This window comes from Rickettsia peacockii str. Rustic (genome assembly GCF_000021525.1).
GTDB lineage: Bacteria > Pseudomonadota > Alphaproteobacteria > Rickettsiales > Rickettsiaceae > Rickettsia > Rickettsia rickettsii.
The window spans coordinates 173015-288357 of sequence record NC_012730.1 but is presented as its reverse complement, the minus strand read 5'-3'; the positions used below and the strand labels follow the sequence as shown (position 1 = coordinate 288357).

The window sequence follows — 115343 nt, the reverse complement described above, 5'->3', positions numbered from 1 at the left end:
GTAAAAAGTAGCTTTATTCCGGCAAAATATATAGGCGGAAACGGCTTTATTAATAAGGAGTTAGAGCAAACTAGTTTAGTGCTAGGGTTTGAAGGTACATCATATATTAATTTAGAAAAGCTTTACCAAACCCATCTACTTTCTATAATATTCGGTGGCGGTATGTCATCGCGTTTATTTCAAAGTATTCGTGAGAAATTAGGTTTAGCATATGCAGTAGGTAGTTATAATAGTGCTTATTTTGATAGTGGAGTGTTTACAATTTATGCATCCACTGCACATGATAAATTAGAATTATTATATAGAGAGATTAAAAACGAAATAATAAAAATGACTGAACAAGTAAGCACAGAAGAGATTCTTAGAGCTAAAACACAACTACGTAGTAATTTACAAATGGCTCAGGAGAAAAATACCTATAAGTCAGAAGAAATAGGTAAAAATTATTCTGTTTTCGGTCAATATATTTCTCCTGAAGAGATTATGGAAATTATCATGAGCATAAAAGCTGATGATATTATTAATACGGCAAATAAAATATTTAGTGGTACTACTACGTCGGCAATTATCGGTCCGAATGATCTTCAGGGATTTTAATGATATGCTTGTGTGGATACCAGAGTCGTCATTGCGAGCGGCCGTAGGCTGCGTAGCAATCTCATGAAATAATAACAAGCTCCCGAGATTGCTTCGTCAATTACTTCGTAATTTTCTCGCAATGACGAGGAAAATGAATTTTGAGACAAATAAATGAAAAAAAAATTATATGAAGGTTCAAGTAAAATTTTATATTCTGCCGAAGAAGATTTTTTACTTATAATGGCTTTTTCCGATAAGGCTATTTTAGAAACAGGTGAGATTGTTGATATATCAGGTAAAGGAGTACTTAATAATAATATTTCTTCCTTTCTAATGGATAAACTGGAAATGATCGGCATTGAAAATCATTTTATCGAAAAAATAAATATGAGGGAGCAATTAATTCAATATGTTGAGGTTTTCCCGATACAAGTAATAATATCATCAGTAGCGTGCAGTAGATTTGTAAAAGAATTCGGAATTGATGAAGGGTATGTATTTGATAAACCTATCATTGATTTTAAGGTCCGAAGTCGTGAATTTAAATATCCGATAGTTAATGAGTATCAAATATTAAATTTCGGCTGGTTAACTAGGGATGAAATTAAAGCGGTAAAAGAGCAGGCTTTGCGTATATATGATTTTCTAAGCGGCTTATTTATCGGTGTCGGGATTCGGCTTGTTGAGTGTAAATTAGAATTTGGGCGTGTGTTTAACGGTGAAGAATCTATCATTATGTTAACTGATGAAATTAGTCCGGATAATTGTAGATTATGGCATATTAACAGTAATGAAAAATTGGGATTTGAATTGCTTGAAAAAGAACCAAATAAGGTTTTTGAATCATATCAGCTAATAGCTGATCGTTTAAAAGAAAAATAAATATATTTTTTAAGCGATATATGCTATTTTGGACTGTTTAAGGTTTTATTACAAAGTTCAGTTTTTCGTCATTGCGAGGAAAATTACGAAGTAATTGACGAAGCAATCTCAGGATATTTAACGAGATTGCCACGCAGCCTACTGCTGCTCGCAATGACGATTAGGTGTCTACGCAGGAACAACATTTCTGATTTTTTATAATTTTTTACAGTAAAAAAGATGAAAATACGATTTATTATAATAAGCTTTATAGCTCTAATCCTAGTAGGGTGGGGATATGCTGCCTATAAATTTGAACATCAAAGTAAAGAAAATATTATCTCTATTCTTGATAAATATGAAGAATATATAACTTATGATGCAATAAAAGTTAATAAATATGGATTTAGTGTTACTTTAAATAAAGTAATGTTAAAACCTATAGATTTTTATTTTGATGAAATAGTTATTAGACATATACCGTTTTTGAATATTACAAAAATTGATTCTTACGGAAATAATGTAAAAATTACTACCGCTCAAGATGAAAAAAATATTTTTTACTCACCTGATCATCATACAACAATTTGGTTTAGAAAATCTTTGTTTAATAGAGAGCCTGATTATTGGAAATTAAGCTTGAGTGACAATAAATCAACTCTTTATAGTTCTCTAGATGCAGAAAAATTAGCAGAGAGTGATATTAGTAATTCTGTAATTACTAATACTAAGACATCGGATAACCTTAATTTGTTAATTTTGGATGGAAAAAATACTGTTTCTTTTATTTCTGAAAATTACAGAAGAAATTTATATGATAAAATTTTTGAATTTTTGAGAGATCAAATAGCTAATGACTCTGATACTGCTTTCTTTGAGTATGGTTTGACAAAGTTAGATATATTGAATTTACCTATTTCTTACAATTCCAAATTAAAACTAAAATATAGTGATGAGTTAGTAGCTCTTGGGAAATTATTAATTCAAAATTTTTCTCTAGATCAAAGGCAAGATGAGAATATGCATGCTGTTATTTTTATGCAGATGTTAGGAGAATTAGTAAAAGGTAAGCCGTTTTTATTTGCTTGTGATATTGAAAGAAAAGGAAAAGTAGAAAGTAATTTATATAAATTAAATATAGAAAAAGATAAAATTTTTGATTTTGCTTTAAATATTAAATCTACTATAGAACCTTCTGAAACATACCAAAAAACGGCAGCTGAAGCTTTAGGAAGCTACTTTAGTAATGGTTTAAACAAAAGAGCTGAGTTAGATAAATTTTTTAAACTAACTAGCCCTATTACTCAAGAAGATGGAGAAAGAGTAATGGGTGTTTTTGCAAAAATAAATAATTCCGAATTTAATTTAAAATGTGAGTTTGATCCTGAAGCAAAAAAATTATCCGGTAAAACTAATCTTGTAATGGATGATTTTAATTTTGCTATTAATATTGATATGCCTACTATAGATAATCCTCTGAATCTAGAAAGCGTAATAAAATTATCGGATCCGAGTGTGGTTATAAATAATTTTGTGCATTATACTAATAATGCTATTGTACCGGTGCTTAATAAAATAGAAGATTCTAAGGAATTTGCTTTAAATCTAGGACAACAATCTTCAATAATAAAGCAATACGGCTTTAGGGCAATAGAAGTTTTTAGTAAAAATTCTGAATTAAAAGACGGTGAATCTTTAGTAGTGGATGTAAAAAGTAAAGACGCCGGACTAACCTTTAACGATAAAGCTATTGATCAGATCCTTAGTGATGCAAGAGTATTAGAATTTATAAATGCCATGGCTCTATGATAGATCAAGAAAGCAAGTAGTCTAAGTGTCATTCCTGCTTTTGCAGGAATGAAATAAGAGCTACGAGATAAGGTCTACAAGTAAAAAATTTGAAGAAAAAATAAGTTATAAAAGAATGATTAATATTTCCTTCCCCGATGGGAGTATAAAACAATTTGCAAAAAACATTACCGCCTATGAAGTAGCAAATGCAATTTCAATGTCACTTGCTAAAGCAGCAATGGTTGCTGAAATAAACGGTGAGCTTCAAGACTTAAGTATCGTAATTGACAATGATTGCAAGCTTCGTATTTTAACTGCGAAAGATCCTGAATGTCTCGAGATAATAAGGCACGATGCGGCACATTTAACAGCAGAAGCAGTAAAGGAACTATTCCCTGAAACTCAGGTAACGATTGGTCCTGCAATTGAAAACGGTTATTATTACGATTTTGCTCGTGATACACCTTTTACCACTGATGATTTAGCCGTTATAGAAGCTAAAATGCAAGAACTTTCACAAAAGAACGAGCAAGTAACAAGAGAGCTATGGGATAGGGATAAAGCCGTAGAGTTTTTTAAATCGATAGGAGAGCATTATAAAGCCGAAATTATTGCTTCAATTCCGGCAGGTGAGCCAATTACTTTATACAGGCAAGGTAATTTTATTGATCTATGCCGAGGTCCGCATGCTCCTTCTACAGGGGTTGTTAAGCATTTTAAGTTGATGAAAGTTGCAGGAGCGTATTGGCGAGGTGATAGTCGTAATGAGATGTTGCAGCGTATATACGGCACTGCTTGGGCCACGAAGGAGCAGCTAGATAGTTACCTCTTGATGCTTGAAGAAGCCGAAAAGCGTGATCATAGAAAGCTTGGGCGTGAGCTTGATTTATTCCACTTCCAAGAAGAAGCTCAAGGAATGGTATTTTGGCATGATAAAGGCTGGAGTATATATAATACCATTGAGCAGTATATTAGGAAAAAGATTCGTAAAAACGGTTATACCGAAGTTAAGACTCCTGTTTTGGTCGATAAAAGCCTTTGGGAGGCTTCAGGGCATTGGGAAAAGTTTCGTGATGATATGTTTGCGTTAGAAACAGACGACAAGACATTAGCTTTGAAGCCGATGAACTGCCCTTGCCACGTGCAGATTTTCAAACAAGGTATCAAGAGTTATCGTGATTTACCTCTTCGTATGTCGGAGTTTGGTTTGTGCCATCGTAATGAGGCATCCGGTGCATTGCACGGTTTAATGAGAGTGCGGAGTTTAGTGCAAGACGATGCACATATATTTTGTGCTGCGGAACAAATTACAGATGAAACGGTTAGTTTTTGTAAATTACTGACTGAAGTTTATAAGGATTTCGGCTTTACTGATATAAAGGTAAAATTCTCTGATCGTCCTGAAATCAGAGCAGGGAGCAATGAAGTTTGGGATAAGGCTGAGAATGCTTTAAAAGAAGCAGTAGAACAAGCAGGGTTTACTTATACACTAAACCCGGGCGAGGGGGCATTTTACGGTCCGAAGCTTGAGTTTGTATTAACCGATGCGATAGGGCGGCAATGGCAATGCGGTACGCTTCAGATGGATTTTGTTTTGCCGGAGCGGTTAGACGCTAGCTATGTTGCAGCAAGCGGAGAGAAAAAAAGACCCGTAATGCTACATAGAGCGATCCTTGGCTCACTTGAGCGTTTTATTGGTATATTGATCGAAGAATATGCAGGTAGGTTTCCGCTTTGGCTTGCACCAGTGCAGGTTGCTATTGCAACTATTACCAGCGATTTGAACGATTACGCTTTGGAAGTGCAGAAAGCTTTAATTGATAACGGGGTAAGAACGGATTTTAATATCTCACCTGATAAAATTAACTATAAGATTCGTGAGTTTTCTAATCAAAAAATACCGATGATTGCAGTAATCGGTAAACAAGAGCAAAAAAATAAACAAGTAGCGATTAGAAGGCTCGGAACTACTGACCAAGAAGTATTATCGGTTGAGCAGTTAATAGCTGTGGTTAAAGAAGAGAATGAGAAATATTTGTAGCTTTTAAATCTAAAGGATGATATAAGATAATAATACGTATCATAGGGATATGATATCCTAATTAGGAAAAAATCCTAAGGAGATTATGTGAGAACTATTATTAATATAGCTGATTCGCAAATTAAAATTCTAGATAAACTATCCAAGAACAAAATATCAAGAGATAAAATTATTGGGCAAGCTTTAACTAGTTACATTGCTAGTAATGATCACAATAATAAGGCATTTGAAAACGCTTTTGGACTCTGGAAAGATAAAAATCTAGATAGTGTAGAATATCAGGCTAAATTATGTAATGAGTGGAACGAATGAAAGCTACCTTTGATACTAATATATTAATAGATTATCTACAATAATGTCATTCCGTTGATCGCACATGGGTGACAACTTAAGGATCGATGTCATTCCCGCGAAGGCGGGAATCTAGGGTAAAGCGAGATAAATCGAGCTTTCCAAACAAATCTTTTAGACCAAGATTTTTTTATAAAGTTTACTTTTCAAATAAAGCTTTAAGGTACTGGGTTCCCGCTTTTGCGGGAATGACATAAGAGTCATGCAACAAGGGCACGCAGGTATGATATAAAACGGGCCATGTAATAAGGCCGCTTTTATCTAAGAATAACATACATTTCTCAACTTATGAAAATCAAAACTTATTCTGTTTCTTTTTTATGGTCTGTTATAAAGCCGTATAAATATTGGTATTTTGTTATGATGCTTGGGCCTATTGCAAGCGGCTTTCATCCTATTATATATAATTATGCCGTAAAGCTTTTGCTTGATTTATTTACCCAAAATGAAAAGATTATATTTGCTCAAAGTTATAAACCAATAATATGGTTTGTAGCAGCACAAGCTATACTTGATGGTGCTTGGCGTGCTCATAACTTTGCACAACTTAAAGCAATGCCTCATATCTTTCAAGGCATGATGCATAAAATATGTAATCACTGTTTTAATTTGCCGTATACTTATTTTCAAAATAACCTTTCCGGTTCTATCGTTGGAAGAGTACGGGGCATAGGTGATAATTATTATAAAATGCACCAAGCAATCGAGTATCAATTAAGCAAACCGTTATTAATTACCTTGCTTTCCGGTATTGCCCTGGGTCTTACTAATATTAAAGTATTTGTTGTCATTAGTACCTTTATGGCTATTGACTTACCGCTTGCTTTACAGTTTTTTACTAAACTTGCTACAATGGAACAAGATAAGCAAGATTCTTGGTAGCTGATTGTATTATAAACATCTTTACTATTTTTTCGTTTGCAGCAAAGCAGCGAGAATTAAATAAAGTAAATGATTATTACATCCTCTAACAAAAATATTACAAATATGATATAATTATTTGTATAATACTCAGTTTAGTATATTGGGTATATAGGTGTATTTGTGTATGTAATTCATTTAACGTAATCTTGGTGAAATTAGTATTGGCGATATTGCTTTTATTATGTCCCTTACTTTTTTAGTTACTGAAAATTCGTGGCATGCCACTATGGAACTTAAAGACTTTTTAGAAGATATAGCAGCGTTTCGCTCCGCCTTTACAATCATGCAAATCCCACAAGATACTATAGATAAAAAATGCTGCTGAATTAAAAATCTTCAAAGGGGAGATTATATTTAAGGATATATCGTTTGCTTATAAAGAGGGGAGTAGTGTATTCCAGTCTCTTAATTTGTATATTAAAGCCGGTTAGAAAGTGGGTATTGTCGGGAATGCAGGTAGCGGTAAATCCACTTTAATTGCATTATTATTGAAAAATTTTAAGCCGGAATTTGCGATATTATAATCGATAACCAAAGCCTTTACGATACTTCCTTTGACAGCCTGTGGGAGCAGATATCATTAATTCCTCAAGATATTATGCTTTTTCATCGCTCAGTAGGTAAGAATATCGGATATGCAAAAGAGAATGCTTTGCCTTGGGAAATAGAAAATGCCGCCAAAGCTGCAAATATCCATGAATTTATCGAAAGTTTACCGGAAAAATATAACACCATTGTCGGTGAGAGAGGAGTAAAGCTAAGTGGTGGACAGAGGCAACGTATAGCAATTGTCCGTGCTATTCTTAAAAACGCTCCGATTTTGGTTTTAGATGAAGCAACTTCAAGCCTTGATAGCCATACAGAGCAAGAAGTACAAAAATCTATTAATACCATCTTGATATTGAGAATGTCACAATAATTGCTATAGCCCACAGATTATCTACTATCAAGCATATGGATAGAATTATTGTTATGGATAAAGGCAAGATCGTAGAAGACGGCACTTTTAAGGAACTCTGGGAGCATCAAGTTAACGGATTTGTTTAAACCGGCGTTATATTAAGAATATGTAAGGTATCTCTAGGCAACAAAAAGCTAACTATGAAGTTCATAACCTAATAAAAGGCATTTATTACATTTATAATCAAATATTTCATGAAATGTTGTTTTGAATTGCCAATCTTTTTTACAAGATGGACAATTTGAATAATTAGAACGTGCATAGGAGTTTCCTGATACCGGTGCTGCTATAGGATAAAAAACTTTCTTTTTTAAACATTTTTGTATTCGCTTACTCATTTTTCTTCCTTTTATAGAAATATCACTATCTAATTCTGCTAATTGTTTTTCCATTAAAGGTTCTAATGTTTATAGTTTGAAAGCCATAAGCTGTAAGCCACCGCATAATCATTTTACCAAGAAGTAATTGTTCCTCCGAGATATCGGTCTTTATCATTTATTATATATAAAGGTAGATATCTCCCCTCATCTGTACGTAATATAAGCTGCTCTTCATAAGCTTTTGACCATGAAATAGGATATAAATAGAGAAATTTTGCATTTTCAATATTTTTTTCGATATCAATAGGTGTTTCACTAACATAGTCTGCTGTTATTTTATAACTAATTATTACGCCCAATTGCTCTAATTCATCTTTATCTTTCAATGCATTATAGCTTAAATGTGAAGCATGCAAAGCATCTTTATTAGGAATTACTGCATAAAAAACCAATTTATTTTGTGTAAGACTAAAAATTCTCCATTATTTAATATATTACCGTTTTGGTATAAAGAACCGATAAAACTACAAAGTAAATGCCAATAATAAGAATTGCTTACTTTTATTAAACGATATAGTAACAAGATATATATTAGACATAGTTTAAATAAAATTTACCTATTTAGCTAAGAATGCTGCCTTTTATAATCTAACTTAATTGGAGTTTATTCCTAAAAAATTACTATTTAGGAATAAACTCCTAAATAGTTATATTAGTATATAAGTAAAGGATAAAAAATATAATTGATTTTAAACATGCTTTAAAGAAAAGTATAAAATACTACTTTTCAAAGAAAAGAGTTATACCCCTAAGGCTTTTTTTCCTTTAGATTGTTCTTGTTCAACTGTTTGAGTATGAGACTTAACTTGAGGAATTGCAAGATCGACTACATGTTCATATCTAACGCCATTTTCAAATAAAACTTGACCGCATTTATTCACTTGAATAACATCTTCTTTAGAGAATTTATTTAACATAACTTCCGTGATGTTATAAAGGAATTTCCAAGATAGTTCTATTCTTTCTTGTAATGTCAGCTTTTTATTTTCTGGTTTTTGACTATTAAGGGCCACATTTGGCGAATCATCAATATTACCTCCTTCAGCAGGTAATATATTTTTTTTACGTGCTGCTATTTTCTTATACATTAAAAATATTAATAATAATGCTAATAAGCAACCTATGGCAATTAAAATATGAGTATTAGAATTAGACACTATTTTGCTCTTCCTTGTTGTTGAGTTAAGTTGTGTGTTTTAGAAAGTATAGTAACCACTGCTTTACCTATATTAACTAAGTTAGCTATATCAGGAGTTAGCTTTGCAATTGCTAAGACCGGAGGCGGTAATAAGTTAGTTTTTATTGTGAGACTTATAACATTTCCGAGTTCTTGACTTCCTGGTATTACTCCTACTATTTTTTTATGTCGCTTACAACTTTCGTAGCTTTTTCTGCTGCTTTACATAAGGATTCTATCTTTTCGCTACAAGAAGCTTCCGGATGTAATACTTTTAATAATTCTGTTTTAGCTTCATTTAGATTACCAGAAATAGTATTCTTTACAGAGTTTAATTTGTCAATATTTGTATCTTGTGGAATTGCACTTTCAATATTACTTTTTAGTTCTGTTATTTTTTCTTCTACTTCATCTTTGTTTTTTGGTATAGCTTTAGTAGCTTTTACAATATTCTCTAGTGAAGCTTGGTTATTAGGGTTTTTATTTGCTATTTCAATAATTTTTCGAGTCGGTTCTTTTGATATTTCTGAAATTGTAGCAACTTTTTTGGCTTTTTCATAGATGTTTTCAAGCTTCTCATGAGATTTAGCTTCTTCCCTTATTTCTTTTATATCATTATGCAATTTTGTTATTTTTGGCAATAATTTTTTCAGAGTCAATAAAATTATTTACTTTTTCAAGTATTCCTCTTGTTTGTATAAATATTCCAAGCATCGGTATTTGAGTCGATATAACCCCGACTAATATATTGTCTAATGATTCTATAATTTTTTTAGAAGCTCCAGGATAGAGTTTATCTCATTCTTGCTGAAATAAAATGTGTTCTAAAACATTTAAACATTTTTCTACAATAATCCTGTCAAATAAAAAGATATCTTTTGTTTTTTTAACTGTTCTTGATATGCTTTCTCAAGCGCTTCAGATAAAGTAGTTATAGATTCTTGGATTGTCCTATTAAAAAGTTTTTCTATTTTCGCTACATCGATATTTTCAGTGTGAGATAATTCATTAAAGAATTTTGTAAAATATAAAATAAGATCTTCTAAATCTTTTACATTCATTTTCAAAGATTTGGTAAAACCTTTTAATTTTATTAAAAGTCTTTGTTATTCTTTATTTATTTAATCCGCTGAAACTAGAAAAATCAATTATAGACATAAAATTTTATTTTGTTATCAAATATTAATTAATCTTAAAGCTTTATAACCGTAAAATAAAATGTAAAATAGTTATCATTGCCCTTGAGATTAATTTTTGTTATATTACGTGCTAACATTGCTTACGTGCTAACATTGCTACAATAGATTTATATTGTTTTATTAGGATATAGGTATATTCTTGAAAGATTAAACTAATCTAACTAACATATTATCAATTATTCAAGAAATTTATGCGTAAATTAATTACATTTATTGTTACGTTATTACTAACTAGTTCGGTTGCAGCAGTTGATTTGCAGGGAGCTTTAACTGAAGGATATAAGAATAATGAGGAGCTGAAAGCTGCTAGAATTAAGTTTTTAGACTCGATTGAGCAGTTTCCGCGAGCCTTTTCGGGGTTTATGCCTAGTGCCGGATTACAGATTAATAGACAACATAATAAGACTAAATATAATAAAAAATATGCTGATAGGCTTGGTCTTACTCCAAGGGAAACAGATAGTGATCAAGGTGCATTAACAATTCAACAGTCTCTATTTAATGGTGGTTCTAGCGTTGCGGCTCTTAAAGCTGCTCAAGCAGGATTTAGAGCTGCACGGGGTGCATATTATGCCGGTGAACAAAAAATATTATTAAATTTAATAACTGCGTATCTTGATTGTTTTGAGAGCAAAGCGAAATATGATATTTCCGAAAGTAGAGTTCGCACTAACATACAACAAGTTAACACCGTTGAGGAAAAATTAAGACTTGGAGAAGCAACGGAAGTAGATATAGCAACCGCAAGAGCGGGGCTTGCAGCAGCAGAAACGAATAAACTAGCTGCTTATGCCGATTTTCAAGGAAAAAAAGCAAATTTTATTAAAGTATTTGGAATAGAGCCGACTAATATAACTATGCCTGAGTTACCTAAAATGTTACCTGCTTCATTAGATGAGTTAACTGGAAGAGCTGCTAAACTCAATCCTGACATTGATTCGGCAAGGCATAATGTAACTGCGGCTAAAGCTTTAGAAATGGCAGAAAAAGGGAAATTATTACCGCAAGTAAGTGTGCAACTGCAATCCGGTAGAACATACTACAATCCACAAGGTGATATAAATGCTAGAAATGTAAATGCTATAAATAATAGAAGCTATACTACTACTCTTTCGGTAAATATCCCTATTTATCCTGAGGGAGGAGCTCAATATTCAAGAATCAGATCGGCTAAAAATCAAACAAGAAATAGTGCAGTTCAGCTTGATAATGTGATAAAGCAGACCCAAGCAGGGGTTGTAAGCGTGTGGGAGGGATTTGAAGCAGCAAAATCTCGTATTGTTGCCGCTAATCAAGGAGTGGATGCTGCTCAAATATCATATGACGGTACTGTGCAAGAGGAAATAGTCGGATCTAAAACAATATTAGATGTTTTAACTGCCGAAGAAAAATTATACGAAGCAAAAATAACTCGTGTGGATGCGTATAAATCTTCAGTACTTGCGGCATATCAAATGAAATTGTTAACCGGCGAGCTAACGGCTCAAAGTTTAAAACTTAAAGTAAAATATTTTAGTCCTGAAGAAGAGTTTAAGACTATTAAAAAGAAAATGTTTATAGGTTTCTAACGTGAGTAAGGACAATAAAAAGAACCAAGATATGTCGATAGAAGACATATTAAAATCGATTAAAGGAGTAATAAACGAGCGTAAAAATCCTATTCATGAAAATGATAGCGAAGATGAAGATGTATTAGAGCTAACGGAAATAGTAAATCAAGATGAAGAAGAAAAGTTAATATCAACTAAATCTGCTGAAGAGGTAGGTGATATTTTTAAAAATTTTACTGATACTATTAAAGATAAAAAGCTGGATAATAATATCTCATCTAAAAATGCACTTGAAGAATTAGTCGTTGAGATGTTAAAACCAGAACTTAAAGCTTGGCTTGATAAAAATCTACCTGTACTTGTTAAAGAGTTAGTAGAGATTGAGATAAAGAAATTGGTAAAGAATAGTAAGAGGTAGGGGAGTGAATGTCATTGCTAGCTAAAAGCGGGGGAGGTGTATGGCTTGTTTATGTCATTCCCGCGGAAGCGGGAATCCAGCAATTAAAAGGTATATACACAGTAAGTTTTAATATTAAAAGCTCGATTTATCCTGGATTCCTGCTTTCGCAGGAATGACATCGAACAACCTCCTGCTATCAAATAAATTATTTAATAAGGAATTATATGTTAAATAAATTATGTAAGATATTATTTTTTATAAATCTATTATTAGTGATAGTTCAAAGTTATGCTTCACCTCCGCCCTTACCGCCATCATTACCGGCTGCCGAAGTAGATACTAAAGATAAGGATGTTCGCTCTAGTGCCGATATTTCTTTTTTTGATAAATTTAAGCAATTTTTTAGTAAACCAAAAAAGAAAGATATACCCCCTAAACAAGCAAATGAACAAACTAAAGCAGCCCATCAAGAAGAACCAAAGCTAGCTTCCCAAGAGCCTAATGACAATGAACAAGCTGAGCCGTTTATAGATGTCGGTAATACAGCATTGCCTAGTGCTACAAGTGATAACGTTCATACAAATCCCAGTCATGAAAGTAGTGTAAATTTAGCTTCTCATGACATTCAGGAATCTAATGAAGCCGAGGCATCTGAACCTTTTATAGATATTGGTAGTGCAACGTTACCTAGTGTTACAAGTAATGAAATGCATGAAGCACAAGTTGCTTCTAATGAGCATAATGATACAAATTTAGCTTCTAATATTATAATTCCTAACGTACCGAGACCGATAGTATCTATGCCTCCGGCTCAAGCAGGAAGTTATGTAGTGCCTCCGCAGCGACCGGTGCAAATATATAAACCAACCAATTTGCCGCCTGTGCATAAGCCTATTCCGCTTAATCCCCCTCCTGATGCTAATAAAGAGGAAGAAAGCGTAGCACCGATAGCACCGCCCTCTATAACTAATATACCTGCTGTTTCTCCACCTGTGGTTAGCCCGCCGGTAACCCAAGATAATACATCAAGTACTATGCCGACAACAGTACCTCCGGCAGTACCTAGTAATGTACCTGCACCTTCGGTAATGCCTACAAATCAACCTTCTACACAGCCTATAACACCGACTAGCCCAAATACACCCGTTACTACTCCGTCTAAAGTAATTCCTACAACCGATTCTTCAGCAGAACTCAATAACTCGCAAGAGACATTTGTAGCTGTTTCAGATGTCCCAAAAAAACAAGATTGGAATACGCCGCTTATACCCGTTGTTGTAGTGAAGCTGAATCAACTTCAGCCTTTACAAATTAATAATAATCAAACTACAAATAATCAAGAGAAATCACCTCCGGCAAGCTCTCCAAATGTCACGATTCAAAAACAAGATAATAACGTAAATAATGAAACATCGGAGTTGGTAACAAAATTTGTTAAAGATGAAACACAAATGTTACTTTTACCTGATGATGATATAGTTCTTGGTAAACTAACAGAGCAGGCGACTTTAGAGCAGATGGATATGTATGCATATATAAAGCTGTTCCAAAAGAAAGCAGAATGGATAGCAAGTGCCGAAAGAAGAAAAGTTGTAGAGAGTTTTATTAAATATGATAATGATATAAATAAAAAGAAAGATATTTATGCCAATCTATCTTATTGTAGTGCAGTAGAGAATGCTTTTAGAGCAGTGGATAGAAACAATCTTTTTGGGTTGCGTGCGTTACTTGATGTTTATCCTATATTGCAAGAAAAAGGTAGAAGCGGTGAGACATTACTAACTGCTGCTATTTATAACGATAATTACTATTTAGCAAAATTTTTGGTCATACGAGGTATTAAAATTTCTACTCTAAATGATGAGTGCCAATATCCATTAGATATTGCATTAGCTCAAGGAAACGCTAACATAGCTTGTATGTTAATCAAAGCTAAGGGATATTGATAAGATTATTTTTATCGTCATTGCAAGCGACTGTAAGGAGCGTGGCAATCTCATAAAATAGTATAAAATCCTGAGATTGCTTCGTCAAAACTTACAGTTTTGCCTCGCAATTACGTAGAGTTTTCAAACAATTTCTTTAAAGCTTAATTGCTTTTCTATGTTAAATAGTTTAATTTAGGAGAGAAAATAATTAATTAAATCTCTAATATATGAGCGATTTATTCAGCTTTAACAAAGAAAAGAAAAATAAGCTAGTCGATAATAACTATAGTGCAAAAGATATTGAAGTATTAGAGGGGCTTGAGCCTGTTCGTAAAAGACCGGGGATGTATATCGGGGGTACTGATTCAAATGCTATGCATCATTTAGTATCTGAGGTGCTGGATAATGCTATGGATGAAGCAGTCGCCGGCTTTGCAAGTATCATCACGATAAAAATGCATCATGATCATAGTATTACTATATTTGATAACGGTCGCGGTATCCCTATTGATAATCATCCTAAATTTCCTGACAAATCAGCTTTAGAAGTAATTTTAACTACTCTTCATTCAGGAGGTAAATTCTCAAATAATGTTTATCATACTGCAGGCGGATTGCATGGTGTTGGAATATCGGTAGTAAATGCTTTATCTAAACATTTAGAAATAAAGGTTTATAAACAAGGTAAATTATATAGCCAAAGTTATTCTAAAGGAGAAAAATTAACTGATTTAATATGTGAAGAAGCATCTAAAAGGCTAAGAGGTACATCAATAAATTTCACTCCCGATCCGGAAATTTTTAGTGAAAAATTACATTTTAATCCTAAAAAGATTTATGAGCTTGCAAGGTCAAAAGCTTATTTATATCGCGGTGTTACTATAGAATGGGTATGCGAAGTAGAAGTACAGTCAGATATACCTAAAAAGGCATTAATAAGTTTCCCGAACGGTTTAAAAGATTATTTAAGTTCAAAAATAACTTTAGATAATTTAGTTATTCCGGAAATTTTTGCAGGTAATATAGAGTCTACGCCGGACAGGATAAAACTTGAATGGGCGATTTGTTGGCAAAATAACGATAGCTCGGCATTTGTTCAATCATATTGTAATACTGTTCCGACTCCTCAAGGAGGAACACATGAGCAAGGACTTAAGTCGGCTATTTTACGTGGGCTTAAAGCATATGGTGAAATGATAGGGAATAAAAAAGCTGCTAATCTAACTATTGAGGATATTTTAGAAACTACAAGTGTCGTACTTTCTATTTTTATAGCTGAGCCGTCTTTTCAAGGACAAACTAAGGAAAAATTAGTATCAAACGGTGTAAGTAAACCGGTCGAGAATATAATAAAAGATCATTTTGACCATTTTCTTAGTAGCGATAAAGCTTTAGCTACTAATTTACTTGAGCATGTAATTAGCATTGCTGAGTTTAGAATCAGTAAGAAAAACGAAAAAAATATTTCCCGTAAAAATGCCACTCAAAAATTACGTTTACCCGGTAAACTTGCCGATTGCACACGCACTTCACCTGAAGGGACGGAATTATTTATTGTAGAAGGTGATTCGGCAGGAGGCTCTGCAAAACAAGCACGTAATAGAGAAACGCAAGCAGTATTACCGCTATGGGGTAAAGTTCTAAATGTTGCGAGTTCTACGCTTGAGAAAATCGTTAATAATCAAGCAATACAAGATTTAGAAATAGCTCTTGCCTGCGGTAGTTTAAAGAATTATAAAAAAGAAAATCTGCGTTACGAAAAAATAATTATTATGACTGATGCAGATGTTGACGGTGCTCATATAGCTTCGCTATTAATGACTTTCTTTTTTTTACGAATGCCGAAATTGGTAGAAGAGGGGCATTTATATCTAGCTAAGCCTCCGCTTTATCGTTTAACGCAGTCTAATAAAACTTATTATGCAGGCGATGAAGAGGAAAAAGCTAAGTTAACGGATAAATTATTAAAAGCTAGTAAAGCTAAAATTGAAGTAGGTAGGTTTAAAGGTCTCGGTGAAATGATGCCTGCACAATTAAAGGAAACTACTATGCATCCGGAAAAAAGATCGCTTTTAAAGGTAACTTTAGAAGATTTTCAAAATGTTGATAAAATAGTAGATGATTTAATGGGTAAAAAGCCGGAAAAAAGATTTCAATTTATTTATGAACAGGCTTTAGTTAAAATGGATAAAATTATTAGTGAGCTGGATATTTAATCGTTATTGCGAGGAGCCGTAGGCGACGCGGCAATCTCGTCAAATATCCTGAGATTGCTTCGTCAAATTACTTCGTAATTTTCCTCGCAATGACGCTTTGCTTAAAAAACACACATATTTGGAGTATTATGTTATTACGTTTAATTATAACACTATTTTTTATTATAAATTCTATTTGTGCATTTGCAGAAGGAGAAAAAGAAACTGAAAATAAAATATCAAATCAGGAAGCTTATAAGCAATTTCAAGACGTATTTGAACGTATCGAAAAGGCTTATGTGCAGGTACCAGATAGGCAAAAAATGATAGATGAAGCAATTAACGGTATGTTAAACTCACTTGATCCCCATTCAAGCTATTATACCGATGAGGATTTAGAAGATATTTTTACTTTTACAAAAGGTGAATTCGGCGGAATCGGTGTTGAAATAATGTATGATAGCGGAGCAATTAAGATAATATCGCCTATTGACGATTTGCCGGCTTTCAAAGCAGGGCTTAAAGGTGGGGATTATATAGTAGGCGTGAATGACGAGTTAGTCTCTACGCTTGGTCCTAATAAAGCTATAAAAGAGATGCGTGGTACGCCTGGTACTAAGGTTAAATTGTTGATAATTAAGGAAGAAGAGGCAAAACCGCAAGAGCTAGAGCTTACTCGCGAAATAGTAAAAATCAAGCCGATAAAAGCACATTTAGAAAAAAATAATATTGCATATATACGTATAACTACTTTTAATGAGTCAACAATTTCTGAGCTGAAGGCAGCAGTAAAGAAGTTAAAAACTGAGAGTAAAGATGACCTTAAAGGTATAATTCTAGATTTACGTAATAATGCCGGAGGTATACTCGATCAAGCTATTGCTGTTAGTGATTATTTTATTGATTCCGGTGTAATTGTAACAACAAAAGGTAGAACTACATCAAGTAATAGCGAAATTAAAGCAAATGAGTTTTCGTTAAAAGTTCCCAAAGTACCTATGATAGTTTTAATAAATGGTAATTCTGCCTCTGCCTCGGAAATAGTTGCCGGAGCTTTGCAAGATCATAAAAGAGCAATAATACTTGGCACTAAGTCTTTCGGTAAAGGATCAGTTCAGGCTTTAACGCAAATCAATTCTAGGGCTGCCGTAAAACTGACTATATCTAAATATTACACCCCAAGCGGTCGTTCTATTCAAGCAGAAGGAATAGAGCCTGATATTTTAATTGAGCCGGCGAAAGTTGAGTATCCAGAAGTGAAAAAAATAGATAAGCGTTTTTCTGAGAGTTCTTTAAAAAATTATTTGAAGAATGATAATGAAAAAAACAAAGATAATTCATCTAAAAACAAAGATAGCCAAAAAGAAACAAAAGCCCAAAATAATAAACAAGAAGAGAATGAATTATCGGAATTATACAAAAAAGATTATCAATTTGCTCGTGCTTATGATGTAATTACAGGGTTGATTATTAATAAGAAGCTGGAAACAAAAGAGAGAGTTAAACAAGAAGATAAGTAGAGAGGATAATATCATTCTCGGTTTTGCTGCATGGATAGATTCTTCGTCATAAGCTACGGAAAAACTGTAAGTTTTGTACGTACGCGATCTCAGGAACCCTGGTTTATGAGATTGCCACGCTCCTTTTAGTCACTCGCAATGACGATTTGTTATGCGAGCAAGCCTTCCGCAGGGATGACATCAGTTGAGTTAAAAATAACTACTAGGTCTTATAATGAACCATAATAAGTATATAGTAAGATTGTCATTCATTATATTGTTTCTTAATATTGTCATAAATATGATGTTTTATCGTTATTTTATGATAAAAGAAATGATAGTAAAACAAGTGGCTTTGGAACATACTAAAATTGTAGAACTTTACACTGATAATATTTGGAATACTCATCAGAACGTAATCAGTAAATTACACAAATTCGATTATTTAAAACTATTACAAGATCAAGATTTTATTAATTTTGCAAAGATTACCGCTCAATGGTTCACCAATCTTAATATTAATATTTCTCTCTACGATCTCAAAGGTAATAAATTCATCACTAGTAATATGTTACATATGTATAGTGTAGACAATTATAAAGATGATAGTTTGGTTGAGATAGTTACCGCAAAAATCGATAAATTTTTTTTAAAATCCTTTACTTCAAAAGCTCCGCTTCAAGATGCTTTTGAAGGTATTACAAGTCATATATTATTACCAAGGGTAGTAATAGAAAATGAAAGTGATTTAACAGTGGAAGAGGCTTCTTTTGTTACTAGCTATATCCCTGTTATAAATAATAATTTAGATTTTCCCGTAGATGCAGTATTTGAGATTAACACTAATATTACCAGCCAGTGGCAAAATATAACCTCTCTTGAGCAAAAGGTTTTTATAACTTTTATCATTATTTTTATAATATTCTGCACTATAATTATTAGTAATACTAACTATGCTAGACAAATCATTGAGGAGCAGCTTGAAATAAATAGAAATTTAAAAGCTCAAATAGTAAAAGTAGAAAAAACCAGCTCTTCAAATACAAAGTTTTTTGCTAATATTAGTCATGAATTGCGTACACCGCTTAATGCTATAATAGGCTTTTCGGAAATTCTTATGTCGGAAAGAGATGCAGAAAAAAGTAAAAATTATATTAAAGATATAAATGATGCCGGTAAGCATTTGCTTAGTATGATTAATGATATTTTAGATCTTTCTAAAGCTTCTGCCGATAAATTAAAAGTAGATAGTATAGATCTTGATTTAAATAAATTAATTCGTTCTTCGCTGATACTTGTTAAGCCTCGTGCCGATCAAGCCGAAGTGGCTTTAATTAGTAGATTACCGAAAGAGCATGTGGTTATAAAGGCTGATCCAAAAAGGCTAAAACAAGTATTCTTAAATCTTTTATCAAATGCCGTGAAATTTACAAATTCCGGAGGGAGTGTTACTATTGCACTTGAAAAAGATGAGTTAGCAAAATTAGTATATATAAAAGTTATAGATACCGGCATCGGTATTGAGGAAAAAGATATCCCAAAAACTTTATCGGCGTTCGGTCAAATTGATAGTGAGCTTAGTAGAAAATATGAAGGTACCGGTCTTGGGTTGCCGCTTACTAAAAAGCTGGTTGAACTTATGAACGGTAAATTTGATTTGCAAAGTAAGATAAATGAAGGTACCACCATAACAATAACGTTTACATATGATGGTAGTATTGAAATATAAAAAATTGTGTGGAATATTAAAAAAATTTCGGTATTATAAAAAAATTATAAATTTTTAAAAAATATATGAAACTGATTGTCTTATTATTTACTTTTTTATTTTCTATGTTTTCTTTCGGAGAAAGCGAAACTATTAAAGGAAAGCCTTTAAAATATGCAGCAAATAATGATTTTGAAAATAGACTAGATGAACAGGAACAAGAAATCAGAAGGCTAATCGGTAAAGTTGAGGTTTTACAGCATAAAATTGATATGCTAACGCAGAACTCAAATATTTCAAATCAAGAAGAAAATACTGAAGTTTTAGAAGCCGGTGATTCAAAAAAACAAGATGTTTTTGATATAGCTTTGCTTAAAGATATGCCGGATAATGCGCCTAAAAAACCTATTGCGGTTAATAAGGATATAGCTCCTGATAAGCAAGCCTACGATTTGGCTCTTGCTGCTTATAAAGATAATAAACTTACTGAAGCAAAAGATAAGTTTAAAAATTTTATCCAAAAATATCCTAACAGTTTGCTAATTAGTAATGCTTATTTCTGGTATGGGGAATGCTTTTTTAAACAAAAAGACTATAACGGGGCAGCGGTTAACTATTTAAAAGGCTATAAAGAGTTACCGAAAGGGGCAAAATCTTCCGATGGGTTATTGAAGTTAGCACTTTCCTTAGGCGAACTAAAAAAAACTCAGGAAGCATGTAATATGCTTGCTAAGTTTGATAAGGAATTTCCAACTAATAGAACTGCCGCATCCAAGAAAATGGCAGAAGATGCTAAGATTAAATTTGGCTGTAAAAATAAATAAAAATAATAAAATATGACTGATATTTTGGATGAAGTACTGAGTGATCAAAATGAAGAAAAAAGGTTAATTTTTTTCAAAAAGCTTTTACCTATAATAATAATCATTTCTATAATAGCTATTACTATAATGGTTGTTATTAATAATAATAAAGATAAAAGAATTAAAAATAACCAAAAAAACGGAGATATTCTTGTTAAGACTGTTGGTTTGGAAACAACAAAAGATAATGAAGAATTAGCTTTTAATACTTTAGAGAATTTAGTGACTACTAGTAATACTAAAATCAAAGAAATAGCTGCATTAGAACAAGTAGCCATAAAGATTTCAAAAAAAAAATATTCAGAAGCGAAAGACCTGCTTAATAAAATTATTGAAAATAAAGAATATTCCGAAATTTCTACTTCTTATGCACGTATTTCATGGTGTAGTCTTGTTATTGATGATCACAATCTAGATATTCAAGATAAAGAGAAATTGACCAAATATTTAAACTATTTTGATGACGAGAAAAAACCTTTTTGGGCTACAGCAACTATTATAAAAGCTATGTGGGATATTAAGAATAATATGAAACCGCAAGCAGAAACAAATCTAAAAAATTTATTAATTTCAAATAATATATCTGATCTAATAAAAGATCAGGCTAAAGCATTGCTTGTAAATTTAAATAAATAATAATTCGTACTTAAGGAAAAATATGACAAAAAAAATAGCACTTCTGTTATTACCGTTTATTTTAATTGCATGTAACGGGCTTGGACCAACAAGGGTAAAAAATATTGTTGAGTTGACTCCTAAATTAGCAATTCAGACTCATGAGCCTATATATTTAGATTCTAATGCAAATATATATGCATTTAATGCAAATATGCTTAAGAATAAACAGTATAGTTTCGCTAGAAGTAAAACGATTACCGAGCCGGTTTTTATAGGCGATATGATTTATGCATTGGATATTAGATCGAATATTTCTGCATTTTCTATAGAGAAAAATAAGATTATTTGGTCTTATAATTTAAGTAGACATAAAAAAGATAATTATATAGGCGGCGGAATTTTACACCATAACGGAAAATTATACGTAACATACGGTTCAAGGTTGTTAGTAGTGCTAGATGCAAAATCAGGTTATGAAATAATTAGAAAAGAACTTCCGGATATTATTAGAATTAAGCCTATTGTGCTCAATGATAATACTGTCTTAGTGCAAACTATCAGTAATCAAACTATTGCTTTAAATGCAGAAACTTTAAAAACCTTATGGGAACATGAAAGCCTAGCGGAAGTTTTGTCGGCTAGTTATTTTATGACGCCGATAGTACAGCATGACAATGTAATAGTAACTTATAATTCCGGGCAAATACTTGCCTTAAATATAACAAACGGTGAAGTAAAATGGAATTTTGAGTTTACAAATCTTAATGATCGTACAGCTATACCGAATTTTGACGAATCAAGTATTTTATGTACTCCCGTTCATGATAATATGAATCTGTATATAGCAACCGGTCTTGGTAAGCTTATTAAGCTTAATGTAGCAACCGGCAGTGTGATTTGGCAGGTAAATGCCGAGGATATTCAATCAATGTCTTTAATCGGTAATAGTCTATTTGTAACAAATAATGCTAGACAAATAGCAGCATTTAATCCTGAAACAGGGAAAGTAAAGTTTGTAGCTGATTTAAATGATGGACAAGATCCTAAGAAACTAAAATCTGCTGCTTTTTTAGTACCTTTTGTTGGAGTTAATAATAACAATAAGCGAAGTTTAAATGTTATTTCCGTTAACGGTGTTTTATATAGTTTTGATGTTGATAATAATGGATTACACATGATACCTCATGTTGTCAAAATTATAAAAAATATTCGTTATTATGGGCTAAGAGCAAATAATAATTTATATTTTTCTACCGATAGAAAAATAATATTTGGAAGTAAATAAATTATATTTAGCTTGACAGATAGCGGGTATTAATGCTATTAAATATGTTGCTTGATTCTTTAATTTTAAATTCTAATTAAAAAGATACTATTGTGAAAACTTACTCGGCAAAGCCATCGGAAATTGAAAAGAAATGGTGGGTCATAGACGCAAAAAATATTGTACTAGGACGACTCGCTAGCAGAGTTGCTAATATGCTACGCGGTAAGCATAAGCCTAGCTTTACACCTCATTTAGATTGTGGTGATAATATAATCATAATAAATGCGGAGCATGTAAAATTAACAGGTAAAAAAGCAAATCCCAAAGACGGAAAAATATATTACAGATATACAGGATTTCCAGGTGGGATAAAAGATACTACGGCAGGTAAAATCTTAAGTGGTAAACACCCTGAGAGAGTTATTAAAATGGCCGTAAAAAGAATGATTACAAGAAATGCTTTAGGTGCTAAGCAAATGAGTAATTTGTATGTTTATGCAAATGGTGATCATCCTCATATGGCACAGCAACCTACTGTTTATGATTTTGCAAGCCAAAATCCAAAAAATAAAAAGTAATAGAATATGCCCGAGTTAAAAATTAAAACAGAAAAAGTAGAAAAGCAGTTAACTAAAGAACCTTTAGTATTAAAAACTCCTAAAGAAAAAATAGATAATTTAGGCAAGTTTTATGCTACAGGTAAAAGAAAAAATGCTATAGCACGAGTATGGCTTAAAGTAGGAAAAGGAAAAATAGTTGTTAATAAAAAAACAATAGCCCAGTATTTTCCTTCTGAAACTTATGTGAAAACTATCTTACAGCCGTTTGTCTTAACAAAAACTATTGATCAGTATGATATAATTTGTACTGTTAGAGGTGGAGGAATTTCAGGACAGAAAGGTGCTATTTTACATGGAATTTCTAAAGCTTTAGATAAATCTGCTCCGGATTTTCATGCTATTTTGCGTAAAGGTGGTCTTTTAACACGTGATTCTAGGGTAGTAGAGCGTAAGAAATACGGACAACGTAAAGCACGTAAGAAAACACAATTCTCTAAACGTTAAGATACAATTTGAGAAGTTGCTAGTCAATTGTTGCATGGATCAATTTTTTATTGTCAGCCCGCGACTTGATCGTGGGATCCAGCTTAAAATATTTAAATTAATTAGTATTTTAAGTTATTTTTTTGGGATACCGTGGTCAAGCCACGGTATGACACTAAGTACATTTTCCAAGCCATGCAACCGCTTTTATCTAGAATGACACTTCTTAACAAATTAAATTATATAAACACTTTTCCCCTGGCGGGGTAGCTCAGCTGGTTAGAGCGACGGAATCATAATCCGTGTGTCGGGGGTTCAAATCCCTCCCTCGCTACCATTCATCCGTCTTTTTGACAGTTCTATAGTAAACTGATTTGAACTTTGTGCTTCGTTGTTCATCCTCTCGTCTATTATATATATAGGTTCTACCTTCGTGCCTGGCACAAAATGGGGGTGAGTTTACTATAGTACTGTTAACAGTCCCATAGTTTTTAATAAAATTTTGTATAAGATAAATATTAGACTTCTTGCATAACCTATTGTATAAAGAGGAATTTGAAGGAGGCACAGAACATAGAACCGGAGCGTAGCCAAATCTATGTAAGGATTCGAGTACCAGATCCACATTACCTTTAGAAAGAGATTATGTCAAGGAGTCTATTTTATATTAGGTTCTGTGAAGATCTCTAAAACGATTTGATTTGCACTAAAAAATATCTCAAAATAAAATCAATTAGAAATCTTTACAAAGCCTAGCATTTTATGAAATTGATTTTAACAAGTTTAATTTTTATATTTATGAGCTTTCTTCCAATATATGCTAAATCCTTACTTAAAGGGTTCATGTATCTGAAAGATATCGACCCTACAATTATTCAAAATATGCATTATTATTCAGATGAAAATTTTGTTGGTAAAAAGGTAGATGGTTATAAAGCACCGGAAGCAATTTTAACCATATAAGCTGTTAAGGCTCTTAAAGCAGTACAAGCTGAGATACAAAAAGATGGTTATTCACTGATTATATGCATATAGACCACAAAAAGCTGTACAACATTTTTAAGATGGAGCAAAGATAATATTGATCAAAAAAATAAGGAAAGCTTTTACCCATATATAGATAAGTCTAAATGTTTTATATTAGGTTATATAGCTGAAAGATCTAGTCATAGTAGAGTACTGTAGATTGATCAATAATAAAGCTTCAGAAGGAAGTTAATAATAATTCTGAAGTCATTATTAAGAGAAAGCTGAAAGACGCGCGTGTTATAATCCTCTTTAGATGACAATACGGTAGACATGTATACTTCTTTTGACTTATTGGATGAAGCTTTACCTCATGATAGTAAATTAATTGATAAGCAATATTTAGCAAAACGTAATTATTTATGTTCTAAGATGCAAAAACATAATTTTTAAAGCATGTAAAATTGAGTGGTGGCATTATACAACTTGCAGATGAGCTTTATAAAGATCAATATTTTAACTTTGATATAGAAAAAAAACTATGACAGTATTCAGTGAGAAAAGATGCATACCATGTGAGGGTGGAGTTCCGCCACTTGAGAAAAAAGAAATTGATAAGTTATTAGTTCAATTACAAAGTGAGTGGCAAGTGAATGCATTAGGGCCTCTTTATAAAAAATATAAATTTTCTAATTTTATAAAAGCTATGGAATTTGCAAATAAGATAACTGAAATTGCAGAGCAGGAAGCACATCATCCCGATTTAACTATATCTTGGGGAGCATGTAGTGTGGAAATATGGACTCATAAAATCGACGGTCTTATGGAAAACAACTTTATATTGGCTGCAAAGATAGAAAGTAAAATCTAATTATTTTCAGGTTGAATTACTTAAGTGAAAAGAATAATAGCAAAAATCACACAAGTATCAACAGCTAAACGATGGTTTCTTATTAAATTAATTGAATTATAACAATAATCTTAATAATATTTAATAATAAGACATGTTATAATAAACATGAAGTAACGTTATGCCAAATTATCATATTAAATTTTTACCAAATATAGTTAAGTTAATCGGTTATTTTTGTAGACTTATTTTATTACCAAATTTAATACCAGCTGATTCCAGTGAAAATAGTTATGACCAAAGCCTTGATAGAAATAAGGTATATTCTGTACATTTAAAACCTTTTTCTAATACCTCTACATATTTTTGAGATGAGCATCCTGATCATACCTTTGTACATATTGCTGATAAAAAATATATTTTATATGGATTGGTTAGAGAGCTAAAATTTGCGTTTGAAGATATAAATTCATGATTTTTAATGCCGGAAACTCAAATTGATACGGTTAATTGGGAAACTGAAACAACAACAAATTACTGTCTAAGTAATTTCATTATAAACTTATTTCATATAAGAGAAGTAAAAGATTCTATTGCTAATATAACTATATCTAATCTAGCAAATGCATTTACTGCACATATAATCGGTGATAATAATTAATAACCTAATAAAGAATGATAGTACGTACATATTATATGATTGCATCTAGTTGCGATAAAGATTAGTTTATTGTCTAGAGGAACAAATGAGTGTGCTGTATTTACTTTAGGCAATAATACGGATATTTCATTATTTAGTGCTATAAATGAATTGAAGGTGATAAAGAGGTAAATAGTGCTGTTCTACAAGTACTATATATATAAAATTTTTACTGAATTAATGATTCAAATTCTTTTACGACGGCTTGGTAAAGTTTACGTTTAAATGGTATTATAATAGATAAGAGTTCATCAAGTGATGCCCAACGCCATTGGTCAAATTCCGGATTAGAGGTATTTATATTAATATCTTCGTTATTTCCGGTAAACCTAATTAAAAACCAGCGTTGTTTTTGTCCACGAAAATTACCGTTCCACAGTTTAGGTATTAAAAAGCTTGGTACATCATAACTATACCAGAATTTGCTTTCGGCAATAATATATCCTTTATCGCTGCCTATTTCTTCTAACATCTCACGCATTGCTGCAATACTTGGTGTTTCGCCGGGAACTATCCCACCTTGCGGCATTTGCCATGCAGATATTTTTGTATCTATTCTTTTACCGACGAATATATGGTTATCGGCATTTAATATCATCATGCCGACCCCTGGTCTATATGGTAAATCAAGATGTTTTTTGGAAGAATTGCTCATTATTTTTTTACTTTAAAAAATCAATTATAATTTTACTACTTTATTTTTACCCGTTGTTTTAGCTTCATACATAGCTTTGTCAGCACGTTCAATGAAAGATTCTATTGATTCTTCTTTTTTATATTTCGTAACTCCGATTGAAATAGTTGTTTTTAAAGGTTCAATTTGATCTTCAATGTGAAAATTCATATATTCTATTTTAATTCTAACTCTCTCCGCAGTTTCAATTGCTTTAGAAATATCTATATCCGTTAAGAGTATAGTAAATTCTTCACCGCCGAATCTTGCTATTAAGTCTGTTACTCTGAGAGTATTCTTCAAAATACGGGATACAATTGTTAAAACCTTATCGCCTGCTTGATGACCGTAAGTATCGTTTACATGTTTAAAATTGTCGATATCGCACATAAGTAAATATAATTTAATACTTTCTTTATTAGTTTTCTCAATAATTTGTTTGAGATGTATATCGAAATAGCGACGATTAAATAAGCCGGTTAGACCGTCTTTAACTGCTAAATTGACACTTTGTTCAAGATCATTACGTAAATTATCTTGATATTGCTTACGTCTTAATTGTGTTCTAATTCTAGCAAGCAATTCGCTTTCCTCTATAGGATAAACGAAATAATCATTAATACCAAGTTCAATACCTTTCACAACCAAAGGCATACCGTCTTCATCAATTTGTAAAATTATTACTACGCCGCTTATTTCTGCTTTACCTCTTAAAATAACACTGATCCTCAAAGGATCGTCATTTTCGAGCGTACTACTGATAATTACTAAATCGGGGGTATATTCATTTATAATATCTAATTCATCGGAATTACTTATTACCTTTACGTTTTGGGTAAGCTTAAGTAACATTTGTTTTATATTTTTAGCTTGTACCACATCATCATTAATTAGTAATATTTTTTTATCTGCAAAAGTGTCATGCATTTCGATATTTGTTACGCCTAATAATGCATTAGTGCTATTACGAAGCTTTAACTCATCAATTAAGCTTTTCATTCTAGATAGCGATTTAAGTCTTACAAATAGAGCAGTATCGTTAATCGGCTTTGTTAAAAACTCATCAGCTCCTGCCTCAAGACCTTTAACTCGATCATCAATATCGGAAAGTGCAGTTACCATTACAACCGGTATATGAGTAGTTTCCGGATCGGTTTTTATCGTTTTACATACCTCACATCCATCCATTTCCGGCATCATAACATCAAGTAGTATAATATCAATTTTTTCTTTTTTAAGAATTGCTAGTGCTTCTTTACCGCTATTTGCAGTAAGAACCGTATAATACTCTTTTAAAAGTTTGGCTGTTAGTAACTTAATATTGGGTTCTATATCATCTACTACTAATATTGTGGTCATAAGATTAAATTCTTGTTTTTAAAGGAAATAATTTGTATATTTATACTTTAATTTTAAGTCTTAAATGTATGATATATGAAAATTTCAGCAAATTCAATTAGAACAGGTAACATATTAGTGTATAATAATGATTTATGGGTTGTCAGCAAAACACCGGAACATACTCAACCCGGGAAAGGTGGAGCTTATGTACAAGTTGAGATGAAAAATTTAAAAACAGGGACAAAGCGTAACGAAAGATTCAGTTCTGCCGATTATTTAGACAAAGCTGAACTTGAACAAAAAGATTATCAATTTTTATATTTTGAAGGTGATGATTTGGTATTAATGGATACTAAACATTTTGATCAAATAAATATTTCCAAGGAAATGTTAGAAGAAAAATTATCTTTCTTAACTGAAAATATTATTGTTAAAGTCGAATTTTATAATGACAAGCCTTTAAATATTGAGCTTCCTCCAACTGTTATACTTGAAATTAGTGAAACTGATCCGGTAATAAAAGGAGCAACCGCTACCGCTTCTTATAAACCAGCAATTTTAGAAAACGGTATTAAAGTTAAGGTCCCGCAATATTTAGAAATAGGAGAAAAAATTGTTGTTAAAACTGATGATATGACATATGTCGAGCGAGCGAAGTAAGCTGTTTTATTGAACTATGGATACCACCCTGTCATTGCGAGCAGCCGTAGGCTGTGTGGCAGTCTCGTCAAATATCCTGAGATTGCTTAGTCAAAACTTACAGTTTTTCCTCGCAATGACGACTTTCAGCATCCACTCAGGCAATGCTTTTAGCTAGGAATGGTATCAATTTTTTAAAGCCATACGACATAATTTCTAAAACTAATATCTTAAATTAAAAATATCAAATGCAACCTATAACTAATTTATTAATTAATGCCCTGCGTAAAGCTGTTAAGTTTTTGCATAGAGATTTTTTAGAACTCGAAATGCTACAAAAAAACTCTGTAAGAAATGAAGAATTTTGTAAGCGATCTTATTTAAAATTAAAAACTTTATTATGTGAAGAATTACAAAAATATACACAATATTTATTTTTTCCGGAGGATAAATTCGATTTAAATAATAATTATGAGAGTGTTTTTTTAATTAATCCTATAGATAGCCCAAATAATTTCGCCAGAAGCATACCTTTTTTTGCGATATCCGTAACTTATTTAAAAAGGAATCAAGAAGTTTTAATTCCTACTTCTACAGTAATATATTTTCCTGCTCTTAATGAAATTTATTATGCTGAAAAAGGTAAGGGAACTTGGATAGAAAAAAATAATTTAAACTCTAATTATCAAGGATTAAGACTGAGAGTTTCCGATAATGCCGATTTAAAAAACTGTTTAGCAATTATTGAAGGTGTAAATCATAATGATTTGGAGGAGATAGAGGTAGATAATATTAGATCTTTTGGTTCTCTTTGCTATGGGGCTACGCTTGTAGCGTCAGGTAAAGCGGATTTAATATGTTTATCATTATTAAATTTTACATTATATTATGCATTTGAGCTTTTTATTAAGGAAGCAGGCGGGATAATTATAGATTCTAGCGATAAATTTCTATATTCAAATCGTTATATTGCTAAAAAACTTAAAAAATATTAGACAAGAAATTATTTTAGATTTGCATTTTTATTGTTATAATAATATTAATATAATTATTAATTCATAAAGTTATGGCACATTATAAAGAGTTTGAATTTGACTGCGATTTTAGTGGACAAAGAGCCAAGTTTAAGTTTTATATAGGTACGCCTCAAGAAGGGCATCATCCGCTACAATTTCAAGCAAAATGGTTATCTGACGAAAGAGGTGGTACTATTCCTGATGATGTTATGAAAGCAATATCACAGCTAAATGATCTTGCCAAAAAAAACGGTGTTCCACTCCCGGATTTATGCGTATATGCTCTTGGTTCTGCGCAAGAAGTCCAAGCTACCCCTCAAGACGAAGATGAAAACGAGAGTGAGAACCAAGAGGATAAAGCAGAGCAGGCATAGTTAAAAATAATAAGGAGATTCATAGAGATTAAAATGAAACAATATAATGATTTATTTAAAATTATTCACCGCGAAGGATATATATTTATTGCTAGCTTTGCATTAGTAAGTTTTTTATTAGCATCATTTAATGAAAAACTTGGCTGTATTGGATGTATTGCTACTGCTTGGTGTATTTATTTTTTCCGTAATCCTGATCGCTTTGTGCCTATAAGTGATGATCTGGTAATAAGTCCTGCAGATGGAATAATTCAAGAAATTAAGGAAGCATTGCCGCCTCCGGAATTAGGACTTGGTGATGTGGAAATGATTAGAGTTAGTATTTTTCTAAATATTTTTAATGTCCATGTTAATAGAATCCCGGCAAACGGAAAAATTTTAGCACTTCATTATAATCCAGGAAAATTTTTTAATGCTTCACTCGATAAAGCTAGTATTTATAATGAGCGTCAATCAGTATTAATGGAAACTGCTCAAGGTCAGAAAATTGTTTTTGTTCAAATAGCCGGACTTATAGCAAGGCGTATAGTTTGTGATTTAGAAGAGGGTAATGAAGTTAAAACGGGCGAGCGATACGGTATAATTCGTTTCGGTAGCAGAGTAGATGTTTATCTACCGTTGAAAACAGCTTTATTAGTGAGTAAAGGGCAGACTGCTATAGGCGGTGAAACTATCATTGCTGATTTTGGACGTAAAAAGACAACAGAATTTAAGTTTGATAGGAAGTAGCCTCATAACTTTAAAACCGTCATTGCGAGCAGCTGTAGACATGGTTTGTTTATGTCATTCCCGCGTAGGCGGGAGGGAATCCAGTGAAACGTATAAAAAACAAGTTTTTTATCTGTTTATTTTATCAAATATATAATTTTGTACCAATTAAGATTATTTTTTTCTGGATTCCTGCTTTCGCAGGAATGAGACATTGACAGCCATGCAATCACACTGTTTTTTCCTTGCAATGACATGATAAATACATTTTGAGTATAAAAATTGTTAAAAATTCGTAAATCTATAATAACTAAGCCTGTACCTCTAATAAAATTAATTCCCAACTTTATTACGTTGCTTGGTTTAGTAACCGGTATGAGTTCTATAAAATTTGCTTTGGATAGCAGATGGGAACTTGCGGTATATTGCATTATAGTAGCGGCAATTATTGACGGTATCGACGGTAGAATAGCAAGGATGCTAAATGCAGTTAGTCCATTTGGTGCAGAGCTTGATTCATTATGCGATTTTGCTAATTTCGGTATAGCTCCTGCCTATCTGATATATTTATGGTCTTTTCAACAATATGAGTATAAGGTATTTTCATCAGCGGTAATGTTATTATTTATAGTGTGTATGGCACTACGTTTAGCTCGCTTTAACGTTGGTATTTATCAACCGAAACAAGATAAAACTGACTATTTTTTTACCGGTGTACCTGCCCCATGCGGTGCTTTACTTGCTTTAATGCCTGTAATGATAGATTTTGAAATCGGTACGTTATTAAATATCAATACCCGTACTCATACTATAACAATTAATATATATTTGGCTATTATAGCTTTTCTACTTGCTAGTAGGCTTCCTACAATCTCAACAAAAAATTTGAGTATTAAACCTGAATATTTATCGCTTGCAATGATTTTAGTTGCTATTGTTATTATAAATCTTATCATATATCCATGGTATTCACTGCCGTTAATTGCAGTTATATATATTCTTTCTATACCAATTTGTTATTTTTTTAAACATAGAGGGTATTGGTAAAGTTAATTATGCCGAGTGTATTACAACAAGCTATCGACAAATATAAACATCATCCATTTACTAAATATGTAATTATTATAGCCTTAATCATATTTATTTATTTGGGATATAGAATTTATGTTTGGGCCAATACACAATCTACGGATAATGCTTACATAGATGCAGATATTTCAAATGTTAGTGCTGAAGTTAGCGGTGTTTTAACAAAGTTATTTGTTACCGATAATACTAAAGTTAATAAAGGCGATCTGATAGGTGAAATTGACGATAGAGATTATAAGGCAAAGCTTGCAGCACTTGAAGCATCTATTGAAGCTTGCATAAAAAATATAGAAATTATAGAGCAAAAAATCTCAATAGGGCAGAGTAGCCTAGAGCAAGCAGCTGAAAAATTAAAGCTTAATAAAATAAGCTTTGATATTGTTGCAACAGATTTTATGAGAGTGCAGGAGTTAAATAAGGCAAGATTTGCTAGCTCTAAAACGTTAGATGATTCTAAAAACGCATATCAAAAAGCCAAAACGGATTATAAACAAGCACAGTTAGATTTAGATATATCTAAGCAACATTTACAGCTTCTTGATCTTGAAAAAGCAGCAGAACAGGAAAAACTTAAAGAGCTAACAGAAAATAAAAAAGTAACCTTAAGGAGCTTACAAAATACTAAACTTATTGCTATGGTACCCGGTATATTCGGTAATAGTAGTTTAGAAGTCGGAAATTACATAGTACCGGGTAGGGCGTTGTTTTCTATAGTTCAAGATAATACTATGTATATTCAGGCTAATTTTAAAGAAACACAAATTCAGAAATTTAAGTCCGGCATGAAAGTCAAAATTGAATTTGATGCTTTGCCTAAAAAGGTAATTTACGGGAAGATTCGTAATATTGCTCCTGCGACCGGCTCTAAATTTAGCTTAATCCCACCAGATCATGCTACCGGTAATTTTACTAAAAGCGTACAACGTGTACCTGTTTTAATAGATTTTGAATCCCCAAATGCTAATCTAGTTCCCGGCATGTCAGCAATCGTATCCATTAGAACGGATCAAAGTATGTAATTTTTGTTAAAAAATAGCAATAATTATTCTATTAAAAGTACATATTCTAGTATTTATTTACTGATTACTTAAAAAGCTATATAATATGAGTAATACCAAAAGTAATAATTAATATGCAAAGATATTTAGATCCCACTAATTGATAGTGTATTTAAAAAATCTTTCGTGATTTAGAGAGGTTCAAGGAATTTATCAATGCAGTTCTTGAACTACCTGAGGGGCTTAGAATTAAAGCAATAGAATTTATACCTGTAGAGCAAGTACCTATGCTCGATAAAGGGAACAAGAAGCATATTTGATTTAAAGGTTAAAGATGAAGCCGGTAGCTGGTATATAATCGAGATGCAAAAAAGAATGAAAGCGATTACTTAAAAAGAGTGCAATATTATTCTGCTCATTCTTACGTACAGCAACTTACACAAGGAATAAAGCATAAAGATTTATTACCGGTAATAGTTATTTCACTTATTAAGACTAAAATGCTTGAAACCAAAACAAATAAGCAATATTTATTTGATTTTTCCTATGTATTTATAGAGCTTAAAATTTTGATAAAGATAAGCTTGAAACTACTATAGATGTAGAAGTCAAGATTTGATCTTACAGACACTATAAATTTTGCACCTGATTGTCAGTTAAATTTTGACTGTCAGAGACGTATTCAAGATACAAGATTTCATTATTCTTTTCAACAGCTAATTTTCTACTATCCTTAAAAGTTTGCATAGGAGTTTTTCCATAACAATATTTTCCTGAATGTGGTCGCTCATTATTGAAATGCTCTAACCAAATATCAAGATCTAATTGTAAATCATCAAGATCTGTATAAATCTTTTTCCGCATAGCTGTATCAAAGAATTCTTGTTTCATGGTTTTATTAAAACGCTCACACATACCATTTGTTTGGGGAGAATATGCCTTAGTTGTAGTATGCTCTATACCTTCGATACTTAGAAACAACTCAAAAGCATGATGCTCTATATTCCCCTTATATTCTGACCCACGATCTGTAAGAATACGAAGTATTGGTATCCCTTGGGTCTCGTACCATGGTAACACGCGGTCATTAAGCATATCAGCAGCAGTTAAAGCTGTTTTATCAGTATATAGTTTAGCATCAGCTACCCTAGTATAGCTATCAATAAATACCTGAGAATAAACCTTACCTATACCTTTGAAATTACCTACATAATACGTATCCTGACATCCTAGATAACCTGGATGCTGCGTCTCAGTTTCTCCATGAGCTTCTCTTTCATTACGACGCTCCTCTAGCACTTGTAATTGAGATTCAGTAAGAACAATACCATCCTGAGCCATCTTTGCTTCTAATGCTTTAAGCCTTTTACTGATATTGTTTAAATCATTACGTAACCAAATTGATCGCACTCCTCCAGGCGATACAAGTATACCGCTCTTCTTAAGCTCATTTGATACTCTTAGCTGACCATATGCTGGATATTCTATTGCCATATCCATTACTGCTTTCTCTATCGCTGGATCAACTCTATTCGCTATTATTGGCTTTCTTCGACTAATTTCATATAATGCCTCTTCGCCACCAGTTTCATACAGTGCTTTAAATCTGTAATAACTATCTCTACTATAGCCCATCGCTTTACATGCTGATGATATGCTACCAAGACTCTTAGCTAGTTCTAGTAACCCTATTTTTGGCTTTATTATTTTTTGATTTAAGTTCATTTTTCATCTCCATTTAATAATTAATTTATTTTACTAAATGTAAGATATAATCTCAACTATTACAAATAAATATTGCAATATTAAGGATTTTGAAGAAGATTTATTTTGGAAAAATTGGCAAGAAAATTTTTAACTTACAAAATTGCTTGGCAAAATTTCTTTATGGTCATACCTGTTGTGTCTACAACTTTTCACTCATTCGATAAAATGTTGGCAACATCCGAACATAATGAAATTCCTTGGTTATTTATTGATGAAGCAGGGCAGATACCGCCACAATACGCAGCTAGTGCTATTTGCAAATCAAAAAAAGTCGTAGTAGTCGGTGATCCGCTGCAAACAGATCCTATTTCTATATTAAAGCAAGATTTAATGAACAAATTATGTGAACATTTTAAGGTTTCATATCCTGAGTGGTCACCTTCGGAAGTTTCATTGCAAAACCTAGCTGACCGTAATTCTTTATATCAAACAAAAATAGATGATGTTACGGTTAGTTTCCCTTTATGAGTGCATAGAAGATGCCAAAATCTGATGTTTAAAATATGTAACAAAATAGCTTACGGTGATAAAATGATTTTTGCTACCTCTGACTGTAACTCTGATATTAGAACGATTTTAGGTACTTCAAAATGGGATATAAAAGATAATAAGGTTCAACGTTATAAATATGAATCGGAAGCCGAATTTCAAAAATTACTAGAGTTATTAAAACCAAGTATTAAAAGAGAAAAATGGGGATGATTTGCTCAAACAAATTTACATTATTACAATGTATAAAGATTACAGTGAATCTATTCGTAGAAAATTGAATGAAATATATGACGATTCAAGATATGAGAAAACAATTCAAGCATTTGGATATAAAAATATCGCCACTATTCATGCATTTCAAGGCACAGAAAACGATACGGTAATAATCTACTAGGAGCTCAGCATCCTCTTGATAAAGGTGCACGAAATATAATGACGCAAAAGCCAAACGTTTTAAACGTCGGTATTAGCAGAGCTAAAAATAACCTTTATATTATCGGTAGCCTTGAGATTTGGCTGAAACATAAATATATGCCGGAAATCTTATACTTAGATAGCACTACAAGAATTGGTTAACTGTCTAGACTGGCGGGGGGTATGTTATGCAAACCCTTAACCAGTTTAGATTAGCCTTGATTCAGGCTACGCTTAGGCCTGTTTATGCATTAGTACCAGCTCCAAATATTTAGTTTAAATATATTTATACCCCATGCTCATTAGTCCGGCTAAAATAAGCTCCTTATCATCATTATTAATTGCTTCGTAGATTAAATTAGGGCTTAGTAATGTAGTGGCCACTTGTAGCAATTCTGGATTATTGAAAAGCGGTTGGTAATAAATCCTTTGTTATAAATGTAATTATACTAGTGGATTCGTTTATTTCTTGAAGTATTATTGTCTCAATTTTCTTTCTGAAATCTATAACTGTTCCTTTAGTAATTTTGCCATCTAAAAGTTGCCCCATCCAGTTTGTTATTTGCTCTATACTAACATTGTTTTCTAAAGTTTGTACTTTACTTGATATTTCATTTATTTGTGTTTGTATCACTGCACTATCTTTAATGTTAGCAGTTTCTCATTTCGTAATTATTTTTTTACTGTTGTGTTGAATATATTTAACTTTTGTTGCGTTTGTTTTTCTGCCATTTCATTAACTTCATCTTCTAAATCTACAACTGTCCCCTCGGTAATTTCGTTTCCTATAAGCTCTGTTATACTTTGAGTTATATTTATTATGTCGTTTTTATCTGTTAGCTTCTGAACCTTATTAAGTATTCTATATAAGCTATTCTCTATTATGGGCTTGTCTGCTTCATCAATATTAGTACTATTTTGTAAGTTAAAAATTATCTTGCCTATTATTTGGTAAATATTTGCTTCCTCTGCAATAATAAGTTTTTCGTCCTCGTTCTTATATATATATTTGTTTTATTGAATTGATTATTTAGCTCATTTACTCTTAAAGTTAATAAGTCATATATATTTTTAAAATTATTTTTTATAACTAAATTTAATACTGTTTCACCTTTATTATTAACATGATGCATAGCTTGAATAGTCGTTCTAGGTATTAATATAACTCACAAACCCTTTCTAAACCCTTCCCATACAGCTAAAGTTAAGGCTATAGTACCATAAGTTTTGGTAATTAATAGCCGGATCGCTCATTAGAGGGATTAGTTGCATGCATACTTTACTTAAGTCTTTACTAGCAGCATAAGTTAAAACCGTTTCACCATTGCTATTAATAGTACTAATAGCCTGATTAGACATTTTAGAGATTAGTTGCAAACTTTATCTAATCCTTTATAAGCAGCTAAAGTTAAAGCCGTATCGCTGTTATCGTCTATCTTGTTAAGCGTGTCACCGTTTAGCTCTTTAACTAAATTTTCTGCTTCTTCTTCCTTACTTTCTTTTATTACTAAAATTAGTTGATTATATTTTAGCTCATCAAGCTTGAGGTTTTGCTGTTGTTTTTCTTGTTCTTCCAATAGTTTTCTTTTTTCTTCCTCTACTTGTTGTGTTTCTAGTTCTTGCTTTTGCTGTTCTTCATATTTCTTTTCTGCTTTTTTTGGTTATAGTTTTATTTCTGTACAGATATTCATTAATTATTTTAAATGTTGCCTCGCCTATGTTGTTCCAAGGAAGATAAAGCGACGTTAAAGATTTATTATCGCTTAAGTTTGTTGCTAAGTCTCTTGTTCCAGCATCGCCTATTTGGTTATTCCAAAGACTAAGCGACGTTAAAGATCTATTAGCTTTAAGTGCTGCAGCTAAATCTTTTGCTTGTTCATCAGTTATATTGTTATTACTAAGGTCACTTGTTGTACTTTCGGATAATCTTTTGTGCCAGTTTGTTTTAAAAATGTTTAGTATGAACATAATTATATCCTTATTACATTCTATAAATTTTAATATTTTGTTAAAAATGAGCTATAGACAGAATCATAATAAGAAACTTTAAGAACGCAATAGAAATTTAACTAAAAGCATAAATAAATTGGAATTGATTTAGGGAATTTTTGAATATATAGAAGATTAAGAGAGATAATTTTAATAAATGATAATAATTACAATTAGTAATTTAATATATTAGTTAATTATTTTAAACAATCAGTTACTACATTTGCAGCAACCGCAATCTCATTAGCAATTGAGGTTGTGCCTGTTGCACTTAAGGACAATGACCGCTCTATTTGCCGACGTGTCACTAAGTATAGTACCGGACAATTTTTAAAAAGCCCTAGATGTCATCCCTGCGAAAGCAGGGATCCAGGCTAAAAAATCTTAATTTTAAAGATTTTTTATTATATCATTTTTTTCAAGGTAAAACTTTTAAAAAAGCTTTAAAGTACTGGATTTCCGCTTTTGCAGGAAGGCATTGTTGTGTGGATCAATTTCACCTCTGTCATCCCGTGGCTTGACCACAGGGTCCATAAAAACAATAAAAAATACTAATAATTTTAGTATTTTTAACTGGATCCCGGGGTCAAGCCACGGGATGACAGAGGTGAAATTGATCCACGCAACAATGCCTCGCGGGAATGACAGTAGCACCTCAAATTGTTTGATTAAATCAGTCATAATTTAATCCTTTAAATAATATCTCAACTACTAAGCTATAATTATAGTATAATAATTATTGTAAGTTGAGTATTGAAGTGTTATAATATCTTATGTGGGTTCGTCCTTTCCCACCAATGAGCTGAAGAGGTCGTTTACTGGGTAGCGGGATACGATTTTGTATGTTGTGATTGCGTAGTTAACGCCTTAGATTTATTCCTTAATTTCTGCTATTTTGCATCTCGATTATATACCCGCTACCGGCTTCATCTTTAACCTTTAAATCAAATATGCTTTTTTTCCTTTATTGAGCATAATAGGTACTTGGGCATAAACTCTATTTCTTTAATTCTAAAACCCTCCTGAAGTTCAAGAACTGCATTGATACATTCCTTTAATCTCTCTAAATCACGAAAGATTTTTTTAAACAAACTATCATTCGTTGGGTCTAAATATCTTTGCATATTAATTACTACTTTTAGTATTGCTTATATTATTTTCTATATTTAGTAATTATGGCTTTTGATATCTTACTTATGTACTTTCCGAATAAACCGTAATTTTTTGGTGTGTAATTGCTACTCATATATCAATTCTATTAAACCTAAGGTTACAGGAGATAAACCTTATATTTATATAGTGTATTATAGCTTTTCCTACTTATGATTTAGCAGATTTTTATAATTTATGTTGTAATCAAAAGCTGAAATAGCTAGGTTATTTTGAATAAATAGAATTTAACTATTGTAAGAAGTAAAAAATGAAAGAACAAAAATTATTTATAAATGATATGAATTATATAAATCAACACTTGGAAATACAGAAGGAGTACAAGGTTGGTGTTGGGGTTTGTGTCACAAATACGATAGTAGTTTACCTTATGTTTCTTGGAGTACTAATGAAGATATAAATGATATAAGAATGATAGTTTCGTAAGGCGTAAATAATATATTTAATGAAGTAATAGATGGTTTTCGCAACATAAGTGATATAAAATTGGCTACCTTAGAGGAAGTAACACAATTAAAAGATTTAGTAGCAAATGATAAAGTAAAATTAGGATGTACCATGTGTACTAATGGTAGCACAGACTGTAGTAATAAAGAAGAAACGTTGAAATTTTTAAACCTTTATATTTCCGACCCAACCCTTGAGCTTTATTTAAGTCCTCACTCAATTCTGGTAATAGGTGCAATTTTTATACACAAAAACTGAAAAATTTTGGTATAAACAATTAATTCTATTAAAAAAAATTTTTACAAAAAGTTCTCCAATCCCTTATTTTACGAGGAATAGCCCCTAGTTTGTATAGTGTACATATTTTTAGAAAAAAAATGGCTAAAATTGGTGAAATTTGTAGAAAATAACGTATAAGTAACAGAAAATATTAGAGAAAAGTCTAGCATAAACTAACATATGAATAGCATAGAACATATTAGTAGGTTTGTATTAAGAGCTAAAATCCTTGTTAAATCAAGGCAATAAGGCGATAATGTGTATTTGCGAACCTAAATTTGAAAGGCGGAAATCTTGATTACTCCTTGGCTTTTCCATTCGATCAACTACAAGAATTGGCTAACTGTCCAGACTGGCGGAGAGAGAGGGATTCGAACCCTCGATACGGTATGACCCGTATAACGGTTTAGCAAACCGCCGCCTTCGGCCACTCGGCCATCTCTCCGGTTATGGCTTTACTTTATATCATCTAATAAGCAAAATTTCTAGAATTATTTTATAATTTTTCTAACTAAATATATTTTCCGGCTTTACGGAATTGCCCATAATCAAAGCTTCCTTATCACATCCGGATAGCCCTTTAAAGTCCATATACCAATAACTCGGTAAATCATCCCAACTACGGAAATATTCAATATATTTGTAAAACTGTTTAGCCTTGGCTTCGAGAGTTTTAATATCCGTGTTATCATCACAAATATCAAAAAGTTGTTGGGTTATGTAATAAATAGATTTAGTATCATTTTTATATTTATCTATTAAGTACTCTATAATTTCGATTCGCTTGTTTAAGCTAAGATTATAAGAGTCTGAAATTAACAATTTTACAAAATTCTCACTATCACTACAGATGCTAAATAATATGTTCTGAATGTTCTCAAATAATTTCTGATATTTAACTAAAAATCTATTCCAAGTTATTGCTTTAAGATTGACAAAACTCTTATAGTCTTTTGGTTGGTATTCGGGAATATATTTTTGTAACGGCAAAATTGAGGTTATCTAAATTTTGATGAAAATTGTTTAATTCTTCAAAATATGCAGCCATAAAAATGATTGTACACTGAGTAATAAGAAAATCTACAAAATAAAATTGATAAATAAATTTGATGATATTTGAATATCTGCTACTAACTTGCTGTCTAGTTTTCTAATATCATTTACTATATCACCTATATATTTTAACTCTTCATCCGTGTGATCTACATATTTAATATTTAAATCTTCAAAGGTAATAACTTTACCTTCGGCTATTTTATCTATTATTGTATAGTTTTTAATTATAGGTTCTTCATAATTAGCAATAATATAAATTTTCGGATTATATATATCTTTGAAGTTATTTCGCAGCATATTTTTTACTGCTTTTACCGTATTTTGATTTAGATAATCAAGCTCTAATATATGAGAATATTGGTAAGTAATAAACTTGCATGATCTATTTTATTAAAAGGAGCAACATACCATGGATATTCACCTTCTTTAATGTCTTTTTGGATAAGAGCAATTATAACATTCTTCTTTTAAAAAAGTATCATTAGTATCTGTTAAGGCTAAATTTTAAAATCCTCTATTACCTTGTCTAAATAGCTCTGCCAATCACTAGTGAATAATTCTAGCAATTGCTTAAAAAAACTAAAACTAATTTGCATATAATATGTAATAGTTGAGATTATATCTTACATTTAGTAAAATAAATTAATTATTAAATGGAGATGAAAAATGAACTTAAATCAAAAAATAATAAAGCCAAAAATAGGGTTACTAGAACTAGCTAAGAGTCTTGGTAGCATATCATCAGCATGTAAAGCGATGGGCTATAGTAGAGATAGTTATTACAGATTTAAAGCACTGTATGAAACTGGTGGCGAAGAGGCATTATATGAAATTAGTCGAAGAAAGCCAATAATAGCGAATAGAGTTGATCCAGCGATAGAGAAAGCAGTAATGGATATGGCAATAGAATATCCAGCATATGGTCAGCTAAGAGTATCAAATGAGCTTAAGAAGAGCGGTATACTTGTATCGCCTGGAGGAGTGCGATCAATTTGGTTACGTAATGATTTAAACAATATCAGTAAAAGGCTTAAAGCATTAGAAGCAAAGATGGCTCAGGATGGTATTGTTCTTACTGAATCTCAATTACAAGTGCTAGAGGAGCGTCGTAATGAAAGAGAAGCTCATGGAGAAACTGAGACGCAGCATCCAGGTTATCTAGGATGTCAGGATACGTATTATGTAGGTAATTTCAAAGGTATAGGTAAGGTTTATTCTCAGGTATTTATTGATAGCTATACTAGGGTAGCTGATGCTAAACTATATACTGATAAAACAGCTTTAACTGCTGCTGATATGCTTAATGACCGCGTGTTACCATGGTACGAGACCCAAGGGATACCAATACTTCGTATTCTTACAGATCGTGGGTCAGAATATAAGGGGAATATAGAGCATCATGCTTTTGAGTTGTTTCTAAGTATCGAAGGTATAGAGCATACTACAACTAAGGCATATTCTCCCCAAACAAATGGTATGTGTGAGCGTTTTAATAAAACCATGAAACAAGAATTCTTTGATACAGCTATGCGGAAAAAGATTTATACAGATCTTGATGATTTACAATTAGATCTTGATATTTGGTTAGAGCATTTCAATAATGAGCGACCACATTCAGGAAAATATTGTTATGGAAAAACTCCTATGCAAACTTTTAAGGATAGTAGAAAATTAGCTGTTGAAAAGAATAATGAAATCTTGTATCTTGAATACGTCTCTGACAGTCAAAATGTAACTGACAATCAGGTGCAAAATTTATAGTGTCTGTAAGATCAAATCTTGACTTCTACATAATTTAAAAACTTTATGAATCAGAAGTTATTAGAGACAGTTATTGACTAATGTTATCTAAACAATGCTGTAGTTCTTCTAAATTACTTATATTACTTAACTTATATGGATAATTAATTTTCCGGAGCATATTTGTTAGTACGCTTCCTGCCCCTATTTCTACTATATGAGCGATTTCTAATTTGTGAAATAGTTCTAAAGTTTCACGCCATCTAACTCGCCCGCATATCTGAAGCATTAAATTTTGTTTGATTTCTGTAGGATCTAGAGTAGGTTTTGCGGTATAATTTTGGATTATCGGTATCAGAGGTTTATTAATTACAGCTTTATCAAGAGCTACTCGCATTTTTTCTTCTGCCGGCTTCATTAAGCTACAATGAAATGGAGCACTGACTTTCAGCTTTATCGCTTTATAACCTAAATCTTTAATTATACTAATAGCATGATCTATAGCTGTGGTCTTGCCGCTAATAACTATTTGTCCTTCGATGTTATCGTTGGCAATTTGGCATAAATTTATTTTGTTGATCTCTTCTAATATTTCTTCAAGTTTTTGAAGCGGAATATTGATACAAGCCGCCATGCTTCCCTCACCTTCAGGACATGCTTCCTGCATAGATGTACTACGTATATGAAGTAGTTTTGCTGCTGTCTCAAGGTTAATACTTTCGGTGCTACATAAAGCACTATATTCACCTAGCGAATGACCGGCAGCATAATCGCAAAGACTATCCAAACTTTTACCGGTTTCAGCTTTGATAATATTTATTATTGCCATAGATACTGCCATTAATGCCGGTTGTGCGTTAGTGGTTAAGGTAAGTTCTTCAGAAGGTCCATTAAAAATTATATCAGTGAGTTTTCGGTTTAGTACTTCATCAACGATTTGAAAAGTTTCTTTGGCGGGTTTAAAATTATCATAAAAATCTTTTCCCATGCCGATCAATTGCAACCCTTGACCGGGGAAGATAAAAGCTGTTTTCATATTTTGTATTATCGATTGAGTTTATTAAAAGATTTTATTAAAATTTTCTAAAATAGTCAAATTATTTTAAGCATTTTAACACTGTTTTTCAATTTTTACGCTATATATAATTTTTACAAAAGTATTAATTTTTCTTAGCTCTATAACTTGATTACTTCCAACTAGTACTATAAATTAAACTAAGAAAATATAAACAAGGAAATTAGTTATGAAGTTAAAAGAATATTTTAAAAAGTTAGAAAGTACAGCTTTTGGTCCGTGGCTTGCTGCATTTAAAAAATTATTTAGTAAAGAGGCATTAGAAGAGGAAATACTGAATATAAAACTAAAGGAATCTGAAAAGCAAGAGGTTAATAAAAAAGATTTAGTTATTTTATCTAATAATGTTATTGAAATTGGACAAAAAGATACAATAGCGCATGAAGTTTCAAGAGTTAACCAATATAAAGAAAATATAGGTTTGGTATTTACTCTAATTACCAATATTCAATTAGAAAAATTTGCAGAATTTATCTCTAATTTACCGAAAAAACATAGTGAATTTAAGGATTACTTTCGTAGTGAAGAACAAAAAGATGGGTTTTTTAAAGAAGATGCTTATAAAAAAGTTGTTAATAAAGGTAAATTAGTTGAAAAATTCCAAAACTCATATAAATATAATTATGAAAAAATAGAACAAAATGTTCATGAATTACAAGCTTATTTAGATTCATATGAATATAATTGTGGTATTCTAAATCTGATTTATTAAGGCATGATTATTATCATAATGCATAAATTATTATGCTATCTATTTTAGAAGTAGCGGTTTCAATAAAAATCTTATTAATTTTCTTATGACAATATCTATAAATGATTTAAATTTAAGATATAGGAGTTAAATTGAAATAAAAAATATTTAAGTTGAAATTCAAATAAATGTTACTACTATTATGTAGTATCTAACTAAATTCTGTGAAATTAATGATGTTTGATCAGTTAAATATCTTATATCCTCTGTTAATAAGTATTGTTATTTTTCTTGTTGTAGTTGTTATTTCTAAAATAACAAAGTATAAACAAGCCTTAAAAAGAAAAAAATTTAAGTATTATTCCTTATGACCTTTTTCATAAGCATAATGCAGGGATAGTAATTGTTTAACCTTTCTATTTTAATTCTTGCTTTATTTTCAAAGAAACTTTCTAAAATTTTTACATAAGACGCTATTTAAATATATGTGCGTCTTAATAGTCTATTATATTTAATATAGCAGCTACTAATTGAGAGATTTATCGCAAGTTTGTTTGGCTATTTCATACCAGCAATTTTCAGGAGTGGTAGATTTATTACTAAAACCGCATATAATCAGCCTGTCTTTAGCTCTTGTCATTGCAACATAGAGTAGTCTTATATATTCTTGCAAATCTTTTAATTTTTCAGCTTCTTTCAGCTCTTGCAAAAACTCAGGAGTATCGGCAGCATTAGCAGAGAAAAACATTTCTCCTTTATCATCCCAAATAAATTTATTGCTGCTTATCGGTAAAGTAGTAGAATCGCATAATATAACAATAGGAGTTTCAAGCCCTTTAGAGCCGTGGACGGTCATTACTCTTATTTTGTCTGAATGCTCTATATCACGTTTAATATAGATATCGTTATTCTCAAACCAAGCAACGAATCCTTGCAGTGAATTATCTATATCATTTGCATAGTTTTTGCTTAATGTTAATAGCTCATTTATCATATCATCACTATCATCATCGTAAAGCTCTCGTAAATTTAGATTATGTACCACTAAATCAAAGAAGTTCTCAACAATCGATATTTTATAAATTTCAATTAGAGAATCTAGCTTATTATATATCTCCTCATGTGAAGAGAGTATATCCCATAAGCTATTCTCACTTTTATTTACAAGAAGTTCGTATAATTGCTGCTCGCTTATTCCAATAATCGGTGATTTTAGTAAACCGGCAAGATTTAAATCATCATCAGGTAGTAACACAAATTTAGCTAATGAAATTAAATCCATTATAGTTAGATTTTCCTTAAGGTTCATTCTATCGCTTACCTCAACTTTAAGCTTAGCTTTGCTAAGTTCTTTGATCAGATTATTACTAAATTCATCTCTCTTTCTGACTAATATCATGAAATCTTTTTCAGATATTCTGTTTGCAGTAGACGGTAAAATTTCTTCGCTTTCTATTTGTTCTTTTATAAAATTTACGATTTTTTCTATGAGTAAATCGGCAGCAGATTTAGAATTTTCATAATCTTTAGGTAGTGCCCAAAAAAGCTCTTCTTGTTTTTCACTCGTCACTAATGGCCAAACCGTTACAGAGCCTTGATGTGTACGAAATGAGGATATTAAAGGATTATTCGAAAGGAATAAACTCGGGTAATTGGATTTTATATTTTTTAAAACATTATAAGTAAATTGTAAAATCTCTGTACATGATCTATAAGAATATTCAAGGGTGATATTTTTGAATTTCTTATTAGCATTTGTAAGATTTGCTTTTAGTCGTTCATTTACTAAGTTGAAATTACGAAGATCAGCCCCTTGAAAACTGAAGATCGATTGTTTATCATCGCCGACTATGAAAACACTATTATTTGGCCTCTCTACAGCATTAAACTCTGTTATTAAAGTAGTAATAATATTCCACTGCGAGGGGCTTGTGTCTTGTGCTTCATCGACAAGAATATGATTTATCTCGCTTTCAAGCTTATGCAGCAACCACTTATGAGTAGTTTTATTATTTAGTAATTTCTCGGTGTAGTAAATTAAATCGTCGTAATCGAGTAAATTATTTTCTTCCTTATATGAATCGTATTTTTTTAAAATAATATGCGCAAGTTTAGTAAGTAAGTTCGTATGATATTCTAGCTCTTCTATGCGACGCAGCTCATCTAATCGGTAAATTTCAGAGGTAATTTTTTCTAGCTCTAGTAATAATTTAGGATATTTCCTTATTAATTCTTTCGATAAAAGGCTTTTTCGTTTTTTCCCATCTTTGGTAAAAAAAATTTCTTTCGGTGCTATCTCCACATCATACTCGGCAAATAAGTTTTTTACCTTATCGTAAATATTATTTAATTCCCCTAACGCTAATCTTTTATTAGATATTTCTTTGGGAATTTGCTTATTTATAAATAACTTTCTGAATTTAATTTGCTGCTCGATTATCTCGGTAAAAATATCTTGCAGAGTTATTTCATGAAATCGGTTAAGTAAAATTTTCATTAAGTCATTATGTTCATCGCTTAAGTAAATTTCGTTTCTGATATTTAGGAAGATATCTTGTAATTTAGTTTCTTCAAGGATTGTAAATTCTGGTGTTATGCCGGCTTCTAAGGGAAAAGTGTTAAGAATTTTTTGACAAAAAGCATGTATTGTATAGATATTTAAAAGCTTATTGCTATTTAGTATTTTATCATATAAAGTTTTTGCGTTTTCTGTGTCTTGCGGCGATGGCTTATTGCCGCTCATTAAGAAAAGTGCTTCTTCTAGTTTCTCGGCGTTGCAAAGAGAAAGATATTTAAGTCTGCTATTAATCCTTACTTGCATCTCTATAGCTGCAGCATTAGTAAAAGTAAGGCATAAAATATTGGAAGGCTCTACACCCGTTATTAACAGACGTAAAAATCGATCGGTTAGGATTTTGGTTTTACCGGTACCGGCAGATGCCGATACCCAAACGGAGTAATTAGGATCGGATGCTTCTCTTTGTAAGTCACTCATTTATGTATCGATTTTCTACTGTTACCCCGTGGCTTGACCACGGAGTCCAGTCTTTTTAATTATTTTTCTGGATCCCGCTACAAGCGCGCGGGATGACATTCACAGCCATATAACGACGCCGATAAATTACATATATTACGATTAAAGAAATAGCAAGTCCAAACCAAGTTAGGGCGTATTCTAAATGATCATTTCTGATTGCTGCTAAATGATTTATTGCAAGAGGTAATAAAATATCTAGATTGCTAATATCTTTTCCTTCCGCAATAATATAAAAATTCTCAAGATCTAAGCCTAACACTTTGGATGTTTCTTTTAAATTTAGCGTTAGCCACACATTATTTTTTATATCGTTAGCAGGTAAGTAGATACGAGTTTTTTCTGATGGCATGGTAACACCGATAATCTCGTGCTGCCGGTCGTTTGTAGCTTGCGTGATAATATTTTTATTGCGATTACTGAACCAACCTCGTGCTACTAAAATAACTTTATCTTCTATGGTTTTAAAAGGAGTAACTAAATAATATCCGTCTTTTGCACTCGACATTGACCTTCTACCGTATAAATATATGTCTTTATTAGGCAAAAATTGACCGGTAATTTTTACTTTGTGATAAGGTAAACCGTCTTGAATTTCTGCTAAATTAATTGCAGGTGAGGTTAGGTTAGCTTGCATTGAAGCTAAAAATAATTTCTTTTCTTTTAAACGACTAAGCTGCCAAAAGCCTAAAGAGATAAGTATTGTAAAGGTTATAAATACAAGAAAATTTGTTTTCATAGATAAGGGGATTGTTGATAATCGTTATTGCGAGCGACTAAAAGGAGCGTGGCAATCTCATGAAATAATATAAAATTCCTGAGATTGCCACGTCGAGGCTTTGCCTCTCCTCGCAATGACGTTTTACTAAGCAGTTTTTAAAATCCTACTGAGAAACTCTTTATGTTTTTGCAGCTCTTCTTTTGTAGGTTTAATAACAATAGTAGTTTGCTCTGTTTTGTTATTTACTTGATTAGTTGCTAAATTATTTATTACGGCAGATTTATCAACCATTTTAAAAGCGGATTGTCTACCGCCCATTAACTCTACATATACTTCTGCAAGTAATGCGGCATCTTTCAAAGCTCCGTGAAGCTGCCTACCTGAATTATCAACTTTAAATCTTTTACATAATGCATCAAGATTATATTTTGAGCCTGGAAATATGCTTCTAGCCATTACTAAAGTATCAATAGTATTTGCTAGTTCCAAGAGTTTAATGTCGGTTCTTTTTAATAATGATAATTCGTGATTTAGAAATTTAATATCGAAAGGAGCATTATGAATAATCAGTTTGCTATCTGAAATAAACTCTAAAAAATCATCGGCTATTGTATGAAATAGAGGCTTGTCTTTTAAAAATTCGCCGGATATGCCATGAATTCTATAAGCCTCAAACGGCATATCTCGCTCAGGATTAATATAAAAATGAAAATTCCTGCCTGTTAATACCTTATTTACCATCTCAATAGCACCGATCTCAACGATTCGATGACCTTGTCGTGGGTCAAGTCCCGTAGTCTCGGTATCTAAAATTATTTCTCTTAAACTCGACATTCCAAATCCTTTATTAGCTTCGCTATTTGTTTTTCCAAGTCTAACATATCAACGCCGCTATTTATAGCAAAATCTGCTTTTGCTATTTTGCTCTCTTGTGATAGTTGAATTTCTTTGATTTTATTATAAATTTCTATATCAAACGAAGATCTCGTTATTGCTCTTTGCATTCTTATTTCTTCAGAGCAGTATATTGTTACGACAAAATCAAAATATTTCTCAAATTTAGCTTCATAAAGCAGCGGTATTTCGGCAAAGCCAAATTTGGAATTAGCATTTTCTTTTTTAAATAAAATGAGTTTATCTATTAGTAAGGGGTAAATAAAATTTTGTAGTTTTTCTCTAGCTAGGTCGTTATTGTAAATTAAATTACTGATTTTTCTAATATTGAAAGACTCAAGTTCAGGTAGTAATTTTAAAATCTGAGTTTGCAAAACTACATCTTGATATAATTCTTTTATGCATCTATCGGCACAAAAAGTTTTATATCCTTTTTCTGCTAAATAATCCAACATAAAAGTTTTACCCGATGCATAGCTACCGGTAATACCTATTGCTAACATTTTGTTATAAAAATTTTATGTTCATTAGCGAGTTTTATAGTTAATTCCTCTTCGACTATAATTACGTTATTTTTTTGAATCGCTACCCCTTTGTAATTATATTTAGCAAGATTCTTTATAGTATTAGGACCGATCGTCGGTATATCTAGTCTATTATCTTGACCTAATTTCGCTATTTTTACTAATACTCCTCCATGAGGATTTTTACGTAAATCTGCACATCTCGTTATTAAATTATCCGTTCCTTCGACAGCCTCTATACCAAGTATATAGCCACTTTCAACTATAACCGATTGTGCGATATCGAATGCACTTAGATGATTCAATAATTTTATTCCAAGCTCAATATCATTTTTATCTGAACTTATAGGGTTAGTATCGGTTATAATATTGGAGTTACCTTGTTGATTTTTATATATTTCATTACTTGAAATTACCTTGAAACCGTAACTTTCAAAAAAATCCGCTACTATTTTTAGCAAACTATCATCTCCTCGAATTTTTTGCCCAACTATTTTGAAAAGCAATAAACCGCCTATTTTATCTACGGCTAAATTTTTAAAATTTGGTCTATTAACTCCACCGATAAAAATAATATTTTTTACCTTATGCTCCTTAAAATATTTTATAGCTTCCCCGACCATACCGATTTTTAAAATCTTATATTCAAAATCTTTAATTTGCTCTATATCAGCTTCGTCTTTAATTGCTGCGATATAGCAATTACCGCCTTGCTTTGTATAATTACCTGCTATTAAGTAAGGTAATGAACCTCTGCCGGCGATAATTCCAAGATTTGGTAGCATAATTAAGTTTTTAATTTAGAATTCTAACCATTTATTATAAGTCCATTTTTAATATAAATCTAGAATTCTTATTTGACCTTTACATTTTAATCAAATTAAGGCATAATATTTGGTGCTAATATAGCTATAGTAATAAACGTAATTTAGAATAGAGGTTGCGGACTCGGGGGCAGTACCCGACGCCTCCACCAAAACTTTCTAAATAATTTGCTCCTAAAGGTAATTTGTACGTCGATCCGGTATTCGAATCCTCACGTTACTTGCGTGTACCCTGCGGTGCTGCGTTCCGTGTCGCCTTCAAATTTCTCTTTATTCGCTACGTCATTTAGAAAAGTTTAAATATGTAATAACTCTTAAAGAGTAGACAATACGAAGTTCATCGAGTATTTTTGGGGGGCGAAATAGGATCGACGTGCCTAAAAAAAGATTGCTTTTACTCGGGATGATTCCGCCGATGGCTTGTGCCATATGGGTCAAAACAAAGAAACGCAAACGATAATAATCGTTCTGTAGGTCGTTTAGCTTTAGCAGCTTAATCCTACGCGGCTGGAGGGTGTGCCGGGCAACAGAAAAACCCTCACTTATACTTGTTTAATTTGAAAAATTGGCATTGCCTAAAAACGGTTGATCTTGTCATTGCAGGCGAACGTAGAGAATGTGGCAATCTCATAAAGTAGGACTTCTGAGATTGTTTCGTCAAAACTTACAGTTTTTCCTTGCAATGACTTAAACTGTTCAAATTAAACTTCGTCGACCTATTTTTATTTATTTTTCTCGTATGAATATTGAATATAAAAAATTTGTGCATGAATATATGCTAGAATTTGTGAAAAAAATTCTAACAAAAATTCAGCATGAAAATTTATATTGGGATCAGTTAATATACATATCGTACAGAACCGATAACCCTGCGGTAATTTTACCTTCAAAAGTTAAACAGGCATATCCGAAACAGATAACAATAGTACTGCAATATCAGTTTGAAAATTTAATAGTAAATGATACGGGCTTTTCTTTAACGGTAAGTTTTGACGGTGTTAAAGAAATAATTTACGTACCTTTTGATGCACTTATTAGCTTTGTTGATTCCAATAATAATTACAATCTCACTTTTAATCAGTCGTTAAATATACATGAAAATCCTCAACATGAAGAGGCAATAAGTAATAATAAAAGTTATCAGACTTCATCATCTTCAAGTCCAAATGTTATAATGTTAGATAAATTTCGTAATTCTTCTAAACCTAGTTAATGCATATTATGGATTCAAAAGTAGTGATATATACTGATGGTGCATGTGCGGGTAATCCAGGTCCCGGAGGGTGGGGAGCTTTGCTTCAATTTAATGATACTAGCAAAGAAGTATTTGGGTATGAGTTAGATACGACTAATAATCGTATGGAAATTACGGCAGCACTTGAAGCCTTGAGGATTTTAAAAAAATCTTGTAATGTTGAGATTTATACCGATAGTAAATATTTGCAACAAGGAATTACCGCTTGGATTCATAATTGGATAAAAAATAATTGGTGTAAAAGCAACAATGAACCCGTTAAAAATGCCGATTTATGGCAAAAATTATACGCAGAATTGAGTAAACATACTATTATTTGGAAATGGGTAAAAGGTCATGCAAATAATAGCGGTAATATTGCTGCCGATAAACTTGCAGTGCAAGGAAGAGAAACTGCTATAGAAATTTTAAAATGTCGTGGATAGATAAGTATTTTATTACTTTTTTTCACAAAAAAGTAGGAGAAGATGAGTTTTTGAATCAATATTATGAAAGCCGTAATATTGATTATTTAGGGCGTCCAAGGAGGTTTGTTATTTATAAAAATGTAAATGAACCTACAAAAATTCTGCCAAGTTGGCACGCTTGGTTACATCATTTAGTAAATGAGATACCAAAAAATATTCAGCTTTTTCCATGGCAAAAGAATAATAAAATAGTTAAAAAGCTGCCTAAAACATCAAATCTTAAATATAATAGATGGCAACCGTAATTAATTAATAAAATATAAAAAACAATGCAACAGAACATTATTGAAACAATTATAGGCTTTGTAGTATTAATTATTGCTTTGCTATTTTTGATTTTTGCCTACAAAACAGGTAGTTCTATAACTAGCTCAAAAGGATATCAGGTAACTGCTCATTTCCAAAGTGCGGAAGGGATAGCAGTTGGAAGCGACGTAATGATTTCAGGTATAAAAATCGGTAGTGTAAAGCAAATTACTTTAGATCCAAATAGTTTTGATGCAAGTGTATATCTAAATATTAATGATGATGTTAAAATACCTAAAGATTCTAAAGCCCAAGTAGTCACCAGCGGGTTACTTGGAGGTAAATATATTTCAATTGTACCGGGTAATGACGATGAAAATTTAGCGGCTAATGAAGAGATAAAATATACTCAATCAGCAATTAATATTGAATCATTAATTAATAAAATTGTTTCTTCATTCGGTAGTAAGTAGAAGTAATACGAAATAAAAAATCATTAAATTTAGCCGAATCTAGTTTAGATTCGGTTTTTTTATTGTTTAAGCTATTGTAAAGTTCTTATAAGAGGAGCATCGTATAAGTTTTGTAGGCAAAATAATTTGCTTAACAAAATGTAAACTAATAAAGGAGTAAATTATGAAAGAATCAAATTCAAACTCTGCTAAAGCAGATGTCGAAGGTATCAAAAAAGATATTGAAAGCTTAGTGTCAAGATTACCTAATTTAAAAGGTAATCCGGAGATATTCTAGATGAGCAGTTAGGTAATTTATCATCCCGTTATGGAACATTATAAAGATAAAGGAATGGATAAAGGTAAAGCTAATGTAGCGGATTTATGTGAGTCGACACGTGACCACCCTTTGCGGAATCTCGCTTACGCTTTTGGTGTAGGTGTATTGCTCGCTATTCTTATGAAATAGGTAATTCCATGTTAAAATCTCTAATATATGAATTATTAAAAAGTAGCATTAAGCAAGAAGAGAAATCTTATGGCAAACCATTTGTCTATTTTTTTAATATTCTAGGTTTAGTTTTAATAATTATTGCTAATTATTGTTATTGTTCGGATAGTCTGGAATTTTATTTTCTTATGCAAAGCGGAATAATTTCTATTATATCTTCTATGGTTATTGAAGCTGTTAGATGTTATTTAAAATACAAAAATAGATATCGTACTTTAGATTGTTTAAGATCAAAAAGTAGAGAGTTAGTAGAGAGCATCAGTACGTCGTTTACTGACTTAGTCTCAACTAAGACCTTAATAAGATATTTACCTACGATAATTCGCTATGTTCCAAGTACCGTACTGACATTTTTAGTATGTACTTATATTAAAAGAAAATTCTTAAAAAATGTTACATATCCACTTTTAGGTAAGTAGTAATTTATCTCTCGGTTTAGGTAACTCTAAACCGAGCTTTAAATAACTCTGTCTTACTTAAAAATATAGTTTCAATATTAAGCTCTTGATACCACATTTGGTAAGATTCGCTTATACGACTTCGTTAAGCTCACTCTTAAATTTGTTATTTGAGTGTCTGATTTTGTTTTTGGGAAATCTACATTATCTTAGCCAAGTTTATGAAAGTGTTTAAGCTTTCTTCGTCGTCTTTGGTCATTATATAATGCACTTTGACATATATAAGCATTTGATGTGTTTTGTCCGATATTTTATTTTTCTCTAAAAACGCATATGATTTATGAGTATTGTTATGTTCATCTTGTATACTAAACACTTTATTTACTGTAACTGATTTATCGGATTTTGATATAAAATCATCAATAAAATAGTTTAAAGAATCTCTAAATAATTCGCTTAATTGCTTATCATTTTCAAGTTCTTCATATGATAACGATCTTGCGGTTTTCAACTTAAAATAAGATTTAATCATTTCAAGAGCAGAATATCTATCGCAGTTATTATTAAGAATTTTATATAACATTTTTTTATCAAAATATGCAGGTATTATTTTTAAATCCTTATTAATAATTTGCTGTTTGTAATAAGATAATTGACGCATAAACACGATAAAAGTAGCTGTAAGACCTGCAACTAAGATAGAGTATAAATTTAGTGATTGAAAAAGCATATTTTGAATATATTTAATTATAACTACCAATAATAGTATAGTATTTTTGCTTTTCAATCTAAAAATGAACCATTATTACTGTATATTATTTATTTTTTCTTTCAATTAGTTTATTTATAACATATCTATCCATGCTAATAAAATAAAGTAAATTTAAAGTGCTAATTGTTAGCTTGTTTCTTGCTTTTAACGTTACTATTTGCTGGGGAATACAGTTAAATCTATATAATTACAACTATAAAAAACATCGCAATATATTATAGCTTTTTTCTATCAATTCACGGAATATATTAAGTTGCACTTCCTTTGCTTGTTTATCGTGTAAAGTGAAATTTTCTATTGACTTTTATATAAAACAGTATAAATTTCTTTACAATTTAATTTTTTGTAAAGAATTTATGCTAGGCTATGAAAAAGAACAGAGAAGTTTAACAAGCGACCAAAAAGCAGCCACAGGAATTTTATCTACAGCTACTTTTCTTGAGTATTTTGATTTAATGTTGTACGTCCATTTAGCAGTATCAATGAATTGTTCTTTCCTAAATATGATGCGAGTGCAGCTGCTCTTCTCTCTGCCTTTACCTTTTGTTCTACCTTTATATTTAGACCACTAGGAGCATATGTTTTTGGTTGAATAGGTGATAGATATAAATTAGGGCGAAAATCTACTGTTATTATCTACCTTAATGGCTTTATCCTGTATAATTATGGCAAATGCTCCTACTTATGAACAAGTAGGTTATTTTGCTGCTGTATTAATAACAATTTGCCGTGCAATTCAAGGTATAGCTTCTGTAGGTGAAATAGTAGTAGCAGAACTTTATTGAACTGAAATTACAAAACCACCTATACAATATCCCGTAGTTTCTTTTATTGCCGTAGCATCAGTAATTGGGACAACTGTAGCTTTAGCTATAGTATCTTTAGTTACTACTCAAGGATTTAATTGGCGTCTTGCCGTTTGGATAGGTGCAATTATTGCAGTTGTGAGAGGTTACGCTAAAGCTCATCTTAGAGAAACGCCTGATTTTGTAGATGCAAGTGCTAGACTTTTACGAAAATATGAAAAAGCAAATATCGACAAAAAAGAATTAAAAAACGATGAGATTTTTTACCAAAAACCTAATAAGAAGACAACTATATATTTTTTCATAATGGTTGTGCTTGGCCCATATTTTCTACTATACTTATATTACTTGTGGTGAAGTTTTAAAGAATGCATTTGGATATAGTGCAGCTCAGGTTATTCATCATAATTTTATTATTTCAATGTTCCACCTAGCTAGTATGTCTTTAATATGTTTTCTAAGTTATAAAATATATCCTTTAAAAATTCTTAGAGTAAAATTAGCTTTACTCTTATATTTATTCTATTTGCACCATACCTTTTAAAAAGTACAACTACACCTTTCCAGCTTCTTTTAATTCAAATAGGTTTGATAATATGTTCATTTGATACTGTTCCTGCTGTTTCAATCTTTTTTAGGCTCCGGTTTTTAAACGCTTTACAGTAGTATGATATATGCTGTTTCTAGAGCCTTAATGTGTATAATCACTTCGTTTGGAATTATAGATTTAACAAAATATTTGGGTCAATATGGTTTGTTTGTTGTGATGGTTCCATTACTTATAATTTGTATGTTTGGTCTAAATCATTTTCAAAAGTTGGAAAAAGAAGCAGGTTATTCATAGTGAATAATGATATTTATCTTTGTATAAAAACCTATAGCAAATTTCATTAAACTTTTCTTCAAGTTCATAACACTCTAAATGTATAGCAACAACTAGAAACTTCTTAAATGTTTCCACAATGATCTGCTTCACTTTTTCAGGTGATTTAGCTCCTAATGTTTGTACATTATGAATACGATCAAATAATTTTATAAGTGCGGTATCCTATCTTTTTTGCTTAATTAATAGGTTTAAGCTTTCCTCGACACTGATTTGTCCGTGAGGTTTAATTCTAGTTAAACCTTCTACATGTTTTGCTATTTCTTTACCAAAAATTTCGATGATCAGCTTTTCAGTAAGTTCTGTATCCTCAATAGTATAGTGGAAGTAGAGCAGCATTTATCATATTAGAAGTAAAAAGCTTAGGCGCTTCGTCTGCTACAAACTTTGCAAGCATAATCGCTACTTCGATCGGGTGCGAATAATACGGATCACCTGACTGACGCATTTGTGAACCATGATATTTACGAGCGTAGTAGATACCTGTTTTAACTTCCTCTATATCAACAGGATTTTTTACTTTAGTGTTTAAATATTCGAGTTTATCAACTAGCTTTTTAGCGTAAACACAAATTTCAAACTTTTCTTTCCAAGAGTTTATATCTTCCATAAAAGTTATTTTATTTATATTAATAATAGTTGATTACAATCAAAGCAAAAGTGTAAAAATTGTAATAACAAATAATTTTTTAACTCTAAATAGATTAATAGTTTTTGGTTACATTGTATTTAAACAATTTCATTTTGTGTTATTATTTATTTTTGCTTCTTGTTCTTGCTGTAATTTATACCCTGCTGCTTTTTCTTCTATATATTTAAAACAGAAATAACAAAAAGTTAAAAAACTAGTGAGAATAATAGCAAATGTTATTAATATTAACTTAAGCTCTTTCCTTGCATTGTGAGCTTTTAAACGCTTTTCCTCCTCTTCATCTATTATTCACTCAAAGGTTAAAGTTTCTTCTTCTTTATTTTCCATATTTTAACTCTTATAAATTAAATTATATTATGAATGACAGAGTTTAATTATCATTTTTAAGAAAAGTAATCTATAAAGTAATTAAAATAAGTCAATGACTATAATTATTTAGAGTTGAAAAGATTATCATTACGCGGGAATGACATCGGAAGGCTAAATTACAGCATAAAACAACTGCTTTTAGGTGATATCTGCTTTTAATCTTAATTTTTATATTCCAGGATAAACTATAGTATGCTAAAATATTGCTTTTAAAAATAAGTGATTATCAGTGTCAAAATTTTCTTTTAATATTTATCATCAGCATAAAAAAGCTAGAAGCGGTATTATCGTAACCGCACACGGTGAGATGCGTACACCCGCTTTTATGCCAGTTGGAACTAGAGGAACGGTTAAGGCAATGCTACCTGAATCGGTAGCAGAAACGGGGGCGGATATATTGCTTGGCAATACTTACCACTTAATGCTTCAGCCGACTGCCGAACGTATAGTACAGCTTGGTGGCTTACATAAATTCATGAATTGGGATAAGCCGATATTAACCGATTCTGGCGGTTTTCAGGTAATGTCGCTATCGAAGTTATGCAAGATAACCGAAGAGGGAGTAAGTTTCAGCTCTCATATTAACGGCGATAAATATATGTTAACTCCTGAGCGTTCTACCGAAATACAATATCTGCTCGGTAGCACAATCACTATGGCTTTTGATGAATGTACGCCTTACCCTGCAACCTTTGAAGAAGCTAAAACTTCTATGCAGCTTACGACTAGATGGGCGAATAGATCACGTAATGCTTTTGTTAAGCGGGAAGGCTATGCACAATTCGGTATTATTCAAGGTAGCGTTTACGAAGAATTACGTGAGCAATCGTCTAAGGATCTAGTAGAACTTGATTTTGAGGGTTATGCTGTAGGTGGACTTGCAGTAGGTGAGGGGCAGGAGCTTATGTTTAAAGTACTTGATTATGCTCCTGATTTTCTGCCGCAAAATAAGCCGCGTTATTTAATGGGAGTCGGTAAGCCTGCTGATATTATAGGTGCGGTTAGCAGGGGTATAGATATGTTTGACTGCGTAATCCCGACACGCTCAGGTCGCAACGGTCAGGCTTTTACGAAATACGGTACGGTAAATATCCGCAATAGCAAATATGCCGATGATAACAAGCCGCTAGAACATGATTGCCTATGTCCTGCTTGTAGAAACTATAGTAAAGCTTATCTACATCATTTAGTTAGAATCGGTGAAATACTTGGCTCTATGCTAATGACATGGCATAATTTAACATATTTCCAAAATCTCATGAGCCGTATTAGAGCATATATTAAACTAGGTAAAGATTTTGATTTTGATTCTTAAAGTGACTAGTTATAAAACATGCCTTATTACATGTAAAGGTACTTAAGTAGGTTATGTTATGAAAAAAGTTTGTGCAGATCACACTTCAGTGATTGTAACTAGACAAAAACAAAAACCGGTGGTTATTATGTCGCTTGAAGATCATAATGCTATGGAGGAAACTATACTTGTTAAAAAGTCCTAAAAATGCTGAAAGACTAAAACGAGCAATTAGCGATTTTGAAGAAAATAAAAATTTTAGGAATTGGATTTGATTGTAAATTAAAATAAAAGTATGAACTACTAATGCAAAATATTGATTTAATATCTGAAGAGGAAGCACAAAAATTACTAGAAGAACTCGCTGATAAAATTGCAGCGTATAACCATGCTTATTATATAGAAGATAATCCTTTAGTTTCTGATAGCGAGTATGATCAGCTATTTAATACCAATCTCAAGTTAGAACAAAAATTTCCTCATTTAATTTTAGAAAATAGTCCTAGCAAAAAAGTAGGGGCTAAAATAGCAAATAAATTTGCTAAAGTTATGCATCAAGTGCCCATGCTATCTCTCAGTAATGCTTTTGATGAGCAAGATGTGAGAGATTTTGTAGACCGTATAAAAATTTTCTTACGCCTTAATGAGTTTGCTCCTATCTTTTGTGAACCTAAAATAGACGGTTTGTCTTTTTCTGCTGTTTATAAACACGGGGTGCTTACAACGGGAGCTACAAGAGGTGACGGATATGTCGGTGAAGATATAACAGCAAATATTAAAACAATCAAAAATTTTCCTCATAAAATAGATAATGTTCCGGAGTTTTTAGAAGTACGAGGGGAAATTTATATTGAAAAACAAGATTTTTTAAATCTAAATAAAGAACAAGAAGAGCAGGGCAAGGATAAATTTGCCAATCCTCGTAATGCTGCTGCCGGATCACTGCGTCAGCTTGATTCTTCTATTACGGCTAAAAGACCGCTCAAATATTTTGTATATTCAGGAGGGGTAACTGAACAGAATCTCGCTTCTTCACAAGATCAATTACTTACAAAATTAAAAGAATGCGGCTTTAACATTAATGAAATATCTAAACTTGCGAGTTCTGAAGAAGAAATTTTCGCCTTTTACGAATATCTCAAAACAAATAGAGAAAATTTACCTTATGAAATTGATGGAGTAGTATATAAGCTAAATGATTTTGCACTGCAAAATAGAATGGGCTTTATTGCACGAAGTCCACGCTTTGCTACCGCTCATAAATTTCCTGCAATAATAGGACAAACAAAGTTACTTTCTATTACTGTACAGGTCGGTAGAACTGGTACGTTAACGCCGGTAGCCGAACTTGAACCCATAGAAATAGGCGGGGTAACTGTTAGCAGAGCAACATTACATAATTTCCAAGAAATTGCACGAAAAGATTTGCGGATTAAGGATTATGTATTCCTGCAACGTGCTGGTGACGTTATTCCTAAAATCATGGGAGTTGATTTTGATAAACGTCCTAATGATACAGAAACGTTTGATACTCCTTTATTTTGTCTGTCATGCAATTCTAAATTGCATTATACGCCTGAAGATATTATTATACGCTGTGATAATGGCCTTAACTGCCCTGCTCAGAATTATGAGCGTATCCATCATTTCGTATCGAAAAATGCTATGGATATTGAGGGGCTTGGGCGTAAGCAAGTTGAGTTTTTAATAGATAAGGGATTGATTAGTAATCCTTTAGATATTTTCTTTTTAAAAGAAAAAAATGACTCTAGCTTAGCAAAACTTGAAAATATGGATGGATGGGGTAAAAAATCAGTAGAAAATCTTTTTAAAAATATAGAAAAATCAAAAAACGTTAGTTTGCCAAGATTTATATATGCATTAGGCATAAGGCATATCGGTGAACAAAATGCTAAATTACTTGCTAGAGCATTTGGCAGCTATAATAATTTTATAGCTCAAATGGAATTGCTTAGAACAAATGAGCCTGATATTTATCAAAAACTAAACAATTTAGAAGGAATCGGTGATAAGATTTTAGTAGATATTATTGATTTTTTTGATGTTAAAGAAAATATTGAGCTTATCAAAAAACTTGGTGAAATATTAAATATTGAAGATTATAAAGAGACTAGAGAACAGAGTAGTTTAACGGACAAGATAGTCGTATTTACCGGTAGTTTACCGACGATATCTAGAGCAGAAGCTAAAGCAACGGCTGAGAAGCTTGGGGCTAAAGTTGCAGTTGGCGTATCATCGAACACGGATTTAGTTGTAGCCGGCGTTGATGCAGGCAGTAAACTTAAAAAAGCTAAAGAGCTTAATATTAAAATTATTGATGAAGAAGAATGGCTTACGCTTATAAAAAATGTTTAAAGCAAGGCATTGCTAACTAAATGATAGTAAATAAAAAACTCGATGTCATTTCCGCGAAAGCGGGAATGACATTAGAAAGCTAAACTACACTATAAAACAACTTTTTCTAGGCAATGCTAAACTTTTTGACAAAGATAGAACAGTTATTACAAAACATATTAATAAAATTCTAAAAGAAAGAAAACTATATAGTATGTGCAAATTTTGTACATACTGCCGCTGATGGTAGAACATACCAAGGTGTAGAATACTATAATTTAGATATGATAATATCAGTAGGATATAGGGTAAATTCTAAGAGAGGGATCGCTTTCAGAAATGGGCTACTAACTTACTTAAAGAATGTCTAATTAAAGGCTATAGTATTAATCTACACTGCTTTTACGAAAGATTGCACAGTAAATTATACTATGATATAATATATAATTACTGTAGCTAAATTAGACGAGATGCCTAAATCTACTAATACGAGAAGCCATTAAAAATTATTTACGTGAACTAAAAGAAGATAGAGAAGATGCAGAAACTGCTTTAGCAAGAAGCAATAATAAAAGTGATAAATTACTTACTTCAGCAGAAGCAACGGAATTCTTAAAAAAGAAATATGGTTTATAAAGTATATGCTCTATGTCATTCCCGCGAAAGCGGGAATGACATAGAGCCATACGTGCGAGTTGGTCATAGAAGTGAAATTTATGATTAATTTAAAATGAACTATCGTCATATTTATCATGCAGGCAATTTTGCCGATATAGTCAAACATTTAGTCCTAATTAGTATTTTAGAACAGCTCAAGAAAAAAGAAAAACCTTTTGCGGTTTTAGATGCTTTTACTGGGCTAGGTCTTTACGATTTAAACTCGGAGGCGGCTTCTAAAACTCTAGAAAGCGATACGGGAATTAATAAATTACTGCAAGCTACCGATCCTATTCCTCAGCTCTTACAAACTTTTTTAAATATAATAAATATAGCAGGCAAAAGTCACTACCCAGGTTCACCTTTTATAATTAAGCAATTATTAAGACCAAATGATACGCATAATATAGATGCTTATAATGCTATCAAAGCTTTGCTACCATTTAAAGAGAATAGAGGATTAATTTTTCTTGATCCGCCTTTTGAAGTAAAAAATGAGTTTCAAAAATTACTTGAAGCACTTAAAAAAATTAAGCTACGAGTTCTTAATAAGACTGTCTTAATTTGGTATCCTATAAAAGATTTATCTTTAGTCCGTGATTTTTACCATAATTACAAAAATATCGGATTTAAAGAAACTATGATTATTGAATATGAGCTTTTAAATAGTGATAAAAATATGGTAAAGTGTGGGTTAATGTTAATTAACCCTCCAAATATTAGAGGAGAATTAGAGAAATTAATAGAATATTTAAGTGGCACTCTTAATTTGAAATTTACATACATTTATCTTTAATGTCTTTTAAAAAATATATCTTTTTATTGTTTATAGTTTTTCTTGTTCAAGGTTGTAGCAGTATTAAAAAATCTAGTGATACTACGTTAGTTGCTACTACTTCATCTCAATTAAAACAAAAATATAAAATCAGCCATGCGGATTTAGTAGTACAGTATGATTTAACAAACAAAAATAGCAAATGTATATATGCAAAAAACTTAGGTCTAATAATTAATAACCCTAAACAAAATAAGATTTTTTTACACAAATTACATAATAAAAACCCGGCAGAATTTAATAAAGCAGCCGAAATAAAAATAGCTAATATAAAGGCAGTTGTAACAAAACTACATTCAAAATATAAGTTTCTCTCTAAACCGGAAGCTAGCTATTTTGCAAAAAAACAAACTCATAGGAATAATATCTCAGAATTAACCAAGCTTGATAAAATAATTAGTACAATACCACTTATGATGCCGGAATATGAGCCGAAAATTACTAGCCATTACGGAACTAGGACCAGTCCTCATAAAAAGAAAAGAAAAAAGAAATGTTTCCATAGCGGTATTGATTTACAAGCTAAAAAAGCAGCACCGATATATGCAGCAGCAAGCGGAATTGTTATAAAAGCCGCTAGAGCACCTGATTACGGGAATTTTGTTGAGATTAAACATGGACGCAAATTTGTTACAAAATATGCTCATTTAAAAGAAATGTCAGTCAAGGAAGGAAATAAAATTAAGCGTGGTCAATTTATCGGTATACAAGGAAGCACTGGTAATGCAACGGGTGAACATTTGCATTTTGAAATTCTGTTAGATAATAAAGCAATCAATCCGTTTGACTTTATTTTTAACTACCATAAATGTTAAACTATGATCAAACTTTTATATCCTGAATTTTGGCAGAAGCGAAATATTATAGCTTATTTGCTTTTGCCTATAAGCTTGATATATCAATTTTTAGGCTATTTACGAGCTAGTTTAGCACGTCCTATTATGTTGCCTGCTAAAGTTATTTGTGTCGGTAATTGTAGCGTAGGAGGTACGGGTAAGACGCAGATAGTAATGTATCTAGCCAAATTACTAAAAGCTAGAAATGTAAGTTTTGTAATAGTAACTAAGGCTTATGGTAGTAACCTTAAAAGTGCAACTACCATACATCAAGGACATACAGCATTAGAGGTAGGAGATGAGGGGGTAATACTTGCAAAGTACGGAGCAGTTATTGCTACTAAAAATATTAAAGAGATTGTGCCGTTAATTAACGAGCTTAAACCTGATATAATAATAGTTGATGATTTCCTACAAAATCCTTATTTTCATAAAGACTTTACTATAGTCTCAGTAGATAGCCAAAGGCTTTTCGGCAACGGTTTTCTAATTCCTGCCGGTCCTTTAAGACAATATCCAAATAAAGCCCTTGATGCAGCTGATTTAATTTTTTTAGTCAGTAGCCACCAAGATAAAATACCGAAGATTTTAACTCCTTATGTCAATAAGTTAATAAATGCTCAAATAGTTCCTTCACATAATATAGATAAAACTAAAAATTATTTTGCTTTTAGCGGTATCGGTAATCCTGAGCGTTTCTTTGCGACTTTAAAAAATTACGGATTAAATATAACCGGTTACAAAATTTTTCCTGATCATTATAATTATTTACAAGCAGATTTAGAAAATTTATATTCATTAGCTAAAGAGCATAATGCTACCTTAGTTACTACAAGAAAAGATCATGTTAAGTTTAATGATTTAAATAATAATATTGTCTGTCTAGATGTAGAATTATCTATAAACCATCCTGATTTATTAAATGAAAAAATTTTTAAAAAAGCTTAGATATTTAATTGAGTATTTTATCGTTGTTATATTCCTGAAAGTAATAGGAATATTCGGTGTAGATAAAGCGGCGGATATTTGTAGTTTTATAGCAAGAAAAGTCGGTATATTATTTGCTGTTAATAAAATTGCTAGACGAAATATTAAAGTAGTATTCGGCGATATGTGTGATGTTGAAAAAATCATAGATCAAACTTGGGATAATTTTGGTAGGTTTATCGGTGAATTTACATATGTTAGCAAGATGGATGAAGCCGAGTTAGAGCGTAGAATCGCAATAATCGGCATAGAAAATATTAAAAAACTTGAAGGACAACCTTTTTTATTATTTAGCGGTCACTTTGCCAATTGGGATATTAGTATTAAGATTCTTCATAAATTTTATCCGAAAGTTGCCGTAATTTATCGTAAAGCAAATAACCCATATGTTAACAAGTTGGTTAATGAAAGCCGTGCCGGTGATAAATTAAGACTTATACCGAAAGGTTCTGAAGGTAGCAGAGCTTTAGTCAGGGCTATCAAGGAGAGTGAATCTATTGTTATGCTTGTTGATCAAAAAATGAACGATGGAATTGAAGTGCCTTTTTTAGGGCATCCTGCTATGACTGCAAGCGCCATCGCTAAAATTGCTTTGCAGTATAAATATCCAATTATACCTTGCCAAATCATTAGAACTAAAGGCAGTTATTTTAAAGTAATAGTTCACCCGCAATTAAAGTTGGAGCAAACCGGCGATAATAAAGCTGATTGCTATAATATTATGCTTAATATTAATCAAATGCTAGGAGAATGGGTTAAGCAAAATCCTGCTCAATGGTTTTGGTTTCACAATAGATGGAAGAAATGAAACGTCATTGCGAGCAGCCGTAGGCTGCGTGGCAATCTCGTCAAATATCCTGAGATTGCTTCGTCAATTGCTATGCAATTTCCTCGCAATGACAAAAAAATGAGCCACGGTATGACATTTTAAGAAAGCATAGTCCGTAATTTCTCAAGTACTTCTTGAGCGTGATTTTTAGCATTTACCGACCGCCAAATATGCTTAACTATGCCTTCCTTATCAAGTAAAAACGTAGCTCTATCAATACCCATATATTTTTTACCGAACATTGATTTTTCTATCCATACCCCTAATTGTTCGCATAAATTTGAATTTGCATCAGAGGCTAAATCAAATCCTAAACTATATTTTTCTTTAAATTTATCATGAGAGTCAAGCTTATCTTTGGATACTCCGATAATTACCGTATTAAGTTTATCGAATTCCGGTTTTAGCTTGTTAAAATCTTGTGCTTCAATAGTACATCCAGGTGTATCGTCTTTCGGATAAAAATATAATATTACGAATTTTCCTTTTAAATCCGATAGTTTAATTACGTTATCTTGACCTATGTGTAAAGATAAATCAGGAAGTTTTTTTCCTAGTTCTAATGTCATAACACCCTCAAATTTATTTGATACAATAACTATATATTCAATATGTACTTTTTAAAATTGCTTTTTATAATTATATTATTTATGATACCGGTATATAATACTTAAGTTTAATTTTTATTAACTATTTCAATAAAGAGGTTTTATAAGAACTATAAGTGAAGCACTTGAAGAATTACATTAAAATCTTAAGGACTCTGCTAAAATTATTACTGTCGATTTTAATAAAAAATGTCATGAAGTAGCAGATAAATTATCCGTCAAAATTAATGATTTAGAGGAATATGCTAAGGATAGTAAAGACCATTCTTTAGAAACTATAAAAGCGCAATATAAAAATTTAACGAAAGAGTTACAGGATTATCAGAAAATTAAAGATGATAAAGTGGAAGAATATAGACAGACTCTTGTGAAAAAACTTGATGATTTAAGTAAGAAAGTTGAACAATATAATAATAAACATAAATAATTGGAGAATATAATGAAAAAATTTTTAATAACATTAGGTGCTACCGCTACTTTATTATTAACACCTAGTATTTTTGCAGATTTGCCTACCAAGGATGAAACAAAAGCAAATGAAGTGCAAACTGCAGAAGTAGCTACAAGCAGTACAAAAACAATTACCGAAAACTTACAGGAATTAAAAGACCATTTAACAAACCTAGCACAAACGGGAGCCGATAAATTTAATCAGACCTTAAGCAATACTTAATGATCAGATAGCCCAAAGCGTTACAGAGATAAAAAAGAATGTGAAAGATCAGAAAGATAAAAAAGGTGAAGAACTGCAAAAATCTATAGATGCTGTAAAAGCAAAAATGGAAGCTTATAAAAAAGCAGGCAGCAAGAAGCAAGAAAAAATACGTCAGCACCTAGTGGATAAATTAGAAGAGCTAAATAAAAATATTAACGAATATAATAACGATGAAGAAAAAGCAAATTCGTAATTTTTTAACGTCATTGCGAGGAGATGCGTAGCATCGACACGGCAATCTCATAAAGTAGGATCAACTTCTGAGATTGCTTCGTCGAAACTTATAGTTTCTCCTCGCAATGACTGCAGACAATATACCCTTAAAAACCGGTATTATTTATGACTATTACCAAAGCAAAAATTGCAGCTATGTTAAGCTCTAAATTGGGTTTTTCAAATAATTTATGCGAGGCAATAGTTCATACGGTTTTTTCTAATATTTTAGAAATAGCAAAAGCGCAAAAATTAACTTTAAAGAATTTTGGTAGCTTTGAGGTGAAACAAAAAAATCCACGTCCCGGAATAAATTTTCATACCAAAGCACCGGTAATTATAGAATCAAAAAAGCATTTACGTTTTGTCCCTTCTTCTAAATTAAAAGCTTTAATTAATGAATCTACTCGATGAACTTCGTTATAATTTGTTGGCTTGTTGTATGTCTCGGAAAATGCTTTTTATGTCATTCCCGCGAAAGCAGGAATCCAGTAAAACCTATAAAAAACTTGTTTTTTTAGGTTTATTGTGTCAATAATGTGTATCAATATTAAGGTTATTTTTGGGACTCCCGCCTACGCGGGAATGACATAAAACGAGCCATGCAACAAAATCTGTATTCGGAGTATATGACAAACAATAAGCTAACAAAAAAATATTATTCTGCTAGTGAAGTGATTAAGCATTTAAATATTGCTTTACATCAATTAAGTATCTAGAGACAAAAAGCCCTGATTTATCTAATTATAAAATAAATAATAGAAAATATTATACTGCTAATGATATTGATCTACTCCAAAAATCTTTAAATAAAGATATTACATCTCTTTCTACCGCTAGAATCGATATATTACTTACCAATTTCCATAATTTGTCTCTTCAAATAAAAAAAATTCTTGCCGATTCCTCGATGACGTGCGTATAGTACTTGTCATATCACGTTTTAAAGAAAAGAACATATTATGACAATAAGACAAATGGTAAAGCCAGTAATTATAGGTATATCTGGTCCTGAATTAACCGATGCCGAAAGAGAATTATTTGAGGAGCATAATCCTTTAGGTGTAGTTTTATTCCGTCGTAATATTAGAAAGAATGATAACGGTGCGCAGGCTAAAGAAGCCCTTATTAAGCTTATTGCAGATATAAAAGAAGTATTAGGGGAAAATACTATCATCTCTATAGATCAAGAAGGCGGTAGGGTACAAAGGCTTATAGCACCGACTTTTTATGACGCTCCGGCTGCTCAAACTTTTACTGATCCCCAAGCATGTAAACAAAATTATAGTGATATTGCGAAAGAGCTGAGAGAAGTAGGCATTAATCTAGATTTTGCACCGGTAGCGGATTTGCTCCACGAAGGAGCAGACAAGATAGTCGGCGATAGAAGTTTCGGCGGGGAGCCGGAAGTAGTCGTGCCTTTATGTTTAGCTGCTATAGACGGATTACAAGAAGAGAAAGTCGGGACTTGTATAAAACATATTCCGGGCCATGGTAGAGCTAAGGTGGATAGCCATAAAAAATTACCGATTGTCGATGTTGATATAGAAGAGTTAGCAAAAACAGACTTTAAAGTATTTAAGGAGCTCGCGAAGCACGATAATATTAAACTTGCTATGACAGCACATATAATTTATAAAGCTCTTGATCCTGAGAATCCTGCCACCCTATCAAAAAAAGTGATAGACTATATTAAAAATAATATCGGCTTTAAAGGGCTTATTATTTCCGATGCAATAGATATGAAAGCTTTAAGCGGTAGTATGGCAGATATGACCAAAGAAGTTTTAGATGCAGGCGTAGATATAGTACTTGAATGTACCGGAGAATTTAACAAAATGTCTGAAGTTCTATGTAGTGTTTCGGAAAGTTCTATAGATAAATTTTCTGACTTGTTTATTGCGTAATGCTATTATTCATTTAATGTCATAACGCGGCTCGACCGCGGTATCTTAGAACACAGTCTGTGATGTAAGATCCCGTAGTCATAAAGCCACGGGATGACAACGGAACTGCACAACGGCAGGTATTTAGCCGTAAAATGGCTATTAAGGAACTTATCCAATTAATCTAAGTTAAAATTAATTAAACAATTATATTGAAAAAATTTATTTTTACTATTAATCTGTTTTTTAATTTTTAGTTAAAGAATTAATTTTATAAATTACTTGAATAGTGTTATGAACAGTCTTGTGGATTTAAGTTCTAAAAGCTATAGGTAATCTTTACTAAGAATAGAGATATAGAGAATTTTAGGTAGCAGGAGGGGATTTGATTTGTGATATTATTAATCTGCTTAAAGAAGATTTAAATAAAGCAGATATAGAAAATGAGATATATATGCGTCTTAAAGAATCTTATTCTGTTTTAAAAAAGATGAAAAGGAAAGAAGTGCCGATTGATGCATTGAAAGACTTAATTGCATGTAGGATTATAGTTAAATCTAAAGCTCTATGCTATAATGCTTTGGACGTAGTTAAGAGTTCTCCGCATTTAGATTGGTTATACACCAAAGATTATATCAATAGACCAAAAAGTAACGGCTATCAGTCTCTTCATAATATAATGCAGCTTTTACACTCTAAACGTAATTTTGAAATACAGATAAGAAGTGAAAATATGCATAAAGATGCCGAACTTGGTAGAGCAGCTCATTTAAATTATAAAGAAGAACAAGACCGTCATTTGCAAAAAGTTTTTGACGTTACTAATGACACGATACTTTCTAAAGCACGTCAAATGGTGAAACAATTTGAAGGATTCGAAGAGCAAATTGTAGAATATGAAAAAGAAATTATGCGTATTTGGCATACTAAATACGACGAAATGCTAAAATGGGCAAATACTGCTGAAGTGCTAATATTTAACAAAGATTAGGGGGATAATTAGTTCGTCATCCCGTGACTTGATCATGGGATCCAGTGCTTGGTGTCATACTGCGAGCTTGTAGCGGTATCCATCTAAAAAAATCAAAAATGTATACTTATTAAGTTATTTTTTTTGGATCCCGCGGTCAAGCCACGGGATGACACTGATAAGGCATAACGCCAATGTGGTAAAAATATAACATTTATTAAAACTTTATAAAAAAACTATAGCGATGCTTGTAATTATATACAATATATAGTATGCTCAGCTCGTAGTTTAGAAACTATTGAAACAAAATATTAGGTGATTTCCTTAATCAAATGTGGGATATCTTGACTCACGTTTGATAAGTTTGTTTTAATACTAGGTACTAAATTTTAACTTAAATATAGGACAAAAATTATGGCTCAAAAACCAAATTTTCTAAAAAAATTAATTTCCGCAGGGTTGGTAACTGCTTCTACAGCTACCATAGTAGCCAGTTTTGCAGGTTCAGCTATGGGTGCTGCTATACAGCAGAATAGAACAACAAACGGAGCTGCTACAACTGTTGATGGTGCGGGATTTGACCAAACTGCCGTTCTTGCAAATGTTGGAGTTGCTCTAAATGCAGTTATTACTGCTAATGCTAATAATGGTATTAATTTAAATACTCCAGCCGGTAGTTTTAACGGTTTGTTTTTAAATACTGCAAACCATTTAGCAGTGACAGTGAGTGAAGATACTACCTTAGGGTTCATCACTAGTGCTGTTAATAACGCTCACTCCTTTAACCTTACGCTTAATGCCGGTAAAACTCTTACTATAACAGGTCAAGGTATTACTAATGCACAAGCTGCTGCTACAAAAAATGCTCAAAATGTTGTTGTACAATTTAATAATGGTGCTGCTATTGACAATAATGATCTTAAAGGTGTAGGAAGAATAGACTTCGGTGCTGCGGCTTCTACATTAGTATTTAATTTAGCAAATCCTACAACTCAAAAAGCTCCTCTTATACTTGGAGATAATGCTGTAATAGTTCATGGTAATAACGGTACATTAAATGTTACTAATGGATTTATTCAAGTTTCAAATAAAAGTTTTGCTACTGTTAAGGCAATTAATATCGGTGACGGTCAAGGTATCATGTTCAATACTGATGCTAATAATGCTAATGCTTTAAATTTACAAGCAGGTGGTACTACTATTAATTTTAATGGAACAGACGGTACGGGTAGATTAGTATTATTAAGTAAGAATGCTGCTGCTACCAACTTTAACGTTACAGGAAGTTTAGGCGGTAATCTAAAAGGTATTATCGAATTTAACACTGTTGCAGTAGACGGTCAACTTATAGCTAATGCAGGCCCTGCTAATGCAGTAATAGGTACTAATAATGGCGCAGGTAGAGCTGCAGGATTTATTGTTAGCGTAGATAATGGTAAGGTAGCAACAATCGATGGACAAGTTTATGCTAAAGACATGGTTATACAAAGTGCTAATGCAGCTGGACAAGTAAATTTTAGACACATAGTTGACGTTGGTACAGACGGTACTACTGCCTTTAAAACAGCAGCTTCTAAAGTTACAATAACCCAAAACTCAAACTTTGGTAATACTGATTTTGGTAATCTTGCAGCACAGATTAAAGTTCCTAATGCTATGACCCTTACCGGTAATTTTACAGGTGATGCTAGCAATCCCGGTAACACTGCAGGTGTGATAACTTTTGATGCTAACGGTACTTTAGAAAGTGCTAGTGCAGATGCAAATGTTGCGGTGACAAATAATATTACAGCAATTGAAGCATCAGGTGCCGGAGTTGTCCAATTATCAGGAACACATGCTGCCGAGTTACGTTTAGGAAATGCCGGTTCTATCTTTAAACTTGCTGACGGTACAGTTATAAACGGTAAAGTTAACCAAACTGCTCTTGTCGGCGGTGTTCTTGCAGCCGGTACTATTACCTTAGACGGTAGTGCTACAATTACCGGCGATATAGGGAACGCTGGCGGTGCTGCTGCGTTACAAGGCATTACTTTAGCTAACGATGCTACAAAAACATTAACACTTGGTGGAGCAAATATTATCGGTGCTAATGGTGGAACGATTGATTTCCAAGCTAACGGTGGTACTATTAAATTAACAAGCACTCAAAATAATATTGTAGTTGATGTTGATTTAGCTATAGCTACTGATCAAACAGGCGTTGTTGATGCGAGTAGCCTAACAAATGCTCAAACTTTAACTATTAACGGTAAAATCGGTACTATTGGAGCTAATAATAATAAAACTCTTGGACAATTTAATATTGGCTCAAGTAAAACAGCTTTAAGTGACGGTAATGTTGCTATTAACGAGTTATTTATTGGAAATGACGGTGCAGTACAATTCGCTCATAATACTTATTTAATAACAAGAACTACAAATGCTGCCGGTCAAGGTAAAATAATATTTAATCCTGTTGTAAATAATAATACAACTCTTGCAGCCGGTACAAATTTAGGTAGTGCTACAAATCCACTTGCAGAAATTAATTTTGGATCTAAAGGGGTTAATGTTGATACTGTATTAAATGTTGGTGAAGGTGTAAATTTATATGCTACTAATATTACTACTACCGATGCTAACGTAGGTTCTTTCGTCTTTAATGCCGGTGGAACAAATATAGTAAGCGGTACAGTCGGTGGACAGCAAGGTAATAAGTTTAATACTGTAGCATTAGATAACGGTACTACTGTTAAGTTCTTAGGTAATGCAACATTTAACGGTAACACTACAATTGCAGCTAATTCTACCTTACAAATCGGTGGTAACTATACTGCAGACTTTGTTGCATCTGCCGATGGTACCGGTATAGTAGAATTCTTTAACACCGGTCCTATTACCGTAACATTAAACAAACAAGCTGCACCTGTTAATGCTTTAAAACAAATAACGGTTTCTGGTCCCGGTAACGTAGTGATTAATGAGATAGGTAATGCAGGTAATTATCATGGTGCCGTGACTGATACGATTGCTTTTGAAAATTCAAGTTTAGGTGCAGTTGTATTCTTACCTAGAGGCATTCCATTCAATGATGCAGGCAACACAATTCCTTTAACAATTAAAAGTACCGTAGGTAATAAAACAGCTACAGGTTTTGATGTTCCTAGCGTGATTGTTTTAGGTGTTGATAGTGTCATCACTGACGGTCAAGTAATCAGTGATCAAAATAATATCGTAGGTCTAGGTCTTGGAAGCGATAACGGCATAATCGTTAATGCTACTACATTATATGCACGTATCGGTACTATAAACAATAATCAAGGTACTGTCACACTTAGCGGTGGTGTTCCTAATACCCCTGGTACAGTTTATGGCTTAGGCACAGGTATTGGCGCTTCAAAGTTCAAGCAAGTAACGTTTACTACAGACTATAACAACTTAGGTAATATTATTGCAACTAACGCAACAATTAATGACGGTGTAACTGTTACTACAGGCGGTATAGCCGGAACAGGTTTTGACGGTAAAATTACTCTTGGAAGTGTTAACGGTAACGGTAATGTAAGATTTGCTGACGGTATATTGTCTAATTCTACAAGTATGATTGGTACTACTAAAACTAATAATGGTACTGTAACTTATTTAGGTAATGCATTCGTCGGTAATATAGGTGATTCAGATACTCCTGTAGCTTCTGTTAGATTTACAGGGAGTGATGGTGGTGCAGGATTACAAGGAAATATTTATTCACAAGTCATAGACTTTGGTACTTATAACTTAGGTATTTTAAATACTAATATAATTTTAGGCGGCGGTACTACTGCTATTAACGGTAAAATCAATCTTGTTACAAATACTTTAACATTTGCAAGTGGTACTTCAACATGGGGAAACAATACTTCTATTGAAACTACTTTAACATTAGCAAACGGTAATATAGGTCACATCGTTATCTTGGAAGGTGCGCAAGTTAATGCAACAACCACAGGAACTACAACCATTAAAGTACAAGATAATGCCAATGCAAATTTCAGTGGTACACAAACTTATACTTTAATCCAAGGTGGTGCTAGATTTAACGGTACTTTAGGAGGTCCCAACTTTGCTGTAACCGGAAGTAATCGTTTCGTAAATTACGGTTTAATACGTGCTGCTAACCAAGATTATGTAATAACACGTACTAACAATGCAGAAAACGTAGTTACTAATGATATTGCAAATAGTCCGTTTGGAGGTGCACCGGGTGTAGGTCAGAACGTTACAACATTTGTAAATGCAACTAATACTGCAGCATATAATAATCTTCTTTTAGCTAAAAATAGTGCTAATTCTGCTAACTTTGTTGGAGCTATCGTTACCGATACAAGTGCGGCCATAACTAATGCACAATTAGATGTAGCTAAAGATATCCAAGCTCAACTTGGTAACAGATTAGGTGCTCTTAGATATTTAGGTACTCCTGAAACTGCTGAAATGGCTGGACCTGAAGCTGGAGCAATACCGGCTGCGGTTGCTGCAGGTGACGAGGCTGTTGATAATGTAGCTTACGGTATATGGGCAAAACCTTTCTATACTGATGCACATCAAAGTAAGAAAGGTGGTTTAGCTGGTTATAAAGCTAAAACCACCGGTGTCGTAATCGGTTTAGATACGCTAGCTAACGATAACTTAATGATCGGTGCTGCTATCGGTATCACTAAAACTGATATAAAACACCAAGATTATAAGAAAGGTGATAAAACCGACGTTAACGGTTTCTCATTCTCTCTATATGGTGCCCAGCAGCTTGTTAAGAACTTCTTTGCTCAAGGTAGTGCAATATTTAGCTTAAACCAAGTGAAGAACAAAAGTCAGCGTTACTTCTTCTATGCTAACGGTAATATGAGCAAGCAAATTGCTGCCGGTCATTACGATAACATGACATTCGGTGGTAACTTAACAGTCGGTTATGATTACAATGCAATGCAAGGTGTGTTAGTAACTCCAATGGCAGGACTTAGATACTTAAAGTCTTCTGACGAAAACTACAAAGAAACCGGTACAACAGTTGCAAACAAGCAAGTTAACAGCAAATTTAGCGATAGAACCGATTTAATAGTAGGTGCTAAAGTAGCCGGCAGTACTATGAACATAACTGATCTTGCGGTATATCCGGAAGTTCACGCTTTTGTGGTTCACAAAGTAACCGGTAGATTATCTAAAACGCAGTCTGTATTAGACGGACAAGTTACTCCGTGTATCAGCCAGCCTGACAGAACCGCTAAAACATCTTATAATTTAGGTTTAAGTGCAAGCATAAGATCTGATGCTAAGATGGAGTACGGAATCGGTTACGATGCTCAGATTTCAAGTAAATATACTGCACATCAAGGTACTCTAAAAGTCCGTGTAAACTTCTAATCGCTCCCGATTAGCAAGTTTATAAGTTCCTCAAGAAACAAGCCCTCTTTGAACAAAGGGGGCTTTGTTTGTTCTTTCTTCCCGCCTACATGCCTTGTTGCATGGCTCAAAACCTATTACATCCCCGCGTAGGCAGGGATCCAGAAAAAAGCGAGATAAATCGCGCTTTTAATTTTACAAACTTATTGTGTATAATCTTTAAATTACTGGAGTCCCGCTTTCGCGGGAAGGACATAAACGAGCCATACAACAACCCTCCGCCTATTCGAGAATGACATCACCTACTTTTCCACCCCGTGCAATACCTTCACTAACCTCAAATTTTATTGACTTCTAGTCGAAAAGATATAAATTTTTACAGCTAAGAATTTAAAATTAATAAATATTATGAAAAAAATATATATTAGTGATTATTATGCTTCTAATAAGCGGAAGTATATTTGCTCAAAGTCAAATAGCCAATTTAGTTGTACCGGTTAGCTATTTTATAAATCATGTATCCCAATTGGAAAAACTAAAGGAAAATCTTAATAAATATAAGCAATCTAGTGTAGTAGGGGTAAGCGGTATGGGTAAAACGCAGATTGCTAGAATGTACGCTTATGAAAATAAAGATAACTATAACATAATTTGGTTGATTGATTGTAATCTAAATATAGAGCCGCAATTACTCAAATTATCTAAAACTATTAATACCGAGGTAAAATCACCGGTGATTTCAGAAGATATGGCAGTGATGAAGAAAGATTTAATGGTTTATCTCGTAAGTAAAGATAAATGGTTATTGGTGTTTGATAATTTAAAAATAGGCGAGAATAAGAAAATAGAGGATTTTATTAATTGGGAGTATAAAGGTAATATTATATTTTGTACCCAAGACGATGAATTATTATCTAACATAGTCAAAGCAAACGCTTTCACTAAGCCGGAAGCTGCATTACTTGCAAAAAATATATTGGAAAATAAAAATCTGGAATTAATAAATTGTTTGACTCAAGCATTTGGAGGTTATCCGATTCTCATAGTTCAAGGAGCACAAATATTAAATCAAATACAAGGTTTAAACTTAGAGAAATACAAGAAAAAGATAAAAGCCTCTAAGGATAAAATTGAGCTAAATATAAAACTTGTTAGCAATGAATTAAAGCCTAGTGCCAAGAGATTACTAGATGGGATAGCATTGCTTAATAATCAAAGTGTTTCAAAAGAATTATTAAATTCTATTACTGAAGATAAGCATAGTCTAGATGATGATATTTATCAGTTTTCTAAATTTGCTTTGATCTCTAATATTGAACCTAATGAAGTTAATCCGATATTTGAAATGCATGATGGAAAAAATATTACAAATAAATAGAGATAAAGGAAATAAAGAATATCTTAAACGTAGTGTTATTAATCTTTTAAATTCTATACCTAAAAGTTTAGTAAAGGGGCGTATTTTTAGAAATGCTAAAACTATACCGGATTAATTACAAAAAATGCAGAAAAATACGATATATCAATATATAAAATTTTAGAGTTATAAATTTATTAATACAATATGCTAATTCTTCCGATTTATATAACTCAAAAAAATTAGTAAATTGGTTTGATAAAAACGATCAAAAAGGTAAATTTAAATTATGGATAATGAATAATGAAGAAAAATTTGCTTATGCTGCATATTTAGGACGCATAGGGTGGTATTATAGAACTTGGTCAGATCCTAAAAAAGCAATTGAATAGATACGAAAGCTAAGCAGGTATTTGATGAAGTGAACGTATATGATTCCATAAAATGTAATGTAGTTTTCGGTTCGGCTATATCCAATATTCAGCTAGGAAATCTAGAAGAAGCAGAAAAAAATATCCAAATGATGGAAGATATGTTCAATCAAAATCTAGTAGATCAAACTGACATAGCAACTATATATTATGCAAAAGCTAAATTATTTAATATCCAAGGTAAAAATTATGAAGCATGAAGAAGAATTGACGATACTATAAATGCTTGTATCGAAAACGGGATGAAACCTCAAGATTTATTTCTTACCGGTTCATATCTCATTAAATTATATGTATTAAATAATCTTAAGAAACATGTAGAAGTCAAGATTTGATCTTACAGACACTATAAATTTTGCACCTGATTGTCAGTTACATTTTGACTGTCAGAGACGTATTCAAGATACAAGATTTCATTATTCTTTTCAACAGCTAATTTTTTACTATCCTTAAAAGTTTGCATAGGAGTTTTTCCATAACAATATTTTCCTGAATGTGGTCGCTCATTATTGAAATGCTCTAACCAAATATCAAGATCTAATTGTAAATCATCAAGATCTGTATAAATCTTTTTCCGCATAGCTGTATCAAAGAATTCTTGTTTCATGGTTTTATTAAAACGCTCACACATACCATTTGTTTGGGGAGAATATGCCTTAGTTGTAGTATGCTCTATACCTTCGATACTTAGAAACAACTCAAAAGCATGATGCTCTATATTCCCCTTATATTCTGACCCACGATCTGTAAGAATACGAAGTATTGGTATCCCTTGGGTCTCGTACCATGGTAACACGCGGTCATTAAGCATATCAGCAGCAGTTAAAGCTGTTTTATCAGTATATAGTTTAGCATCAGCTACCCTAGTATAGCTATCAATAAATACCTGAGAATAAACCTTACCTATACCTTTGAAATTACCTACATAATACGTATCCTGACATCCTAGATAACCTGGATGCTGCGTCTCAGTTTCTCCATGAGCTTCTCTTTCATTACGACGCTCCTCTAGCACTTGTAATTGAGATTCAGTAAGAACAATACCATCCTGAGCCATCTTTGCTTCTAATGCTTTAAGCCTTTTACTGATATTGTTTAAATCATTACGTAACCAAATTGATCGCACTCCTCCAGGCGATACAAGTATACCGCTCTTCTTAAGCTCATTTGATACTCTTAGCTGACCATATGCTGGATATTCTATTGCCATATCCATTACTGCTTTCTCTATCGCTGGATCAACTCTATTCGCTATTATTGGCTTTCTTCGACTAATTTCATATAATGCCTCTTCGCCACCAGTTTCATACAGTGCTTTAAATCTGTAATAACTATCTCTACTATAGCCCATCGCTTTACATGCTGATGATATGCTACCAAGACTCTTAGCTAGTTCTAGTAACCCTATTTTTGGCTTTATTATTTTTTGATTTAAGTTCATTTTTCATCTCCATTTAATAATTAATTTATTTTACTAAATGTAAGATATAATCTCAACTATTACAGTTTTCCGCTTTTTAGCTAGAAATGACATTAGGACTATGCAACGACTCTGTGACTTGCTCGCAATGACGTTTAAGGCATACACTCAACAATGCTTATCTTTGTTGATGTCTTTCCTTCCTAGCTTGTAATTGAGAGAATGCGATTTCTTTTACCGTTTCTACTCTTTTTGTTTGGAGTCTTTCTTGCTTCTTCTGTTGTAGTACATTACCAATTTTTATACTTTCTGCTATAAGTTTTTCTGTATTATGAATTTTATTTAAATTCTCAGGAGAAATTTGTTTCATAAAATAATTTGAGATACTAGGTAAACCTCTCTTTTCACAAAAAATTCCTACCTTGTAATATATAGTATCTTTATAATTTAACTTGAAAGATTTAGCATTTAATAAGTTAGTCGTGTTTTCGATGTTATCCTGATATTTTAAATTTTTTTTTATACCCTTAATATCTTGCTCGGTAAGATAATTTGCTTTTTTTAGCACTTTCATTATATTGTCGTAGAATTTTGCTACTGCTTTATCGGTTACGTTTTTAGTTGTTGCCTGCTTTGTAAAATCAACAATTAGTGATGCCAATTTTTCGCCTGTAGATTTGTCTTGTATACGCATTGATTTTGCAGGATCAGAAAATTGTACTTCTACTTTATCTGTCTTAACCTCAACTTCTTTTTCTTTCCATTTTTCGTCCAAATCTTTGCTCCATTGTTGTTCCTTGATTATTTCTTTTTTCAAGCCTATAGCAATTTTAATTTGGTAATTATTTTCATACGCCCACTCTTTAGCATCTTTACCTTCAATTGTAATGTTATTATCTATTGCATAGAGTACCGGGTCTTTTACAGGTGAATTAGCGAAAGCCTCTAACCAACCACCATTTTTAAATTCAGGTGAAACATTACTGAATTTTGTTACTATCTCAGCTCCTTTGGTCACTTCTTGCATATTAACAAGATTTTCTTTTATACTGCTTTTATAGTGTTTTCTCAAATCATCAAAATTTTGAATATTAGTGGATAACATAATATTTTTTGGATCAAACCCAGCTTTTTTTAATTCATCAATTTTTTGATCAACTATTGCTTCCATCTGTTTCTCATCAAATTGACTTATCATTTGATTTAATGATTCGCTATATTTATCGATACTAAATGAGAAATTACCTGCTTTAATAGCAGCACTGTAGCCAACACCAGGATGTGTAAACATTTCAGCTGTTGATTGAATCATACTGCTAAAATTCTTATGAAATGCTAAAAAAGAGCGACCATGATCAATTTTGGTTATTGTTTTACCATCCTGTACCATTAAATTACCAGCATGATAATCTACTTCCCCCAGCATATGACAAGCAGCTATGGCTTTTTCAAATCCTTCCAACTTTTTTAAATTTTGATCATTAGCTCTGACTCTAGTTTCACCTGATAAACCGGAAAATTCTGTTAGTGTTACAGCATTATCAAAAAATTTAGAACGTACATAAAGTGAATCAGGGTGTTTTTCATCCGCTGTTACCAGCCCTTCTTTTGGTGCGCGATCATGTAATAAAAATTGATACATGGTAGAGCCTATTAATTCTTGTACTCCGTCTCTTCGGTCAGCCATAGCCTGTCTTTGTGCATGATTACCTTGTATTTTTTGGCATGCAGCATGAGTTTTATAAAAATGTTTTAAAATAAAAGTATTACCGGCGTTATCTTTAGCAACATAACCGGCCGATACGCCTGCTGCCTTTTGTCCTTTCTCCTCAAACTCATCTTGCTGTGCCACCCTCTTATCACGTAGCATAGCATCAATTACTTTTTTAGGGTCATTAGGATTTCTTATTTCTTCAAGTTTTCTGTAATCTGCGTTATATCGGCTATCATCTAATCCAACCTGTCGTTCAATTGCCTCTATCATAACTAAGTGCTCTAAAAGAGGTGCATCGATTATTTCCCTTAATTTCTTGTTTTTATCTCCTGGAAACGAGTTTTTTATTATTGTTGTAACTTTAGCTAAATCCTTAGTGTTTAAATCGGCTAGGGCCATATAGCTAATATATAGGCTTTCAGCAGTAGGAGATTGGTCATTAGAAAGGCCAATAACAGATTCGGCAATACTTTTGCAGGTTCTAGATATTTTGGCATTCAATTCTGTATCGTTAGTTTTCAGGGCTTTAAAAAGTTGCTCTTGTAATAATAATTCTTGTTGAGTTTTCTCTTTAGACATAAAAATAACCTGCTTAATATTAACTAATAGTAAAAAAGTGTTGTTGCGTGGGTCAAAATCCTCATCATTGTGAGGAAACCACGCAGCAATTGACGAAGCAATCCAGTAAACATTTTGATTTACAGAATTTTTTTATTATTTTTTCTGGATTGCCGAGTTCGCTGCGACCGTTTGCAATGATGATTCGGTACCCACGCAACAATGCCACGTGGGAATGACATTGAATAAGTTTTCGAAGCCGTGTAACAAAGCCCCCGCTTTTGCGGGGATATGACATCCAGGTCTTTTTAAAAACTATTCAGTACTATAGATTTGATCGTGATATAACAATGAAAAAACCGAAGCAATGAAATAAAATCATGACTTTGCAAGAATGATACCAATTAATCTCTTCTATTGCCTAAAAATCTCATTAAATATAGGAAAAGATTTATAAAATCTAAATATAAAGTAAAGGCTGCCATAATAGAAAGCTTTTGTCCTACTTCATCGTTTCCTGCCATGTAATACATAGACTTAATCTTTTGAGTATCCCAAGCAATTAATCCCATAAATATTACTATTCCAATAAGAGAGGTAGCAAAAGAAAGAGCCGAGCTTTTTAGAAACAAGTTGACTAATGAAGCAATGATAAGACCTATAAGACCCATTGCAAAAAACGAACCCATAGATGTTAAATCTCTACTTGTACTATAACCGTATAAACTCATTGCTCCAAAAACGGAAGAGCAAATAAAGAAAGTACGAGCTATTGATGCACCGGTATAAATAAGAGCTAAATATGCAAGCGACATACCGGTTAAACCGGCATAAACCCAAAATAATATTTGTGCCGTTTGCAGGTTCATTTGTCCGAAGCCCATAAAGAAATATAAAGCAATACCAAGCGGAGCAAACATTATAATAGTACCGAAACCTGTTTGAAACATTAAATTATAAATAGGCTCAACTGCTATAGTCGTTACGGCTGCTACACCGGTTAGTAACAGTGCTAAAGCCATATAATTATATACTTTAAGCATGTATTGTCTTAAGCCTTCATCAAAAGTTTTATTTTTTGAGGTGGCAGTTAAAGTTTTTGTATAATCGATCATAAGTAACCTTAGGATTATGTTATTTACATAATAAAATATAGCCTCTTAAAGGTATTTTTTCAAGATATTTTTCAAGCTATATTAATTATATTTTATAAATATCTTGCATTGAATATAAAGCAGAAGGTTTATCTTGTAGCCAAATAGCGGCTTTAATTGCACCAATAGAAAAAGAATTTTTATTCAGAGCTTCGTGTTTTAAGGTGATTATTTCATCGTCACCTAGGAAAGATATTTCATGTATACTGTGAACATTTCCACCACGAAGCGAGGAAATACCTATTTCTTTTTCGCTTCTTAGTCTATTACCACGATTAAATGTTATATTTAATCCTTTTTTGCTGGCAATTGTTTCAGCAAGCATAACAGCAGTTCCTGAGGGTGAATCTTTTTTATTACGGTGATGCGTTTCTAGAATTTCAACATCGTAATCATCTAGTATTTTTGTTACTTCTTTAGCTAGATAGCTAAGCAAATTAGCTCCTATACTCATATTTGCAGAATATAAAACAGGTAAAGTTTGAGCTGCTTTTTCTAAAAGCTTAAAATGTTGAGGTTGGAGACCTGTGGTTCCGATTACTAATTTTGTATTATGTTTTAATGCATAATTAATTAATTTTTCTAATATTTCAGGGGTAGAAAAATCGATGATCACATCAGAATTTTTACAAAAATTATCTAAATCATCTAAATTATTAGTACTATTAAATTTTGCTGCAATTTTGCAATCTTTAAATTTATCTATTCTCTCTAGAATGGTTTCTCCCATTTTACCGGTAGAACCACTAAGACCGATATTTAACATATTGGCAATGTATACTCCTAATAAATGAACAGTAAGTAGACGAAGTTTAATTTGGACAAGAGCAAGGCGTCTAAAGTCCTTGGATCGCAGTGTATACTTAATATAGTTTGAACCGCAGATCTTATTATACGACGCCAATTTTTCAAATTAAACTAGGTTCTGTGAATATTTCTAATTGATTGGCTATTTTAAGGTATTTTTTAGCGAAAATTAATAAGATTTTTGCTGGAATAGTTACTTATATTTCAATCTTATAATTTGCAGCAAAAAATAACAAAAATTAAATCTTTGTATACGATTTATGAAAATATAATAGAGGCTTTAAATCATTTTTAATAGCGGTATTTATTACTTCACCGATAAATATAACATGATCACCGGCATCGTAAGAAGCATATTTATTACACTCTATATGATAAGTTGCACCGTTTATTAAAGGGCAATCAGTTTTATTACCAAGCTCATAATCAATTTTTGTAAATTTATTAGATTGTGATTTAGCAAAATGTTTTGAGATATCAATTTGATTCTCTGCTAAAATACTAATTGCAAACTTATCACTTTTTTGAAAACTGTTTATACTAAAAGAGTTTTTATTAAGGCAAAATAATATTAACGGCGGTTTTAAAGATACGGAAGTAAGAGAACTAGCAGTAAAGCCAAAAAGTTCGTTATTGCAATTTGTTGTTATAATAGTCACTCCCTGAGGGAATCGGCTCATAGCATCTTTAAATTGACTTTCTGTTACTGTCCCAGCCATTTTTTCATAATTTTGTTAATGGTTCCGTCTTTTTTTAATGAATCGATTGCCTCATTAATTTCATTAATTAGTCCTGAGTTTTTAGACATGCCTATAGCAAAATCGGATGAAAATTCTTCTAAAGTACTGCTTTCTAAATTTGAATTATTTTCTTTTAATTTTTTGCATTGAAATTCCTCAGAAATAATAGCATCTATGACTCTGGCTTTTAATTCTTCAACCAACATTAAATGATTTGCTAAAGAATGAACTTTAATATTTATCGTCTGTGATAGATCGTGTGCTTTTTTTTCTAAAACACTACCGAGCTGTACCCCTACTATTTTATTTTCTAGATCTTTGCTATTTTGTATATTATCACCTGTTCTATATATTATGGCAAATCTTGCAGTAGCATAATTATCGGAAAAGCTGATATATTCAGCACGCTCCGGTGTTACGGAAAGCTCCGCCACCGCAACATCAATATTTTCACTAACCAAAGCTGCAAGTAAACCGTTAAAGTCGAAGTTTTTTATGATAACTTTTTTATTTAGACGTTCGCTTATTGCTTTGATAATATCAATATCAATCCCAACAATCTCTCCGTCTTGGATAAATTCATAAGGAGGATTATCTGCGGCAGTACCGACTATTAAAGTTTTTTCCGTTTCTTTTTTTTCACAAGAAACTAGTAAGCAAGATAGTAAAAATATTTTCAGAAATTTCATAAAAATAATGTTTTAAGTTTGAGTATGTTCTGTGTCATCCTACGAGGCATTGCCCTTGTTGTACGGATATCAAATCGTCATTGCGAGAAAAATTACGTAGTAATTGACGAAGCAATCTCAGGATATTTGGCGAGATTGCCATGTAGCCTACGGCTGCTCGCAATGACGATGAAACCGAGCCATGAAACAAAGTCTATAGCTGCTCGCAATGACAGGAAAATCTATCCACTCGGGCAATATCTTCAAAGGAATAGCATCAAGAACTCAATTTCTCCTTTAAAAGCTGATTCACAAGCGTCGGATTAGCCTTACCGCCGGTTTTTTTCATTACCTGCCCTACAAAGAAACCGAATAATTTATCCTTACCACTTCTATAACCCTCTACTGATTCAGGATTTTCAGCTATTACCTCGTCAATTACCGTGTTTAGCACGTTATTATCCGAAACTTGTACAAGTCCTTTTTCTTCTACTATTTTATCAGGTGCTTTACCGGTTTCAAACATAATTTCAAAAACGGTTTTTGCAATTTTACCGGAAATAGTATCATTTTCTATTAATTTTACCAGTTTTGCAAAGTTACTAGGGGTAATTTTGCATTCATTTATTCCTATCGATGCTTTATTTAATTGGCCAAATAATTCACTAGTTAGCCAATTAGTAAGCATTTTAGGGTTACATTCATTTGCTGCTTGCTCAAAATACTCAGCAACCGATTCATCGGCTACTATTACTTCGGCATCATATTTACTTAAGCTAAATTCCTTCGTATATTTTTCAATCTTTTGATCAGGTAGCTCAGGTAAATTTGCTTTTAGCTCATTTATTAACTCATCAGAAATAACAAGCGGTAATAAATCGGGATCAGGAAAATATCTATAATCAAGTGCTTCTTCTTTTAAACGCATAGTTCTTGTTTCGCCGCTATCGGCATTAAATAGGCGTGTTTCTTGAATTATTTCTTCACCGCTTTCAAGCAAGTCAACTTGTCTTTTAGCTTCAAATTCTATTGCTTTAATGATGTTACGAATTGAATTAATATTTTTAATTTCGCATCTTGTGCCGAGTGGTTCGCCGCTACGTCTTACTGAAATATTAGCATCGCAACGCATCGAGCCTTTTTCCATATCACCGTCACAGCTGCCAATATAACGTAACAAATTTCTTAGCTTTTTTACAAATTCAGCTGCTTCTTCCGGTGATGATATATCAGGTTCGGTCACAATTTCCATAAGTCCAATACCGGCACGATTCAAATCGATAAAGCTGTAATGTGGTGATTGATCATGCATAGATTTACCCGCATCTTGCTCTAAATGCAAACGGTTAATACGAATAGTTTTAAGATCGCCGGTACTAGTCGGTATTTCCATAGTGCCGTTTTGTACTATAGGATAGTAAAATTGCGAAATTTGGTAACCTTGCGGCAGATCGGCATAAAAATAATTTTTACGGTCAAATACCGAATATTTATTTATTTTAGCTTTAAGCCCAAGCCCTGTTTTAATTGCTTGGTGTACACAATGCTTATTTAATACCGGTAACATCCCGGGCATTGCTGCATCGACATAGGAAACCTGCGAATTTGGATTTGCTGCAAAAATAGTACTACTTCCTGAAAAAAGCTTAGATTTTGAGGAAATTTGAGCATGGATTTCAAGCCCTATTACATATTCCCATTTCCCCGTATCACCTTCAATATATGCCATAATTAAAAACCCTTTGGTTCAAATTTAATATGTTTTACACCTGACTCAATTGTCGATGCTACTTTCAAAACATTATATTCGTCTAATTGTTTACCTATAATCTGTATCCCAAGAGGTAAACCGCGTGCCGATAATCCAGCAGGAACCGATGCACAAGGTAAACCGGCTAAACTTGCAGGAATAGTAAATAAATCGTTTAAATACATAATAGTCGGATCATTTTGTTTTTCACCAATCTTAAAAGCTGCAGTCGGGGCAGCCGGTAATAAAATGGCATCAACTTTTGCAAAAGCATTATTAAAATCGTTTGCAACTAAACGACGTACTTTTTGAGCTTTTAGATAATATGCATCCATACCACTAGATGATAGCACATATGTTCCAATCATAATACGACGTTTTACTTCCTCCCCAAATCCGGTTGATCTAGTCATTTCATACATTTCGTCAAGCGTCATATTTTCACGTTCTACTCGAAGACCGTATCTAATGCCGTCATATCTAGATAAATTTGAAGAAGCTTCAGCCGGTGCTATTACGTAATAAACAGCAACACCGTATTTAGCATGCGGCAAAGTAATATCAACTATTTCAGCACCGGCGTTTTTAAGTAGTTCTATGGTATCCTGCCACATTTTCATAATATCAGGTTCAATAATACTGCCCTCACCAAGGCTAAGAGGTACGCCTATCTTCATATTTTTCATAGAACTTCCGATAGCGGATTGTAGCTCTGGAACTTCTGCTTTAATCGAAGTAGAATCTTTTTCGTCAAACCCCATCATTGCTTCAAGCATAATGCTACTGTCTAAAACGCTTCTAGTAAATATTCCTGCTTGATCAAGGGAGCTAGCAAACGATATCATTCCGTATCTTGAGCAACGACCATATGTCGGTTTAAAACCGACTAAACCCGTAAAGCTTGCAGGTTGACGTACCGAGCCGCCCGTATCGCTACCAAGAGCAGCAGATGCCATAAATCCGCTAACTGCTGCAGCTGAACCGCCTGAAGAACCGCCTGGAACTAAATCAGCATTATCATCATTTGCTTTCCAAGGGCTAATTACATTTCCAAAACAACTAGTGATATTTGCTGAACCCATAGCAAACTCATCCATATTGGTTTTGCCGAGCATCACACCGCCCTTATCAAAAATATTTTGTGTAACACTTGATTCATAATTAGGTATAAAATTTTTCAGTATATTAGAACATGCCGTAGTTCTAATTCCTTTCGTGCAGAAAAGATCTTTAGCGGCAAACGGGATACCCTCAAGGGTTCTTGCGTTATTTTGAGCATAATTTTGATCGGCTGCTTCAGCCTGTTTTAAAGCTAAGTCAAAAGTTTCGGTAACATAAGCATTTAGGTTTCTATGCTTCTCTATTTGTTTAATATGTGCACCTATTAATTCCGTACTTGTAAAATCTTTATTTTTTAGACCTTTTATACTGTCTGCTACTGTTAGTTTGTTTAGTTCCGTCATAATTATTCAACAACCTTTGGAGTGATAAAATATTTTACTTCTTTAGCCAGCTGAGCACTATTTCCACTTACATTATCAAATAACTCACTTGATAAATCAGAACTTGTAACGGCGTCCTCTCGCATTCTAGCATTCATATTACAAACCGAAGTTAAAGGCTCTATATCTTTGCAATCTATTTCATTTAAAATATCGATCATATCCATAATAGTACTAAGCTGAGTAAAAAATTTTTCTATAGTATCTTCTTCAAATTTTAATCTAGCTAATTTTGCTATTTTCTGTGCTTCTTCTTTTGTTATCATAGTTTTATTATTTTGAGTGGTATAGTCTGATGTTATTCCTGTGAAGGCTTGCCTGTTTGTAACGGTATTTCTGTCGTCCTGCGACTTGTTGAGCTAGATCCTGGATACAGCCTGTGATACAAGGTTCTATAGCCGATTCTTTATTTTATTAAGGCAAAAAAGCTAATTAGTTATTTTTTCTAAAATTATCTTATTATCAAAACCACCATTAACTTTCTTTTTTTGTTTTTTAATTTTTAATATATCTTTTAGTTTATAGCCATTAATATTACAGATTGTTTCAAGTATTTCTAATATATCGGCAACTTCTCCATATACTCATCTTGTAAAATTTCCTCTACTTCTTCTAGTAGTTTATTTTTTAATAATTCTTTATACTCATATGATTCAGCGATATGAGTAACTGGTATCCTGCCTGATTTTAAGATAATTTCTGGAATTAAATCTCTAACTAATTTTGTCATTTTATTTTGTCAGTATAGATTCAATTTATGTCATTCTCGCTTAGCATTGTTGCATGGATCGATTTTTCTGGATTGCCACGTCGCTTTTCTCCTCGCAAGGTATTGTTGCGTGGATCAATTCCACTGCTGTCATCCCGCGACTTGATTGCGGGATCCAGTTAAAAATAAAATTATTAGTATTTTTTATTGTTTTTATAGACCCTGTGGTCAAGCCACGGGGTGACACAGTGGATTTTACCGGTCCACGCAACAATGCCTCCTCGCAATGATGATTTAGTATCCACGCAACAAATCTAAAGCAGGAATGACATAGAAAATCAAACAGTCATTATTTCTTGTTCTTTTTGTTTTATTACCGAGTCAACTTTACTACTATAATCATCGGTTAGCTTTTGTACTTGTTCAGATAAGCTATGATGCTCATCTTTTGCGATAACGTTATCCTTTTCTAACTTTTTAAGTGCTTCATTGCCGTCTCTTCTAATATTACGTAATGAAATTTTAGTATCTTCACCGTATTTATGAGCAAGTTTGACCAGTTCTGTACGTCTTTCTTCAGTTAAAGCCGGTATCGGCAGTCTGATTAATTGACCGTCCGTTGCAGGAGTTAAGCCAAGATTTGCTATCGTAATTCCTTTCTCTACCGATGATACCATAGATTTATCCCAAACCTGCACGTTAATTGTTCGTGCATCAGGGGTGGATAGAGAAGCAACTTGTGAAAGCGGCATTTTACTCCCGTAAGCTTCCACGGTTACGCTATCAAGTAAATTCACTGAAGCTCTACCGGTACGTAGCCCTTTAAGCTCATGATCTAAAACTTTTAGAGCTTTCTCCATCTTTTCTTGTAAGTTTTTCTTTAAATGCTCTTTATCCATCTTTATTTATCCATATATTATTAGTACACGAATTGAGACATTGTTATATGTATTAGGCAATGCCCCCGATGTAATTCCCGCGTAGATTGGTTTTTCCGTCATTGCAAGGAAAAACTATAAGTTTTGACGAAGCAATCTAGTAAAAATTCTGATCTACAGAATTTTTTATTATTCTTTCTAGATTGTCACGCAGCCTACGGCTGCTCGCAATGACGATTTAGTCTCTACACAACAACACCTATGCGGGAATGACATAAAAATCATACAACAATTCACACTACAATATATTATTCCTCAATTGTCGTATATTCCCCTTTATCTTGTATTACTCTAGCAAAATTTCCCTGTTCTTTTATCGAAAACACCCTTATAGGTAATTTATTTTCTCTTGCAACTGCAATAGCTGCCGTATCCATGACTTGCAGGTTATTAGTTATAACATCTTTATAGCTAATAGTGAAATATTTTTTAGCATCCGGATTTTTTTTAGGGTCGGAATCATATACACCGTCAACCTGAGTTGCTTTTAATAAAATATCGCAATTCATTTCGATTGCGCGAAGTACTGCGGCACTATCGGTTGTACAAAACGGGTTACCCGTACCGCCGGCAAAAATTACTACACGCTTTTTTTCCATATGTCTTTTAGCTTTGCGGCGAATATAAGGTTCGCACACGCTCATCATAGGAATAGCCGATAGAACTCTTGTATAGATATTGAGGCTTTCCATAACGTTTTGTAAAGTTAAAGCATTAATCACCGTTGCAAGCATACCTATATAATCCGCTGAAGCTCGGTCCATACCGACAAGTGCTGCATTAATCCCGCGGTAAATATTTCCACCGCCGACTACAATAGCGACTTCTACTCCTAAATCGATAACTTCTTTAATATCGATGGCAATCTTTTTTATTACGTCATATTCATGCCCAAATTGCTTATCTCCCATTAAAGCTTCCCCTGACACTTTAAGTAAAACTTTTTTATACTTTAGAGCGTTTATATCTGATATCATTTTCTGCTTCAAGTTGTTTTTAATATCTGCTTAATTTTTTTAATCATTATACCTCTTTGTAGGTCGGTAATCGATGATTTATTGAGTGCATGCACTAATAACATATTATTATTTATATCAAGTGTTACTGTACCTGGAGTTAGAGTAATCGAATTACCATAAATTATTTCGCCTATTTCTTCTAGCCCTTCTGCGTCAACCCATTCAAAAACTGGCTCTATTCCTATCTTTCTTTGCCAAATTATTTTAATAACCGCGAAAGCCGATTTCCATATTTCTAATAATAACCAAGGAAAATATAATATAAATTTAATTTTAGTGAGCATTAACATTTTCGGTTAATTTGATATTTGAAGTAAAAGGTATTAGTAGCATTATAAATACAAATAACAGCCCTATCATATTAAATATATTATTTATTGCAATTACAAAAGCATCATGATTTAATTTGTTTGCTAATAACAAATATGATGCTTTTTCGGGATTTAAAACTTTTCCGCTTAATAATTCAGTATAAGAATCTAGTTGTTCTAATGCCATTATAGAAGTAGACGAGATATTTTCCGATAAATATTGCATAAAGGTTTTAGTATCATTAGTAAGTATAGTACTGATTATTGCAAGCCCTACCGCTCCTCCTAAATTACGAGTAAGATTATAAAGCCCGCTAGCGTTACCTACTCTTTCTTTCGGCATATTGCCAAGAGCTATATTATTAGTCGGTATAAAACAAAACATTAATGAAAGCCCTCTAATAAATTGAGGAAGCACAAATGCAGCAAATTTAGAATCAGGCGTTAGAAAACTATTCAAATGACATCCAAGAGCAAACCCTCCAAGCCCTATAATAAGCATCAGGCGTAAATCTACCCCTAACCCTAACATTCTACCGGCGAGTGGTGCAGATAAAAATTGTGCTCCGCCCGCCACCATCATAGTAGCCCCGATTTGTAATGTATCATATCCGGCAATAGTAAAGAGAAATAGCGGTAATATATATACTGCCCCGTATAATCCGATACCCATAACGAACGAATAAAGGCAACCAAAAGTAAAGTCTTTATAAAGAAATGTTTTTAAGTCTAAAATTGGATTAATAAAGGTTAGTTCTCTAATGATTAATAAAATAAAACCTAAAACTACTGTAATACTTAAGAATAATATTAAATTATCCTCAAGCCAACCTTTTTTGTTTCCTTCTTCTAACACATACTGTAATAAGCCAAGCGTTAAAGCCATTAATAATATACCGAGAAAATCAAAATTTTTCAGTAATTTATAATTTGGTTTATCAAAATCCCCATATAAAAAAACTACCGTGCATACGAAAATACCGGGTATGACGTTTAATAAAAACATAAAATGCCATGATAAAATCTCCGTAATATATCCACCGAGTGTAGGTCCTAAAGTAGGGGCAACAGTTACGACAAGTCCAATTAAGATAGTAACGATAGGACGTTGCGATGCAGGAAAAAGTATAAAAACGGTACTAAAGACCGTCGGTATCATAGCACCGCCAAAAAAGCCTTGTAATGCTCTAAAGATAATCATGGATTCAATATTAGTTGCAAACGAACATAATACGCTCATAACCGTAAACCCTAAAGCTGCAATAAAATAAGAAATTCTAGTAGTAAGTAACCTTGCTAAAAAGCCGGTAATAGGAATAATGATAACTTCAGATATTAAGTACGATGTTTGAACCCAAGAAAGTTCATCGCTTGAAGCGGCAAGACCGGCAGCTATTACGGATAATGAGCTAGCGACAATTTGAATATCAAGTACCGACATAAACATGCCGACAACCATACCAAAAAAAGCAAATAATTGCTTTTTAGAAAGAGCAGGCGGTTGTAAATTATCATTTGACATAATTAAATTATACAGTTTAAATTAAATAAAGTTAATAAGGGACATATATGTTTAAAATAAAAAATCATCGTACAACTTTTAATTTTTAATTAAACTATTTATTAGGATATAAGTAAACAAGACATAATATATGGTAATCATTTTATTTATATTTAGCAAATAATAAATATGTGATTGATTTATTAAAAATATTTACTATAGTATTGAATTAACTATAATTGATTTATCAATATGCAAAACCCAGCACAAAAAGTTATATCTTTTTCAGAGCATAAATCTGATATAGAACGCATAAAGAAATCAATAGAAGAGGGGTGGGCGATAGTAAAGCTAGTACCTAATAACGACCGTTTTATCAGACTTTTAGAAAAGATTTCGCATGCTGAAGATGAAACAATCTATATTCCTCCAAGAAAAAAGATAATAGTTAATTAACACAAATAGCGAATTATTACATAATCTGCTATTCGGCTTAAGAAGTTGAATATAAAAGGTGACAATTGGCTTTCACTTTTTATATAAAAAGTATATATTATTTTTTAGCAACAACTTATAATTCTTTACAAAATATAATGGAATTACCTAAAAAAGGTAGTTTTATTTTACCCCATGCTTAAAAAGACCTTATTGTCATTTCCGTGTAGCATTGGTGTTGTTGCATGGATTAATTCCACCCTGTCATCCTAGCTCATTTGTAGCGAGATCCAGTTTAAAATACTCAGGTGACCTTGCGGTTAATAAAGTGCATTACCGCAGTTGCTGCAATCTGGCCTATATTTATTGGCTCAGGGAATCACGAATGGCGTCATATTCTCTTGTTACCGTCCTGCTCTAAACGACTGTAAGCACTTAGCAATATCCCGTTATTAGAATTTAAAGTTGGAGTAACGCTCCCCGCTATTTTATTCTCTATCTTCTGCCCTAAACCAGATAGTGCGTTGTTATTTACAGCATTTACTGCAAGTTCCGTTACTTTCTCTATCGCTATCATCTTCGCCAGCTGTACTCCCGATGCTTTCGCTAGCTCTATGATGGTCTTAACAAAGTTTCCCACTTCACTCTTTCAAGCATTTTGATAGTTCAATACTCATAGGTCTTATTGGTAAAGGTTTATTTTCTGCTATAGCTTGCTGACGTTCTTTCGTGATTGCTTCCCAGCATCTGTAATCTTCATCTTGTCTTTTCATTAAATCAAATTGGGCAAGGTAGGTATTTAGCTTTTCTTGAGCCTTTGTCACTTCTCCATCTTTAGCGTGTAAAAATTCTATTAAATGCGGGACATCTTCTGGAAATAGTCTTGGATTACACATTTGTATATAAGTTACTATCAATAACCAACCTAAATTAGGTCTATCCTCTTTAGAATATTTAGGATAATGTATATATTTTTCATCATCCATAAAAACATAATCGAAATATTCTTCTAATATTTCTCCAGTATCATATAATTCGCCTAAATGAAAATGATATTGTTGATAATGTTTTAACATTACTTCTAAAAATTCACCTAAATTTTCTAAGGTTATATCTTCTACTGCTTTAAATTCTACAGAATCAAAAAAATATAAATCTATATATTCTTGAAGTGTTTTTCTGATATATGCATCTTCTTCATTTATTTTTGCATACCATAATTTATCTGTCATTGTTTATTTTATTTTGTTATTCTAATAATTTATACCGCTTCGAGGTTTCATTAAAGTTTTTATTACCTTATTTGCATATTTTTGTTGTGATTAGGTTATTTTTTAAAACAGCATCTCTCTCTATTTCTTGATATGTCCTTACATGAGCTACATTACCACTTGTATTATCAAATATTACAAACTGGTCATTTTTTATATCAACAGCAATAAGTTTTTCAGTATCATTACTTATGTTATAAGCATTTTTTAAAACCGTTTTAGGTTCTTTAGATGCTGGACTTTTTGACCACTTGAATTGAGGGTGATAATAAATGATTAGTATTTTAAGTTATTTTTTTGGATATCGTGGTCAAGCCACGGTATGACACGAATGCGTTTTTCTAAACATTATTAGTATATCAGGTTCTACCACGCCTATCACAAATAGGGCTATAGTTTTATTTAGAAGATGGTGCCAATGTGGGGATTTGAACCCCAGACCTACGCATTACGAATGCGCCGCTCTACCAGCTGAGCTACATCGGCTGAAATATGATTATATTATGCTGAGATATGGATTCCTACGAGACATGTTTCGTCATTGCGAGCGACGACTGACAAGGAGCGTGGCAATCCAATAAAAAATTTTAAAATGCTAAAAGACTAGCATCCTTAATTGGACCTCGTGGTCAAGCCACGGGGTGACAATGAGACATCTTTATAAATGCGTCGAAAATCTTAAATGGAAATGCTGCGTATCGTCATATTTCTTCTTCTTAACCGGGAAACCCCAATCCATTCTGATTGGTGCAAAACGTGTTACCCAAATAAAGCCGAAACCAATGGAAGCTCTAAGAGATTTATCGTTATAAAAACCGTTTGGAGTTTGATATTGTTTCTTATTTAGGCCTACTCCCCAAACGCTTCCTAAATCCATAAAGACTGTACCGGTTAAATTAAATTCCTCAGGTATAGGTGTTGGGAAATTAAGCTCTGTTGAGAATGTGTAATATCGCTCACCACCAAGTCCTTCGTTAGTGATCTTTTCACGAGGTCCTACACCACCGCTTGCAAAGCCTCTTAAACTATAATCACCTAAATTAAAGCGATCGGAAATTCTAATAATTTTTCCTCCAAGCCCTGCAATATCGCCTCCGGAAGCAGATAATTTTAAAGTAAGCTTGTTATGTATGAAAGATTTATAATATTTACCGTCAACTTCATGCTTTATATATTTGTTATCACCTCCAACGCCGGCAAATTCTTGTGTGCCGCTTACTAAATAACCGTTCTTTGGAACAATTTTATTATCGGTTTGATCATAAGTAATAGTATGTCCTATAGCAGAAGTAATGAATCTTCCCATTTGCTCCTTTAAGAATATTGAGCTCGATGGAGTTGGAGCACTTAAAATATCACGTTTGATTAAATAATCTATTTCGTGACCTAAATCCTCTTTAATTTCATAACCAAGAGAAGTTTTGACTCCTATAGAGTGTAACTTATAGCTTTGATCAGTTGTATTTAATACACTAGCACCGCGTCCGGTATAGTTTCTAAATATGTTTACGCCAAGTGATAAATCATGATCTAAAAAGTGCGGTGCGGTAATACCACCGTAATAGCTTGTAGTGTTTTTACTTACTTGCACACCGGCATTAAGCAGTTTCCCGGTACCGACTAAATTACGCTCTAAGAAAGAGAAACGTCCGAATAAACCACCGGCAGTATTATATCCTAAATCAAAACCTATAGAGGAAGTAGATTTTTCATCAACTTCAACGTTAACATCATATTTATCTTTAGCTTTAGTCGGAGCTAAGCTAATTGCTACTTTCTCAAAATAATCTAAATTTCTAAGATTACGCTCACCTTTTTCAATATATGAACGATTAATTATATCACTTTCTTCTATTTTAAATTCTCTTCTTATAACAGGGTCTTCGGTTTTAAGGTTATTAATAATATTAATTTTATTAATATAAACCTTATCGGCTTTTTCAATAATAAATTTAATATCTGCAGTATGATTAGCATTTTTCATTATATCCGGATAAACATTTACCGCAGGGTAACCGTTCGCTGTAAAATATTCTCCGATTTTTTCAGCTATATCATCAACCTTTTTCATATTGAAAACCTTGCCTTGCTTAATATTAACAATTTTATTAAGCGGTGTTATATCTATATTAGTTAATTTATTGTCTATTGTAATATTACCGAAGCTATATTTTTCTCCCTCTTCAATGGAATAGGTAAGGGTGAAATATTCTTTAGTATTATTGAGTTCTGCCGATGCCGAAATTACTCTAAAATCTGCAAAACCTACAGATTGATAAAATTCTCTCAGTAATTCTTTATCATACTCCATTCTATCAGGATCGTAAGTATCGTTACTTTCTAAAAAACGAAACCAACGAGATTCTTTAGTTAAAACAATAGATTTAAGTTCTGAATCACTATAATTTTCATTACCGCTAAAATAAATATAGTTAATACCGGTTTTTGGTCCTTCTGCTATATCAAAAATAACCTTAACTCTGTTGTTTTCTAAATTTTCGATTTTAGGTGTTACCGTAGTAGCAAAATGTCCGCTACGTTTATAAATTTCTAATATTTTCTTTACATCTAATTCAATTTTAGCTTGGCTAAGAGATTCACCCGACATTGTGTAAATTTCTTTAGCGAGCATATTAGTTTTGATTTTAGAATTACCGCTAAATACTACACTACTTATAAAAGGCGTTTCAGTAACGTTAACTATTAAATTACCATCATTTGTTATATGCATATTTATATTTCTAAAAAGTGAGGTGGCATATAAACGTTTTATTACCTCATCTTCTTTAGAATTATTATAGGTTTCTCCTACCTTAAGCTTTAAATATCTCTCAATGGTAGAACGCTCAACCCTATGATTACCTTCGATAGTTATTTTACGAATTACAGAGTCAGCTAATGAAATATGATAATAAAAAATCGTTAATAATAAAATTGTTAACTTACTAATTGATCTGATTGTCACCTAAAACCTTCTTTAAGATTTAATTTAAATTTCTGTGTTTAAACCCAATGTCATCCCCCGTGGCTTGACCACGGTAAAAATAATAAATTAGATACCGCGTTCAAGTCGCGGTATGACAAAGAACTGGATTTCCGCTTTTAGCTAAGAATAATACAAAGTTCTCCTAACTAATGCATTCAAACATAATTAATGTACTCCACTATAGTAGATAATATAAACGAGAGCAAGCAAATCTATAATTTAGGAAAACAAATTTTGTATATCGTTGGAAACAGCAATTATAATAAGAAAAATTATGATTATTGCTCCTAATTGTAACAAAATATTTTTAGTCTTAGGATGCGGTAATTTACCTGTAATTGCTTCATATAATATAAATACTAAATGTCCGCCGTCAAGCACCGGTATAGGTAGTAAGTTAAGTAACCCTAAATTAACGGAAAGCATTGCTATAAATAACAGATACATTTGGGTTCCACCAGCTATAGATTTGCCTGACTCTTTAGCAATAGCTATCGGCCCTCCTATCTCATCGAATGAACGTTTTCCTACAATCATTTGCGATATTGCGTTTAGAGTTAAAGCAGACATATCTATAGTAGTATTAATAGCTTCCCATAATCCTCCTAAAATTCCTATTTTAGTATGAATAGGTTCATTTTTAGCTATAATACCGATGCGAAGAGTTTTCTTAACTTGCTTTTCTTCGGGAGGTGATATAATTATTTCTTGAGGCATTATATTAACGATAAATTCCTCACTTTTTCTTTCTATAGTTAAAGTAGAAGAGCTAAAACCGTTAATTAATATCTCTCTTTGTACGTCCCCGAAATCTTTAACAGATTTATCGTTAACCTTAACAATTTTATCTCCTGCTCTTAAGTCTGCTCTCTCTGCCGGTGATGAAGCTACTACATTACCTATTATAGGAGGAATCTCTGTTTTTCCAAAGTAACAATAAAAACCTGCAAATATTATTATGGCAAGTAAATAATTAATTAACGGACCTGCTGCAACGATTAAAAAACGTTCTAAACAAGATTTAGCATCAAAAGCTACTTTTTCGTTAACTTCTTTAGTCTTATCCATAAGGCTGCGATCATAGCCGTAAATCTTGACATAACCACCAAGCGGTATAAGGCAAATCTTCCACCTAACTCCTTTTTTATCGGTAATGCCTATTAGTGCTTTACCGAAACCTATCGAGAACTCCTCAACTTTTACATTAAAATATCTAGCAATACAATAATGCCCAAATTCATGGATAAATACCAAGATACTAATTGTTATAATAAATCCTATTATAGAGAGCATAAAAATTTTATAAGTTTACTAATAAATTATTTTAAGGTATACATTGTAAGGTTATAGATATCATTCCGTCGTTGTGAGTGGACGTTGCTCCTTGGTTTCCGATGTCATTCCCGCGAAAGCGGGAATCCACAGAAAAAAAATGAAGTAATCCAAATGTATTAGTTTTAAAAACTAATAGTATTTATGTTTTTGAATTACTGGATTCCCGCTTTCACGGGAATGACATCACGCCATATCACCTTACGCATTGACGAAAATTAAATTTTAAATTTCTTTTCTCTATGAGTTCAAATAAAATTAATAAAAAGTCGATTGCACGTATTGCAGCAGTGCAAGCTATTTATCAAAACATATTGCAAAATAACGACGATATGGATGATATCATGCAAAATGTACTTTCTTTTTATCAAAATAATAATTCTATAACAGATTTACCTGAGAATTTAAAAATATCATTAAGTATAAGTCATTTTAAAATGCTGGTAAAGTCAGTATTTGAAAATATTCATAAACTAGACGAAATTATCGACAATCATTTAACAAATGATAAAGATCCTGCACATATGCCGATCTTACTCCGAGCTTTATTGCGTGTTAGTATATGTGAGCTATTATTTTGCCCTACTACGCCTGCTAAAGTAGTAATCAACGAATATACGGACATAGCAAATGATATGTTAAATGAGCATGAAATTGGTTTTGTTAATTCTGTATTAGATAAAATAGCAAAAGAGCATACTCGTTTAATTTGAAAAATTGGCTATAAGTACTGTGGTACTCAAGTATTATTAACGGCTTTCGTGCCTCGTCTTGTGGATTCCTTGCTCTTTTCCAGATTAAACTTCGTCTACTTATTCTTCATTTATTTATAAGTATAAAAGATTTTATGACAAATAATTTAAGCGGTTATAGAAATAAATTCGTTAGAGTTAAGACTTCTAAAAAACGCACCGTCTCTTCTAGTAATTGGCTTAGACGCCAATTAAACGATCCGTATGTTGCAAAAGCACGTATAGACGGCTTTAGGTCGAGAGCTGCATATAAACTACTTGAAATTCATGAAAAATTTAAACTTTTTATTCCTAACATGAAAATTGTTGATCTAGGAGCAGCTCCTGGGGGATGGAGTCAAGTAGCTTCTAAGCTGATTAAAGCTTCGGATAATAACCTAAATAATAAAATAATCTCTATCGATGTGTTAGAAATTGAACATGTTGCTGGAGTTGAATTTGTTCAAAAGGACTTTTTTGAAGCAGATACGGAAGAATTAATTATTCAGGCTTTAGACGGTAGAGCTGATATAGTAATGAGTGATATGGCATCAAATACCATAGGTCATAAAGCTACAGACCATATAAGAACCTTACTTTTATGTGAGCAAGCTTTTGAATTTGCTTTAAAAGTACTAAAACCCTCCGGTCATTTTATTGCTAAAATTTTTCGTGGCGGTGCAGAAAATGAATTATTACATAAAGTAAAGCGTGAATTTAAAACAGTGAAACATTTTAAACCTTCATCCAGCCGCAGTGAATCTACGGAAATCTATTTAGTTGCTCTAAATAAGAAATAATGAATATGCAAGGCGAAAGGTGATTTCTGCCTATAAATTTATTTTTTTATTTAACATATTAGAGGATATAGATGATAATTACTTATATCTCCTGTTGTTTGGACTTCCTGAGCATATTCTTGACTGCAGCTTTGAAAATTATTATACATCCCAACTAAATTAGCTCCGGTTTCAGTTTCAACTATTTGATTATATAAATTATTTTTTAAATTTAGAGTATTTTTAGCATATTTTGGTGTTGCTGCTTCCCAATCATCTATGGTTAAAGTAATATTCTGTTTCAAATCAGAAAAATTAACAAGTCCATGTTTACTGATTCCGGCTATGATTTCTTCAAAGCCTTCGACTATTCCATTAATTCCTAGATATTTTGTAACTTTTTGTTTGGCAAAATTATATAAATATGATGCCCATTCTTCTGATTGTGATAGTGTTGTTTTTTTACCAGGAAGTACCATTGTTGTTTGTCCAAAATGCTTATTAGTAATATTAATAAGATTATGTTTTGCATTATATATCTTAGAATGGGTAGCTAGCTCTTTTATTGGAGTTGTTACTTTTCCGGTAAATAAATTTTTTTCTATGCCTCTTTCAATTATCGGTTTTGAGCCAGGACTGTCAAAAGTTGTAGATTTATTAAAATGTAGGTTGCGAGAATGTATTTCTACTAAGGTTAAATCTGCAATTATTGCTCCAAGTGAATGACCGCTAGTATTAAAACTATATTCTGTGGCTTTACTTAAGCCGCCTAATTTGTTAATTATTTCATTAACAAAATCCTGAATTGGAGTTAGTTTAGTAGGTAAGTAGTGCAGCGCGATAAGCAAGTCGTCTAATAAATCATATATATTGAATTTTGTGCCGGCACTAGCAATATGAACTTCTTTAGTGTCTTTATTTATAAATGCGACGGCTTTATAAGCATATTTAGCAGTGTTGATATTCTCACATGAAGCAGTCAGTATGTCCCAGCCGCTATCTGTTAATTGTTCATTGACCTTTGATGCTTTTAGCTTATAAATATTTAAATCATCTGTTTTATATGCGAGGTCTAAACCTATATAAGCAAGCTTTTTAGTGCTAATATGTTTAGAATTTTTGTACGTAGGCATATCTACCTCTTTTTGATCAATATTACCATAATATATGGTTTTTTCTAAAAAATGTCAAGTCAAATATTAATCTATTATTAAATAAAGGATTGATATTTGATTACTTTTGTTATATAGTGCATTTACAACCATGAAATATGGTGACTTAAATTAGGAGGTAGACTATGTTGACATTATTAATACAAAACTTATTCAGAAGTAATAAACCGATCACTTACTTATCTTTAAAATTAGCATCAGGAAGCTTTTTTGTAGGAGTAAGTAGTTTGTTTTCATTTAGTAGTTGGTTAAGCAAAATACCTTTAATAACAGGGGGTGTTTTTGGTACTAGTTATGGGGCAAAAGGCATTATGGAGAGTAATGAACAAATAAAGCTTTTTACTCAAGCTCATGAAGCAACTAAAGTTGAAGAGTATTTGGCTACTTCGGGGTTAGGAAGTTTTGTATACGGTACTGCTCCATGCTTGCAAGCAGCCCAATACTACTGGTTGCTAGTAAAAGTTTATTAAAAAAATTTTGTTCTTATTAGTTATAATTTCCCCTATAACTTATTGCTTTTAATGATTTTACCACTTAACTTATCGGTCATTATACACTATTTATTTACGACGCACAATAATTAATGAATAAATTTACTATTAGTTAATATTTATTAATTATTTACGATGGCGTGATTTATGAAATTTAAGGGAAATAGGCTGGTTTAATGAAAGGTAGGGGTTATGGTGTTTGTTTGGTAGGTAATCGTCATTGCGAGCAGGCATTGCCCGTGTGGATCAGTTGTCCGTTGTCATCCCGTGGTCAAACCACGGGATGACAACGAGTGCGTTTTTCGATCCGCACAATAATGTCGTAATTTCCTCGCAATGACGTCAAAATAACATCCTATTCATCATCTATATTAGAAAGCTCATCTTGTAATTCTCGAGAAAATACATCCTCATCATCGTTAGAATCATTCGATTTCTTAAGAGAGTTTTTGAAATTATTTAGGTCTTTATTTTCAAATATTTCAATAGATTTTAAAGTCTCGTTTGGAATTATAACTATAATATTTTTACTTAATTTATCTAAATAATCAGTGGTAACGGCAACTTTCAGTACTCCTCCATATTTGCTCTGTTTGCTACTTACTACAAAATCTTTTAAAGATTTACTTTTAAAATAGTTTTCAGAAGTAAAGATCATTGTTATAAAAAATAGTACTAACGAGATAGTAGTACCTACGGCAAATCCTGCTAATAGCCCTAAGAATCTGTCAATAAAACCGTTTCTCATAAATGAAATTATAGCAAGAAATTTATAAACTATAAAAACACATAAAATTAAAGCAATAACATAAGATATAACACCGGCAATAATTATTCTTATAACCTCATTATCCATATATTTCCCGATTAGGTCAGAAATATATGGATATAAAAAATATCCTAACATTATAGAAGTAATAAAACCGAGTATTCTAGTTGCAAACCCGATTATGCCTTGATATAAGCCGAAAAATGAGAAAAGAGTAATAATAGCAAAAATAGTAATATCAAAAAATGTGATCATTATTGTTAACTTCTATTGAATAATAGGATTTAAATCTTATATATTATATAATTAAAGTTTAATTTATGAGCGATAAAATTTTTCATAACTTATCCGGTAAAACACTAGTTGCTACACCGCATGTAATTACAAAAGGCATTTACCATAAATCCTTAATTTATATGTTATCACACACGGAAGAAGGAGCAATAGGATTAATATTTAACCGCTTAGTAAATCATATAGATTTAAAATCGTTTTTTAAAATAAAAAATGACGAAATAACAACCCCGGTTATGGTTCCTATATACCTTGGCGGACCCGTAGAACATGAAAAAGGGTTTTTTCTTCATTCTAGCGATTATAATAAAAATTTGTTATTGGATTTCCATAATGATTTAGCAGTAAGCTCTAATTTAGAAATTTCAGAAGATATAGCTTTCGGTAAAGGACCTAAAAATAGCTTATTCATTATCGGTTATACAGCATGGAAACCAGGGCAGCTTGAAGAAGAATTAGAGACAAATCTATGGCTGGTTATGGATTGTAATAAAGAATTTATTTTTGCCGATAATCCTGAAAGTAAATGGCATAATGCATTAAAACACTTAGGCATTGATGAAATACATTTCTCATCACAAATAGGAAATGCTTAGAGATTATCTGTTAACCATTTTTCGGTAAGCCTAAGCAATAATGCTTTAAAAATTTTCCCTGACTGCTAATTAAATACACAAAATTAGAATGTTGTAATTCATATTTGTTTGTTTTTACATCAAATATTTTGGATGTATAGAAGACCTTAAATTGATCTGCTAATTGTTCAATATCTTGGACTCTCCCTGTTAAACCTATAAAATTATCATCTATTTTTTCTAAATATTTTTTTAATACTTCACTTGTATCATGCTCAGAATCTAGAGTAATAAAAACTACTTGTACTAAAATATTCTCTTTCTTCAAAATCTTAATAATACTTCTACTCTTTTTAGTGTTTGATTGTCATATAAGGAATAGGTAGTACCAAAATAAATCAAACTTAAATGACCTTGCAAATGGGTACTATCAAATTTCTTTCCTTCTTGATCTATAAGAGTAAACTTAATTTTAGGCGAATCGTCCATATTACTAGTTTTCGCACCAATCTTAAACTTAGACGGAGTTAATGAAGAATACAATAAACATAAAAATATTATGCCCGTAATCATAGCTAGGGCTATAAAAATTTTTATAATATACATTTGGTTTTTATTATTTCTCATAACCTAAGTAATTATTAATATTTATTTATAATAAAACTTATTCTTATCATATATGCAATAAAAATCATCTTTCAGTATATTAAATATCGTAATATCTAAATTGTGATATTTTTAGTTAAAATTAATTAATTTATTAACTAAATTGAAATTTTTTGAGTTAAGATTATTAAATAAAAAACAACTAAGAAACGGATTAATTATGTACAATTATACCGTTTATGTAAAACGTTTAAATGATAAATTTAAAAAACAAGAACATACGGAAATAGTAGATAGTACTATTTCAAATGCTAAATGACAACAACAATGCAACTCAACCGATACAAACACTCCTAAATCAAAATTCGTTTGAAATAACAAATAATATTGAACACAATAAAGCAGAAAATATGAGGGATATAATGATGTTGAAAAAAGAAGAAATAAAGGAAGCAGAAGGATAAAAATTTTATCGACTTAATTAATAAAGATAGTGAGAAATATGAATCTATTATTGATAGGAGTAATAAAGCTATAATTATATTAGGGCAAGAGAAAGAAGATTTAAAGCTCATAGCTAATTTTCTTAAAGACGGTGAATTAATATTAGAAAGTAATGAGTATGGAGATTGGGACTGCTCAAAAAAAGTCTAACCACAAGTTCAAATATTTTAGATAGTTTTTATATAAAAAACGCAAAATATTTAACATATAACAGTTCTTATTTGGATGCTGCTAATTCATCCTCTGAATCTACTATTGACAAATTTTTCCTACAAAAAATTCTAAGTACGACTCCTACTAAATTTATATTAGTAATAAAAAATATTGAAACCAAAAACTCTAACTTTTCCCTTGTCAAAGCCAATCTAGAAAAACTTGTCGATATATTTGAACAATTTACTAAATTATATTGATATAAATGAAGGTAATTTATCTATAGTAGTGACTGATAGCCCAAGCAAGCAATAATCATACTCGTATATCTAAAATTATTGATGACACTATAAAACTCGGTAATTTTAGCGATGAACAAAAGAGTATCATTAATAAAATAAAAGATTCTATTTTTACTTCAAGCTAGCGAGCAAGCAAAAGACTATACAAAGCTATTAAATATTAGAGATGATAATTATATTATTCTAGATGAATATAATAAAATAACAATCGACGGCGAAAATTTAACATATATTTTAAATTCTATAAATATAATTAATAAAGAAGTACCAATTAGTATCAATGAGCTTAAAACATATATAGAAAATAATTTAAGTTTTGAAGATGTTTTGCCTAAAACAGACAAATTGAAACAATTAATAGATATAGTAAATTATTATAAACAGTTAGAAGACAATGCCAAAACTATAGGAAATTTCTTAGAAACCGTTAAAAAATTAAATCAGCTTTTAGAAACACCGAAATCAGAAAATAAATTAGAGAATCTTCTAAATTACCTTAAATATTTATCTAACATCAAATTTTCCGAAAAAGAAAATTTGGTTACACTTAATTCTGCAAAATGGTTTAACGATTTATTTACCTCGGGGCATATAATATAAAAGAAAAGTTATTAGAATCATTTAAGCATACAATATGCAAAGATAGAGATTCATTTTATAACAAATTAAATGAGACTATTGAAAAATTTTATGAAGATATCAAAAATAACGATGTTTTAGACTTAAAAGCAATCAATAATATATATATAACTTAAAAAACTTTTTACAGCATATTAACAATTCTAGTACTGATGTTGAAACTTTAGATAATATTAAATTATTTTTAACAAAGAGCTTTAAGAATTTTAATAATATATTAGGTATAACTATAAATAATAGCATTAGTAATTTAGAAAAACTAATAGGCTCAGTCAGCAAGCAAGAAGCTAAATCTCTTTGGAAGTATATTACCGCCTCTAAATCTATTACAGAAATATCTCAAAATCTCGATAAAGTAATATATGATAAGCTTTTACATCAGCCTGTGTTACCTGATCAAGCGCTACCTATTTATAATTTATTAGAAAAATTACTAAAAGAAACTCACAAATCTATTAATGATTGTTATAAAAACGAAAACTTATATAAACATCAATTAGCAAAAATTTATTGTCAACAAGCACAAATCTGTACACCTAATGGCTCAACAAAACTATCTAAAGACTCAATAGGATTGTATGAAAACGCTGCTAACCTTGGTTCTGAAGAGGCAAATATAAAACTTGGGAAGATTGAATTTAAGAGCGGAAATTATGTAAAAGCTTTAGAATTTTTTAAAAAAACTACTCATATATCTTATGCAAAAGAAGCTTTTAATGAATTATTACATCTAAAAGAATCAGAACTAAAAAAGAAAATACAGCAAAAGAAGCTAAATTAGCATCAGAAATAATTGAATTATATTCAAGCCAAGGTGATTTTTATAACCAATATAATCTAGATATATCAGAAAAAAGTCTGCAAGATTCACTAAAAGTATTTTGTCTTAATACGAAAGCTCTTATAGAAGAACAAGGAAGACCTAAACCTTATGGAATATTATATGATTTGTCTAAAGAGTTAACATCAATAATTTCTTCACCGTGTAGTCAACTTAAATTTATACAAAAAACTGAAAAATATAAAAATTTAGCAGAAAAATTTAAAGAAGAAAAACTAGAAACTAATTATACGAATATTACGACAAGCCGGTCACATGATTCATACTTTAAAGAACCTTTACTTAAGTTCGATGATTTACACCTTAATTCTTCATTTAGACCATATTATGATAATAATGAAGATTCTAGCAATATGTTAGGTGCTTGTTATAATTCCTCAGAGTTAGCCTCAATGAGAAAAATTTAATATCTCTTAATACAATTTTTATAGACAAGCAGAAATGTGGTGCTAGTATAAAAATAGCTATATTTAACGATGAATTAGATTATGACAAATAATCAATTTTCCGAAGATACCAAAAAAAAAATTGCTGATCAAATAAAAGATGCATTAATGGGTATTAGTGACGATCTTGTACTTGAAAGTAAAGAGGTAGAGGAAATTTTTGAAGAATTAAGCCAAAATGAAGAATTTGAGTATGAGATGGAACGAATGCTTTCTATCTTAAATGAACAAACTATGGATTTAACTCAACTGCAAAGTCGGATTATCTTATTAATCCGTAAGTATTTAGGTAAAACTAAAAACTTAAAGCTTAAAATGCTTAAAATGGATGAGAAGCTCATTAACAAGAATGTTGCCGAAGTCAGTAATTATTTAATGCATCAGCATTCTAAAATAGTTAGAGATGCTAATAAAAACCTTACAAACCCAAAAGACAAATTACAAGGTTTAACCAAACAAGCTAGAATAGACTTAAAACGTTTATTAAAAAGCTTTGCCGTTTACCAAATTTATATGTTTATGAACCCAAAAAGAATAGCAGGCGAAACGAAGCTAATGAACTTCGCCTATAATATGATCAAAGGGGGCATGAAACTCGCTAAAAAATATGAAGGCGGCAAGAAACAAGAAATTAAATCATATTCACCTAGACTTATTAAAAAACTTGAAAAAGCTCATGTCGGCTTTAAAAAAAGTGGCGGTATATCAATTTAACTATTGTATCTTTTTATAAAGAACTTATACTAAACTAACATTAATATTATGATAGGTATCAAGCTTTCAACTTAAATTATTCATGTAAACTTAATATTGCGGAACTAATAACTTGGGTACATCTTGGCTGCAGTACTCAAGAAAAACACCACGCTCAACCTGTAAAAATTAACATAAAACTCTTTCTCTCAACTCCTCCCCTTGCTACTGTAACGGATAATATAAACGATACTGTTTGTTATGCAAAAATCGTACGGCTAGTACAAAAACTTTCTCAAGAAAATCACTTTAATCTTATCGAGTATTTAGCCGCACAAATATATGTGATATTATTTATCAAAATTTTATCGAATCTAAATTAGAAAAGATTTTTCTAAACGTAACCGTTACTAAATTAAAATCACCGGTTTCAGGAGTGCATGGCGGAGTTTCTTTTTCTTATTCAGGAAAGGAGACCTATGATTTATATTTCTATAGGCAGTAATTTAGGTAATAAACTTTTAAATATTAAAAAAGCTCTAAATTCACTAAAAAGTTGTAATTTTATATCGCTTAAGCAATCTATTATTTTTGAAACACAAGCTATTCTACAACCTAATGCAGATAAAGCTTGGGATAAATCATATTTAAATATGGTGGTGCAGGGCAAAAGTACTTTAACGCCTAGTAAACTTCTAATTGAGCTTAAAAAGATTGAAAAACAACTAGGTCGAGCAAGCTCTTACGATAAATGGTCTCCAAGAGTTATTGACTTAGATATCCTACTTTGGAATAATTGCCATATAGATTTACCTGATTTAAAGATACCGCATCCTGAATTATTAAACAGACCGTTTCTTATTCATCTAATTGCAGGTTTAAGCTTGGAATGTCGTTATTCATGTACGATCAATAATTTTTACAACAATAAAACCTTTGCAGAAATAGCACATTTAATCGAAAATCAAGGAGTTATACGCTCTCTTGTTTTAAATCCTCAATTTGTCGGTATTTTAAACATTACTCCTGATTCTTTTTCTGATGGAGGATTGAGTTTTCATAAAGAAGATGCCGTTAGAAATTTTGTACGCTTGATAAATGAAGGGGCTACAATAATTGAGCTTGGATCACAATCAACACGTCCTTCTGCTTTAATTATTAATGAAGATGAAGAATATGCAAGGCTTAATAATGTTCTTGAAGAGCTTAAGGAAGTTATAAAGGAAAAAGAAGTTATAGTCAGTATTGATAGTTTTACTCCTGAAGTAATTAAACGTGTTTTAAAAAAATACCCTATTTTCTGTATCAACTTGGTTAAAAATAATCTAGATGATTATACATTACGATTAATTGCCGATTATAATTGTAAAATTATTACTATGCATTCATTAACCGTTCCACCGCAAAAACAAAAATGTCTTGATTTCGATAAATCTCCGCTTGCTAGCTTAAATATATGGACAGAGCAAGAAATAACAAAATTAGAAAAATGTGGATTTGATAGAAAAAATATCATTCTTGATCCTGGAATTGGTTTTGGAAAATCCGTTTATCAAAATTTATATATTACAATATATTAAAGAATTTAAAAATCTAGGATGTGAGATATTGTTAGGACACTCACGAAAATCTTATATTTCCGCTTTTTATAATTCCAAAGCATCGGAAAGAGACTTAGAAATAATAGCAATATCAAAATATTTAATGGAAAACGTAGTTGATTATTTACGAGTGCATAATGTTATAGAGCATCAAAAATTTTTTGTAGCAGACCATATGATTAACTATATCTTATGAAAAATAGAAAAATCATCGGTATAATGGCATGTGACCCACAAGGGGTGATAGGTAATAAAGGTCAGATACCTTGGTCTTATACTAAGGAGTTTGAATATTTTTATCAGACGGTAAAAAATAATATTATATGTAAAAGTTGAGATTATATCTTATATTTAGTAAAATAAATTAATTATTAAATGGAGATGAAAAATGAACTTAAATCAAAAAATAATAAAGCCAAAAATAGGGTTACTAGAACTAGCTAAGAGTCTTGGTAGCATATCATCAGCATGTAAAGCGATGGGCTATAGTAGAGATAGTTATTACAGATTTAAAGCACTGTATGAAACTGGTGGCGAAGAGGCATTATATGAAATTAGTCGAAGAAAGCCAATAATAGCGAATAGAGTTGATCCAGCGATAGAGAAAGCAGTAATGGATATGGCAATAGAATATCCAGCATATGGTCAGCTAAGAGTATCAAATGAGCTTAAGAAGAGCGGTATACTTGTATCGCCTGGAGGAGTGCGATCAATTTGGTTACGTAATGATTTAAACAATATCAGTAAAAGGCTTAAAGCATTAGAAGCAAAGATGGCTCAGGATGGTATTGTTCTTACTGAATCTCAATTACAAGTGCTAGAGGAGCGTCGTAATGAAAGAGAAGCTCATGGAGAAACTGAGACGCAGCATCCAGGTTATCTAGGATGTCAGGATACGTATTATGTAGGTAATTTCAAAGGTATAGGTAAGGTTTATTCTCAGGTATTTATTGATAGCTATACTAGGGTAGCTGATGCTAAACTATATACTGATAAAACAGCTTTAACTGCTGCTGATATGCTTAATGACCGCGTGTTACCATGGTACGAGACCCAAGGGATACCAATACTTCGTATTCTTACAGATCGTGGGTCAGAATATAAGGGGAATATAGAGCATCATGCTTTTGAGTTGTTTCTAAGTATCGAAGGTATAGAGCATACTACAACTAAGGCATATTCTCCCCAAACAAATGGTATGTGTGAGCGTTTTAATAAAACCATGAAACAAGAATTCTTTGATACAGCTATGCGGAAAAAGATTTATACAGATCTTGATGATTTACAATTAGATCTTGATATTTGGTTAGAGCATTTCAATAATGAGCGACCACATTCAGGAAAATATTGTTATGGAAAAACTCCTATGCAAACTTTTAAGGATAGTAAAAAATTAGCTGTTGAAAAGAATAATGAAATCTTGTATCTTGAATACGTCTCTGACAGTCAAAATGTAACTGACAATCAGGTGCAAAATTTATAGTGTCTGTAAGATCAAATCTTGACTTCTACATGAATTTTTACTTACAAAAATAAATAAAAATTATGATGGAGATACTTTTTTGCCTCTTAATCTTTTAGCAGAATGGCATTCTGTAATAATAGATAAAACAAACAATTATCAGATTTATAAATTTACTAAGAGGAGGTAAGATGAAATTTTTAGAACAGCTTAATATAAAAATCTTGAGCAATATAACCTCTTAAATCATCCATTTTTCAATTATGGCATATGGGAAAACTTACTCATTCTACTTTACAAATTTACACAAAAGAATATTATCATCACGTTACAGCTTTCCCACGTTATATTAAGTGCAATACATTCCAAATGTAGTGATATACAAGCTAGACAAATATTACTTGGTAATCTTATAGAAGAAGAACAAGGTGAAGAAAATCACCCGGAACTATGGAAACGTTTTGCTAAAGGACTTGGATGTTTAAGAAACCAACGCACTTCAGAACCTAAATTAGACTCAACTCAAAAACTTGTTCAAGATTATTAAATTAACAGAGGAATCTTTTTCTATAGGTCTTGGAGTACTTTATGCTTATGAGCGTCAGACTCCTAAAGTATCTGACGCTAAAATTCAAGGATTACAAAAATTTTATGGAAATTCAGATTACAGAACTTTACAGTTTTTCATTGTTCATAGTAAAGTTGATCAATGGCATACACAAGAATGTGCAAATTTGATTAATATAAGCTCAAAAGAACAAACATTAGCATATCAAGGAGCAAAACTACTATGGCAATTTCTAGACGGTATAAATGCAACGTATCAATAATTTAACTATTATTCTTTCATAAAATGAAAAATATCTTCCTACATTCCTTAAGTCTTGAGAATTATCGTAATTTTAAAAATCTTGAACTAAAAACAGATAATACACCAATAATTTTAATAGGTGAAAACGGTAGCGGTAAAACTAATATTTTAGAAGCTATATCGCTATTTTATCCAGGAAGAGGGCTGAGATCAGCAAAACTTGCCAATGTATGCAAAACTTCAGAAGATCATTGTCTAGTTAAAGCTCTATTGCAAAGTAAGCTAGGACTTGCAGAATTTACCACCCAATTTAAACGTAGTTCTAATAGAAGGATAACTGAGTATAACGAAAGTAAAATAGCCAATAATGAGTTAAGTAAATTCACTAGCATGGTATGGCTGACTCCACACATGGAAGGAATCTTTACAAGCGGTAGCAATGATAGAAGAAAATTTCTTGATAGAATAGTTTATAATTTTGATCCAAAGCATGCAGAGCTAGTTAGTAAATACGAATATTACATGCATGAGAGAAATAAAATTCTAGTAGAAGATATAAGAGATGATAATTGGCTTAAAATTATTGAAGAAAAGATGGCTGATATTTCTAACCATATTGCTAATAATCGCTTAAAAACCTTAGAATTTATGCAGCAAGCAATAGATGACCTTGAAAATGAATTTCCAAAAGCCGATTTATCGATTGACGGCATTGTTGAACAAAAAATATTAAACGGCAAAGAAAATATTGTTAGTTTTATTACTGCAGAACTTTATCAAACAAGAAGCAAAGATAAACTACTTGGTCGCACTAGTTTTGGAGTTCATAAAAGTGACTTTTTAGTAAAGCATCAAAAGAAAAATATCTTAGCCAAATTCTGTTCTACCGGTGAACAAAAAGCTATATTAATTGCAATAATCCTTGCTGAAATGAATTATGCTATAAAGCTAACTAAAATAGCACCGATTTTACTTTTAGATGAGGTCTTTGTGCATTTAGACGACAAAAGACGTCAATATTTAATCGAATTTTTGACCGGCTTAAACATGCAACTATGGGTTACCACTACCAATCTAGAGGGAATAGAAAATTTTGCAACTAAAGCACAATTGATTAAATTATAGTTTGTTTAATAATGTCATTCCTGCGAAAGCAGGAATCCAGCATAAAGCGAGATAAATCGAGCTTTTAATTTCAAAAATTTGCTGTATTTAATACTTTTTTTCTGGATTCCTGCTTTCGCAGGAATGACATTGAACACTTTTCTCACACCATGTAACAACGCCCGCTAAAAGCGGGAATGACATCAAGAGTATTTTCTGATCCATACAATAAAGCACTATCCCAATCAGATTCACAAGAAAAATTTCATCCTTCTTGATTTTTATCGCACCTCTTAAAAAACCAAAATAACTATTATTATTTTTCATAAAATAAAATTACACTTCACTTACATATTATATGAGCATTAGTTAAATTTAAAGTTTTTTGTATATAAATATATTGCTTAATCTTTTGAAACTGCTTAAAATTGATTTTTAATTTATGTAAATACTATGACAAAACAAGCTAATAAAATATCCTATGATGAAGTACCTTATTCTCCATTTACTTTCAGTTATACCTCCCCACCTTATTTAAGAACTATCGGCAAGCTATTCGGGCTAAACCCTCCACCTCTTGAAACTGCTAAAATACTTGAACTCGGTTGTGGAATCGGTGTTAATCTGCTTAACTTTGCTGAAACATATCCTAAATCACAATCTCTAGGTGTTGACTTATCCAAAACACAAATAGAATTAGGTAAAAAAATTATCAGTGATTTGAAAATAAACAATGCCGAACTAAAGGCATTATCTATATTGGACCTTGATGAGTCATACGGTAAGTTTGATTACATAGTTTGTCACGGCGTATATTCATGGGTACCTGAAGAAGTACAAGATAAAATACTCAAAGTCTGTAATAAACTGCTAAATCCGAACGGCATAGCTTTTGTAAGCTATAATACGCTCCCGGGCTGGAATATGCAGAGAACAATACGTGAAATGATTATGTTCCATTCAGAGCTATTTAATACTAGCCATGATAAATTACAGCAAGCTAAATTACTTTTAAAGTTCATCAATGACTCATTAGAAAGCTCCACAACCCCTTATTCTAATTTCTTACGAGATGAAACAAAATTATTATCTGCATATACGGACTCATATGTATTACATGAATATTTAGGCGAAATTAATACAGGTATATATTTTCACCAATTCATAGAAAAAGCTCAAAAAAATCATCTAAATTACTTAGGTGATACGTCGCTTACTGCAATGTTTATCGGTAATTTACCTACTCAGGCAGCAGAAAAGCTACAAGCAGTTAATGATATTGTTCGTACTGAGCAATATATGGATTTTATCACTAATAGAAAGTTCCGCTCGACATTATTATGTCATCAAAACATACCTATAAACAGAAAAATTGAATTTAATAATTTAAAAGAGTTTTTTACTAGCCTTAATATTAGACCGGTAATTCTAGAAAAAGCTGTTGATTTAACTAACGAACAGGAAAATGTTAGCTTCTATTACGAAAATTTACCTGAGCCTTTTATTTCAACCACTTCGCCGATCATGAAAGCTATTTTATATGTATATGCCGAAAATATTAGCAATCCGATAAGCTTAGAACAAGTAGCAAAAGAAGCTTTTAAAAAGCTTGGTAAATATCAATTACAAGATTTCTTAGCAGCATTAGAACAGCATTTTATCATATTCATTTTTCAAGGTTATCTCAAAATATTTGAGACAAAACCTCATGCTATAGCAACTATCACCGAAAAACCTAAAACTAGCGAATTTGCAAGATATCAAGCAAAACAAGCATATTTTAATAATGTAACTAGCGTGTTTAGCGTCACTAATAGACTTAACGATATGGTAGGTATACCGATACATGAAAAATATATTTTAGAAATGTTAGACGGTACGCATAATATTGATGATATTAAGAAAGGCGTTCTTGAAAAAATTAATTCAAAACTTTTAACTGCTCGTGACGATAAAGGACAGGAAGTAACAGATCCCAAATTATTAAAAGAATTTGTTGACTATGTAGTTAATACATCCCTTGAGAAATTCCGGATGAATTATCTGTTAGTAGAGTAATTAAAATGTTCGTGATCAATTCTGCTTTGTTGCATGGATCAGCTTTTTCGTTATTGCGAGTAGTCGTAGACTACAGCCAATCCATAAAAATATAATCCGAATAAATGAAGAGTAGCTATACGAAGCTCAACTTGGAAAAGAGCCAGGAGCCTGTAAGCCGAGGAGCAGAGCGTATACTTTTAATACGTGAGCATCCGAGGACTTACAAAGACGACACAGTCAATTTTTCAAGTTGAACGAGTATAACTATGCTACTAATTTTTCACGCAATACTTCAACTAACTTATTAATTGCTTCGGTTGGGTGGATGTTTTCAAGGATAGCAAGCTCGCCTGCAAGTCTATTTAAAGCTGATTCGTAGAGTGTTCTTTCACTGTAAGAACGATCATTATCAACATTTTTATGTAAGTCCCGTAATACTTCGGCTATAGCTACAATATTACCTGAGTTAATTTTGCCTTCATATTCTTGGGCTCTTCTACTCCACATTCTATTTCCTTGTTTTGGTTTACCTTGAAGAGTTGAATATATGACATCTAAATCTTTTCTGCTTGCAACCGCTCTAAGACCAACAACCGCAGCTCTACTAACAGGCACTTTTAATGTCATTTTATCCTGCGAAAAGGAAATTACATATACTTTAATTTCAGTACCTGCAATAGTATGATATTCTATATTTGTTATTTCACCAACTCCATGTGCAGGATAGACAATTCTCTGCCCTATTTTAAACTCAGATTTTTGTTCGGATTGTGTTGTATTTGCCATTATTAATTCCTCCGTAGTGGTTTTAGTGCCTAAGAACTTAATGTTAGACTATTATTTTCTATAGCATAGCACATTTTGCTTTTATTATAAAGTAGAGATTTTTATTGAAATAAAATTGATACGATCTTATTGTAGATAATATTAATAAGTTAAAGGAATAAATATGCGAAGTATTTTTATTATACTAATATTTTTATTATTTTTGAGTAGCTGTTCAGAAGAAAAAGCACAAGATAAGAACCATGAGGAAAAACAAATAATAGAGCACGAAACTCAAAATAACGAAACTTCTAAAGAAACGAATCAGGAAGCCGTAAATTCTGAAAATACGGCTGAATCAATAGTTCCTGCTAATGATAATAATCAGACTGATGAAGTATCAACGCCGGCTTCACAAAAACAAAAAAATCCTGCAATAAAACCTGTTAAAGTCACTTTTAAAGTTGATGATAATGATATGGTTCTTGGTAACAAAAAATCAAATGTTATAGTAGTTGAGTATTTTTCTCCTACCTGTCCGCATTGTGCTTATTATCATCAAACAATTTTTCCGGAACTTAAGAAAAAATATATTGATACTAACAAAATTGCATATGTGGTTCGTGAATTTATTGCTACTAAACAAGATTTAGATGCTGCAATTTTAGCCCGCTGCAAGGGGGATACAAATAGTTTTACACAACTTCATAATATCATATTAATACAACAAGATAAGTGGGCATATAGCAATAAATACAGAGAATTATTAACTGATATAGGACAACTTGGCGGTATTTCTCCGGAAGAATATAAACAATGTTTAAATAATGATAAAATTACTGCAATACTAATTGCTAATACCAATTTTGTAGCAAAAGCACCCCAATTTATAGGTACTCCTTCTTTCTTCGTTAACGGAGTACAAACAGGAAGTTATAGCATAGATACTATTTCCACAGCAGTTGATAAAGCTTTAGAGGAGCAGAAAGAAAAAGCAAAAAATGAAAAGAGCTTGTAATTTAGATCGTCATTGCGAGCAGTCGTAGACTGTGCGGCAATCTCGTTAAATATCCTAAGATTGCTTCGTCGACGGCTATGGCGTCTTCTCGCAATGACGGAGATAAACTAATGAATACGGAAAAACTAAAAGATATCAAAGCAAGAATTAAAGACTTAACAACTCCTAAGTTTTCTAATCCTAAAATTCGGCAAGAAATTAGCCCCTTCACTATCGCTGTAGATTTAGTTTCAGGTACAATGGTAGGTGTCGTAATTGGAATATTTACGGATAAAATTTTTAATTCTAAACCTTTATTTCTTATTACATTTACAATAATAGGAATGATTGCCGGCTTTAACATTATAAGGAAAAAAGTAAATAATAAAAAGTAAGGAAATGACTCATAGCCCTTTAGCACAATTTGATATCAAAAAATTAATAGACATCAAAATGTTCGGTTTTGACGTCAGCTTTACTAATTCGAGTATCTATATGTTACTTGCTAGCATCTTAGCTCTAACTTATTTTTACTTAGCTTTTTATAACCGGAAATTAGTACCTTCTAGATTACAAGTGAGTGCTGAAATAGTTTATAATCTTGTAGCTGATATGTTAAATCAGAATATAGGAGTAAAAGGACGTAAATTTATTCCGTTAGTTTTTAGTTTATTTATTTTCATTTTATTCTGTAATTTACTTGGTATGACACCTTATAGCTTTACTGCTACTAGTCATATTATTGTTACTTTTACCTTGGCAATTCTAGTATTTTTAATAGTAACTATAGTCGGTTTTGTAA

118 protein-coding genes, 3 tRNA genes, 1 other RNA gene and 15 pseudogenes (2 of these 137 running past the window's edge) are annotated in these 115343 nt (G+C 32.0%); 88 read left to right on the top strand and 49 right to left on the bottom strand.

Annotation, left to right across the window (positions count from 1 at the left end; genetic code table 11):
* The 8 genes and pseudogenes from RPR_RS01820 to RPR_RS08915 all read left to right on the top strand — a co-directional run.
* Positions 1-597, top strand: the end of a protein-coding gene (locus RPR_RS01820; RefSeq protein WP_012736507.1) for a M16 family metallopeptidase. 642 nt of this gene lie to the left of the window's left edge; only the last 597 of its 1239 coding nucleotides appear in the window; its start codon lies off the left edge, out of view; it ends in the stop codon at positions 595-597.
* A gap of 153 nt (positions 598-750) precedes the next feature.
* A complete protein-coding gene (locus tag RPR_RS01815; protein ID WP_004996420.1) occupies positions 751-1461 on the top strand; it encodes a phosphoribosylaminoimidazolesuccinocarboxamide synthase in 711 nt (236 codons plus the stop codon).
* 219 nt (positions 1462-1680) lie between these two features.
* A pseudogene (locus tag RPR_RS01810) lies at positions 1681-3269 on the top strand (phosphoribosylaminoimidazolesuccinocarboxamide synthase).
* 95 nt (positions 3270-3364) lie between these two features.
* Positions 3365-5272: a threonine--tRNA ligase gene (thrS, locus tag RPR_RS01805; protein WP_012736505.1), complete on the top strand. Its 1908-nt coding sequence runs from the start codon at positions 3365-3367 to the stop codon at positions 5270-5272.
* 87 nt (positions 5273-5359) lie between these two features.
* Positions 5360-5584, top strand: a complete 225-nt coding sequence (locus tag RPR_RS01800) for a hypothetical protein (protein WP_012736504.1) — start codon at positions 5360-5362, stop codon at positions 5582-5584.
* 327 nt (positions 5585-5911) lie between these two features.
* On the top strand, positions 5912-6505 hold the full coding sequence (locus tag RPR_RS01795; protein WP_228368879.1) for a hypothetical protein: 594 nt from the start codon (positions 5912-5914) through the stop codon (positions 6503-6505).
* A gap of 476 nt (positions 6506-6981) precedes the next feature.
* Positions 6982-7071, top strand: coding sequence for an ATP-binding cassette domain-containing protein (locus RPR_RS09685; protein WP_146603322.1), 90 nt, complete (start codon positions 6982-6984; stop codon positions 7069-7071).
* Complete coding sequence (locus RPR_RS08915) at positions 7056-7466, top strand: ATP-binding cassette domain-containing protein (RefSeq protein WP_343230982.1); 411 nt, start codon at positions 7056-7058, stop codon at positions 7464-7466. Before RPR_RS09685 ends, RPR_RS08915 begins: the two co-directional genes overlap by 16 nt.
* A 176-nt stretch (positions 7467-7642) precedes the next feature.
* Here RPR_RS08915 and RPR_RS08910 read toward each other — a convergent pair whose 3' ends face one another.
* The 5 genes from RPR_RS08910 to RPR_RS01760 form a co-directional block, all read right to left on the bottom strand.
* Positions 7643-7900 carry a DUF2310 family Zn-ribbon-containing protein gene (locus tag RPR_RS08910; protein WP_045805356.1) on the bottom strand — a complete coding sequence of 86 codons (258 nt, stop codon included), beginning with the start codon at positions 7898-7900 and terminating at the stop codon, positions 7643-7645.
* Positions 7901-7959: 59 nt separating this feature from the next.
* Positions 7960-8280, bottom strand: coding sequence for a hypothetical protein (locus RPR_RS08905; RefSeq protein ID WP_228368878.1), 321 nt, complete (start codon positions 8278-8280; stop codon positions 7960-7962).
* Positions 8281-8628: 348 nt separating this feature from the next.
* Positions 8629-9045 (bottom strand): DUF2660 domain-containing protein, encoded by a 417-nt coding sequence (locus RPR_RS01770; protein ID WP_012736503.1) that lies wholly within the window; start codon positions 9043-9045, stop codon positions 8629-8631.
* Between the two features lie 196 nt (positions 9046-9241).
* The gene (locus tag RPR_RS01765; RefSeq protein ID WP_228368877.1) at positions 9242-9688 is read right to left on the bottom strand and encodes a hypothetical protein; all 447 of its coding nucleotides are present in this window, start codon (positions 9686-9688) and stop codon (positions 9242-9244) included.
* A gap of 222 nt (positions 9689-9910) precedes the next feature.
* On the bottom strand, positions 9911-10126 hold the full coding sequence (locus RPR_RS01760) for a hypothetical protein (protein WP_012736501.1): 216 nt from the start codon (positions 10124-10126) through the stop codon (positions 9911-9913).
* 329 nt (positions 10127-10455) lie between these two features.
* On the opposite strand from RPR_RS01760, the gene RPR_RS01755 reads away from it, so the two are divergent.
* The 19 genes and pseudogenes from RPR_RS01755 to RPR_RS01670 all read left to right on the top strand — a co-directional run bounded on the left by RPR_RS01755 (position 10456) and on the right by RPR_RS01670 (position 25861).
* Positions 10456-11832, top strand: a complete 1377-nt coding sequence (locus RPR_RS01755; RefSeq protein ID WP_012736500.1) for a TolC family protein — start codon at positions 10456-10458, stop codon at positions 11830-11832.
* Position 11833: 1 nt separating this feature from the next.
* Positions 11834-12232, top strand: a complete 399-nt coding sequence (locus RPR_RS01750; RefSeq protein WP_012736499.1) for a DUF2497 domain-containing protein — start codon at positions 11834-11836, stop codon at positions 12230-12232.
* An 8-nt stretch (positions 12233-12240) separates the two neighbouring features.
* Positions 12241-12449: pseudogene (locus RPR_RS08900) on the top strand (hypothetical protein).
* Entirely contained in the window at positions 12439-14160 is a 1722-nt protein-coding gene (locus tag RPR_RS01740; protein ID WP_012736497.1) for an ankyrin repeat domain-containing protein, read from the top strand. Before RPR_RS08900 ends, RPR_RS01740 begins: the two are co-directional and overlap by 11 nt.
* Before the next feature lie 209 nt (positions 14161-14369).
* Complete coding sequence (gene parE / locus RPR_RS01735; RefSeq protein WP_012736496.1) at positions 14370-16358, top strand: DNA topoisomerase IV subunit B; 1989 nt, start codon at positions 14370-14372, stop codon at positions 16356-16358.
* A 128-nt stretch (positions 16359-16486) separates the two neighbouring features.
* Complete coding sequence (locus RPR_RS01730) at positions 16487-17857, top strand: S41 family peptidase (protein WP_012736495.1); 1371 nt, start codon at positions 16487-16489, stop codon at positions 17855-17857.
* A gap of 214 nt (positions 17858-18071) precedes the next feature.
* Entirely contained in the window at positions 18072-19565 is a 1494-nt protein-coding gene (locus tag RPR_RS01725; protein ID WP_012736494.1) for a sensor histidine kinase, read from the top strand.
* Positions 19566-19630: 65 nt separating this feature from the next.
* The gene (gene ybgF / locus RPR_RS01720; RefSeq protein ID WP_012736493.1) at positions 19631-20368 is read left to right on the top strand and encodes a tol-pal system protein YbgF; all 738 of its coding nucleotides are present in this window, start codon (positions 19631-19633) and stop codon (positions 20366-20368) included.
* Between the two features lie 12 nt (positions 20369-20380).
* Positions 20381-21043: a DUF2659 family protein gene (locus RPR_RS01715; protein ID WP_012736492.1), complete on the top strand. Its 663-nt coding sequence runs from the start codon at positions 20381-20383 to the stop codon at positions 21041-21043.
* Positions 21044-21065: 22 nt separating this feature from the next.
* Complete coding sequence (locus tag RPR_RS01710) at positions 21066-22310, top strand: outer membrane protein assembly factor BamB (protein WP_012736491.1); 1245 nt, start codon at positions 21066-21068, stop codon at positions 22308-22310.
* A gap of 92 nt (positions 22311-22402) precedes the next feature.
* Positions 22403-22870, top strand: coding sequence for a 50S ribosomal protein L13 (gene rplM / locus RPR_RS01705; RefSeq protein WP_004996373.1), 468 nt, complete (start codon positions 22403-22405; stop codon positions 22868-22870).
* A 6-nt stretch (positions 22871-22876) separates the two neighbouring features.
* The gene (gene rpsI / locus RPR_RS01700) at positions 22877-23356 is read left to right on the top strand and encodes a 30S ribosomal protein S9 (protein WP_012736490.1); all 480 of its coding nucleotides are present in this window, start codon (positions 22877-22879) and stop codon (positions 23354-23356) included.
* A 34-nt stretch (positions 23357-23390) separates the two neighbouring features.
* A complete protein-coding gene (locus RPR_RS08480) occupies positions 23391-23555 on the top strand; it encodes a hypothetical protein (RefSeq protein ID WP_187145797.1) in 165 nt (54 codons plus the stop codon).
* Between the two features lie 40 nt (positions 23556-23595).
* Positions 23596-23672 (top strand) — tRNA-Met (locus tag RPR_RS01695).
* Positions 23673-24097: 425 nt separating this feature from the next.
* On the top strand, positions 24098-24298 hold the full coding sequence (locus tag RPR_RS01690; RefSeq protein ID WP_010976975.1) for a hypothetical protein: 201 nt from the start codon (positions 24098-24100) through the stop codon (positions 24296-24298).
* A 336-nt stretch (positions 24299-24634) separates the two neighbouring features.
* Positions 24635-24797: pseudogene (locus tag RPR_RS01685) on the top strand (peptidase M15).
* A gap of 45 nt (positions 24798-24842) precedes the next feature.
* Positions 24843-25172 (top strand): 4a-hydroxytetrahydrobiopterin dehydratase, encoded by a 330-nt coding sequence (locus RPR_RS01680; protein ID WP_012736489.1) that lies wholly within the window; start codon positions 24843-24845, stop codon positions 25170-25172.
* A 160-nt stretch (positions 25173-25332) separates the two neighbouring features.
* Positions 25333-25626 (top strand): annotated as a pseudogene (locus RPR_RS08895) (hypothetical protein).
* Positions 25627-25632: 6 nt separating this feature from the next.
* Positions 25633-25861 (top strand): annotated as a pseudogene (locus tag RPR_RS01670) (hypothetical protein).
* Positions 25862-26020: 159 nt separating this feature from the next.
* Here the strand turns inward: RPR_RS01670 and RPR_RS01665 are convergent.
* Complete coding sequence (locus RPR_RS01665; protein ID WP_004996360.1) at positions 26021-26506, bottom strand: RNA pyrophosphohydrolase; 486 nt, start codon at positions 26504-26506, stop codon at positions 26021-26023.
* A gap of 24 nt (positions 26507-26530) precedes the next feature.
* Positions 26531-27883, bottom strand: a complete 1353-nt coding sequence (locus tag RPR_RS01660; protein WP_012736488.1) for a PleD family two-component system response regulator — start codon at positions 27881-27883, stop codon at positions 26531-26533.
* Between the two features lie 75 nt (positions 27884-27958).
* Between RPR_RS01660 and efp the strand changes: the two genes are divergently transcribed.
* The 8 genes and pseudogenes from efp to RPR_RS01620 all read left to right on the top strand — a co-directional run bounded on the left by efp (position 27959) and on the right by RPR_RS01620 (position 33288).
* Positions 27959-28525 carry an elongation factor P gene (gene efp / locus RPR_RS01655; RefSeq protein ID WP_012736487.1) on the top strand — a complete coding sequence of 189 codons (567 nt, stop codon included), beginning with the start codon at positions 27959-27961 and terminating at the stop codon, positions 28523-28525.
* A 227-nt stretch (positions 28526-28752) separates the two neighbouring features.
* Positions 28753-29499 carry an inositol monophosphatase family protein gene (locus RPR_RS01650; protein WP_012736486.1) on the top strand — a complete coding sequence of 249 codons (747 nt, stop codon included), beginning with the start codon at positions 28753-28755 and terminating at the stop codon, positions 29497-29499.
* Between the two features lie 71 nt (positions 29500-29570).
* Positions 29571-29894 carry a DUF2610 domain-containing protein gene (locus tag RPR_RS01645; protein WP_010976982.1) on the top strand — a complete coding sequence of 108 codons (324 nt, stop codon included), beginning with the start codon at positions 29571-29573 and terminating at the stop codon, positions 29892-29894.
* A 33-nt stretch (positions 29895-29927) separates the two neighbouring features.
* On the top strand, positions 29928-30623 hold the full coding sequence (locus tag RPR_RS01640; RefSeq protein WP_012736485.1) for a phosphatidylserine decarboxylase: 696 nt from the start codon (positions 29928-29930) through the stop codon (positions 30621-30623).
* 261 nt (positions 30624-30884) lie between these two features.
* Positions 30885-31649: a CDP-diacylglycerol--serine O-phosphatidyltransferase gene (gene pssA, locus RPR_RS01635; RefSeq protein WP_010976983.1), complete on the top strand. Its 765-nt coding sequence runs from the start codon at positions 30885-30887 to the stop codon at positions 31647-31649.
* 8 nt (positions 31650-31657) lie between these two features.
* A complete protein-coding gene (locus tag RPR_RS01630) occupies positions 31658-32710 on the top strand; it encodes an HlyD family secretion protein (RefSeq protein WP_012736484.1) in 1053 nt (350 codons plus the stop codon).
* A 113-nt stretch (positions 32711-32823) separates the two neighbouring features.
* A pseudogene (locus RPR_RS09860) lies at positions 32824-33009 on the top strand (hypothetical protein).
* A 78-nt stretch (positions 33010-33087) separates the two neighbouring features.
* Positions 33088-33288 carry an Rpn family recombination-promoting nuclease/putative transposase gene (locus RPR_RS01620; protein WP_228368875.1) on the top strand — a complete coding sequence of 67 codons (201 nt, stop codon included), beginning with the start codon at positions 33088-33090 and terminating at the stop codon, positions 33286-33288.
* 31 nt (positions 33289-33319) lie between these two features.
* Here the strand turns inward: RPR_RS01620 and RPR_RS01615 are convergent, their stop codons facing one another.
* Entirely contained in the window at positions 33320-34414 is a 1095-nt protein-coding gene (locus RPR_RS01615) for an IS481-like element ISRpe1 family transposase (protein ID WP_012736483.1), read from the bottom strand.
* Between the two features lie 105 nt (positions 34415-34519).
* Between RPR_RS01615 and RPR_RS01610 the strand changes: the two genes are divergently transcribed.
* From RPR_RS01610 to RPR_RS08885, 4 genes are read left to right on the top strand one after another with little or no spacing between them, the layout of a single operon-like run.
* Positions 34520-34924, top strand: coding sequence for an AAA domain-containing protein (locus tag RPR_RS01610; protein WP_228368874.1), 405 nt, complete (start codon positions 34520-34522; stop codon positions 34922-34924).
* Between the two features lie 24 nt (positions 34925-34948).
* Positions 34949-35158, top strand: coding sequence for a hypothetical protein (locus tag RPR_RS01605; RefSeq protein WP_085065612.1), 210 nt, complete (start codon positions 34949-34951; stop codon positions 35156-35158).
* 28 nt (positions 35159-35186) lie between these two features.
* Positions 35187-35342 (top strand): hypothetical protein, encoded by a 156-nt coding sequence (locus RPR_RS08890; protein WP_266105320.1) that lies wholly within the window; start codon positions 35187-35189, stop codon positions 35340-35342.
* 38 nt (positions 35343-35380) lie between these two features.
* On the top strand, positions 35381-35524 hold the full coding sequence (locus RPR_RS08885) for a hypothetical protein (protein ID WP_228368872.1): 144 nt from the start codon (positions 35381-35383) through the stop codon (positions 35522-35524).
* Between the two features lie 238 nt (positions 35525-35762).
* Here the strand turns inward: RPR_RS08885 and RPR_RS01595 are convergent, their stop codons facing one another.
* The 4 genes from RPR_RS01595 to RPR_RS01560 form a co-directional block, all read right to left on the bottom strand.
* On the bottom strand, positions 35763-35996 hold the full coding sequence (locus tag RPR_RS01595) for a hypothetical protein (RefSeq protein WP_085065611.1): 234 nt from the start codon (positions 35994-35996) through the stop codon (positions 35763-35765).
* Positions 35997-36729: 733 nt separating this feature from the next.
* Positions 36730-36939 (bottom strand): hypothetical protein, encoded by a 210-nt coding sequence (locus tag RPR_RS01580; protein WP_085065610.1) that lies wholly within the window; start codon positions 36937-36939, stop codon positions 36730-36732.
* Positions 36940-36997: 58 nt separating this feature from the next.
* Complete coding sequence (locus RPR_RS01575) at positions 36998-37330, bottom strand: hypothetical protein (protein WP_085065609.1); 333 nt, start codon at positions 37328-37330, stop codon at positions 36998-37000.
* A 453-nt stretch (positions 37331-37783) separates the two neighbouring features.
* Positions 37784-38032, bottom strand: coding sequence for a palindromic element RPE4 domain-containing protein (locus RPR_RS01560; protein WP_085065608.1), 249 nt, complete (start codon positions 38030-38032; stop codon positions 37784-37786).
* A gap of 975 nt (positions 38033-39007) precedes the next feature.
* Here RPR_RS01560 and RPR_RS01550 point away from each other — a divergent pair.
* A complete protein-coding gene (locus tag RPR_RS01550) occupies positions 39008-39226 on the top strand; it encodes a hypothetical protein (protein WP_085065607.1) in 219 nt (72 codons plus the stop codon).
* Positions 39227-39600: 374 nt separating this feature from the next.
* On the opposite strand, the gene RPR_RS01545 is transcribed toward RPR_RS01550, so the two are convergent.
* The 3 genes from RPR_RS01545 to RPR_RS01530 all read right to left on the bottom strand — a co-directional run bounded on the left by RPR_RS01545 (position 39601) and on the right by RPR_RS01530 (position 40600).
* A tRNA-Ser gene (locus tag RPR_RS01545) sits at positions 39601-39692 on the bottom strand.
* A 62-nt stretch (positions 39693-39754) separates the two neighbouring features.
* A complete protein-coding gene (locus RPR_RS01540) occupies positions 39755-40069 on the bottom strand; it encodes a hypothetical protein (RefSeq protein WP_085065606.1) in 315 nt (104 codons plus the stop codon).
* A 258-nt stretch (positions 40070-40327) separates the two neighbouring features.
* Positions 40328-40600, bottom strand: coding sequence for a hypothetical protein (locus RPR_RS01530; RefSeq protein ID WP_228368871.1), 273 nt, complete (start codon positions 40598-40600; stop codon positions 40328-40330).
* 369 nt (positions 40601-40969) lie between these two features.
* Between RPR_RS01530 and RPR_RS01520 the strand changes: the two genes are divergently transcribed.
* On the top strand, positions 40970-42064 hold the full coding sequence (locus tag RPR_RS01520) for an IS481-like element ISRpe1 family transposase (RefSeq protein WP_012736482.1): 1095 nt from the start codon (positions 40970-40972) through the stop codon (positions 42062-42064).
* Between the two features lie 70 nt (positions 42065-42134).
* Here the strand turns inward: RPR_RS01520 and fabD are convergent, their stop codons facing one another.
* Positions 42135-43079: an ACP S-malonyltransferase gene (gene fabD / locus RPR_RS01515; RefSeq protein ID WP_012736481.1), complete on the bottom strand. Its 945-nt coding sequence runs from the start codon at positions 43077-43079 to the stop codon at positions 42135-42137.
* A 208-nt stretch (positions 43080-43287) separates the two neighbouring features.
* On the opposite strand from fabD, the gene RPR_RS01510 reads away from it, so the two are divergent.
* A complete protein-coding gene (locus RPR_RS01510) occupies positions 43288-43830 on the top strand; it encodes a hypothetical protein (RefSeq protein ID WP_012736480.1) in 543 nt (180 codons plus the stop codon).
* 505 nt (positions 43831-44335) lie between these two features.
* Here the strand turns inward: RPR_RS01510 and RPR_RS01505 are convergent.
* The 5 genes from RPR_RS01505 to RPR_RS01485 all read right to left on the bottom strand — a co-directional run bounded on the left by RPR_RS01505 (position 44336) and on the right by RPR_RS01485 (position 49767).
* Positions 44336-46804 (bottom strand): UvrD-helicase domain-containing protein, encoded by a 2469-nt coding sequence (locus RPR_RS01505; RefSeq protein ID WP_012736479.1) that lies wholly within the window; start codon positions 46802-46804, stop codon positions 44336-44338.
* A gap of 55 nt (positions 46805-46859) precedes the next feature.
* A complete protein-coding gene (locus tag RPR_RS01500) occupies positions 46860-47582 on the bottom strand; it encodes an SURF1 family protein (protein ID WP_012736478.1) in 723 nt (240 codons plus the stop codon).
* A gap of 126 nt (positions 47583-47708) precedes the next feature.
* Positions 47709-48398, bottom strand: coding sequence for a DNA polymerase III subunit epsilon (gene dnaQ, locus RPR_RS01495; protein WP_004997573.1), 690 nt, complete (start codon positions 48396-48398; stop codon positions 47709-47711).
* On the bottom strand, positions 48386-48961 hold the full coding sequence (gene coaE / locus RPR_RS01490; RefSeq protein WP_012736477.1) for a dephospho-CoA kinase: 576 nt from the start codon (positions 48959-48961) through the stop codon (positions 48386-48388). The genes dnaQ and coaE overlap by 13 nt, the downstream gene beginning before the upstream one ends.
* Positions 48955-49767, bottom strand: coding sequence for an LpxI family protein (locus RPR_RS01485; protein ID WP_012736476.1), 813 nt, complete (start codon positions 49765-49767; stop codon positions 48955-48957). Before RPR_RS01485 ends, coaE begins: the two co-directional genes overlap by 7 nt.
* A gap of 74 nt (positions 49768-49841) precedes the next feature.
* Between RPR_RS01485 and ssrA the strand changes: the two genes are divergently transcribed.
* The 7 genes and pseudogenes from ssrA (at position 49842) to RPR_RS01455 (ending at position 53156) form a co-directional block, all read left to right on the top strand.
* Positions 49842-50349, top strand: a transfer-messenger RNA (tmRNA) gene (gene ssrA / locus RPR_RS01480).
* A 196-nt stretch (positions 50350-50545) separates the two neighbouring features.
* Complete coding sequence (locus RPR_RS01475; protein WP_012736475.1) at positions 50546-51019, top strand: SspB family protein; 474 nt, start codon at positions 50546-50548, stop codon at positions 51017-51019.
* Positions 51019-51486 (top strand): ribonuclease HI, encoded by a 468-nt coding sequence (gene rnhA / locus RPR_RS01470; RefSeq protein ID WP_012736474.1) that lies wholly within the window; start codon positions 51019-51021, stop codon positions 51484-51486. The genes RPR_RS01475 and rnhA overlap by 1 nt, the downstream gene beginning before the upstream one ends.
* On the top strand, positions 51474-51773 hold the full coding sequence (locus RPR_RS01465) for an NADH-ubiquinone oxidoreductase subunit NDUFA12 family protein (protein ID WP_012736473.1): 300 nt from the start codon (positions 51474-51476) through the stop codon (positions 51771-51773). The genes rnhA and RPR_RS01465 overlap by 13 nt, the downstream gene beginning before the upstream one ends.
* Positions 51774-51797: 24 nt before the next feature.
* Positions 51798-52247, top strand: a complete 450-nt coding sequence (gene mlaD / locus RPR_RS01460; RefSeq protein ID WP_004997581.1) for an outer membrane lipid asymmetry maintenance protein MlaD — start codon at positions 51798-51800, stop codon at positions 52245-52247.
* Positions 52248-52410: 163 nt separating this feature from the next.
* Positions 52411-52695 (top strand): annotated as a pseudogene (locus RPR_RS09680) (hypothetical protein).
* 8 nt (positions 52696-52703) lie between these two features.
* Positions 52704-53156, top strand: a complete 453-nt coding sequence (locus RPR_RS01455) for a hypothetical protein (protein ID WP_012736472.1) — start codon at positions 52704-52706, stop codon at positions 53154-53156.
* A 178-nt stretch (positions 53157-53334) separates the two neighbouring features.
* On the opposite strand, the gene RPR_RS01450 is transcribed toward RPR_RS01455, so the two are convergent.
* On the bottom strand, positions 53335-53895 hold the full coding sequence (locus RPR_RS01450; RefSeq protein ID WP_085065792.1) for a hypothetical protein: 561 nt from the start codon (positions 53893-53895) through the stop codon (positions 53335-53337).
* Positions 53896-54551: 656 nt separating this feature from the next.
* On the opposite strand from RPR_RS01450, the gene RPR_RS08875 reads away from it, so the two are divergent.
* Entirely contained in the window at positions 54552-54692 is a 141-nt protein-coding gene (locus RPR_RS08875) for a hypothetical protein (protein ID WP_228368869.1), read from the top strand.
* Between the two features lie 1214 nt (positions 54693-55906).
* Here RPR_RS08875 and RPR_RS01420 read toward each other — a convergent pair.
* Both RPR_RS01420 and RPR_RS08870 read right to left on the bottom strand, forming a co-directional pair.
* Positions 55907-56206: a bifunctional (p)ppGpp synthetase/guanosine-3',5'-bis(diphosphate) 3'-pyrophosphohydrolase gene (locus RPR_RS01420; protein WP_085065604.1), complete on the bottom strand. Its 300-nt coding sequence runs from the start codon at positions 56204-56206 to the stop codon at positions 55907-55909.
* A 129-nt stretch (positions 56207-56335) separates the two neighbouring features.
* On the bottom strand, positions 56336-56536 hold the full coding sequence (locus tag RPR_RS08870; protein WP_228368907.1) for a hypothetical protein: 201 nt from the start codon (positions 56534-56536) through the stop codon (positions 56336-56338).
* 310 nt (positions 56537-56846) lie between these two features.
* On the opposite strand from RPR_RS08870, the gene tgt reads away from it, so the two are divergent.
* The 4 genes from tgt to rhuM all read left to right on the top strand — a co-directional run bounded on the left by tgt (position 56847) and on the right by rhuM (position 60637).
* Entirely contained in the window at positions 56847-57932 is a 1086-nt protein-coding gene (gene tgt / locus RPR_RS01410) for a tRNA guanosine(34) transglycosylase Tgt (RefSeq protein ID WP_012736470.1), read from the top strand.
* A gap of 58 nt (positions 57933-57990) precedes the next feature.
* The gene (locus tag RPR_RS08865) at positions 57991-58116 is read left to right on the top strand and encodes a type II toxin-antitoxin system Phd/YefM family antitoxin (RefSeq protein WP_014364972.1); all 126 of its coding nucleotides are present in this window, start codon (positions 57991-57993) and stop codon (positions 58114-58116) included.
* A gap of 101 nt (positions 58117-58217) precedes the next feature.
* On the top strand, positions 58218-60287 hold the full coding sequence (ligA, locus tag RPR_RS01395; RefSeq protein WP_012736469.1) for an NAD-dependent DNA ligase LigA: 2070 nt from the start codon (positions 58218-58220) through the stop codon (positions 60285-60287).
* A 188-nt stretch (positions 60288-60475) separates the two neighbouring features.
* Entirely contained in the window at positions 60476-60637 is a 162-nt protein-coding gene (gene rhuM, locus RPR_RS08860; protein ID WP_228368906.1) for a RhuM family protein, read from the top strand.
* A 135-nt stretch (positions 60638-60772) separates the two neighbouring features.
* Here rhuM and RPR_RS08475 read toward each other — a convergent pair whose 3' ends face one another.
* The gene (locus RPR_RS08475) at positions 60773-60952 is read right to left on the bottom strand and encodes a hypothetical protein (protein WP_155813506.1); all 180 of its coding nucleotides are present in this window, start codon (positions 60950-60952) and stop codon (positions 60773-60775) included.
* A gap of 44 nt (positions 60953-60996) precedes the next feature.
* Between RPR_RS08475 and rlmJ the strand changes: the two genes are divergently transcribed.
* Genes rlmJ through RPR_RS01365 form a run of 4 tightly spaced genes read left to right on the top strand, consistent with a single transcriptional unit; the run spans position 60997 to position 64389 of the window.
* On the top strand, positions 60997-61719 hold the full coding sequence (gene rlmJ / locus RPR_RS01380; protein WP_012736468.1) for a 23S rRNA (adenine(2030)-N(6))-methyltransferase RlmJ: 723 nt from the start codon (positions 60997-60999) through the stop codon (positions 61717-61719).
* Positions 61719-62573 carry a M23 family metallopeptidase gene (locus RPR_RS01375; protein WP_012736467.1) on the top strand — a complete coding sequence of 285 codons (855 nt, stop codon included), beginning with the start codon at positions 61719-61721 and terminating at the stop codon, positions 62571-62573. Before rlmJ ends, RPR_RS01375 begins: the two co-directional genes overlap by 1 nt.
* 3 nt (positions 62574-62576) lie before the next feature.
* Positions 62577-63542, top strand: a complete 966-nt coding sequence (gene lpxK, locus RPR_RS01370) for a tetraacyldisaccharide 4'-kinase (RefSeq protein ID WP_012736466.1) — start codon at positions 62577-62579, stop codon at positions 63540-63542.
* Positions 63517-64389 (top strand): lipid A biosynthesis lauroyl acyltransferase, encoded by an 873-nt coding sequence (locus tag RPR_RS01365; protein WP_012736465.1) that lies wholly within the window; start codon positions 63517-63519, stop codon positions 64387-64389. Before lpxK ends, RPR_RS01365 begins: the two co-directional genes overlap by 26 nt.
* 119 nt (positions 64390-64508) lie before the next feature.
* Here the strand turns inward: RPR_RS01365 and bcp are convergent, their stop codons facing one another.
* Entirely contained in the window at positions 64509-64979 is a 471-nt protein-coding gene (bcp, locus tag RPR_RS01360) for a thioredoxin-dependent thiol peroxidase (protein ID WP_004997602.1), read from the bottom strand.
* Positions 64980-65457: 478 nt separating this feature from the next.
* On the opposite strand from bcp, the pseudogene RPR_RS01350 reads away from it, so the two are divergent.
* The 9 genes and pseudogenes from RPR_RS01350 to RPR_RS08855 all read left to right on the top strand — a co-directional run bounded on the left by RPR_RS01350 (position 65458) and on the right by RPR_RS08855 (position 76151).
* A pseudogene (locus RPR_RS01350) lies at positions 65458-65926 on the top strand (hypothetical protein).
* A 146-nt stretch (positions 65927-66072) separates the two neighbouring features.
* Positions 66073-66360 carry an HU family DNA-binding protein gene (locus RPR_RS01345; protein ID WP_012736464.1) on the top strand — a complete coding sequence of 96 codons (288 nt, stop codon included), beginning with the start codon at positions 66073-66075 and terminating at the stop codon, positions 66358-66360.
* Positions 66361-66575: 215 nt separating this feature from the next.
* A pseudogene (locus RPR_RS01340) lies at positions 66576-66871 on the top strand (hypothetical protein).
* A gap of 37 nt (positions 66872-66908) precedes the next feature.
* Positions 66909-67853 carry a beta-N-acetylhexosaminidase gene (nagZ, locus tag RPR_RS01335; RefSeq protein ID WP_012736463.1) on the top strand — a complete coding sequence of 315 codons (945 nt, stop codon included), beginning with the start codon at positions 66909-66911 and terminating at the stop codon, positions 67851-67853.
* A gap of 364 nt (positions 67854-68217) precedes the next feature.
* Positions 68218-68823, top strand: coding sequence for a guanosine polyphosphate pyrophosphohydrolase (locus tag RPR_RS01330; protein WP_012736462.1), 606 nt, complete (start codon positions 68218-68220; stop codon positions 68821-68823).
* 393 nt (positions 68824-69216) lie between these two features.
* Positions 69217-74184, top strand: a complete 4968-nt coding sequence (gene ompB, locus RPR_RS01325) for an outer membrane protein OmpB (RefSeq protein WP_012736461.1) — start codon at positions 69217-69219, stop codon at positions 74182-74184.
* A 415-nt stretch (positions 74185-74599) separates the two neighbouring features.
* Positions 74600-75541 (top strand): hypothetical protein, encoded by a 942-nt coding sequence (locus RPR_RS01320; protein ID WP_085065603.1) that lies wholly within the window; start codon positions 74600-74602, stop codon positions 75539-75541.
* Positions 75513-75656, top strand: a complete 144-nt coding sequence (locus RPR_RS08470; protein WP_187145821.1) for a hypothetical protein — start codon at positions 75513-75515, stop codon at positions 75654-75656. The genes RPR_RS01320 and RPR_RS08470 overlap by 29 nt, the downstream gene beginning before the upstream one ends.
* Positions 75657-75941: 285 nt before the next feature.
* Positions 75942-76151: a hypothetical protein gene (locus RPR_RS08855; protein WP_146603319.1), complete on the top strand. Its 210-nt coding sequence runs from the start codon at positions 75942-75944 to the stop codon at positions 76149-76151.
* A gap of 146 nt (positions 76152-76297) precedes the next feature.
* Here RPR_RS08855 and RPR_RS01310 read toward each other — a convergent pair whose 3' ends face one another.
* The 14 genes from RPR_RS01310 to RPR_RS01250 all read right to left on the bottom strand — a co-directional run bounded on the left by RPR_RS01310 (position 76298) and on the right by RPR_RS01250 (position 90763).
* The gene (locus RPR_RS01310; protein ID WP_012736375.1) at positions 76298-77392 is read right to left on the bottom strand and encodes an IS481-like element ISRpe1 family transposase; all 1095 of its coding nucleotides are present in this window, start codon (positions 77390-77392) and stop codon (positions 76298-76300) included.
* A gap of 157 nt (positions 77393-77549) precedes the next feature.
* The gene (locus RPR_RS01305; protein ID WP_012736460.1) at positions 77550-79664 is read right to left on the bottom strand and encodes a hypothetical protein; all 2115 of its coding nucleotides are present in this window, start codon (positions 79662-79664) and stop codon (positions 77550-77552) included.
* Between the two features lie 383 nt (positions 79665-80047).
* Complete coding sequence (locus RPR_RS01300; protein WP_012736459.1) at positions 80048-80758, bottom strand: Bax inhibitor-1/YccA family protein; 711 nt, start codon at positions 80756-80758, stop codon at positions 80048-80050.
* A gap of 85 nt (positions 80759-80843) precedes the next feature.
* Positions 80844-81563 (bottom strand): 4-hydroxy-tetrahydrodipicolinate reductase, encoded by a 720-nt coding sequence (gene dapB / locus RPR_RS01295; protein WP_012736458.1) that lies wholly within the window; start codon positions 81561-81563, stop codon positions 80844-80846.
* A gap of 280 nt (positions 81564-81843) precedes the next feature.
* Positions 81844-82323: a flavin reductase family protein gene (locus RPR_RS01290; RefSeq protein ID WP_010976860.1), complete on the bottom strand. Its 480-nt coding sequence runs from the start codon at positions 82321-82323 to the stop codon at positions 81844-81846.
* Complete coding sequence (locus RPR_RS01285; protein ID WP_012736457.1) at positions 82308-83033, bottom strand: ABC transporter substrate-binding protein; 726 nt, start codon at positions 83031-83033, stop codon at positions 82308-82310. Before RPR_RS01285 ends, RPR_RS01290 begins: the two co-directional genes overlap by 16 nt.
* Positions 83034-83289: 256 nt before the next feature.
* A complete protein-coding gene (gene gatB / locus RPR_RS01280; protein WP_012736456.1) occupies positions 83290-84741 on the bottom strand; it encodes an Asp-tRNA(Asn)/Glu-tRNA(Gln) amidotransferase subunit GatB in 1452 nt (483 codons plus the stop codon).
* A 2-nt stretch (positions 84742-84743) separates the two neighbouring features.
* Entirely contained in the window at positions 84744-86225 is a 1482-nt protein-coding gene (gene gatA, locus RPR_RS01275; protein WP_012736455.1) for an Asp-tRNA(Asn)/Glu-tRNA(Gln) amidotransferase subunit GatA, read from the bottom strand.
* Positions 86226-86227: 2 nt separating this feature from the next.
* A complete protein-coding gene (gene gatC, locus RPR_RS01270) occupies positions 86228-86530 on the bottom strand; it encodes an Asp-tRNA(Asn)/Glu-tRNA(Gln) amidotransferase subunit GatC (RefSeq protein ID WP_012736454.1) in 303 nt (100 codons plus the stop codon).
* Positions 86531-86820: 290 nt separating this feature from the next.
* A complete protein-coding gene (locus RPR_RS08460) occupies positions 86821-86994 on the bottom strand; it encodes a hypothetical protein (protein WP_010976865.1) in 174 nt (57 codons plus the stop codon).
* 317 nt (positions 86995-87311) lie between these two features.
* Positions 87312-87872, bottom strand: coding sequence for a ribosome recycling factor (gene frr, locus RPR_RS01265; protein ID WP_012736453.1), 561 nt, complete (start codon positions 87870-87872; stop codon positions 87312-87314).
* Positions 87873-88159: 287 nt separating this feature from the next.
* Complete coding sequence (gene pyrH, locus RPR_RS01260; protein WP_004996607.1) at positions 88160-88888, bottom strand: UMP kinase; 729 nt, start codon at positions 88886-88888, stop codon at positions 88160-88162.
* Positions 88889-88896: 8 nt separating this feature from the next.
* Positions 88897-89220 (bottom strand): monovalent cation/H+ antiporter subunit E, encoded by a 324-nt coding sequence (locus RPR_RS01255; protein ID WP_004996606.1) that lies wholly within the window; start codon positions 89218-89220, stop codon positions 88897-88899.
* A complete protein-coding gene (locus RPR_RS01250) occupies positions 89204-90763 on the bottom strand; it encodes a DHA2 family efflux MFS transporter permease subunit (RefSeq protein ID WP_012736452.1) in 1560 nt (519 codons plus the stop codon). The genes RPR_RS01255 and RPR_RS01250 overlap by 17 nt, the downstream gene beginning before the upstream one ends.
* A 231-nt stretch (positions 90764-90994) precedes the next feature.
* On the opposite strand from RPR_RS01250, the gene RPR_RS01245 reads away from it, so the two are divergent.
* Positions 90995-91198, top strand: a complete 204-nt coding sequence (locus RPR_RS01245; protein WP_085065602.1) for a DUF2674 domain-containing protein — start codon at positions 90995-90997, stop codon at positions 91196-91198.
* A 370-nt stretch (positions 91199-91568) separates the two neighbouring features.
* On the opposite strand, the gene RPR_RS01240 is transcribed toward RPR_RS01245, so the two are convergent.
* The 5 genes from RPR_RS01240 to rseP form a co-directional block, all read right to left on the bottom strand.
* Positions 91569-91754 carry a hypothetical protein gene (locus tag RPR_RS01240; protein WP_014273210.1) on the bottom strand — a complete coding sequence of 62 codons (186 nt, stop codon included), beginning with the start codon at positions 91752-91754 and terminating at the stop codon, positions 91569-91571.
* A 64-nt stretch (positions 91755-91818) separates the two neighbouring features.
* Entirely contained in the window at positions 91819-92409 is a 591-nt protein-coding gene (locus RPR_RS01235; protein ID WP_012736451.1) for a hypothetical protein, read from the bottom strand.
* Between the two features lie 449 nt (positions 92410-92858).
* A tRNA-Thr gene (locus RPR_RS01230) sits at positions 92859-92934 on the bottom strand.
* 172 nt (positions 92935-93106) lie between these two features.
* Positions 93107-95413, bottom strand: coding sequence for an outer membrane protein assembly factor BamA (gene bamA / locus RPR_RS01225; protein WP_012736450.1), 2307 nt, complete (start codon positions 95411-95413; stop codon positions 93107-93109).
* Positions 95414-95653: 240 nt separating this feature from the next.
* Positions 95654-96727, bottom strand: coding sequence for an RIP metalloprotease RseP (gene rseP / locus RPR_RS01220; RefSeq protein WP_004996601.1), 1074 nt, complete (start codon positions 96725-96727; stop codon positions 95654-95656).
* A 281-nt stretch (positions 96728-97008) separates the two neighbouring features.
* Between rseP and nusB the strand changes: the two genes are divergently transcribed.
* Together nusB and RPR_RS01210 are read left to right on the top strand one after the other, a co-directional pair.
* The gene (gene nusB, locus RPR_RS01215) at positions 97009-97479 is read left to right on the top strand and encodes a transcription antitermination factor NusB (protein WP_012736449.1); all 471 of its coding nucleotides are present in this window, start codon (positions 97009-97011) and stop codon (positions 97477-97479) included.
* A 134-nt stretch (positions 97480-97613) separates the two neighbouring features.
* Complete coding sequence (locus RPR_RS01210; RefSeq protein ID WP_012736448.1) at positions 97614-98297, top strand: RlmE family RNA methyltransferase; 684 nt, start codon at positions 97614-97616, stop codon at positions 98295-98297.
* Between the two features lie 50 nt (positions 98298-98347).
* Here the strand turns inward: RPR_RS01210 and RPR_RS01205 are convergent, their stop codons facing one another.
* Positions 98348-99409 (bottom strand): hypothetical protein, encoded by a 1062-nt coding sequence (locus RPR_RS01205; RefSeq protein WP_012736447.1) that lies wholly within the window; start codon positions 99407-99409, stop codon positions 98348-98350.
* A 164-nt stretch (positions 99410-99573) separates the two neighbouring features.
* Between RPR_RS01205 and RPR_RS01200 the strand changes: the two are divergent.
* Positions 99574-99867: pseudogene (locus tag RPR_RS01200) on the top strand (hypothetical protein); the annotation flags it as partial.
* Positions 99868-100294: 427 nt separating this feature from the next.
* Here the strand turns inward: RPR_RS01200 and RPR_RS01195 are convergent.
* Complete coding sequence (locus tag RPR_RS01195) at positions 100295-100963, bottom strand: CvpA family protein (RefSeq protein WP_012736446.1); 669 nt, start codon at positions 100961-100963, stop codon at positions 100295-100297.
* Between the two features lie 65 nt (positions 100964-101028).
* On the opposite strand from RPR_RS01195, the gene RPR_RS01190 reads away from it, so the two are divergent.
* Positions 101029-101598 (top strand): YqgE/AlgH family protein, encoded by a 570-nt coding sequence (locus RPR_RS01190; protein WP_012736445.1) that lies wholly within the window; start codon positions 101029-101031, stop codon positions 101596-101598.
* A 10-nt stretch (positions 101599-101608) separates the two neighbouring features.
* Here the strand turns inward: RPR_RS01190 and RPR_RS01185 are convergent.
* Positions 101609-102204: pseudogene (locus tag RPR_RS01185) on the bottom strand (SCO family protein).
* Between the two features lie 287 nt (positions 102205-102491).
* Here RPR_RS01185 and RPR_RS08455 point away from each other — a divergent pair.
* The 13 genes and pseudogenes from RPR_RS08455 (at position 102492) to RPR_RS01100 (ending at position 112797) form a co-directional block, all read left to right on the top strand.
* A complete protein-coding gene (locus RPR_RS08455; RefSeq protein WP_187145796.1) occupies positions 102492-102647 on the top strand; it encodes a hypothetical protein in 156 nt (51 codons plus the stop codon).
* An 822-nt stretch (positions 102648-103469) separates the two neighbouring features.
* Entirely contained in the window at positions 103470-103742 is a 273-nt protein-coding gene (locus RPR_RS01175; RefSeq protein ID WP_014419678.1) for a hypothetical protein, read from the top strand.
* A 424-nt stretch (positions 103743-104166) separates the two neighbouring features.
* Positions 104167-104562 (top strand): hypothetical protein, encoded by a 396-nt coding sequence (locus RPR_RS01165; RefSeq protein ID WP_085065600.1) that lies wholly within the window; start codon positions 104167-104169, stop codon positions 104560-104562.
* A gap of 167 nt (positions 104563-104729) precedes the next feature.
* Complete coding sequence (locus tag RPR_RS01160; protein ID WP_014273113.1) at positions 104730-105029, top strand: hypothetical protein; 300 nt, start codon at positions 104730-104732, stop codon at positions 105027-105029.
* 81 nt (positions 105030-105110) lie between these two features.
* Positions 105111-105782 carry a DUF5394 family protein gene (locus tag RPR_RS01155; RefSeq protein ID WP_012736444.1) on the top strand — a complete coding sequence of 224 codons (672 nt, stop codon included), beginning with the start codon at positions 105111-105113 and terminating at the stop codon, positions 105780-105782.
* Between the two features lie 95 nt (positions 105783-105877).
* Positions 105878-106144 (top strand): dihydroneopterin aldolase, encoded by a 267-nt coding sequence (locus RPR_RS01150; protein ID WP_228368905.1) that lies wholly within the window; start codon positions 105878-105880, stop codon positions 106142-106144.
* Between the two features lie 57 nt (positions 106145-106201).
* A pseudogene (folP, locus tag RPR_RS01145) lies at positions 106202-107558 on the top strand (dihydropteroate synthase).
* Positions 107555-107686: pseudogene (locus RPR_RS01135) on the top strand (dihydrofolate reductase); the annotation flags it as partial. The pseudogenes folP and RPR_RS01135, both read left to right, overlap by 4 nt.
* A 64-nt stretch (positions 107687-107750) precedes the next feature.
* Complete coding sequence (locus RPR_RS01130; RefSeq protein WP_012736375.1) at positions 107751-108845, top strand: IS481-like element ISRpe1 family transposase; 1095 nt, start codon at positions 107751-107753, stop codon at positions 108843-108845.
* Between the two features lie 22 nt (positions 108846-108867).
* Positions 108868-109014: pseudogene (locus RPR_RS09675) on the top strand (dihydrofolate reductase); the annotation flags it as partial.
* Positions 109015-109092: 78 nt separating this feature from the next.
* A pseudogene (locus tag RPR_RS09670) lies at positions 109093-109654 on the top strand (CADD family putative folate metabolism protein).
* Between the two features lie 23 nt (positions 109655-109677).
* Positions 109678-110760 carry a DNA replication/repair protein RecF gene (gene recF, locus RPR_RS01110; RefSeq protein ID WP_012736443.1) on the top strand — a complete coding sequence of 361 codons (1083 nt, stop codon included), beginning with the start codon at positions 109678-109680 and terminating at the stop codon, positions 110758-110760.
* A 432-nt stretch (positions 110761-111192) separates the two neighbouring features.
* On the top strand, positions 111193-112797 hold the full coding sequence (locus tag RPR_RS01100; RefSeq protein WP_012736442.1) for a methyltransferase regulatory domain-containing protein: 1605 nt from the start codon (positions 111193-111195) through the stop codon (positions 112795-112797).
* A 246-nt stretch (positions 112798-113043) separates the two neighbouring features.
* Here the strand turns inward: RPR_RS01100 and RPR_RS01090 are convergent, their stop codons facing one another.
* Positions 113044-113565, bottom strand: coding sequence for a CarD family transcriptional regulator (locus RPR_RS01090; protein ID WP_010976718.1), 522 nt, complete (start codon positions 113563-113565; stop codon positions 113044-113046).
* A gap of 163 nt (positions 113566-113728) precedes the next feature.
* On the opposite strand from RPR_RS01090, the gene RPR_RS01085 reads away from it, so the two are divergent.
* From RPR_RS01085 to RPR_RS01075, 3 genes are all read left to right on the top strand, one after another.
* Entirely contained in the window at positions 113729-114562 is an 834-nt protein-coding gene (locus RPR_RS01085; protein ID WP_012736441.1) for a DsbA family protein, read from the top strand.
* A gap of 110 nt (positions 114563-114672) precedes the next feature.
* Positions 114673-114936 (top strand): AtpZ/AtpI family protein, encoded by a 264-nt coding sequence (locus RPR_RS01080; RefSeq protein WP_012736440.1) that lies wholly within the window; start codon positions 114673-114675, stop codon positions 114934-114936.
* 4 nt (positions 114937-114940) lie between these two features.
* Positions 114941-115343, top strand: partial view of a F0F1 ATP synthase subunit A gene (locus RPR_RS01075; RefSeq protein WP_012736439.1) — the 5' portion only. 326 nt of this gene lie beyond the right edge of the window; 403 of the gene's 729 nt are visible here — the first part of the coding sequence; the start codon lies at positions 114941-114943; its stop codon lies beyond the right edge, outside the window.

Coding starts and splice junctions, on each gene's coding strand:
- RPR_RS01815 (WP_004996420.1), top strand. CDS start 751: ATGAAAAAAAAATTATATGAAGGTTCAAGTAAAATTTTATATTCTGCC.
- thrS (WP_012736505.1), top strand. CDS start 3,365: ATGATTAATATTTCCTTCCCCGATGGGAGTATAAAACAATTTGCAAAA.
- RPR_RS01795 (WP_228368879.1), top strand. CDS start 5,912: ATGAAAATCAAAACTTATTCTGTTTCTTTTTTATGGTCTGTTATAAAG.
- RPR_RS08910 (WP_045805356.1), bottom strand. CDS start 7,900: ATGGAAAAACAATTAGCAGAATTAGATAGTGATATTTCTATAAAAGGA.
- RPR_RS01760 (WP_012736501.1), bottom strand. CDS start 10,126: ATGAATGTAAAAGATTTAGAAGATCTTATTTTATATTTTACAAAATTC.
- RPR_RS01755 (WP_012736500.1), top strand. CDS start 10,456: ATGCGTAAATTAATTACATTTATTGTTACGTTATTACTAACTAGTTCG.
- RPR_RS01740 (WP_012736497.1), top strand. CDS start 12,439: ATGTTAAATAAATTATGTAAGATATTATTTTTTATAAATCTATTATTA.
- parE (WP_012736496.1), top strand. CDS start 14,370: ATGAGCGATTTATTCAGCTTTAACAAAGAAAAGAAAAATAAGCTAGTC.
- RPR_RS01730 (WP_012736495.1), top strand. CDS start 16,487: ATGTTATTACGTTTAATTATAACACTATTTTTTATTATAAATTCTATT.
- RPR_RS01725 (WP_012736494.1), top strand. CDS start 18,072: ATGAACCATAATAAGTATATAGTAAGATTGTCATTCATTATATTGTTT.
- ybgF (WP_012736493.1), top strand. CDS start 19,631: ATGAAACTGATTGTCTTATTATTTACTTTTTTATTTTCTATGTTTTCT.
- RPR_RS01715 (WP_012736492.1), top strand. CDS start 20,381: ATGACTGATATTTTGGATGAAGTACTGAGTGATCAAAATGAAGAAAAA.
- RPR_RS01710 (WP_012736491.1), top strand. CDS start 21,066: ATGACAAAAAAAATAGCACTTCTGTTATTACCGTTTATTTTAATTGCA.
- rpsI (WP_012736490.1), top strand. CDS start 22,877: ATGCCCGAGTTAAAAATTAAAACAGAAAAAGTAGAAAAGCAGTTAACT.
- RPR_RS08480 (WP_187145797.1), top strand. CDS start 23,391: ATGGATCAATTTTTTATTGTCAGCCCGCGACTTGATCGTGGGATCCAG.
- RPR_RS01690 (WP_010976975.1), top strand. CDS start 24,098: ATGAAATTGATTTTAACAAGTTTAATTTTTATATTTATGAGCTTTCTT.
- RPR_RS01680 (WP_012736489.1), top strand. CDS start 24,843: ATGACAGTATTCAGTGAGAAAAGATGCATACCATGTGAGGGTGGAGTT.
- RPR_RS01665 (WP_004996360.1), bottom strand. CDS start 26,506: ATGAGCAATTCTTCCAAAAAACATCTTGATTTACCATATAGACCAGGG.
- RPR_RS01660 (WP_012736488.1), bottom strand. CDS start 27,883: ATGACCACAATATTAGTAGTAGATGATATAGAACCCAATATTAAGTTA.
- efp (WP_012736487.1), top strand. CDS start 27,959: ATGAAAATTTCAGCAAATTCAATTAGAACAGGTAACATATTAGTGTAT.
- RPR_RS01650 (WP_012736486.1), top strand. CDS start 28,753: ATGCAACCTATAACTAATTTATTAATTAATGCCCTGCGTAAAGCTGTT.
- RPR_RS01645 (WP_010976982.1), top strand. CDS start 29,571: ATGGCACATTATAAAGAGTTTGAATTTGACTGCGATTTTAGTGGACAA.
- RPR_RS01640 (WP_012736485.1), top strand. CDS start 29,928: ATGAAACAATATAATGATTTATTTAAAATTATTCACCGCGAAGGATAT.
- RPR_RS01630 (WP_012736484.1), top strand. CDS start 31,658: ATGCCGAGTGTATTACAACAAGCTATCGACAAATATAAACATCATCCA.
- RPR_RS01615 (WP_012736483.1), bottom strand. CDS start 34,414: ATGAACTTAAATCAAAAAATAATAAAGCCAAAAATAGGGTTACTAGAA.
- RPR_RS01605 (WP_085065612.1), top strand. CDS start 34,949: ATGTTTAAAATATGTAACAAAATAGCTTACGGTGATAAAATGATTTTT.
- RPR_RS08890 (WP_266105320.1), top strand. CDS start 35,187: ATGTATAAAGATTACAGTGAATCTATTCGTAGAAAATTGAATGAAATA.
- RPR_RS08885 (WP_228368872.1), top strand. CDS start 35,381: ATGACGCAAAAGCCAAACGTTTTAAACGTCGGTATTAGCAGAGCTAAA.
- RPR_RS01575 (WP_085065609.1), bottom strand. CDS start 37,330: ATGTTCATACTAAACATTTTTAAAACAAACTGGCACAAAAGATTATCC.
- RPR_RS01560 (WP_085065608.1), bottom strand. CDS start 38,032: ATGACTGATTTAATCAAACAATTTGAGGTGCTACTGTCATTCCCGCGA.
- RPR_RS01530 (WP_228368871.1), bottom strand. CDS start 40,600: ATGCTGCGAAATAACTTCAAAGATATATATAATCCGAAAATTTATATT.
- RPR_RS01520 (WP_012736482.1), top strand. CDS start 40,970: ATGAACTTAAATCAAAAAATAATAAAGCCAAAAATAGGGTTACTAGAA.
- fabD (WP_012736481.1), bottom strand. CDS start 43,079: ATGAAAACAGCTTTTATCTTCCCCGGTCAAGGGTTGCAATTGATCGGC.
- RPR_RS01510 (WP_012736480.1), top strand. CDS start 43,288: ATGAAGTTAAAAGAATATTTTAAAAAGTTAGAAAGTACAGCTTTTGGT.
- RPR_RS01505 (WP_012736479.1), bottom strand. CDS start 46,804: ATGAGTGACTTACAAAGAGAAGCATCCGATCCTAATTACTCCGTTTGG.
- RPR_RS01500 (WP_012736478.1), bottom strand. CDS start 47,582: ATGAAAACAAATTTTCTTGTATTTATAACCTTTACAATACTTATCTCT.
- dnaQ (WP_004997573.1), bottom strand. CDS start 48,398: ATGTCGAGTTTAAGAGAAATAATTTTAGATACCGAGACTACGGGACTT.
- coaE (WP_012736477.1), bottom strand. CDS start 48,961: ATGTTAGCAATAGGTATTACCGGTAGCTATGCATCGGGTAAAACTTTT.
- RPR_RS01485 (WP_012736476.1), bottom strand. CDS start 49,767: ATGCTACCAAATCTTGGAATTATCGCCGGCAGAGGTTCATTACCTTAC.
- RPR_RS01475 (WP_012736475.1), top strand. CDS start 50,546: ATGAATATTGAATATAAAAAATTTGTGCATGAATATATGCTAGAATTT.
- rnhA (WP_012736474.1), top strand. CDS start 51,019: ATGCATATTATGGATTCAAAAGTAGTGATATATACTGATGGTGCATGT.
- RPR_RS01465 (WP_012736473.1), top strand. CDS start 51,474: ATGTCGTGGATAGATAAGTATTTTATTACTTTTTTTCACAAAAAAGTA.
- mlaD (WP_004997581.1), top strand. CDS start 51,798: ATGCAACAGAACATTATTGAAACAATTATAGGCTTTGTAGTATTAATT.
- RPR_RS01455 (WP_012736472.1), top strand. CDS start 52,704: ATGTTAAAATCTCTAATATATGAATTATTAAAAAGTAGCATTAAGCAA.
- RPR_RS08875 (WP_228368869.1), top strand. CDS start 54,552: ATGGCTTTATCCTGTATAATTATGGCAAATGCTCCTACTTATGAACAA.
- RPR_RS01420 (WP_085065604.1), bottom strand. CDS start 56,206: ATGGAAGATATAAACTCTTGGAAAGAAAAGTTTGAAATTTGTGTTTAC.
- RPR_RS08865 (WP_014364972.1), top strand. CDS start 57,991: ATGAAAAAAGTTTGTGCAGATCACACTTCAGTGATTGTAACTAGACAA.
- ligA (WP_012736469.1), top strand. CDS start 58,218: ATGCAAAATATTGATTTAATATCTGAAGAGGAAGCACAAAAATTACTA.
- RPR_RS08475 (WP_155813506.1), bottom strand. CDS start 60,952: ATGGCTCTATGTCATTCCCGCTTTCGCGGGAATGACATAGAGCATATA.
- rlmJ (WP_012736468.1), top strand. CDS start 60,997: ATGAACTATCGTCATATTTATCATGCAGGCAATTTTGCCGATATAGTC.
- RPR_RS01375 (WP_012736467.1), top strand. CDS start 61,719: ATGTCTTTTAAAAAATATATCTTTTTATTGTTTATAGTTTTTCTTGTT.
- lpxK (WP_012736466.1), top strand. CDS start 62,577: ATGATCAAACTTTTATATCCTGAATTTTGGCAGAAGCGAAATATTATA.
- RPR_RS01365 (WP_012736465.1), top strand. CDS start 63,517: ATGAAAAAATTTTTAAAAAAGCTTAGATATTTAATTGAGTATTTTATC.
- bcp (WP_004997602.1), bottom strand. CDS start 64,979: ATGACATTAGAACTAGGAAAAAAACTTCCTGATTTATCTTTACACATA.
- RPR_RS01345 (WP_012736464.1), top strand. CDS start 66,073: ATGACTATTACCAAAGCAAAAATTGCAGCTATGTTAAGCTCTAAATTG.
- nagZ (WP_012736463.1), top strand. CDS start 66,909: ATGACAATAAGACAAATGGTAAAGCCAGTAATTATAGGTATATCTGGT.
- ompB (WP_012736461.1), top strand. CDS start 69,217: ATGGCTCAAAAACCAAATTTTCTAAAAAAATTAATTTCCGCAGGGTTG.
- RPR_RS01320 (WP_085065603.1), top strand. CDS start 74,600: ATGCTTCTAATAAGCGGAAGTATATTTGCTCAAAGTCAAATAGCCAAT.
- RPR_RS08470 (WP_187145821.1), top strand. CDS start 75,513: ATGATGGAAAAAATATTACAAATAAATAGAGATAAAGGAAATAAAGAA.
- RPR_RS01310 (WP_012736375.1), bottom strand. CDS start 77,392: ATGAACTTAAATCAAAAAATAATAAAGCCAAAAATAGGGTTACTAGAA.
- RPR_RS01305 (WP_012736460.1), bottom strand. CDS start 79,664: ATGTCTAAAGAGAAAACTCAACAAGAATTATTATTACAAGAGCAACTT.
- RPR_RS01300 (WP_012736459.1), bottom strand. CDS start 80,758: ATGATCGATTATACAAAAACTTTAACTGCCACCTCAAAAAATAAAACT.
- dapB (WP_012736458.1), bottom strand. CDS start 81,563: ATGTTAAATATCGGTCTTAGTGGTTCTACCGGTAAAATGGGAGAAACC.
- RPR_RS01290 (WP_010976860.1), bottom strand. CDS start 82,323: ATGGCTGGGACAGTAACAGAAAGTCAATTTAAAGATGCTATGAGCCGA.
- RPR_RS01285 (WP_012736457.1), bottom strand. CDS start 83,033: ATGAAATTTCTGAAAATATTTTTACTATCTTGCTTACTAGTTTCTTGT.
- gatB (WP_012736456.1), bottom strand. CDS start 84,741: ATGGCATATATTGAAGGTGATACGGGGAAATGGGAATATGTAATAGGG.
- gatA (WP_012736455.1), bottom strand. CDS start 86,225: ATGACGGAACTAAACAAACTAACAGTAGCAGACAGTATAAAAGGTCTA.
- gatC (WP_012736454.1), bottom strand. CDS start 86,530: ATGATAACAAAAGAAGAAGCACAGAAAATAGCAAAATTAGCTAGATTA.
- RPR_RS08460 (WP_010976865.1), bottom strand. CDS start 86,994: ATGACAAAATTAGTTAGAGATTTAATTCCAGAAATTATCTTAAAATCA.
- frr (WP_012736453.1), bottom strand. CDS start 87,872: ATGGATAAAGAGCATTTAAAGAAAAACTTACAAGAAAAGATGGAGAAA.
- pyrH (WP_004996607.1), bottom strand. CDS start 88,888: ATGATATCAGATATAAACGCTCTAAAGTATAAAAAAGTTTTACTTAAA.
- RPR_RS01255 (WP_004996606.1), bottom strand. CDS start 89,220: ATGTTAATGCTCACTAAAATTAAATTTATATTATATTTTCCTTGGTTA.
- RPR_RS01250 (WP_012736452.1), bottom strand. CDS start 90,763: ATGTCAAATGATAATTTACAACCGCCTGCTCTTTCTAAAAAGCAATTA.
- RPR_RS01245 (WP_085065602.1), top strand. CDS start 90,995: ATGCAAAACCCAGCACAAAAAGTTATATCTTTTTCAGAGCATAAATCT.
- RPR_RS01240 (WP_014273210.1), bottom strand. CDS start 91,754: ATGATAGCGATAGAGAAAGTAACGGAACTTGCAGTAAATGCTGTAAAT.
- RPR_RS01235 (WP_012736451.1), bottom strand. CDS start 92,409: ATGACAGATAAATTATGGTATGCAAAAATAAATGAAGAAGATGCATAT.
- rseP (WP_004996601.1), bottom strand. CDS start 96,727: ATGCTCTCTATAATAGGATTTATTATAACAATTAGTATCTTGGTATTT.
- nusB (WP_012736449.1), top strand. CDS start 97,009: ATGAGTTCAAATAAAATTAATAAAAAGTCGATTGCACGTATTGCAGCA.
- RPR_RS01210 (WP_012736448.1), top strand. CDS start 97,614: ATGACAAATAATTTAAGCGGTTATAGAAATAAATTCGTTAGAGTTAAG.
- RPR_RS01205 (WP_012736447.1), bottom strand. CDS start 99,409: ATGCCTACGTACAAAAATTCTAAACATATTAGCACTAAAAAGCTTGCT.
- RPR_RS01195 (WP_012736446.1), bottom strand. CDS start 100,963: ATGATCACATTTTTTGATATTACTATTTTTGCTATTATTACTCTTTTC.
- RPR_RS01190 (WP_012736445.1), top strand. CDS start 101,029: ATGAGCGATAAAATTTTTCATAACTTATCCGGTAAAACACTAGTTGCT.
- RPR_RS08455 (WP_187145796.1), top strand. CDS start 102,492: ATGCTAAATGACAACAACAATGCAACTCAACCGATACAAACACTCCTA.
- RPR_RS01155 (WP_012736444.1), top strand. CDS start 105,111: ATGACAAATAATCAATTTTCCGAAGATACCAAAAAAAAAATTGCTGAT.
- RPR_RS01130 (WP_012736375.1), top strand. CDS start 107,751: ATGAACTTAAATCAAAAAATAATAAAGCCAAAAATAGGGTTACTAGAA.
- recF (WP_012736443.1), top strand. CDS start 109,678: ATGAAAAATATCTTCCTACATTCCTTAAGTCTTGAGAATTATCGTAAT.
- RPR_RS01100 (WP_012736442.1), top strand. CDS start 111,193: ATGACAAAACAAGCTAATAAAATATCCTATGATGAAGTACCTTATTCT.
- RPR_RS01090 (WP_010976718.1), bottom strand. CDS start 113,565: ATGGCAAATACAACACAATCCGAACAAAAATCTGAGTTTAAAATAGGG.
- RPR_RS01085 (WP_012736441.1), top strand. CDS start 113,729: ATGCGAAGTATTTTTATTATACTAATATTTTTATTATTTTTGAGTAGC.
- RPR_RS01080 (WP_012736440.1), top strand. CDS start 114,673: ATGAATACGGAAAAACTAAAAGATATCAAAGCAAGAATTAAAGACTTA.